Origin of the sequence: Suilimivivens aceti, from assembly GCF_025567405.1 — a bacterium.
In the GTDB taxonomy this organism is placed as follows: Bacteria; Bacillota; Clostridia; order Lachnospirales; family Lachnospiraceae; genus Suilimivivens; species Suilimivivens aceti.
The window spans coordinates 120,596-235,938 of sequence record NZ_JAOQKJ010000004.1 but is presented as its reverse complement, the minus strand read 5'-3'; the positions used below and the strand labels follow the sequence as shown (position 1 = coordinate 235,938).

General features: G+C 44.9%; 104 protein-coding genes, 1 tRNA gene and 4 pseudogenes (2 of these 109 running past the window's edge). 101 read left to right on the top strand and 8 right to left on the bottom strand.

The annotated features are described in order from the left end of the window. From rsmB to OCV77_RS16645, 9 genes and pseudogenes are all read left to right on the top strand, one after another. Positions 1-1,334: the 3' portion of a 16S rRNA (cytosine(967)-C(5))-methyltransferase RsmB gene (gene rsmB / locus OCV77_RS06350; RefSeq protein ID WP_262574095.1), read on the top strand. 28 nt of this gene lie to the left of the window's left edge; only the last 1,334 of its 1,362 coding nucleotides appear in the window; its start codon lies off the left edge, out of view; it ends in the stop codon at positions 1,332-1,334. Next, a complete protein-coding gene (gene rlmN, locus OCV77_RS06345) occupies positions 1,331-2,413 on the top strand; it encodes a dual-specificity RNA methyltransferase RlmN (protein ID WP_262574094.1) in 1,083 nt (360 codons plus the stop codon). The genes rsmB and rlmN overlap by 4 nt, the downstream gene beginning before the upstream one ends. Continuing rightward, complete coding sequence (locus OCV77_RS06340) at positions 2,410-3,153, top strand: Stp1/IreP family PP2C-type Ser/Thr phosphatase (protein WP_317246625.1); 744 nt, start codon at positions 2,410-2,412, stop codon at positions 3,151-3,153. The genes rlmN and OCV77_RS06340 overlap by 4 nt, the downstream gene beginning before the upstream one ends. Before the next feature lie 27 nt (positions 3,154-3,180). Then, complete coding sequence (gene pknB / locus OCV77_RS06335; protein ID WP_262574093.1) at positions 3,181-5,436, top strand: Stk1 family PASTA domain-containing Ser/Thr kinase; 2,256 nt, start codon at positions 3,181-3,183, stop codon at positions 5,434-5,436. 3 nt (positions 5,437-5,439) lie between these two features. Then, positions 5,440-6,315 (top strand): ribosome small subunit-dependent GTPase A, encoded by an 876-nt coding sequence (gene rsgA / locus OCV77_RS06330; RefSeq protein ID WP_262574092.1) that lies wholly within the window; start codon positions 5,440-5,442, stop codon positions 6,313-6,315. A gap of 177 nt (positions 6,316-6,492) precedes the next feature. Continuing rightward, positions 6,493-7,140 carry a DUF3793 family protein gene (locus tag OCV77_RS06325; RefSeq protein ID WP_262574091.1) on the top strand — a complete coding sequence of 216 codons (648 nt, stop codon included), beginning with the start codon at positions 6,493-6,495 and terminating at the stop codon, positions 7,138-7,140. Positions 7,141-7,162: 22 nt separating this feature from the next. After that, the gene (locus tag OCV77_RS06320) at positions 7,163-7,594 is read left to right on the top strand and encodes a flavodoxin (RefSeq protein WP_118797731.1); all 432 of its coding nucleotides are present in this window, start codon (positions 7,163-7,165) and stop codon (positions 7,592-7,594) included. A gap of 233 nt (positions 7,595-7,827) precedes the next feature. Beyond that, on the top strand, positions 7,828-8,562 hold the full coding sequence (locus OCV77_RS06315) for a copper homeostasis protein CutC (protein WP_262574161.1): 735 nt from the start codon (positions 7,828-7,830) through the stop codon (positions 8,560-8,562). Positions 8,563-8,697: 135 nt separating this feature from the next. Further along, positions 8,698-8,817, top strand: a pseudogene (locus tag OCV77_RS16645) (L-glyceraldehyde 3-phosphate reductase); the annotation flags it as partial. Here the strand turns inward: OCV77_RS16645 and OCV77_RS06305 are convergent. Continuing rightward, positions 8,807-9,952, bottom strand: coding sequence for a PucR family transcriptional regulator (locus OCV77_RS06305; RefSeq protein WP_118797733.1), 1,146 nt, complete (start codon positions 9,950-9,952; stop codon positions 8,807-8,809). The pseudogene OCV77_RS16645 and the gene OCV77_RS06305 overlap by 11 nt on opposite strands. Before the next feature lie 175 nt (positions 9,953-10,127). Between OCV77_RS06305 and OCV77_RS06300 the strand changes: the two genes are divergently transcribed. The 11 genes from OCV77_RS06300 to OCV77_RS06250 all read left to right on the top strand — a co-directional run bounded on the left by OCV77_RS06300 (position 10,128) and on the right by OCV77_RS06250 (position 21,659). After that, positions 10,128-11,486: an aspartate aminotransferase family protein gene (locus OCV77_RS06300; RefSeq protein ID WP_331488776.1), complete on the top strand. Its 1,359-nt coding sequence runs from the start codon at positions 10,128-10,130 to the stop codon at positions 11,484-11,486. Positions 11,487-11,573: 87 nt separating this feature from the next. Next, positions 11,574-12,176: an iron-containing alcohol dehydrogenase gene (locus tag OCV77_RS06295; RefSeq protein WP_317246624.1), complete on the top strand. Its 603-nt coding sequence runs from the start codon at positions 11,574-11,576 to the stop codon at positions 12,174-12,176. Between the two features lie 51 nt (positions 12,177-12,227). Then, entirely contained in the window at positions 12,228-13,814 is a 1,587-nt protein-coding gene (locus tag OCV77_RS06290) for an ABC transporter substrate-binding protein (RefSeq protein ID WP_118797735.1), read from the top strand. A 67-nt stretch (positions 13,815-13,881) separates the two neighbouring features. Then, positions 13,882-14,892: an ABC transporter permease gene (locus OCV77_RS06285; RefSeq protein WP_118797736.1), complete on the top strand. Its 1,011-nt coding sequence runs from the start codon at positions 13,882-13,884 to the stop codon at positions 14,890-14,892. A gap of 15 nt (positions 14,893-14,907) precedes the next feature. Next, positions 14,908-15,789: an ABC transporter permease gene (locus OCV77_RS06280; protein WP_118797737.1), complete on the top strand. Its 882-nt coding sequence runs from the start codon at positions 14,908-14,910 to the stop codon at positions 15,787-15,789. Between the two features lie 11 nt (positions 15,790-15,800). Beyond that, complete coding sequence (locus OCV77_RS06275) at positions 15,801-17,582, top strand: dipeptide ABC transporter ATP-binding protein (protein ID WP_262574089.1); 1,782 nt, start codon at positions 15,801-15,803, stop codon at positions 17,580-17,582. A gap of 19 nt (positions 17,583-17,601) precedes the next feature. Further along, complete coding sequence (locus tag OCV77_RS06270; RefSeq protein ID WP_118797739.1) at positions 17,602-18,606, top strand: DMT family transporter; 1,005 nt, start codon at positions 17,602-17,604, stop codon at positions 18,604-18,606. Continuing rightward, positions 18,554-19,405, top strand: coding sequence for a serine hydrolase domain-containing protein (locus OCV77_RS06265; protein WP_118797740.1), 852 nt, complete (start codon positions 18,554-18,556; stop codon positions 19,403-19,405). Before OCV77_RS06270 ends, OCV77_RS06265 begins: the two co-directional genes overlap by 53 nt. Before the next feature lie 9 nt (positions 19,406-19,414). Continuing rightward, positions 19,415-19,807: a VOC family protein gene (locus tag OCV77_RS06260; RefSeq protein WP_118797741.1), complete on the top strand. Its 393-nt coding sequence runs from the start codon at positions 19,415-19,417 to the stop codon at positions 19,805-19,807. A gap of 112 nt (positions 19,808-19,919) precedes the next feature. After that, entirely contained in the window at positions 19,920-20,117 is a 198-nt protein-coding gene (locus tag OCV77_RS16485) for a hypothetical protein (RefSeq protein WP_331488773.1), read from the top strand. 249 nt (positions 20,118-20,366) lie between these two features. After that, complete coding sequence (locus OCV77_RS06250) at positions 20,367-21,659, top strand: ATP-binding protein (protein ID WP_262574087.1); 1,293 nt, start codon at positions 20,367-20,369, stop codon at positions 21,657-21,659. 224 nt (positions 21,660-21,883) lie between these two features. On the opposite strand, the pseudogene OCV77_RS16890 reads toward OCV77_RS06250, so the two are convergent. Then, a pseudogene (locus tag OCV77_RS16890) lies at positions 21,884-22,180 on the bottom strand (IS1634 family transposase); the annotation flags it as partial. A gap of 734 nt (positions 22,181-22,914) precedes the next feature. Here OCV77_RS16890 and OCV77_RS06245 point away from each other — a divergent pair. The 16 genes from OCV77_RS06245 to sigE all read left to right on the top strand — a co-directional run bounded on the left by OCV77_RS06245 (position 22,915) and on the right by sigE (position 40,681). Then, positions 22,915-23,121: a helix-turn-helix domain-containing protein gene (locus tag OCV77_RS06245; RefSeq protein WP_262574086.1), complete on the top strand. Its 207-nt coding sequence runs from the start codon at positions 22,915-22,917 to the stop codon at positions 23,119-23,121. Positions 23,122-23,201: 80 nt separating this feature from the next. Then, the gene (locus OCV77_RS06240; protein ID WP_262574085.1) at positions 23,202-24,008 is read left to right on the top strand and encodes a tyrosine-type recombinase/integrase; all 807 of its coding nucleotides are present in this window, start codon (positions 23,202-23,204) and stop codon (positions 24,006-24,008) included. Positions 24,009-24,123: 115 nt separating this feature from the next. Further along, positions 24,124-25,221: a redox-regulated ATPase YchF gene (ychF, locus tag OCV77_RS06235; protein ID WP_262574084.1), complete on the top strand. Its 1,098-nt coding sequence runs from the start codon at positions 24,124-24,126 to the stop codon at positions 25,219-25,221. Between the two features lie 309 nt (positions 25,222-25,530). Further along, a complete protein-coding gene (gene mraZ / locus OCV77_RS06230; protein WP_118797749.1) occupies positions 25,531-25,962 on the top strand; it encodes a division/cell wall cluster transcriptional repressor MraZ in 432 nt (143 codons plus the stop codon). An 11-nt stretch (positions 25,963-25,973) separates the two neighbouring features. Then, positions 25,974-26,909, top strand: a complete 936-nt coding sequence (rsmH, locus tag OCV77_RS06225) for a 16S rRNA (cytosine(1402)-N(4))-methyltransferase RsmH (protein ID WP_262574082.1) — start codon at positions 25,974-25,976, stop codon at positions 26,907-26,909. A gap of 14 nt (positions 26,910-26,923) precedes the next feature. Further along, positions 26,924-27,454 carry a cell division protein FtsL gene (locus OCV77_RS06220; RefSeq protein WP_262574081.1) on the top strand — a complete coding sequence of 177 codons (531 nt, stop codon included), beginning with the start codon at positions 26,924-26,926 and terminating at the stop codon, positions 27,452-27,454. An 11-nt stretch (positions 27,455-27,465) separates the two neighbouring features. Continuing rightward, on the top strand, positions 27,466-29,697 hold the full coding sequence (locus tag OCV77_RS06215) for a peptidoglycan D,D-transpeptidase FtsI family protein (protein WP_262574080.1): 2,232 nt from the start codon (positions 27,466-27,468) through the stop codon (positions 29,695-29,697). Positions 29,698-29,774: 77 nt separating this feature from the next. Continuing rightward, on the top strand, positions 29,775-31,502 hold the full coding sequence (locus OCV77_RS06210; RefSeq protein ID WP_262574079.1) for a peptidoglycan D,D-transpeptidase FtsI family protein: 1,728 nt from the start codon (positions 29,775-29,777) through the stop codon (positions 31,500-31,502). 31 nt (positions 31,503-31,533) lie between these two features. Continuing rightward, entirely contained in the window at positions 31,534-32,895 is a 1,362-nt protein-coding gene (murD, locus tag OCV77_RS06205) for a UDP-N-acetylmuramoyl-L-alanine--D-glutamate ligase (RefSeq protein WP_262574078.1), read from the top strand. A gap of 5 nt (positions 32,896-32,900) precedes the next feature. Further along, a complete protein-coding gene (locus tag OCV77_RS06200; RefSeq protein WP_262574077.1) occupies positions 32,901-34,064 on the top strand; it encodes an FtsW/RodA/SpoVE family cell cycle protein in 1,164 nt (387 codons plus the stop codon). 72 nt (positions 34,065-34,136) lie between these two features. After that, entirely contained in the window at positions 34,137-35,387 is a 1,251-nt protein-coding gene (murA, locus tag OCV77_RS06195) for a UDP-N-acetylglucosamine 1-carboxyvinyltransferase (RefSeq protein WP_262574076.1), read from the top strand. 4 nt (positions 35,388-35,391) lie between these two features. Beyond that, positions 35,392-36,264, top strand: coding sequence for a cell division protein FtsQ/DivIB (locus OCV77_RS06190; protein ID WP_262574075.1), 873 nt, complete (start codon positions 35,392-35,394; stop codon positions 36,262-36,264). 118 nt (positions 36,265-36,382) lie between these two features. After that, a complete protein-coding gene (gene ftsZ, locus OCV77_RS06185) occupies positions 36,383-37,576 on the top strand; it encodes a cell division protein FtsZ (protein ID WP_118797755.1) in 1,194 nt (397 codons plus the stop codon). A gap of 73 nt (positions 37,577-37,649) precedes the next feature. Beyond that, a complete protein-coding gene (locus OCV77_RS06180; protein ID WP_262574074.1) occupies positions 37,650-38,966 on the top strand; it encodes a M18 family aminopeptidase in 1,317 nt (438 codons plus the stop codon). A gap of 165 nt (positions 38,967-39,131) precedes the next feature. After that, positions 39,132-39,926: a sigma-E processing peptidase SpoIIGA gene (locus OCV77_RS06175; RefSeq protein ID WP_262574073.1), complete on the top strand. Its 795-nt coding sequence runs from the start codon at positions 39,132-39,134 to the stop codon at positions 39,924-39,926. Positions 39,927-39,937: 11 nt separating this feature from the next. Further along, positions 39,938-40,681 carry an RNA polymerase sporulation sigma factor SigE gene (sigE, locus tag OCV77_RS06170; protein ID WP_118797758.1) on the top strand — a complete coding sequence of 248 codons (744 nt, stop codon included), beginning with the start codon at positions 39,938-39,940 and terminating at the stop codon, positions 40,679-40,681. Here sigE and sigG read toward each other — a convergent pair. Next, positions 40,666-41,445, bottom strand: a complete 780-nt coding sequence (gene sigG, locus OCV77_RS06165; RefSeq protein ID WP_262574071.1) for an RNA polymerase sporulation sigma factor SigG — start codon at positions 41,443-41,445, stop codon at positions 40,666-40,668. The two genes, sigE and sigG, sit on opposite strands and share 16 nt — an antisense overlap. Before the next feature lie 129 nt (positions 41,446-41,574). Here sigG and OCV77_RS06160 point away from each other — a divergent pair, with 129 nt between their 5' ends. From OCV77_RS06160 to OCV77_RS06035, 26 genes are all read left to right on the top strand, one after another. After that, positions 41,575-41,808, top strand: a complete 234-nt coding sequence (locus OCV77_RS06160) for a YlmC/YmxH family sporulation protein (RefSeq protein WP_118797760.1) — start codon at positions 41,575-41,577, stop codon at positions 41,806-41,808. Positions 41,809-41,864: 56 nt separating this feature from the next. Continuing rightward, entirely contained in the window at positions 41,865-42,314 is a 450-nt protein-coding gene (nrdR, locus tag OCV77_RS06155) for a transcriptional regulator NrdR (protein WP_118797761.1), read from the top strand. Between the two features lie 168 nt (positions 42,315-42,482). Further along, positions 42,483-43,997, top strand: coding sequence for an ABC transporter substrate-binding protein (locus tag OCV77_RS06150; protein ID WP_262574069.1), 1,515 nt, complete (start codon positions 42,483-42,485; stop codon positions 43,995-43,997). A 23-nt stretch (positions 43,998-44,020) separates the two neighbouring features. Then, positions 44,021-44,962: an ABC transporter permease gene (locus tag OCV77_RS06145; protein ID WP_262574068.1), complete on the top strand. Its 942-nt coding sequence runs from the start codon at positions 44,021-44,023 to the stop codon at positions 44,960-44,962. A 15-nt stretch (positions 44,963-44,977) separates the two neighbouring features. Then, a complete protein-coding gene (locus OCV77_RS06140) occupies positions 44,978-45,781 on the top strand; it encodes an ABC transporter permease (protein WP_118797764.1) in 804 nt (267 codons plus the stop codon). After that, a complete protein-coding gene (locus tag OCV77_RS06135) occupies positions 45,774-46,586 on the top strand; it encodes an ABC transporter ATP-binding protein (protein ID WP_262574066.1) in 813 nt (270 codons plus the stop codon). The genes OCV77_RS06140 and OCV77_RS06135 overlap by 8 nt, the downstream gene beginning before the upstream one ends. Next, positions 46,586-47,329: an ABC transporter ATP-binding protein gene (locus OCV77_RS06130; protein WP_262574065.1), complete on the top strand. Its 744-nt coding sequence runs from the start codon at positions 46,586-46,588 to the stop codon at positions 47,327-47,329. Before OCV77_RS06135 ends, OCV77_RS06130 begins: the two co-directional genes overlap by 1 nt. A gap of 113 nt (positions 47,330-47,442) precedes the next feature. Further along, positions 47,443-47,853, top strand: a complete 411-nt coding sequence (locus OCV77_RS06125) for a hypothetical protein (protein WP_118797767.1) — start codon at positions 47,443-47,445, stop codon at positions 47,851-47,853. 109 nt (positions 47,854-47,962) lie between these two features. Then, on the top strand, positions 47,963-48,499 hold the full coding sequence (locus OCV77_RS06120) for a YqeG family HAD IIIA-type phosphatase (RefSeq protein WP_262574064.1): 537 nt from the start codon (positions 47,963-47,965) through the stop codon (positions 48,497-48,499). A 3-nt stretch (positions 48,500-48,502) separates the two neighbouring features. After that, a complete protein-coding gene (gene aroE / locus OCV77_RS06115; RefSeq protein WP_118797769.1) occupies positions 48,503-49,369 on the top strand; it encodes a shikimate dehydrogenase in 867 nt (288 codons plus the stop codon). Between the two features lie 6 nt (positions 49,370-49,375). Beyond that, complete coding sequence (locus tag OCV77_RS06110; RefSeq protein WP_118797770.1) at positions 49,376-49,921, top strand: shikimate kinase; 546 nt, start codon at positions 49,376-49,378, stop codon at positions 49,919-49,921. After that, positions 49,918-50,355 (top strand): type II 3-dehydroquinate dehydratase, encoded by a 438-nt coding sequence (aroQ, locus tag OCV77_RS06105; protein ID WP_262574063.1) that lies wholly within the window; start codon positions 49,918-49,920, stop codon positions 50,353-50,355. Before OCV77_RS06110 ends, aroQ begins: the two co-directional genes overlap by 4 nt. A 98-nt stretch (positions 50,356-50,453) precedes the next feature. After that, on the top strand, positions 50,454-51,011 hold the full coding sequence (gene efp, locus OCV77_RS06100; RefSeq protein ID WP_118797771.1) for an elongation factor P: 558 nt from the start codon (positions 50,454-50,456) through the stop codon (positions 51,009-51,011). 121 nt (positions 51,012-51,132) lie between these two features. Beyond that, positions 51,133-52,062, top strand: a complete 930-nt coding sequence (locus OCV77_RS06095; RefSeq protein WP_118797772.1) for a DUF5688 family protein — start codon at positions 51,133-51,135, stop codon at positions 52,060-52,062. A 109-nt stretch (positions 52,063-52,171) separates the two neighbouring features. After that, a tRNA-Arg gene (locus OCV77_RS06090) sits at positions 52,172-52,243 on the top strand. 33 nt (positions 52,244-52,276) lie between these two features. After that, positions 52,277-53,575, top strand: coding sequence for an SH3 domain-containing protein (locus tag OCV77_RS06085; RefSeq protein ID WP_262574061.1), 1,299 nt, complete (start codon positions 52,277-52,279; stop codon positions 53,573-53,575). A gap of 11 nt (positions 53,576-53,586) precedes the next feature. Continuing rightward, entirely contained in the window at positions 53,587-54,705 is a 1,119-nt protein-coding gene (locus OCV77_RS06080) for a Gfo/Idh/MocA family protein (protein WP_262574059.1), read from the top strand. 116 nt (positions 54,706-54,821) lie between these two features. After that, complete coding sequence (locus OCV77_RS06075; protein WP_262574058.1) at positions 54,822-55,283, top strand: hypothetical protein; 462 nt, start codon at positions 54,822-54,824, stop codon at positions 55,281-55,283. Between the two features lie 156 nt (positions 55,284-55,439). After that, on the top strand, positions 55,440-56,786 hold the full coding sequence (gene gdhA / locus OCV77_RS06070) for an NADP-specific glutamate dehydrogenase (RefSeq protein ID WP_118797775.1): 1,347 nt from the start codon (positions 55,440-55,442) through the stop codon (positions 56,784-56,786). Between the two features lie 699 nt (positions 56,787-57,485). Continuing rightward, entirely contained in the window at positions 57,486-58,913 is a 1,428-nt protein-coding gene (locus OCV77_RS06065; RefSeq protein ID WP_118797787.1) for a sugar transferase, read from the top strand. A gap of 5 nt (positions 58,914-58,918) precedes the next feature. Continuing rightward, positions 58,919-60,271 carry an MATE family efflux transporter gene (locus OCV77_RS06060; RefSeq protein WP_118797788.1) on the top strand — a complete coding sequence of 451 codons (1,353 nt, stop codon included), beginning with the start codon at positions 58,919-58,921 and terminating at the stop codon, positions 60,269-60,271. Between the two features lie 78 nt (positions 60,272-60,349). Beyond that, entirely contained in the window at positions 60,350-61,573 is a 1,224-nt protein-coding gene (locus tag OCV77_RS06055; RefSeq protein ID WP_262574057.1) for an EAL and HDOD domain-containing protein, read from the top strand. A 227-nt stretch (positions 61,574-61,800) separates the two neighbouring features. After that, positions 61,801-62,379 (top strand): TetR/AcrR family transcriptional regulator, encoded by a 579-nt coding sequence (locus OCV77_RS06050; RefSeq protein WP_118797790.1) that lies wholly within the window; start codon positions 61,801-61,803, stop codon positions 62,377-62,379. Then, positions 62,376-64,850: a glycoside hydrolase family 2 protein gene (locus OCV77_RS06045; protein WP_262574056.1), complete on the top strand. Its 2,475-nt coding sequence runs from the start codon at positions 62,376-62,378 to the stop codon at positions 64,848-64,850. Before OCV77_RS06050 ends, OCV77_RS06045 begins: the two co-directional genes overlap by 4 nt. Next, the gene (locus OCV77_RS06040) at positions 64,847-66,256 is read left to right on the top strand and encodes a glycoside-pentoside-hexuronide (GPH):cation symporter (RefSeq protein ID WP_262574055.1); all 1,410 of its coding nucleotides are present in this window, start codon (positions 64,847-64,849) and stop codon (positions 66,254-66,256) included. The genes OCV77_RS06045 and OCV77_RS06040 overlap by 4 nt, the downstream gene beginning before the upstream one ends. After that, positions 66,253-68,676 carry an alpha-galactosidase gene (locus tag OCV77_RS06035; protein WP_262574053.1) on the top strand — a complete coding sequence of 808 codons (2,424 nt, stop codon included), beginning with the start codon at positions 66,253-66,255 and terminating at the stop codon, positions 68,674-68,676. The genes OCV77_RS06040 and OCV77_RS06035 overlap by 4 nt, the downstream gene beginning before the upstream one ends. On the opposite strand, the gene OCV77_RS06030 is transcribed toward OCV77_RS06035, so the two are convergent. Further along, positions 68,642-69,988, bottom strand: a complete 1,347-nt coding sequence (locus OCV77_RS06030) for an MATE family efflux transporter (RefSeq protein ID WP_262574051.1) — start codon at positions 69,986-69,988, stop codon at positions 68,642-68,644. The genes OCV77_RS06035 and OCV77_RS06030 overlap by 35 nt on opposite strands. Before the next feature lie 104 nt (positions 69,989-70,092). On the opposite strand from OCV77_RS06030, the gene OCV77_RS06025 reads away from it, so the two are divergent. Beyond that, positions 70,093-70,944: a helix-turn-helix transcriptional regulator gene (locus tag OCV77_RS06025; protein WP_262574049.1), complete on the top strand. Its 852-nt coding sequence runs from the start codon at positions 70,093-70,095 to the stop codon at positions 70,942-70,944. On the opposite strand, the gene OCV77_RS06020 is transcribed toward OCV77_RS06025, so the two are convergent. After that, entirely contained in the window at positions 70,941-72,773 is a 1,833-nt protein-coding gene (locus OCV77_RS06020; RefSeq protein WP_262574048.1) for a glycoside hydrolase family 127 protein, read from the bottom strand. The two genes, OCV77_RS06025 and OCV77_RS06020, sit on opposite strands and share 4 nt — an antisense overlap. A 134-nt stretch (positions 72,774-72,907) precedes the next feature. Between OCV77_RS06020 and OCV77_RS06015 the strand changes: the two genes are divergently transcribed. The 4 genes and pseudogenes from OCV77_RS06015 (at position 72,908) to OCV77_RS06000 (ending at position 77,809) form a co-directional block, all read left to right on the top strand. Continuing rightward, complete coding sequence (locus OCV77_RS06015; RefSeq protein WP_262574046.1) at positions 72,908-73,954, top strand: S66 family peptidase; 1,047 nt, start codon at positions 72,908-72,910, stop codon at positions 73,952-73,954. A gap of 259 nt (positions 73,955-74,213) precedes the next feature. After that, positions 74,214-74,570, top strand: a pseudogene (locus OCV77_RS06010) (sporulation initiation factor Spo0A C-terminal domain-containing protein); the annotation flags it as partial. Between the two features lie 99 nt (positions 74,571-74,669). Next, positions 74,670-76,115, top strand: a complete 1,446-nt coding sequence (gene glgA / locus OCV77_RS06005) for a glycogen synthase GlgA (RefSeq protein WP_118797797.1) — start codon at positions 74,670-74,672, stop codon at positions 76,113-76,115. Positions 76,116-76,168: 53 nt separating this feature from the next. After that, positions 76,169-77,809, top strand: a complete 1,641-nt coding sequence (locus tag OCV77_RS06000) for a putative polysaccharide biosynthesis protein (RefSeq protein ID WP_262574044.1) — start codon at positions 76,169-76,171, stop codon at positions 77,807-77,809. A 56-nt stretch (positions 77,810-77,865) separates the two neighbouring features. Here OCV77_RS06000 and OCV77_RS05995 read toward each other — a convergent pair whose 3' ends face one another. After that, entirely contained in the window at positions 77,866-79,620 is a 1,755-nt protein-coding gene (locus OCV77_RS05995; RefSeq protein WP_262574043.1) for an Rqc2 family fibronectin-binding protein, read from the bottom strand. A 138-nt stretch (positions 79,621-79,758) separates the two neighbouring features. Between OCV77_RS05995 and OCV77_RS05990 the strand changes: the two genes are divergently transcribed. From OCV77_RS05990 to OCV77_RS05925, 14 genes are all read left to right on the top strand, one after another. Then, a complete protein-coding gene (locus tag OCV77_RS05990) occupies positions 79,759-80,637 on the top strand; it encodes a YicC/YloC family endoribonuclease (protein WP_262574041.1) in 879 nt (292 codons plus the stop codon). A gap of 11 nt (positions 80,638-80,648) precedes the next feature. Further along, positions 80,649-80,912 (top strand): DUF370 domain-containing protein, encoded by a 264-nt coding sequence (locus OCV77_RS05985; RefSeq protein ID WP_118797801.1) that lies wholly within the window; start codon positions 80,649-80,651, stop codon positions 80,910-80,912. Continuing rightward, positions 80,893-81,528: a guanylate kinase gene (gene gmk, locus OCV77_RS05980; protein WP_262574040.1), complete on the top strand. Its 636-nt coding sequence runs from the start codon at positions 80,893-80,895 to the stop codon at positions 81,526-81,528. Before OCV77_RS05985 ends, gmk begins: the two co-directional genes overlap by 20 nt. A gap of 22 nt (positions 81,529-81,550) precedes the next feature. After that, positions 81,551-81,784, top strand: a complete 234-nt coding sequence (gene rpoZ, locus OCV77_RS05975) for a DNA-directed RNA polymerase subunit omega (protein ID WP_118797803.1) — start codon at positions 81,551-81,553, stop codon at positions 81,782-81,784. Between the two features lie 65 nt (positions 81,785-81,849). Beyond that, positions 81,850-83,178, top strand: a complete 1,329-nt coding sequence (gene rimO, locus OCV77_RS05970) for a 30S ribosomal protein S12 methylthiotransferase RimO (protein WP_262574039.1) — start codon at positions 81,850-81,852, stop codon at positions 83,176-83,178. Positions 83,179-83,193: 15 nt separating this feature from the next. After that, positions 83,194-83,727 (top strand): CDP-diacylglycerol--glycerol-3-phosphate 3-phosphatidyltransferase, encoded by a 534-nt coding sequence (pgsA, locus tag OCV77_RS05965; RefSeq protein WP_262574037.1) that lies wholly within the window; start codon positions 83,194-83,196, stop codon positions 83,725-83,727. Further along, complete coding sequence (locus OCV77_RS05960) at positions 83,727-84,230, top strand: CinA family protein (protein WP_262574036.1); 504 nt, start codon at positions 83,727-83,729, stop codon at positions 84,228-84,230. The genes pgsA and OCV77_RS05960 overlap by 1 nt, the downstream gene beginning before the upstream one ends. Beyond that, complete coding sequence (locus OCV77_RS05955) at positions 84,227-85,087, top strand: hypothetical protein (protein ID WP_262574035.1); 861 nt, start codon at positions 84,227-84,229, stop codon at positions 85,085-85,087. The genes OCV77_RS05960 and OCV77_RS05955 overlap by 4 nt, the downstream gene beginning before the upstream one ends. 341 nt (positions 85,088-85,428) lie before the next feature. Continuing rightward, positions 85,429-86,457 carry a recombinase RecA gene (gene recA / locus OCV77_RS05950; protein WP_262574034.1) on the top strand — a complete coding sequence of 343 codons (1,029 nt, stop codon included), beginning with the start codon at positions 85,429-85,431 and terminating at the stop codon, positions 86,455-86,457. A 3-nt stretch (positions 86,458-86,460) separates the two neighbouring features. Continuing rightward, the gene (locus OCV77_RS05945; protein ID WP_262574032.1) at positions 86,461-87,084 is read left to right on the top strand and encodes a regulatory protein RecX; all 624 of its coding nucleotides are present in this window, start codon (positions 86,461-86,463) and stop codon (positions 87,082-87,084) included. Positions 87,085-87,186: 102 nt separating this feature from the next. Then, positions 87,187-88,734 (top strand): ribonuclease Y, encoded by a 1,548-nt coding sequence (gene rny / locus OCV77_RS05940; protein ID WP_262574031.1) that lies wholly within the window; start codon positions 87,187-87,189, stop codon positions 88,732-88,734. 203 nt (positions 88,735-88,937) lie between these two features. Beyond that, complete coding sequence (locus OCV77_RS05935) at positions 88,938-90,224, top strand: aspartate aminotransferase type Ic (protein WP_262574030.1); 1,287 nt, start codon at positions 88,938-88,940, stop codon at positions 90,222-90,224. Positions 90,225-90,231: 7 nt separating this feature from the next. Beyond that, on the top strand, positions 90,232-90,771 hold the full coding sequence (locus OCV77_RS05930; RefSeq protein ID WP_118797812.1) for an NUDIX hydrolase: 540 nt from the start codon (positions 90,232-90,234) through the stop codon (positions 90,769-90,771). A gap of 105 nt (positions 90,772-90,876) precedes the next feature. Next, positions 90,877-91,497 carry a stage II sporulation protein M gene (locus OCV77_RS05925; RefSeq protein ID WP_262574029.1) on the top strand — a complete coding sequence of 207 codons (621 nt, stop codon included), beginning with the start codon at positions 90,877-90,879 and terminating at the stop codon, positions 91,495-91,497. Positions 91,498-91,515: 18 nt separating this feature from the next. On the opposite strand, the gene OCV77_RS05920 is transcribed toward OCV77_RS05925, so the two are convergent. Next, positions 91,516-92,544 carry a 3-deoxy-7-phosphoheptulonate synthase gene (locus tag OCV77_RS05920; RefSeq protein WP_262574028.1) on the bottom strand — a complete coding sequence of 343 codons (1,029 nt, stop codon included), beginning with the start codon at positions 92,542-92,544 and terminating at the stop codon, positions 91,516-91,518. Positions 92,545-92,683: 139 nt separating this feature from the next. Here OCV77_RS05920 and hisS point away from each other — a divergent pair, with 139 nt between their 5' ends. From hisS to OCV77_RS05885, 7 genes are all read left to right on the top strand, one after another. Continuing rightward, positions 92,684-93,943, top strand: coding sequence for a histidine--tRNA ligase (gene hisS, locus OCV77_RS05915; RefSeq protein WP_118797815.1), 1,260 nt, complete (start codon positions 92,684-92,686; stop codon positions 93,941-93,943). A 206-nt stretch (positions 93,944-94,149) separates the two neighbouring features. After that, positions 94,150-95,448 carry a phosphopyruvate hydratase gene (eno, locus tag OCV77_RS05910; RefSeq protein ID WP_262574027.1) on the top strand — a complete coding sequence of 433 codons (1,299 nt, stop codon included), beginning with the start codon at positions 94,150-94,152 and terminating at the stop codon, positions 95,446-95,448. A gap of 67 nt (positions 95,449-95,515) precedes the next feature. Next, positions 95,516-95,770: a heavy-metal-associated domain-containing protein gene (locus OCV77_RS05905; protein ID WP_262574026.1), complete on the top strand. Its 255-nt coding sequence runs from the start codon at positions 95,516-95,518 to the stop codon at positions 95,768-95,770. After that, positions 95,736-95,918, top strand: coding sequence for a hypothetical protein (locus tag OCV77_RS05900; RefSeq protein WP_262574163.1), 183 nt, complete (start codon positions 95,736-95,738; stop codon positions 95,916-95,918). The genes OCV77_RS05905 and OCV77_RS05900 overlap by 35 nt, the downstream gene beginning before the upstream one ends. Next, positions 95,911-97,032 carry a UDP-galactopyranose mutase gene (gene glf, locus OCV77_RS05895; protein WP_262574025.1) on the top strand — a complete coding sequence of 374 codons (1,122 nt, stop codon included), beginning with the start codon at positions 95,911-95,913 and terminating at the stop codon, positions 97,030-97,032. Before OCV77_RS05900 ends, glf begins: the two co-directional genes overlap by 8 nt. A 110-nt stretch (positions 97,033-97,142) precedes the next feature. Further along, positions 97,143-98,816: an ABC transporter substrate binding protein gene (locus OCV77_RS05890; protein ID WP_262574024.1), complete on the top strand. Its 1,674-nt coding sequence runs from the start codon at positions 97,143-97,145 to the stop codon at positions 98,814-98,816. Positions 98,817-98,830: 14 nt separating this feature from the next. Further along, the gene (locus OCV77_RS05885; RefSeq protein WP_262574023.1) at positions 98,831-100,546 is read left to right on the top strand and encodes a DUF4037 domain-containing protein; all 1,716 of its coding nucleotides are present in this window, start codon (positions 98,831-98,833) and stop codon (positions 100,544-100,546) included. A 36-nt stretch (positions 100,547-100,582) separates the two neighbouring features. Here the strand turns inward: OCV77_RS05885 and OCV77_RS05880 are convergent, their stop codons facing one another. Then, positions 100,583-101,110 carry an N-acetylmuramoyl-L-alanine amidase family protein gene (locus OCV77_RS05880; protein WP_317246623.1) on the bottom strand — a complete coding sequence of 176 codons (528 nt, stop codon included), beginning with the start codon at positions 101,108-101,110 and terminating at the stop codon, positions 100,583-100,585. A gap of 78 nt (positions 101,111-101,188) precedes the next feature. On the opposite strand from OCV77_RS05880, the gene aroA reads away from it, so the two are divergent. The 13 genes and pseudogenes from aroA to OCV77_RS05810 form a co-directional block, all read left to right on the top strand. Beyond that, positions 101,189-103,225, top strand: a complete 2,037-nt coding sequence (gene aroA, locus OCV77_RS05870) for a 3-phosphoshikimate 1-carboxyvinyltransferase (RefSeq protein WP_317246622.1) — start codon at positions 101,189-101,191, stop codon at positions 103,223-103,225. Beyond that, complete coding sequence (gene hflX, locus OCV77_RS05865; protein ID WP_262574022.1) at positions 103,203-104,549, top strand: GTPase HflX; 1,347 nt, start codon at positions 103,203-103,205, stop codon at positions 104,547-104,549. Before aroA ends, hflX begins: the two co-directional genes overlap by 23 nt. Next, positions 104,524-105,261, top strand: coding sequence for a pseudouridine synthase (locus OCV77_RS05860; protein WP_262574021.1), 738 nt, complete (start codon positions 104,524-104,526; stop codon positions 105,259-105,261). The genes hflX and OCV77_RS05860 overlap by 26 nt, the downstream gene beginning before the upstream one ends. A gap of 119 nt (positions 105,262-105,380) precedes the next feature. Further along, positions 105,381-107,417, top strand: a complete 2,037-nt coding sequence (ligA, locus tag OCV77_RS05855) for an NAD-dependent DNA ligase LigA (protein WP_331488759.1) — start codon at positions 105,381-105,383, stop codon at positions 107,415-107,417. Between the two features lie 54 nt (positions 107,418-107,471). Next, a complete protein-coding gene (locus OCV77_RS05850) occupies positions 107,472-108,068 on the top strand; it encodes a hypothetical protein (RefSeq protein ID WP_262574020.1) in 597 nt (198 codons plus the stop codon). Between the two features lie 59 nt (positions 108,069-108,127). Beyond that, complete coding sequence (metA, locus tag OCV77_RS05845) at positions 108,128-109,045, top strand: homoserine O-acetyltransferase MetA (RefSeq protein WP_262574019.1); 918 nt, start codon at positions 108,128-108,130, stop codon at positions 109,043-109,045. Positions 109,046-109,461: 416 nt separating this feature from the next. Then, complete coding sequence (locus tag OCV77_RS05840) at positions 109,462-109,881, top strand: hypothetical protein (protein ID WP_262574018.1); 420 nt, start codon at positions 109,462-109,464, stop codon at positions 109,879-109,881. After that, a complete protein-coding gene (locus OCV77_RS05835; RefSeq protein ID WP_262574017.1) occupies positions 109,878-110,354 on the top strand; it encodes an NADAR family protein in 477 nt (158 codons plus the stop codon). The genes OCV77_RS05840 and OCV77_RS05835 overlap by 4 nt, the downstream gene beginning before the upstream one ends. A gap of 349 nt (positions 110,355-110,703) precedes the next feature. Next, positions 110,704-110,856 (top strand): annotated as a pseudogene (locus OCV77_RS16640) (site-specific integrase); the annotation flags it as partial. 333 nt (positions 110,857-111,189) lie between these two features. Further along, a complete protein-coding gene (locus OCV77_RS05825; protein ID WP_262574016.1) occupies positions 111,190-112,578 on the top strand; it encodes an ATP-binding protein in 1,389 nt (462 codons plus the stop codon). 33 nt (positions 112,579-112,611) lie between these two features. Further along, on the top strand, positions 112,612-113,013 hold the full coding sequence (locus OCV77_RS05820) for a PAS domain-containing protein (protein WP_262574015.1): 402 nt from the start codon (positions 112,612-112,614) through the stop codon (positions 113,011-113,013). Between the two features lie 73 nt (positions 113,014-113,086). Further along, positions 113,087-114,325, top strand: coding sequence for a deoxyguanosinetriphosphate triphosphohydrolase family protein (locus OCV77_RS05815; RefSeq protein WP_262574013.1), 1,239 nt, complete (start codon positions 113,087-113,089; stop codon positions 114,323-114,325). Between the two features lies 1 nt (position 114,326). Next, positions 114,327-115,343: the 5' portion of a sugar phosphate nucleotidyltransferase gene (locus OCV77_RS05810; protein ID WP_262574012.1), read on the top strand. Its footprint extends 297 nt past the window's final position; only the first 1,017 of its 1,314 coding nucleotides appear in the window; it begins with the start codon at positions 114,327-114,329; its stop codon lies beyond the right edge, outside the window.

The window sequence follows — 115,343 nt, the reverse complement described above, 5'->3', positions numbered from 1 at the left end:
ATATGCTGTCAGAGATTATGGAAGAAGGAAGCTACTGTCATCTGGTGATCCGCAGTGTGCTTCAGAAATATAATTATAGAGACAGCCGGGATAAGGCGTTCTTAAAACGGCTGGTAGAGGGAACCGTGGAGAGATGTATCCAGATCGATTATGTGCTGGATCAGTTCTCCAAAGTGCCCACAGTCAAAATGAAACCATTTATACGGAATCTGCTGCGAAGCAGTGTATATCAGCTTCTGTTCATGGACAGTGTACCGGACCGGGCTGTGTGCAATGAAGCGGTAAAGCTTGCAGGAAAAAGAGGCTTCCGCCAGCTTTCCGGCTTTGTTAATGGGGTACTGCGTAATATTGCCAGAAATAAAGAACAGATCTGTTTTCCGGAGGAAGAGAAAGATCTGGTAAAGGCACTTTCCGTGAAGTTTTCCATGCCTGCATGGCTTGTTGAAAAGCTTCTGAAAGAGCAGGGAGAAGAGAAGACACGAAGGATGCTGGAAGCATTTCTGCAGACAAAGCCTGTGACGATCAGACTGAAAGAGGATCTTTCTGCATCTGAAAAGGAAAGGCTGATCTCAGCCATTGAAAAGACCGGCTGTAAGATGTCGGCACATCCTTATTTACCTTATGCGTACTGTATCGAAGGAGCAGAAGGGCTTTTGGCACTCCCTGGCTTTGAGGAAGGCTTGTTCCAGGTGCAGGATGTGAGCAGTATGCTGGTTTGTGAATGTGCCGGGATCCGGGAGGGTGACAGGATCCTTGATCTCTGCGCAGCACCGGGAGGCAAGAGCATTCATGCAGCACAGAAGCTGAAAGGGACAGGACTTGTGGTCTCCAGGGATATCAGTGAGGAGAAGACAGCACTGATCCGTGAAAACCAGCAGAGAATGAAAATACAGAATATGGAAGTCTCAGAAGGAGACGCCAGGATCTTCTGCGAGGAAGATAAAGAAGTCTATGACGTGGTACTGGCAGACCTTCCCTGCTCCGGACTTGGTATTATGGGAAAGAAGCCGGATATCCGCTATCATGCGAAAAAAGAGGGACTTGAGAGCCTTAAGGCGCTGCAGCGTGAGATCCTCAAAAACGCTGTTTCCTATGTGAAGCCCGGCGGTATACTTCTTTACAGTACCTGTACCATCAACCAGGGAGAAAATGAAGAAAATGCAGTGTGGCTTACCAGACAGTTCCCTTTCGGGCTGGAATCCCTTTCCCCGTATCTGCCAGAGGTACTGAAGGAAGAGGGAAAAGATGGCATGTTACAGCTTATTCCCGGAGTACATGAGACGGACGGCTTTTTTATTGCCAGACTGAAAAAACAGGAGAATAAACAGACATGATGGAACAGTCAGGTCTTTTAACGGAGAAAAAAACAGATATCAAGTCACTTACACTTCCGGAGCTGACGGCTGAGATGGAAGCCATGGGAGAAAAGAAATTCAGGGCAGGACAGCTATATCAGTGGATGCACCAGAAGCTGGCAGGGGATTATGAGGAAATGACCAATATCCCGGCAGCACTGAAGGAAAAATGCCGGGAGAGATTTACCTATACTTCCCTGGTCTGCGTCAGGGAACAGATCTCAAAGATCGATGGAACAAGGAAATATCTGTTCGGACTGTCTGACGGCAATGTAGTAGAGAGCGTTTTCATGCGCTATAAGCATGGAAACAGCGTCTGCATTTCTTCACAGGTGGGGTGCCGGATGGGATGCCGGTTCTGTGCTTCCACCCTGGATGGCCTCGAGCGGAATCTCCTGCCCTCTGAGATGCTGGATCAGATCTATGCCATTACGAGAATCACAGGTGAGAGGGTTTCCAATGTAGTTGTGATGGGAACAGGGGAACCTCTTGATAATTATGACAATCTGCTCCGGTTCCTGCAGCTTCTGACAGCAGAAGAGGGGCTGAACATCAGTCAGAGAAATGTGACTGTGTCCACCTGTGGCATTGTAGAAAAGATCAGGGAGCTTGCAGATGAAAAGCTGCAGATCACACTGGCACTTTCCCTGCATGCGACGACAGATGAGAAGAGAAGAAAGCTTATGCCCATTGCTAATAAATACTCCATAAAGGAGCTGATGGAGGCCTGTGCCTATTACTTTAAACAGACAGGAAGACGGATTACCTTTGAATACAGTCTGGTAGGCGGGGTGAATGATACCCCGGAGGATGCCAGAGAACTGATTGCCCTGATCAGTCCCTTAAACTGCCATGTGAATCTGATCCCGGTGAACCCGATCAAGGAAAGAAACTATGTACAGTCAGAGGAGAAGGCCGTTCTGCGGTTTAAAAAGACGCTTGAACTCTCCGGAAATAATGCTACAATTAGGAGAGAACTGGGCAGAGATATTGATGGTGCCTGCGGACAGCTGCGGCGCAGACATATAGAAGAGACACCACAGGAGGTAGGAAAGTGATCAAGTCCTTTTCTGTAACGGATATCGGCAGAAAAAGAAAATTGAATCAGGATTTTGTATATTCATCAGATGAAGCTGTAGGCAACCTGAAGAACGTTTATATCGTTGCAGATGGTATGGGAGGTCATCAGGCGGGTGATTATGCTTCCAAGTGTACAGTGGAAACCATGGTACGGGAGATCAAAGGCTGCTTTGAACAGAGCCCCATCCGTATTTTAAGCAGGGCAATCCGGATCGCCAATGATCAGGTGAGACGGAAAGCACGTGAAGATGAAAGCCTGTATGGTATGGGAACTACAGTAGTAGCAGCGACCGTTCTTGGTAAATATCTGCAGGTAGCAAATGTAGGTGACAGCAGACTTTATATCATTAATGAGGAAGTAAGACAGATTACAAGAGATCATTCCCTGGTGGAGGAAATGGTCAGGATGGGAGGCCTTGACAGAGAGGCAGCAAGAAACCATCCGGATAAGAATATTATTACCAGAGCAATTGGTGCAAGAGATACCATAGAGATTGACTTCTTTCATGAAGAACTGAAGAGTGGAGATCTGATACTTATGTGCTCTGACGGACTGACCAATATGTTAGAGGATGAAGAGATCGGCAGGATACTGAAGACTCCGGGTACGATTGAGGAAAGAGCAGAGAGACTGATCGATGCGGCCAACCAGAACGGCGGCAGAGATAACATAGCGGTAATTCTGATTGATGCGTTCGCCAGAGAGAACGAAGATTAAAGACCCACGAAGCATGGAGAGGTAAACATGATTAAGATAGGAATGATGATAGGAGACAGATACGAAATACTGGAAAAGATCGGTACAGGTGGTATGTCCGATGTCTACAAGGCAAAGGATCATAAGCTGAACCGGTTTATTGCAGTGAAGGTATTAAAGCAGGAATTCAGTGAGAATGCCAATTTTGTATCCAAATTCAGAATAGAAGCACAGGCAGCAGCAGGCCTGATGCATCCCAATATCGTGAATGTATATGATGTCGGTGAAGAGGACGGTATTTATTATATTGTCATGGAGCTTGTAGAGGGGATCACCCTCAAAAAGTATATCGAGAAAAAGGCCAGACTGTCGGTGAAGGAGGCAGTCAGTATTGCCATCCAGGTGAGCATGGGTATCGAAGCTGCCCATAACAATCATATCATCCACAGGGATATCAAACCCCAGAATATTATGATCTCCAAGGAAGGCAAGGTAAAGGTAACAGATTTTGGTATTGCCAAGGCAGCAACCAGTAATACTATTACCTCCAATGTGATGGGATCGGTACATTATACCTCACCGGAGCAGGCAAGAGGTGGATATTCAGATGAACGGAGTGATATCTATTCCCTTGGAATCACGATTTTTGAAATGCTGACGGGCAGAGTGCCCTTTAACGGGGAAACTACAGTGGCGATCGCCATTAAACATATTCAGGAGGATCTGCCTTCTCCAAGAGATTTCGTACCAGAGATCCCTGTCAGTGTAGAGCAGATCGTATTCAAATGCTGTCAGAAAAGTCCGGACAGACGTTATCAGTCCATGGGTGAGCTGATCACGGATCTGAAGCGTTCCCTGATGACTCCTGATGAAAATTTTGTCAAGCAGGTCAATGCAGATGAGGAAGCATCCACAAGAATGATCTCAGATAAGGATTATTCACAGATCAAAAAGCAGTCCGGCGCTTCCATTGAGGAAGCCATGCATCTTCGTAAGGAAGAGGAGGTGCGCAGAAATGTGCAGAAAAAACAGCAGCCCTCCGGACAGAAGAAAAAACAGCAGCCTTCCGGCAAGAAGCAGGTAAAGCGTAAGCCAAAGCCACAGCCCCAGCCGCCAAAGAAGGAGCGGGAGGACGTTTATCACAGCAGGAGAAAGTATGAACCTGATGAGGACTATGAAATTGATGAAGAGCTGGAAGAGGATGATGAGGAAGAAGAAACCACTTCTGGTATGGAAAGACTGACTACGATCCTTGCGATCGTGGCAGCCGTTATCATCGGCTGTATCATACTCTTTCTGGCAGGGCGGGCGATCGGTCTGTTCCATACAGGAGGCCAGGACAGTGAAGAAGAGGTGACAGAGGAAAAGAAGCAGGTAGAAATGATCGATGTCGTTGGAAAGAACATTGATGATGTAAAGGTTGCCCTGCTCAATATAAACCTCACACCTGAGATCCAGTATGAAGAAAATACCCAGTATGCGCAGGGCATTGTCATCAAGGCCAGTGCGAATGCAGGGGAAATGGTAGATGAAGGAACCAACATCGTACTGACAGTCAGTGCAGGATCAGAAGGGATCGAGGTTCCAAAGGTAGTCGGACTTTCAGAGGCGGAGGCAGTTTCCAATCTGGAGCAGAAGGGCTTCCAGGTATCGAAGACATCTGCAGCTGACCAGTATATCCAGAAGGGAAATGTCATCAGCCAGTCACCGGAAGGGGGAAGTAAAGCTTTTTCCGGGGCTACGGTTACGATCTGCATCAGTACAGGCATTGAAAATGCCAAGATTTCAGTACCGGATGTGATGGGAAAAAGTGAAGATGAGGCCATGAGTATTCTGGTGGAAGCCGGTCTCCAGCTTGGCAGTGTAACAGAGGTTACGAACAATAACAAAGATTATCTCGGACTTGTATGCTATCAGAGCTATTCTGCAGGAACCTATGTAGATGCGGGTACCAGGGTAGATATTCATGTCAGTGCAGGCCCTGCGCAGGCAACCTACCGTTTTACAGACAGTATTACACCGCCAACCAGTGCGGAGGATCCTAATTACAAATCGGGAACAACGGTGACAGTGACACTGATGGCAGATGACGGGACGCAGCTGATGAGTACGCAGACATCTTCATTCCCTATTGCACAGCAGAATATTACCGGGATCAAGACCAGTACCGGTTATATTCTTTTCCAGTATCAGAACACGATAGAAGGTTCCACGATCACAAATGAGGACGGCAGTGTCACAACCACGGAAGGATCGACAGAGAATAAAGAGATCCGCCGTGCAGTAAACTTTGTACAGGAGTAGGGCATGCAGGGAAAGATCGTCAAAGGAATTGCAGGCTTCTATTATGTTTATACAGCGTTAGGATTGTTTGAATGCAAGGCCAAGGGCATATTCCGGAAAGAACAGAAAAAGCCGCTTGTAGGAGATCTGGTAGAGATGGTGCCGGTGGACGTGGAAAAAATGACCGGTAATATCACAGAGATCCTGCCAAGAAAAAACACACTGATCCGTCCGGCATCCGCCAATGTGGATCAGGCACTTGTGATCTTTGCTATCGTGAAGCCGGATCCCAATTATAATCTTCTGGATCGTTTTCTGATTACCATGGAGGAGCAGTCCCTTCCCTGTCTGATCTGCTTTAACAAGCAGGATATTGCCACTGAAGAGGAAAAGCAGGAACTGATCGAGGCTTATGGGAAAAGCGGTTATGAAGTGCTTTTTGTCAGCGGAAAGCTGCAGGAAGGCATAGATACGATCAGAGAGAGGCTGCAGGGCAAAACCACAGTGGTGGCAGGGCCAAGTGGCGTTGGCAAGTCCACGATCATCAATGCTCTTTATCCGCAGGCAAATATGGAAACCGGCGAGATCAGCAGAAAGATTGAAAGAGGAAAGCATACAACGAGACATGCAGAGCTCTTCGCACTCTCCGAGGATACCTTTATTTTTGATACACCGGGATTTACATCCCTTAATCTTGGAGAGATGGAAAAGGAAGAGCTGCAGGGGTTTTATCCGGAATTTACACCTTATGAGAAATACTGTAAATTTACAGGCTGTTCCCATATCAGCGAGCCGGTCTGCGGGGTAAAGGATGCCCTTGAAAGGGGCGATATCAGCCGGGTCAGATATGAGAATTACAAGGTGCTTTATGAAGAAATCAAAAACAGAAGAAAATATTAGTTGACAAAAGGATGTCTTGCAGATAGAATAGTTAGTGGTAACTAACCAAACCATTAATGCCCGACATACTTTTCATGAGGACGGCCAGAAGAGGTTCTGGCCGTTTTCTGAAAAGAATAGTTAGTCAGAACTAACTATTAAAAGCCGTGGAGAAATTTTTACTCGGGAGAGCAGGAATTGAGCAGAGAAACATGGGAACTGATAAAACATATGGAAACAGAGGGACTGGAGGTACAGATGATCATACAGTGTGCTCCTGTGATCGCCGGTCTTAAGGTATCCAATCTGCTGATCATTCCTGAAGGACAGCTTTTTCAGTTACGGGAGCTTCTGAAGGACAGCAGCATCAGTATGTATCTTCTTCTGAAGGAAGAGGGACGGCTGGTTATCCTGCTTTATCACCGGGAATGGCTGCAGAGGATGCTCGGAGAGCCGGACAGAAAAGCATGGCTGGTAAAGGCCGGGTATAAAGCGGATTATGACAGTGTGCGGGCAGGACATGAGGGCATCAGCCTGTCAGCGGTTTTGGCCCGTTTTCGCAGAAGATACCAGTCCTACAGCAGGGGCATGAAAGACTTTCCACATGAAATGGGAATCCTGCTTGGATATCCGGTAGAGGATGTGGAAGGCTTTATCTTACATAAGGGAGGCAGTTACCTCTGCAATGGGTATTGGAAGGTGTACTATAATGTTTCACAGAAACAGAGAACCTTCCGCTGGTATTCCTTTGCAGAACATCATCTGCTTTGTCTTCTGAAGGAAGGACGCAGCATACCGGAGATCATCAGGCTGTACCAGAGACCGCTTGGAATCGTTCCGGCATAAAAAAGAGAGGAGAATCATTACAATGGAAACAGTAAAAATCGTATTCTGGTCACAGGGTGGAAATACAGCAGCTATGGCAGCAGCCGTAGCAGAGGGTGTGCAGGAAGCCGGCAGCAAGGCAGAGATCATCAATGTCAGTGATGCATCCGCAGCCGATCTGCAGAGCATGAAAGGATTTGCCCTTGGATGCCCTGCCATGGGAGCAGAAGTTCTGGAAGAAATGGAAATGGAGCCCTTCATGTGTGAACTGGAAGGAAGTCTTGCCGGCAAGAGCGTAGGCCTGTTTGGTTCCTACGGCTGGGGAGACGGCCAGTGGATGCGTGACTGGGAAGAGAGATGCAAGGCAGCCGGCGCAGCTGTTGTAGGCGGCGAAGGCGTGATCTGCCAGGAAACCCCGGATGATGGTGCAATCGCAAGCTGCAGGGCACTTGGCAGGGCACTGGCAGCCTTATAAATCAAATTGCTTATTACCTAACTTCTAAAATCTTATATCACACAAAGGCCATGCGCTGCATGGGACATAAGAGTGGTGTCCTGTACGGTGACATGGCTTTTGTGTTTTAACTCAGTCGAGCAGCTGTTCCCGGAGGAGAAAACATGCTTTACAGATCGATATTTCACCTGTAAAGTTGATATTGTGAGTGAAAAGAAATAAAAGGAATATAAGGAGGAGTTCTTTTGAAAGGATTGCTGGAAATTTGCTGTGGCAGTTTTGAAGATGTGAAAACAGCCTGGGAAAATGGTGCGAATCGTGTGGAGCTTAACAGTGCACTGTATTTGGGCGGATTGACTCCGTCTCTTGCAAATTTGCTCTGCGCAAAGGAGCAATGTGATATTCCGGTTGTGACTATGGTCAGACCAAGAGGGGGTGGCTTTTGTTATTCGGGAGAAGAATATAAGACCATGCTTTTGGATGCACGCATGCTTTTGGATCACGGGGCGGATGGGATTGCTTTTGGCTTTTTGAAAGCAGATCATACGCTGGATGTTGTGCGGACGAAAGAAATGCTTGCGCTTATTCATGAAAAGGGAAAAGAAGCGGTATTTCACCGGGCATTTGATTGTGTTGTACAGCAGGAGCATGCAGTGGAAACCTTGATCTCTCTTGGAACAGATCGGATTCTTACCAGTGGTGGTGCACCGGATGTATGGACGGGAAGAAAACAATTACAATGGTTGCAAAGCCAATATGGAAACGAAATCACATTTTTGGCAGGAAGCGGTGTGAATGCCGAAAATGTAATTGATTTGATGGAATATACGAAAGTGGAGCAGGTACATACATCTTGTCGAAAATGGTGCGTGGATGTGACTGCCTCACAGCAGGAAGTGGATTTTTCTTATGCCGCAGGTCAAAAGAATGCATATGAAATGGTGGATGCAAAAAAAGTAAAAAAAATGGTAAAAATACTGACCTTGTAGTTTGTATAGGGTTTAGAATCCAGACTGTAAAAATCAAAGTGCACAGGGTATTTTGATAGTTGTCAACATCGGCTTACAGGATGTAGATGGACTGAAAACGTCTGAATATTTTTGTATGAAGCTGCAAGGAAGAATATTAGAGATGGTAAGACTACAAGCGTACTGATTGGCGCATCCAAGCCATCGCAAATACTGGATAATATCAAGGCAATCCGGAATATGTTCTGTGATGAAAATAAAAAAATTATTTTATAGAACGAATTTGAAAAGCCATTTGCAGCATAAGCATATCCTCTGGCTCATCCAGCGATAGGGGAAGAAGCGCCTGGATTTTTTTCAGGCGATAGCTAATGGTATTGCGGTGTGTAAACATCGTATTAGCTGTATCCAGAATGCTTTTCTGACACTGAAAGTAAATGTGTAACGTTTCCAGAAGCTGGGTTTTGTTTTCGGCATCAAAGCGTTCTAAGATTCCAAGAGATTCTTCATAAATATGATGAAGAATCTCTTTATTTGTTACGGAATAAAGGATACGATGAATGCCAAAATCCTGAAAAAAGAGATAGTCCTTATTCTGCTGCATAGCAGCATCCAATGCAACGACAGCGTTTTCGTAGCTGTATCTGACGTGCATCAAAGAATGGACAGTTTCGCCAATACCAATGCGGGGATGTGAAACCTGGCTGTTCTGACGTTGCCTAAAATGATTGTTTGCTAATAACAAATCTAGAAAGTTCTGAATAATTTCGCGAGCACAGTTTTGTGCAATGAGCACAATCTTATCTTTCTTAAGAAATAAACAATACTTTATCTGCAAGGAATCCAGATGATTTTGAATATTAATGATGGAAACGGCATTGCCAAATAAAAGAACAGTATACTGTGCTCTTTCAGGGAAGCCGTAGGATTCTAGCTCAGTATACTTTTTTATTGGATAGGAAGAATCGGTCATAATGTCGCTGAACAGATGAGTAATTGTATTTTCCTGATAGGTATTCATAAAAATTTGATTACAAATATCCTGCATAATATCAACAATGTGAATCTGCCAGGGCATTGTAAACAATGGAAAATCGTGTCGATCGCAAAGCGCCAGTATTTCAGGGGAAATGGAATCTGCTTTTATATAGTTTCCGATATTGATAATCAGTCCGCTGCAGGAAGAAAATGCAAGCTCTTCAATCAGCTTATAAAGCCAGTTAGGATCGCTGCGAATCATCATACCGGTGGTGATGACAAGCTCTTTACCGCGCAGAAAAGAAATATTACCAATATCCTCTGTGTAATAAAGCCAGGAAACAGACGAACTGAGCCCATCAGCACCCGCAATCAAACGCAGGCGATACTGTTCACGATAGCTGTGATAAATATTCAGTAATAATGGCTGCATAGGTACGCTCCCCCTTTAAAGGAATTTTTGTCATTATAACAAAATAATTATTGTGCGTCAAGCACAATGAAGATTGAAAAAATTGTAAAATGAACAAATTGAATTGTGCTTTATGTTATGATATATTTTCAATAACAACAAAAAGAGCAGGGATGTTACAAGAAAGGTGGAGAAAATGACAATGTTAAAAAATGAGCTGCCTAGAATTGTAACAAAACAAATTCCAGGGCCAAAAGCAGCAAAATGGATAGCAAGAAGAGGTGAGGCAGTTCCTTCAGCAATCAAATGTGTATACCCTATCGTGATAGCGCGAGGAGAAGGCGCCATGCTTGAGGATGTGGATGGAAATTATTTCCTTGATTGGGTAGGTGGTGTCGGTGTGCTGAACATTGGATATTCCAGGCCTGAACTGATAGAGGCAGTAAAAAAACAGTCAGAGCGGTATTTCCATGGAATGTTTAATATTGTTACACATGAAGGATATGTTGCGCTGGCAGAAAAGTTAAATGCCATTGCACCGGTAAAGGGTACGAAAAGAAAAACGTATTTTGCTAACAGTGGTGCAGAGGCAGATGAAAATGCAGTAAAAATAGCAAAGGCTTTTACGAAGAGACCTAATATTATTGTATTTTCGGGAGCGTTTCATGGAAGAACCATGCTGACAATGGCGATGACATCAAAAAAAGCATACGCTTATGGCATGGGTCCATTTCCAGATGGTGTATACCGTGCTGAGTTTCCCTATCTGTATCGGAAGCTAGAGGGGATACCGGAGACAGAAGCAATTTCTTATTATATTAAGAGTATTGAGCAGGTATTTGAACAGGCATCGCCTGCAGAATTTGTGGCAGCAATTGTGGTGGAGCCTTTGCAGGGCGAAGGAGGATTCGTACCCGCTCCGATAGAATGGGTAAAAGCAGTTAGAAAAATTTGTGATAAGTATGGAATTCTTTTAGTCGCAGATGAAGTGCAGAGTGGATTTTGCAGAACAGGGAGAATGTTTGCAAGCGATTACTGGAAGGATGCGGATGCACAGCCGGATATAGTAACAACAGCAAAATCCATTGCAGGTGGTATCCCACTCAGTGCAATCACTGCACGGGAAGAAATCATGGAAGCAGTGCCTTGCGGTGTAATAGGAGGTACTTTTTGTGGAAACCCGCTCGCATGTGCTTCTGCACTTCAGGTAATTGAGATTATGGAGAAGGAAAATTTTGAGGCACGGGCAGTTGAAATTGAAAAAAAGGTAATGAAGCGTTATCAGAAAATGCAGAAGAAGCTGCCGGTTATTGGCGATGTAAGAGGGATAGGCGCAATGATTGGCCTTGAAATTGTAAAAGACCAGGAGAGCAAGCAGCCTAATCCAACGCTTGTTTCTGAAGTTGTTCAGGAGTGTATACAGAATGGATTGATTATTGAAAACGCTGGAATTTATGGAAATGTAATTCGCTTTTTGGCACCACTTGTGATTACAGATGAGCAGCTGGAGGCTGGCTTGGATATTCTTGAGGCAGCAATCCGTAGATGTATGTAAGCTGAAGAAGGGAGACTGGATATGGATTTTCAATTTTATCTGCCAGTGAATCTTTCTTTTGGTGAGGGCTGAGTAGAGACCGTGGGAGTGGAGACCGCAAAATATGGAAAGCGGGCACTGCTTGTTACGGGAAAAAACAGTACCAGAAAAACAGGTTTGTTAGACAAAGTAAAGGCTTTGCTGGAAAAAGCAGGTGTTGATTGTGTTGTTTTTGCTCAGGTATCAGCGAATCCTACTTCTGACATAATGGAAGAAGGCGTCAGGCTGCTTACGGAACAGCACTGTGATGTAGTAGTTGCACTTGGCGGAATGAATATTAACATGGCAGGCGTTACGGCACCGCATGGTATGGAGCACCCGGCAAGTGGATTGCGTGATATTGTACATGGACGGGGATTGGCGGCTTTGACACCGATTATTTATCAAAAGTCCTTTGAGACTGCACCGGCAAAGTTTGATAAAATCTCAAGGCTGCTGGGTGGAAAGGACAGAAGAGAACTTGTTCCCAGAATACAGGAACTGCTGGAGGTGCTGGAAGTGAAAACAACGCTTTCACAGGAAGGAATAAAGGAATCAGATGTGGACTGGATGACGGATAATTGTGCAAAGGTATCCGCACCTGCAATGGCTGCGCATCCACAGCATTTTACAAAGGAAGAAATCCGGGAAATTTACCTGGAGGCTTTATAAAATAAAGAAAACTATTATGGGAGAACAAAGGTAAAAAAGGGAGGACACAAGATGAAGAAAAAGGTTTTAAGTCTATTATTAGCACTGGCTATGACGGTGGCAGGCACAACCGGCTGTGGAAGTGGAAACGGAGCAGGTGGGACTGCAGCAATCGATCCTAATAAGATTGCTATTGTAGCAATGGGGGATTATCTGGTACAGGATTGGGATCCTGCGATTTCCTATGGTGTAGATCCCCGTGTATTCTGCAATGTATATGAAACATTGATGACCAGTAATCCGGACGGAACCTACAATAATGTACTGGCAACAGATTATACAAGGAGTGAGGATAGTCTGACATGGACATTTACGCTGCGGGATGGCGTAAAGTTTCAGGATGGGACGGACTTTAATGCAGAAGCAGTGAAGTATTCGATTGACAGAACAATTGCTCTTCAGAATGGCGGCTCTTATATCTGGGGACCGGTAAAGGAAATCAAAGTTATTGATGATAAAACGGTAGAGTTCACACTGAACTATCCGGTTGACCTGCGGGAGATTGTTTCCTGTCAGTATGCAGCATTCATCTATGCTCCATCAGCAGGTGATGATCTGGATGCGTCTTCCAAATGGTTTTATGAATATAATATGTGCGGCACGGGGCCTTATATGCTGCAGGAGTATTCTAATGGAAGCCACCTGATTCTGAAGAAATTTGCAGATTACTGGCAGGGCTGGGATGGTAACCATATTGAACAGATTATTTTTAAGTCTGCGGAAGAATCTACGACCAGACGTCAGATGATAGAAGGCGGAGAGGCAGACATCGCATTTGACATTACGGCCAGCGATGCAGAAGCCATGGCTTCGGATCAGAATCTGACGATTGAGGTAACAGACACAGAAAAGAATCTTCAGTGCTTCCTGAATGTAGAAGCTGGACCGTTACAGGATCAGAAAGTAAGACAGGCAATCGCATATTCTTTCCCGTATCAAGATGTAATTGATTATGTACAGTATGGAAAGTACGCAACACTTCCAAAGGATGTGATTGCACCGGCAACCTTGATTGGCTCTACGACAGAGATACCGTATACATACGATTTGGACAAGGCAAAGGCATTGCTGGAGGAAGCCGGCAAGGCGGATGGCTTTGAATTGACTGCTTCTTATCACAATATTGATGAGGATACAAAGAAGGTATTGGAGCTTTGGAAATCAGAATTGTCTAAGTTAAACGTTACCTTAAATATAGAAGCAAACTCATGGGAGGTTGTATACAATAAGGCGAAGAGTGCCAATCCGGAAGAGAGAGATGATTTGTTTATCTGCAAAACCTTTGCGGATACCAATACAGCGTATGGACCGTACAGTACCTGTGTAGAATCCGGAGCTGGCTGGAACTTCTCTGGAATTAAAAATGCAGAATATGACGAGAAGATTGAAGCTGCTTACCAGGCAGGTGCTTTTGACCAACGACAGTTTATTGATGGTTTCCACGAAGTAGGTGCAAAGATTGCAGAGGACTGCTTCCAGATGAACCTGTATGATTTTTCACAGATTACCGCAGTTAGCAAAGATTTTCATGGCTTTACATTAAACCCGGCATATCAAAGTGCAGTACTTTTTTATAACTGCTATAAAGGAAACGAATAAAACATAGCAAAAACAAAAAAGGCGGCGCGTCAGTTTGTGCCGCCTTTCTCTAAAAGGAGACAGCGGAATGATTCGATACATTGTCAAAAGACTTTTGCTTGGAATTCTGGTTTTATTTGGCGTAACCGTAATTACCTTCAGTATTACACATCTGCTACCGTCAGATCCGGCGAGAAGCTGGGCAGGTGCAAAAGCAACGGAAGAGCAGGTGGCGGCGGCCCGGATAGAGCTGGGACTTGACAAGCCAATTCATGTTCAATTTGCAAATTATATTTCAGATTTGCTTCATGGAGACCTGGGTGTTTCCTATACCTCCAGACGCCCGATAACAGCCGAGATGGCAGAAGCTGTTCCGGCTACATTGGAACTGGTATTTTATGCTATCTTTTTTGGCATTATTCTTGGCGTTATCATGGGGGTATTTGCTGCAAAGTATAAAAATGGTATTCTGGATCATCTAGTGCGGATTTTTGCAATTGGTTCAGCTTCTATTCCATCATTTGTATTTGCGATGGTACTGCAGTTAATCTTTTTTCAAAAACTTGGCTGGCTGCCTTTAGGGGGAAGACTCAGCACAACTGCAACTATTTTATATAATGTGCCAAATATTACAGGCTGGCTGACGATTGACAGTCTGCTGGTAGGTAATTTTGCATTGTTTCAGGATGCACTGCTACATTTGATTTTGCCGGCAATACCCATTGCTGTATACCCGGCAGGAACTGTAGCGAGAATGACACGTTCCAGTCTGGTAGAGGTATTAAATGAGGACTACATTATGGCAGCAAGGTCCTATGGAATTTCAGAGAGTAAGGTGCTTTGGAAAAGTGCATTGAAAAATACAATTGGAACAACGGCAACGGTAGCGGCATTGTCAATAGGATATACGCTGGTAGGCACCTTTTTGGTAGAATCTATCTTCGGCTGGCCAGGGATTGGAAAATTCATGTCAGATTCTGTTACTTCGCTGGACTATCCTGCAATTATGGGGGCAACCCTGTTTTCAACAGTGGCATATCTGATTTTGAACCTGATTGCAGATATTATTGTAGCGCTGGACCCTCGCGTCCGTGTGTAGTGGAGGAGAAAAAACATGCTGAATAAAGAAATATTACGCTCCAAATGGAAGGAGTTTAAGCTTTCTGCTTATCTGCTAAACAGAAATCTATTAACCAGAATTTCCATGATTGTACTGCTCCTTTTAATTTTAAGTGCAATATTTGCGCCGATGCTTTCGCCATATCCAGAGGATGCAATCAATGCGACACATCCGGAAATTGCACTGCAGGCTCCAAGCGCTGCCCATATTTTTGGAACGGATGAGCTTGGAAGAGATATATTGAGTAAAACGATATATGGTATCCGGATTTCGTTGAGCTCAGCACTGATTACTGTATTTTTTGCAATGGTAGTTGGAACGCTCCTTGGCGCAATTGCCGGTTCTGTAGGTGGTATTTTAGATGAAATTATTATGCGCATAACAGATATATTTTTGAGCTTTCCCTCTCTGCTGTTAGCAATCGTAATAGCTGCTTTTCTTGGACCGTCCCTGGAGCATGCGCAGATGGCTATGGTAATTTCCTGGTGGCCCTGGTACACGCGTATTATGCGGGGCGAGGCAATTTCTATTAAAGAAAGACAATATATCAAAGCAGCGGACACGATTGGAACGCCAAAGCTGATTTCAATTTTTAAGCATATTATTCCAAATGGACTTTCTCCCATTATTATTCAGGCATCTCAGGATATGGGAGCTGTGGTATTGACAGTTGCAAGTCTGGGCTTTTTGGGATTGGGAGCACAGCCGCCAACACCGGAATGGGGACTCATGGTTAGCACAAGCAAAAGCTACTTTATGAACGCGTGGTGGTATACGGTATATCCTGGAGCGGCAATTTTTATTACGGTTCTGGTTTTCAATGTCATTGGGGATGGTCTGCGTGAGGTATTGGACCCGAAGACAAGAAAGATATAGGGGGCTGCATAATGGAAAATTTTTTGGAAATCAAAAATTTGCATGTGAAATATAAAACACTTGATGGGGAAAAGACAGTTCTAGCCATTGAACAGCTTAACATCCAAAAGGGTACTACTTTTGGATTGGTAGGAGAAAGTGGCTCCGGTAAGACAGTGCTTGCCCAGACAATTATGGGACTTTTAGCAACACCGCCGGGAGTAATTGAATCTGGAGAAATCCTTCTGGAAGGGGAGGATTTACTCAGAAAGACAAAAAAGGAAATGGAGCAGCTGCGCGGTGAGAAGATGGCAATGATTTTTCAGGATCCGTTATCCTGCTTGAATCCAGTCTTTACAGTGCATCAGCAGATGCTGAATGTGGTACATGCACATAGAAATATACCAAAGGCAGAAGCTGACAAAATGATTAACGATATGGTTCGTAAAGTAAAGCTGCCGGATCCGGAGCGGACAATAGAAAAATATCCACACGAGCTTTCGGGTGGACAAAGACAGCGTATTATTATTGCAATGGCATTGCTTTGCGGTGCAGAATTTCTGATTGCGGATGAACCGACTAGAAATCTAGATGTAACCATTCAGGCAGGTATTTTGAAGCTCATTAGTGAACTGCAAAAGGAATTTCGTGTTACAGTACTTTTTATCGCAAATAATCTTGGCCTTGTATCTGCGGTATGTGATCAGGCGGCAATTTTAAAGGATGGTGAAATACTGGAGCAGGTACCGGCCAAAAGGCTGCTTGAGGACACCAGGGAGCCTTACACAAGGCAGTTAATTGATGCGATTACGCCAGATACTGGGGAAACACATCATAATTACAATCCATCAGAAATTATTTTAGATGTAAAGAATTTAAAGAAATATTTTCCGGTTAAAAATGATTTCTTCAGTAAAAAAGGACTTTCTGTGAAAGCGGTGGACAATGTATCGTTTTCGATTGCCAAGAAAGAGACGATAGGAATCGTTGGAGAGTCAGGCTGCGGCAAATCCACATTGGTAAATACCATTATGCTTCTGCATAAGCCCACTGCGGGAGAGGTTACCATGTTTGGAAAGGACATCAACCATATCAGTGGAAGGGAGCTCCGTGAGCTGCGCAAGCAGGTACAGATTGTATTTCAGGATCCTTTCTGGTCTATGGATCCGAGATGGTTAGTAAAAGATATTATCGGGGAACCAATTAGGGTGCATGAGAAACTTTCTATGGATGAATACGTCAGTACAGTTCAGGAAATGGCAGAGCTGGTAGGACTGAAAAAGGATGATATTTTTAAATATCCACATGAGTTTTCCGGTGGACAAAGACAGAGAATTGCCATTGCAAGAGCACTCTCGGTAAGACCAAGACTCATTATACTGGACGAGCCTACCTCCGCAATTGATGTAATGTCACAGGCACAGATTTTAAAGCTGCTGGATGAATTAAAGGAAAGCATGGAGCTGTCTTATGTGATTATTTCACATGACTTGAGTGTTGTAAATTACATGTCAGATAATATCATCGTTATGTATTTGGGAAAGATTGTAGAGCAGGGGGCAGCGGAGAAAATCTTTGCAGAACCAAAGCATCCTTATACCAAAGCGTTATTTAATGCAATACCGGATATTCATACAACAAGTATTGATGAACTGGCGATTGTGAAAGGAGAAGTTCCGAGTGCAATCAATCCGCCGAAGGGATGCAGGTTTCATCCAAGATGTGAATTCTGTACGGAACGCTGTAAGCAGGAAGAACCACAGATGCACATGGTAGATGGAAGAATGGTAGGTTGTTTTTTGTATGAAAGTTAAATAAGGAGTTAATGGTTTTATGAACAAAGGTGTGAAACAAGGCTATATTTATGTCTTTCTCAGCGCCATTTTATGGGGAATGCTGCCTGTATTTACCAGATTGCTTTATGCAGCAGGCTCGACACCGTTAGAGGTATCATCCGTCAGAGCATATCTGGGGGCAGGCATGGCTCTCCTTGCAATGCTTTTCAGTGGGGATATTCGGAAATGCAGATTAAAAGATGTTCCTTTTTATATGCTCTATGGAACATTTGCCATTGCAGGAGCGTTCCTGTTCTATGCTTTATCAATGCGGCTGCTTTCAACGGCAATGGCGGCAGTCCTGTTGTATACCGGTCCGGCATTTGTAAATATTTTTAACAGGATTTTGTATAAGATACCTATTACACCGGTAAAATGGACTGCGCTTGTACTGACAGTGGCAGGCTGTGCGCTGGTCGTCAGAATATATGACCTTGCAAGTCTGAAAGTAAATGCAGTTGGAATTCTGATTGGACTGCTTTCAGGAATCTGTTATTCCATTACGACAGTTATGTCAAGAAAAGCAAAAGAAAAATATTGCGGGCGAATGAATGGCTGGCTGATTCTGATTTTGGGAACGCTTCCTTTCTGGGTGATTTCTCCTCCCTGGAGGATACCTGCGCCTACACCACAGCAGTGGGTGTTGTTTGTTGGAATCGCAGGCTGCTGCAGTATGATTCCATATACAGTATATCTTACTGCTTTAGATGGCGAGCTGGATGGCGGTGTTGCAAGTATTGTAGCAACGGCAGAACCGATTGCAGCAACTTTATTTGGAACTATTTTTTTTGGAGACCAGCTGGAGAAGCTGCAGATTGCTGGAATTGTAGTTGTTATAATTGGCGTTATCATTCCGATTTTATCAGAACTTTCGGAACAGGGTGGAATCGGGGGCAGCTTCGCAGAAAAAAATTCTGGTGGGAGCACGCAGAAGCGAAGGAAGAGCAGATATGAAAGAGAAAATAAAGAAATTTGTGGAAGAACAAAACTTAAGAATTTTTGATTTATCAATAATGTCAGAGAACTTTGTTGAAAAATTGACCTTTTGTCCCTCTAATTCCTGTAATGAGAATTATTCCATTACAAAATTTTTTATAACCACAGCGATAGGAATTCTGACAGACAGGAAACAGCTGGCTCTGGATGAAAAACTGGTGGATATTTTATGCGATCAGATAAGGAAGCCCTATGATTCTGTTTGGAATAAAGTAACGCTGCGCCATGCGCTGCAGCATAAAATGGGCATTGATGCAGGCGTATTGGACATAGACAGAGATGACATCACTGCTTATGGAACGAAAGACCTTCTGGAGTTTGCATTGCGCTATGCGCCTAAATATGAGCCAGGGACGTATTATTGCTATACAGATGTACCACATTATCTATTATCGAGAGTGATTACTGCTGTAACAGGAAAGCCTGCGGATGATTTGATAAGAGAAGAAATTTTGGAGCCATTAAGGTTCCGGCAGGCAGCTTTTTGCAGATGCTATTTGAATTATACGATTGGCGGAACTGGTTCCTATATGCGTACGGAGGATCTCGTGAAGTTGGGGTGGATTTATCTGAATGGCGGGCATTATCTGGGGCGGCAGATTATTTCAGAGAAATGGATTAAAACGGCAGAGCTGGAAGGCTTTATGGATCAAAAGGAATTTGGGGAGACAAGCTTCAAAGGGAAGACTGGCATGAATGGACAGATGGTGATGTATAGCCGTGAAAAGGAACTTGCAGTTGCATGGCATGGATATGAGCCGGAGGAGAAGGACAGGATGTTGATTCCTTTTCTGGAACAGTTATAAGGAGGCACTATGGATATGCGGGAACAGATTACCGGGCTTGGGCATATAGGAATTCCGGTAAGGGATATAGATGATACGGTTGCGTTTTATCAGATGATTGGCTTTAGGGTTGTGCTGGATACTGTGAATCCACAAAATAGTCAAAAGGTGATTTTTCTAAAGCAAAAAGACGTAATGCTTGAACTTTATCAACAGGAGGAAACGGCTTTAGTGGCTGGAGCAATAAACCATATTGCGCTGGATGTAAACGATTTGGATGCTATATACCGTTATGTTTGTGAAAAAGGTTTAAACAATACGAAAGATACAATACACCAGCTTCCCTTTTGGAAAAGCGGGGTAAGATATTTTACGATTGAAGGACCGAACGGAGAAAGGATAGAATTTAGTCAATACTTATAATTCTGCCTTTTATAAAATGGTTTTTGAGGATTCTTACGAAATACACCATGCTACGATATAAATAATGTAGTGTGGTGTATTTTGTTTATCAAAATTTATTGGGGGCAGTAAAATGAACCAAAAGAAGGCGGAAATAACCAGGGAACTGAAAAGGGCTTTGGTAATCCTGGCGTTGGCGGGCGTTTTGTTCGGCTTTGATAAGGCGCTGTATGCAAATGGCGCATCCCAACAACTGCAGTTTTGCAGTTATCCGGTACGAGAATTCCGGCGACACCGCCAAAATATTCGTATATATGGACATGTGCATTGATCTATGGGTTCTGCTTCATGTCCAGGAATGCTTCCACGTATGCATACTGGCGGTATGTCATCGCATCGACAAATATGTAGGCTTAAAAACAATGCATAAGGTGTAGTTATGCACTATCTGATAAAGCTGTAACAGAAAAAACGGAGTTGTACGGTCATAAAAACTCAGAAAAACGTGCAATATATAGTTTGATAATCCAAGAAAAATGTGATATGCTATTGGCGTACTAAGGAAAGGCTGGTGAGTCGCATGAAACGCAATGCAATTCAGAAACTTGTAGCATGGAAGTCCAGTGAAGACCGCAAGCCGATGGTGCTGAAAGGTGCCCGGCAGGTGGGAAAAACCTGGCTGATGAAGGAGTTAGGGCAGAACTATTACGACAGCTATGTCTACTTCAACTTTGATGAGGAAGATGAGCTGAAATCCATCTTTGAGATCAATAAAAATCCCCAGCGGATCATCGAACTACTGTCTTTGATCGCGGGGGAGAGAATTCTGCCGGAAAAAACACTGATTATTTTTGACGAGATACAGGAGTGCCCGGAAGCACTAAACACGTTGAAATATTTTAAAGAAAAGGCCAATGAATATCATGTGATCGCCGCCGGCAGTCTGCTGGGAACCCTCCTGGCGCAGCCCAAGTCCTATCCCGTGGGCATGGTCAATCTGCTGGACATCTATCCGCTGGCTTTTGACGAGTTTCTGGAGGCCACGGATGAGAGCCTGTACGCCTACTATTCCAGTATCCAAAAAGAGCAGCCGATTGAGGGAATTTTCCACAACCGGCTGCTGGAGGCATACAACTACTACCTGATCATAGGTGGAATGCCGGAGTGTGTCTCCTCGTGGATTGCCCATAAGGATCCGGCAAAGATCTCGCAGATCCAGAAGGAGCTGATTGAGGTCTACGAAAACGACTTTTCTAAACACAACGGTAAAGTCAACAGTGGACGCATTCTGATGGTGTTCCGCAGCATTGTGGCCCAGCTGGCAAAGCCAAACGAGAAATTTATGTACGGAGCTGTCCGCGAGGGTGGCCGGGCCCGAGATTTTGAGGAAGCCATCGAGTGGCTGGTCTCCGCCGGGATGCTGAATCGTGTCTACAATGTCTCCAAGATGGAGCATCCCCTGGCAGCCTTTGACAAACTGGATCAGTTCAAACTCTTCGTGTTCGACACCGGCCTGCTCAAACACATGGCAGGCATTGATAACAGTGCCATTCTACTGAAGACGGATTATCAGTTCAAAGGTCCGCTGACGGAAAACTATGTCCTGCAGCAGTTTCGCGGCCAGTTCGATGTGGAACCCCGCTATTACTCTGATAAAAACCGTGAAATTGATTTCATTATCCAGTACGGCACCAAAATCATCCCAGTGGAGGCCAAGGGCGGCGAGGACAAATCTGCACCTTCCTTTAAGAAGTATATCGCCGACCGTCAGCCGGAGTATGCCCTGCGCTACTCCAAGCGGGAGTACCGGAAGGATGGAACCATTACCAATCTTCCATTGTACCTGGCCCAGAAGACAAAAGAACTTCTTTGACAAAGCAGCTCCTCACACTCGTTGTGAGGAGCTGCCGATCTCTAGTGGCAAGGTTTTTTCACAGCATTGAACTATAAAAATTTTGTGGTTTTAAATATGTGAAAGTTATGATTTAATCCCATCTTTGACACTTTGTAGAGTGAAAAACAGCCATAATCCCAGTATTTATGGGAAATGTGGCTGTTTCCATTTTTGCATCGATATGTACTATTTTTGAAATTGTGCTATTTTTTCTGCTTTGTTTCTTTGATGACTGCGCGCATATCTGCTTTTGAGATGAATTCGTAATCCGTCCTAAAGCCAAAGGCTGTATGCAAGGCATCTGTCAGTTTCGTACGTTTGTAGGACGGGATGTAGCCACTATCTTTAGACAGCAGGGTCGTGTTCATTTCCCTGAGGGTTTTCAAAATTTCGCTGCAGGTGAATTCTTCTAAAAGCTTCTTTTCCAGCAGCCGGTATACCAGAAGGCTGATGTAACAGGTTAAAAAGTGGGATTTGATGCTGTCCTCCCGTCTTACAAAAAAACGGGTACTTGATTTCTCAAGCACCCCATTGTATAATCTACTTAGAAAGCGAATCGGATGCAATATCCGATTTTGCCCTCAGTTGCAACTATGAAATAGCATTCACTTTGGTCGGAGGATGCTATTTCTTTTTGTCGTTATGGTTATCTATGTAAGATAGAGCCGCAAAAACAACTAATAAAAGAGTAAGCACTTCTAATGTGTTCATTGGCATCATCCCTCTTTCGTAATACTAGAGGGCATAACTCGGAAAATCACATCCTACTTTCTTTTCAATTATACAATAACAGTATAACATAAAGAGAACAGATGTTCAAACAAAAAGAGGTAAATCTACTATATAATATAGAAGAGAAACCTCTTATTTTTATGACTGCTGCTTTTTATGGATATTATCAACAGCCTTTTCTAATTTGATGGTCTGCCAGCGTTTACGGATCACATCGCTTTTCAGTTGTGCTAATCGTTTGTTGGTGTATTTCTCAAACCAACGTATAAGGGATTTTGGTATGAATCTGTCTGGTGTGTGTTGTAGAATGGAAAATAACATATCTTCCAGTTTAGAATGAATCTTATGTAACAGGTTTTTGAAGCGGTTCTGCTTCTGTATCTCAATGTAAATGTAAATCAACTCCTTCTATATATAGTATAAGCTGTTTAATGTAAAACAGAAAAATGGGAGAACTAAATCGCAGCTGTTATCTAAAAATTAAAATTAGTGAGGTAACAACATGGCGAATAAAGAAGAAATAAAAATTAGCGAGAAGATCCTTCTGACTATAGATGAAGCTGCTTTATTAAGTAATATAGGACAAAATAGAATTGCAGATTTACTGAGAAAACCATCTTGTCCTTTTGTACTCTATGTTGGACGAAAGAAATTAGTGAAAAGGCGAGCGTTTGAGCAGTTCCTAGAGGCTAACATAGAACTTGAATAAAAAATGCAACACAAAGAAGCTTATCTATGGTATAATATTTCGTACTGTATTTAGGCTTCTTTTTTTGAAAGGGGCTTATTATGGGAAAAGATTTAAAAGGTAAAGATCTGGGTGTGGGTATTACCCAGCAAAAAAACGGTTTATATAATGCAGGTTTTGTTGATAAGCTAGGCAAAAGGAGGGTTAAGCGTTTTAAAAAGCTGCAAGAATGTAGAAAGTGGCTTGATGAGGCAAAGTATATAGATGAGCATAGCAGTATAACAGAGGCGAATACCATGATGGTGGATGCTTGGTTTGAATACTGGATTTCTATTAAAGAGAAAACAGTTCGACCTAATACGGTACGTAACTATCGAGAACGCTATCATAGAAATATTAGCAAAGTTATTGGGAAAATGCTTCTCGTTGATGTGAAACCTATTCATTGTCAGAAGATTTTTTCAGATATGGCAGATGAAGGGTACAAGACTACAACGATTTATCAGACTAGAATCACTCTTTATAATATGTTAGACTTTGCTAAGGAAGATGAAGCAATTAGAATTCTGAAGGCTCAGAAAGAGAAAAACAGTAAGATAAAAGTGATTCCTATGGAGTGGGCAGATCAGGTATTCCTTTGCAGAAAAGGAGAGCCGGTAAAGAACAGCACTTATGATACAGCGCTGTTCAAGATTTGCGATAAAGTTGGCATTAAGAGATTTTCGATGCATGTTCTCAGACATACATTCGCCACAAGATGTATTGAGGCAGGTATGATGCCAAAGACACTTCAAAAGATATTGGGACATTCTAATATCGGAATCACCATGAATTTATATGTCCATATTACTGAGGACGAAAAGCACAAAGAAATTGAGCTTGTAGCAGGTGCGTTGAAGGTTATATAATTCTATAAAAATCCTTATATTTATTATAAAAATGTAACACCAATTGTAACACCTGCATAATTCGTAGGCATGAAAAGCTTGTAAAATCAATACTTTTAAAGGAGATAAGATAAATATGAAATTAGGAATCGTCGGCTTACCGAATGTAGGAAAAAGTACTTTATTTAACTCACTGACCAAGGCAGGCGCAGAGTCAGCAAACTATCCGTTCTGTACCATTGACCCCAATGTGGGAATTGTAGCTGTACCGGATGAGAGACTGAAGCTTCTTGGAGATATGTATCATTCCAAGAAGGTAACACCTGCAGTGATTGAATTCGTAGATATTGCCGGACTGGTAAAGGGAGCCAGCAAGGGTGAGGGACTTGGCAACCAGTTCCTGTCAAACATCAGGGAAGTGGATGCGATCGTACATGTGGTAAGATGCTTTGAGGATCCCAATGTCATCCATGTTGACGGAAGCATTGATCCCCTCCGTGACATTGAAACTATCAATCTGGAGCTGATCTTTTCTGATATTGAGATTCTGGAGAGAAGGATCGCCAAGACAGGCAAGCAGGCGAGAATGGACAAGTCTCTCGCCAAGGAAGCAGCACTCCTTGAGGCACTGAAGGCACATTTGGAGGAAGGCAAGCTTGCAAGAAGCTATGAGACAGAGGATGAGGATGAACTGGCGCTGCTGGCTTCCTACAATCTGCTCACTTATAAGCCTGTGATCTTTGCAGCTAATGTGTCAGAAGAGGATCTTGCCAATGACGGTGCTGACAATAAGGGTGTTGCACAGGTACGAGAATTTGCGAAGGAAACAGGCAGTGAGGTATTTGTGATCTGTGCGCAGATCGAGGAAGAGATCTCTGAACTGGATGATGATGAGAAGGCCATGTTCCTTGAAGATCTTGGTTTAAAGGAATCCGGACTTGAAAAGCTGATCAAGGCAAGCTACCATCTGCTTGGTCTGCACAGCTTCCTGACAGCAGGAGAGGATGAAACAAGAGCATGGACTATTAAAGTGGGTACCAAGGCACCTCAGGCAGCCGGTAAGATCCACAGTGATTTTGAGAGAGGCTTTATCAAGGCAGAGGTTGTCAATTACAAGGATCTGCTGGAAATGGGCAGCCTTGCAGCAGCGAGAGAGAAAGGACTTGTCGGTATGGAAGGCAAGGACTATGTGGTAAAAGATGGGGATGTTATCCTGTTTAGATTTAATGTCTAGGAATCAGACTGGTCATAAAGTCCGGCATTATAACATTTAAGAAAAAACTTAGGAAAAATTAAGAAAATTTTGGAAACAGGAAGAAGGCAGCTACCATATGTGGTGGCTGTCTTCTTTTTGCGCCACAATATCTTGAAAACCCAGTATTTATGCGGCTTTGCGGAATATGGCAGGATCACATTTTTGCTTTTTTTCTATTGAATAATGCTCTTGAATGGGGTAGAATGTTCATAAAAGTGGTAGAAAGTGGTTTAAAGTGTATCGAAGTGGTGTGAAGTGGTAGATTTTTAGGCTGACGGGTGAATGCATATGTTTATGGGCGAGTACAACCATACAATAGATGCAAAAGGCAGACTGATCATTCCCGCCAAATTCAGAGAGGTTCTCGGAGATGAATTTGTTGTGACAAAGGGGATGGATGGCTGTCTGTTCGTTTTTGACAATTCCGAGTGGCAGGTCTTTGCAGAGAAGCTTCGATCACTGCCCATGATAGATAAAGAGGTCAGACAATTTACCAGATTTTTCCTGGCAGGAGCAGCCAGTGTAGAAGTGGACAAGCAGGGGAGAATCCTGCTTCCTTCTGTCCTTAGGGATTTTGCCGGCATCACCAAAGATACAGTACTGATCGGTGTGGGAAGCAGAATTGAAATCTGGAGTAAGGATAGATGGGAAGGCACCGTTACTTATCAGGATATGGACGAGATTTCCACACACATGGTAGAACTTGGAATCGGGTTATAGGAGAAACGGCTATGAAATTTAATCATACTTCCGTCCTGCTTCAGGAAACTATTGACGGTTTGAATATAAGACCGGATGGCGTTTATGTAGATGGAACTCTTGGAGGTGGCGGACATTCTTATGAAATTGCCAGCAGACTTTCAGACAGAGGACAGCTGATTGGTATTGATCAGGATGAAGCAGCGATCACTGCTGCAGGAGAAAGACTGAAGGAGTTCGGTGACAGGGTTATTATTGTCAGAAGCAATTACAGAAACACGAAGAGCATTCTGCAGTCTCTGCAGATTGAGAAGATAGATGGCATGATGCTGGATCTTGGAGTGTCATCCTATCAGCTGGATACAGAAGAGAGAGGATTCTCCTATCGCTATGATGCACCGCTCGATATGAGGATGGACAAGCGTCAGACTCTGACAGCGAGAGATATTGTCAATGGATACAGCGAAATGGAGCTGTTCCGGGTGATCCGGGACTATGGAGAAGATAAATTTGCCAAGAACATAGCAAAGCATATCGTGGCGGCGAGGCAGCAGTCTCCCATTGAAACCACAGGACGTCTCAATGAGATCATAAAAGCAGCGATCCCGGCGAAGATGAGAGCAGAAGGAGGACACCCTTCGAAGAGAACCTATCAGGCGATCCGGATCGAATGCAATAAAGAGCTTGAGGTGCTGCGGGATTCGCTGGAGGAGCTGATCGGGCTTTTAAATCCGGGAGGAAGGCTCTGTATCATTACCTTTCATTCCCTGGAAGACCGCATTGTAAAAAGTGCTTTTAAAAAGGCAGAAAATCCCTGCACCTGTCCACCATCATTTCCGGTCTGTGTATGCGGGAAGGTGAGCCAGGGAAAGGTGATCACGAATAAACCGATTCTTCCGGGGGAGGAAGAACTGGAGAGAAATTCAAGAGCGAAAAGTGCAAAACTGAGAATTTTTGAAAGGGCGTAGGAGCTGTGCCTTAAATGGGGAAAAGGCTCCTGACAGAGCCGACGGGGGGAAAAATGGCAACAGGTGGAAGAAGAAATCCGAATACGGGGAGAGTGTATCGTGGTACTGCTGAAAGCAGTATGTACGTTTATGGAAATACCGCAAGACAGTTACAGACAGTGCCTGCAGAGAGAAACAGACCTGTCAGGAAAAATCATGCAACACGCCGCAACCGGGAACGGGCACTGCACATGAATGTGGGTTATCTGCTTTTCCTTGGCATGGCACTGATGGCAGTAGGCTTTGTACTGATCAGTTATTTGAGTCTGAAATCAGATATTACAAACAGTGTAAAGAATATTGCCCGCATGGAGAGCCAGCTGAACAGCCTGAAGCTGGATAATGATGAGCGTTTAAGCCGCATTTCCAGCAGCACCAATCTGGAAGAGGTGAAGCAGAAGGCGATTCAGGAGCTCGGAATGCAGTATGCGGGTGAAGGTCAGATCATTGCCTTTAACAGTGAGGATAATGATTATGTAATTCAGAAGGGAGAGATCCCCGACTAAACAGGAGCTTCATGGGAAGAGGAAAATCATATCGTAAATTTACAATTAAAATGCAGAAAAAGCTGGTGGTACTGTTTATTGCGGTGCTGCTGGCTTTTGCCGGGTTATTCTACCAGTTGTACCGTATTTCCAGAGATAATGGTGAACAGTATAAGAAGCAGGTGCTGTCCCAGCAGAGATACGACAGTACCACGATCCCTTATAAAAGAGGAACGATCCTGGATGCCAATGGAAGTGTGCTGGCTACCAGTGAAAAGGTTTATAATGTGATCCTGGATTCTGTTGCCATATCGGAAAAAGAGGAGTACCTGGAACCTACCTTAAGTGCTCTTCAGAGAGAATTTGGCATTGATACGGCATCAATCAGGGACTATATCGAAAAAAATAAGGAAACCTCAAGGTATCATGTGCTGGCAAAGCGTCTGAGCTACAGTGAGATCTCTGATTTCCTGGATATGCAGAATGAAGAGGGTTCCCAGATCAAGGGAATCTGGTTTGATGAAGAGTATAAGAGGGTTTATCCGGGCAATTCTCTTGCCTGTGATGTGATTGGATTTACCACAGCTGATAACAGAGGTAATTATGGATTGGAGGAATATTACAATGATGTTCTTTCCGGGATCCCGGGCAGAGAGTATGGCTACCTGAATGATGACTCAGATCTGGAAAGAAAAACGATCGCAGCAGAAGATGGTAATTCGCTGGTGACGACCATAGATGCCAACATCCAGAGTATTGTAGAGAAATACCTGCTGAAATTCAATGAGGAATATAAGGATAATTTTCGTCCAGGAAATGGCGCAGAAAATGTAGGCTGTATCATCATGAAGGTGGACAGCGGAGAGATACTTGCCATGGCCAATTATCCGAATTTTGATCTGAATGATACAAGAAATACGGACGCACTTATGGGTATGCCGTTACTTGATGAGAAGGGAAATAAAACCGGAGAGTACCTGACAGAAGAGAATATGGATGTACTGGATGATGAGGAAATGCTGTACCAGCATCTGGATGCTCTCTGGAAGAACTACTGTATCAGCAGCACCTATGAGCCGGGATCTGTAGCCAAGCCCTTTACGGTAGCGGCAGGAGTGGAAAGCGGCAAGATCACAGGAACAGAGACCTATAACTGTGAAGGAAGTCTTGAAATTGGTGGATGGCCGATCCGGTGCCATAACAGATATGGTGATGGTCTTCTGACTGTGCAGGAAGGAATTGAAAGATCCTGCAACGTGGTCATGATGAAGATCGGACAGGCAATGGGAACCGATACCTTTGTTAAATTCCAGCATATTTTTAATTTTGGATTAAAGACCAATATCGATCTTCAGGGAGAAGCAAGAACAGCAAGTCTGATTTATACGAAGGATACCATGGGCTCTACGGAAATGGCGACTAATACCTTTGGACAGTCCTTTAATGTGACCATGATCCAGATGATCACAGGCTTCTGCTCCCTGATCAATGGCGGATATTATTATGAACCTCACATGGTCAGCAAGATCGTAAGCCCTTCCGGTGCTACAGTACAGAATATTGAACCAAGAGTATTAAAGCAGACGATCTCAGAAGATACATCAGATATGATCAGGGAATACTGCAATACTGTTGTAACAGGAGAGCATGGTACCGGTAAAACTGCAAGACCGGCAGGCTACATGATCGGCGGTAAGACAGGAACAGCCGAGACACTGCCCCGTAAAAACGGACAGTACGTGGTATCCTTTATGGGATATGCGCCGGCGGATGATCCGCAGATCGCTATTTATGTTGTGGTAGACAGACCAAATGTGCAGTATCAGGATGATGCCAAGTTTGCCACAAGAATTGTAAGAGGGATCCTGACTGAGGTTCTTCCTTACATGGGAATCTTTATGACAGAAGAGCTGTCTGACAGCGAAAGAGAAGAACTGGAAGCGCTGCAGATCGAGATACGGACAGCACCGGCAGCAGAAGAAGAGGCAGAAGAAGGCGGGGACACCACAGAAGAAGGAACCGGAGAAGAAAACGGTGAGGACACGGGTACCGAAGGAGAGGAAGAAACAGAAAAGGAAGAAGTATGGAAATCCTTCCCGATTGATCCGGCAACGGGTTATGCGGTTGATCCCAACACCGGTGATATGGTAGATCCGGTAACCGGAGCAGTCATTGGCGGCAGCTATGATGAGAATGCAGAGGAGCCGGATGCCTCTCCGTCCCCGGAAGCATCTGCAGATCCGGAAGGTGATACCGGGCAGTAACAAAAGCATACCTGAGGAATAACCTCATAGATCAGGTAATAAATTATAATAATACCTTTTCTATGAGGTTTTCTACAATGAAAAATAAGACCTTTAACCGGCAGAAGATCGTTATAGTTTTCTTTGCCTGCCTGTTTATCTTTCTGCTGCTGCTTGGCAGGCTGACCTGGCTGATGGTGGCGGATTCCGTTTATTATACGGAAAAAGCAAGAGAGCTTCATGAAAGGGAAAGAAGCATCAAGGCGGCGAGGGGAAGGATTCTGGATGCTGGTGGAAAGGTCATTGCGGACAATAAAACAGTGTGCACCATTTCTGTGATCCACAGTCAGATCACAGATCCTGAAAAGGTGATAGAAGTACTTTCGAGGGAACTGGAGCTGCCGGCTGATTCTGTCAGAAGGCGTGTGGAAAAATATTCCTCCATAGAGAGGATCAAAAGCAATGTAGATAAGGAAATGGGCGACCGCATCCGGGAATATGACCTTAATGGTGTGAAGGTAGATGAAGATTATAAGAGATATTATCCATATGAAAAGCTGGCATCCAAGGTGCTTGGCTTTACAGGAGGTGACAATCAGGGGATCATCGGACTTGAAGTAAAATATGAAGACTACCTGAAGGGAACTGACGGCACGATCCTGACAGTAACGGATGCAGGTGGTGTAGAGATCGAGGAAGCCGGGGAAAACAGGGTAGAGCCGGTGGATGGAAATGATCTTTATATCAGTCTTGATATGAATATCCAGAGTTATGCAGACCAGCTTGCCAGACAGGTAATGGAAACAAAGGAAGCTGACAGGGTATCGATTCTTGTGATGAATCCGAAGAACGGTGAGATCCTTGCCATGGCAGATGTGCCGGAATTTGACTTAAATCACCCTTATGAGATTGGAGAGGAATACGGAAGTGTATCAGAGGAAAAAAAGCAGGAGATCCTGAATGGAATCTGGCGGAATGGCTGTATTAATGATACTTATGAACCCGGTTCCACCTTCAAGGTCATCACCGCTGCGGCAGGGCTGGAGGAAGGGGCAGTAACGGTGGAGGATACCTTTTTCTGCCCTGGTTATATTATGGTAGAGGATCGGAGGATCAGGTGTCATAAGACGACCGGTCACGGATCAGAAACGTTTGTTGATGGGACAAAAAACAGTTGTAATCCCGTTTTTATTACGGTGGGTCTAAGAATCGGTGTAGACCGTTATTATCACTATTTTAAACAGTTTGGACTATTGCAGAAAACGGGTATCGATCTGCCGGGAGAGGCAGGGACGATCATGCACAAAAAGGAGGATATGAAAGCTGTGGAACTGGCTACCGTATCCTTTGGACAGTCTTTTCAGATCACACCGATCCAGCTTGCCGCAACGGTGAGCAGCATTGTAAATGGAGGAAACCGGATCACGCCTCATTTCGGGGTGCGCAGCATGAATAAAGATAAGACACAAATAAAGAATTTCTCCTATCCGGTGACGGAACATATAGTTTCAGAAGAAACCTCAGCTACAATGCGGATGATCCTGGAACAGGTGGTGGAGAGTGGCTCTGGTAAGAACGGTTATGTGGAAGGAGCGAGAGTTGGCGGTAAAACGGCAACCAGCCAGACACTGCCTAGAGGAAGCGGGAGATATATTGCATCTTTTCTTGGCTTTGCGCCGGCAGATGATCCTGAGGTGCTTGCGCTTGCCATCATCCATAATCCACAGGGAGTCTATTATGGCGGACAGATCGCAGCACCGGTGGTCAGGCAGCTTTTTGAAAATATTCTTCCTTATTTGGGGAAAATGGATTATAATAATCCGTAATGGACAGGAACAGAAAAGAAAGGGAATGAAAATGGAGTTACAGGATAAAGAGGTTCTTGTGATTGGAACCGGTATCAGTGGAATTGGTGCAGCCAGGCTGCTTTTACAGGTTGGAGCCAGACCTGTTTTGTTTGACGGAAATGATAAACTGGATATAGAAGAGATCAGAAAGAAGCTGGAAGGAGCAGAAGGAATCCGGATCGTGCTCGGAGAAGTGCCGGAGGAGATGAAGGAAAGGATCGATCTTCTGGTGATCAGCCCCGGAGTTCCCATTGATTCCCCTCTGGTGGAAGAATTTCAAAAGAAAAATGTACCGGTGATCGGTGAGATCGAGCTGGCAAGTCAGTTTGCCAAAGGAAAGATTGTTGCCATTACAGGCACCAATGGCAAGACGACCACAACGACCCTGACAGGGGATATTATGAAGGCATATTATGATTCTGTATTTGTAGTGGGAAATATCGGAAATCCCTTTACCACAGAGGTGCTTTCCACGACAGAGAAATCTGTGACAGTAGCAGAGATCAGCAGCTTCCAGCTGGAAACGACAAAGACCTTTGCACCGGAGGTGTCAGCAATCCTGAACATTACACCGGATCACCTGAACAGACACCATACCATGGAATGCTATGTGGAAACCAAAGAGAAGATAGCCATGAACCAGACAAAGGATCAGGTCTGTGTGCTGAACTATGAGGATGGTTATACCAGAGCCTTTGGTGAAAAATGTCCGGCAAAGGTGGTTTATTTTTCATCCAGAAGAGAACTCCCGGAAGGCATTTACCTGAAAGGAGAGGATATTTACCTTAAGGAAGACGGAGCAGAAGAGAAGCTTCTGAATATCCATGAGCTGAACCTTGTGGGGATCTGTAATGTGGAAAATGTCATGGCAGCGATTGTGATCAGCCGTGCCATGAAGGTTCCCATGGATGTGATCCTGGATATTGTAAGAAATTTCCATGCAGTGGAGCACCGGATCGAATTCGTGGCAGCCAAAGAAGGCGTAGATTATTATAACGATTCCAAGGGCACTAACCCGGATGCGGCCATTCAGGGAATCCGTGCCATGACAAAGCCAACAGTGCTGATCGGCGGCGGCTATGATAAACAGAGCGAATACGATGAATGGATCGAGGCCTTTGACGGTAAAGTCAAGGCACTTGTACTGATCGGTCAGACAAGGGATAAGATCGCAGCGTGTGCAAAGAAACACGGCGTGGAGAATATCATTCTGGCGGATACCTTTGAGGAGGCATTTGAGGTTTGCAGACAACAGGCAGAGCCGGGAGATGCTGTGCTGCTGTCCCCTGCCTGCGCAAGCTGGGGTATGTTCCCCAATTATGAGGTAAGAGGTAAGATTTTTAAAGAGCTTGTGAATAAAATAGGAGAATAAGCTAAGTGGCAGATAGAAACGCTGGAAGAAGAAAAAAAGGGCAGCAGGAATCATTTTTTGATTATACACTGTTGTTTATAGTGCTGTTTTTGCTGGGCTTTGGTCTGATCATGCTGTATTCTACCAGTTCCTATGAAGCCAACATGGACTTTGGGGATTCCGCTTATTATCTGAAAAAGCAGCTTGTGGCAACGCTCATGGGACTGGTTCTGATGGTAATTGTTGCCAGTATTCCCTACCATTTCTGGGAACGGTTTGCTACCCTTGGCTATCTGGTGTCGGCATTTATGATCCTGCTGGTACTGACGCCCCTTGGCTACGAGGCAAACGGTGCCAAGAGGTGGATCCGTATTGCAGGAATGTCCCTGCAGCCTGCGGAGGTGGCAAAGCTTGCCATGATCCTGTTCCTGGCAAGTCTTGTGTGCAAGATCGGCAAGGGGATACGGACGACCAAGGGCTTTATGATCATGCTGGCAGCCCCGCTGCCGATTTGTGGTGAAGTATATCTGATCACCAAAAACCTGAGTTCTGCGATTATCATTTTCGGGATTGCGGTACTGATGGTATTCGTGTCCAGTCCGGATTATAAGAAATTTGTCCTGATCGGTCTGGCGGGTGCAGCAGCAGCGGCACTCGTTGTATTCCTGATCGTTAATGCAGCCAGCTCAGATAACATGAGCTTCCGTGGAGGACGTATTCTGGCGTGGTTAGATCCGGAGGCCTATGCAGATGGCAAGGGCTTCCAGACTCTGCAGGCACTTTATGCCATTGGATCAGGGGGTATCTGGGGAAAGGGACTTGGACAGAGTATGCAGAAGCTTGGCTTTCTTCCGGAGGCACAGAATGATATGATCTTTTCTATCATCTGTGAAGAACTGGGGCTGTTTGGTGCGACTGCTGTTATCGTGCTTTTCATCCTGCTGATCTGGAGATTTATGGTCATTGCCAATAATGCGCCGGATTTGTTTGGTGCGATGCTGGTCGTTGGTGTGATGGGACATATTGCGATTCAGGTGATCCTGAATATTGCTGTTGTTACCAATACGATCCCCAATACCGGTATTTCACTTCCGTTTATCAGCTACGGAGGCTCCTCAGTTCTGTTCCTTCTGATCGAAATGGGACTTGTCCTGAGTGTAGGCAAAGGAATCAAGCTGAAGGATCTGTAAAGGCGTACAGACACTTTTCCTGAAAAAGAGCATATAGTAGAATAGGTCTAATCTGCAAAGGGTGGATGAAATTTGGATGCTGTTCATATAAGAGGAGGAAATGCTCTTTTCGGGGAGACAAAAATACAGGGATCTAAAAATGCGGTATTGCCGGTTATGGCAGCCGCACTTTTAATAGAAGATATCAGTATTATTGAAAATTGTCCCAGGATATCGGATGTATTCCGTATGCAGAAACTCCTTGAGAAGATCGGCTGCCGGGTAAGCAGAGCAGATCGTACACTTTTGATTGATGCAAGAGACGTATCCAAGGAGATGATGGAAGGGGAATCAGTTACGGGGATGCGCTCGTCCCTGATGCTTCTTGGCGCCATGCTTGGAAGATTCCATGAGGTTACCATGGAATATCCCGGGGGATGTGTGATAGGAAGACGTCCTATTGATATTCATCTGAAAGCGCTGGCCAGAATGGGAGTGGATATTGAGGAGAAGGACGGGGCATTTACAGCAAGAGCCGGGAACCTCACAGGGAATGTGATCACGCTTCCTTTTCCGAGTGTGGGAGCAACAGAAAACGTGATATTGACAGCTGTTATGGCAAGGGGGATCACGGTGCTGCAGAATGCAGCCAGAGAGCCGGAGATCGTTGCACTTTGTCAGTTTTTATGTAAAAGCGGCGCCATGATCGAGGGTGCCGGTGGATGTGTGATCCTGATCGAAGGTGGCAGAAAGCTGCATGGAACCCGTTTCCGGGTGCCGGCAGACCGGATCGTGGCAGGTACGTATCTGCTGGCAGCCCTTGGAGCCGGTGGTCATGTTTTCTTAAGAGAAGCACCTGCCATGCAGATGAACTGCGTGATCTGGCTGGCCAGGGAAATGGGAGCAGAGGTCATGATCACCAGAGAGGGGATCACAGTGATGACAGATCCTGTGAAAAAGCCGGTTTCCTGTATCCGGACAGAAGTATATCCTGGCTTTCCCACAGATCTGCAGTCGCCCCTGATGGCAGTTCTGTCAAAGGCAGAAGGAAAAAGTGTAATAGAAGAGAAGATCTTTGAAGACCGTTTCCGGATAGTGGGAGAGCTTTGCAAGATGGGAGCCTGTATCCGGACGGAAGGTGATATGGCAGGAATCTGTGGTGTGGAAAATCTGCGGGGATGCCTGGTAAATGCAGGAGAGCTGCGGGGCGGTGCAGGACTTGTGATCGCAGGCTGTATGGCACAGGGGGAAACTACAGTGACAGGCAGGCACTTTATAGAAAGAGGCTATGAGGATATCTGCAGAGATCTGCAGGATCTTGGAATCAATATTGTGTGTGGATAGGATTATGGCAGGAAAAGTCACGAAGAAAAGAAAACAGCAGAAAAAAGCGAATATACCTATGACAACAATGTCCCTGCCAAGATTCCGTGTACTGGAGGGTGAGGCAGGGAAGAAGCCGAAAAAGCGGAAAAGAGAGAAGGGCAGCTTCCCGGTATGGGGGATCATTCTGCTTGTGGTTCTTGTCCTGCTTGCCGGCATTACGGCAGCAGCCTATTGGTATATCACTGCCAATTATACGGTTACCAATGTTTATGTGGAGGGTAATGTCCATTACAGCAATGAAGAGATCATGGATATGGTCATGAGCGGAAGGTATGGGAATAATTCCCTGATCCTGTCACTGAAGTACAGAGATAAGAGCATAGAGGGGATTCCGTTTGTAGAAAAAATGGACGTTTCTGTTCTGGATCCTCATACGGTAAAAATAGAAGTTTATGAAAAGGCACTGGCCGGCTATGTGGAGTATCTGGACAGATATCTGTACTTTGATAAGGATGGGATCGTAGTGGAAAGCTCTTCTGAAAAAACAAAGGGTATTCCCATGGTCACGGGACTTACATTTGACCATGTGGTTCTTTATCAGGCACTTCCTGTGGAAAATCCTGAGATTTTCAGTGAGATTTTAAGCATAACCCAGCTTGTGAACAAATATAATCTTATAGTAGACCGGATTTTCTTTGGTTCGGACAACTCCCTGACCCTTTATTTTGAAAATGTAAAGGCAGCTTTTGGTAACAGCGGTAATCTGGAGGAAAAGGTGATGGAGCTGCAGTATATCCTGCCGGAGCTGACCGGAAAGAGTGGAACACTGCGTATGGAGAATTATACAGAGGAGACGAAAACGATAACTTTTGAGCCGGATTCTAAGACAGAATAAAAGGACGTACAGGCTTTAAAAAGTTTATGAAAAACTGAAATTAGTGGTTGATTAATCACTGGAAAAATTATATGATAATCTATATGAGTTTTTAGGGAATGATGAAGGAGGAAGCACCTTGCTGGAGATTAAGACAAACGACGCTGAGTCTGCTGCCCGCATTATTGTAGTCGGTGTAGGCGGTGCAGGCAATAACGCTGTTAATAGAATGGTAGAAGAGAATATTACAGGAGTAGAATTTATCGGGATCAACACCGATAAGCAGGCCTTACAGCTTTGCAAGGCACCAAAGCTCCTGCAGATCGGCGAGAAGCTGACCAAAGGACTTGGTGCAGGAGCCAAGCCTGAGATCGGTGAGAAGGCAGCTGAGGAGAGCAGTGAAGAGATATCCGCAGCGCTGAAGGGTGCAGATATGGTGTTTGTAACCTGTGGTATGGGAGGCGGAACCGGAACCGGTGCTGCACCGGTAGTGGCCAAGCTTGCCAAGGATATGGGTATCCTTACTGTAGGCGTTGTTACCAAGCCCTTCCGTTTCGAAGCAAAGGCACGTATGGTCAATGCCATAAGTGGTATTGAGAGAATTAAAGATAATGTAGATACGCTGATCATCATTCCCAATGACAAGCTTCTTGAGATCGTAGACAGACGGACAACCATGCCGGATGCCCTTAAGAAGGCAGATGAGGTGCTTCAGCAGGCAGTGCAGGGTATTACAGACCTGATCAATGTTCCTGCTGTTATCAATCTGGACTTTGCGGATGTGCAGACAGTTATGAAGGACAAGGGTATTGCTCACATCGGTATTGGTGAAGGCAAGGGAGATGATAAGGCAAGCGAAGCTGTCAAGATGGCAGTAGAGAGCCCGCTGCTTGAGACAACTATTTCCGGTGCTACCCATGTGATCATTAATGTATCCGGAGATATTACCTTGGCAGATGCATCCGATGCAGCAAGCTATGTTCAGGAGCTTGCAGGAGATGATGTGAATATTATCTTTGGTGCCATGTATGATGCAAGCAAGACAGATTCCTGCAAGGTTACTGTTATTGCGACTGGTCTGGTTGATGAGACACTGCCTAATAACAAGACAATGTCCAATATGGGAACCTACGCAAATAAATATGTGAAGCCGGTTACCCCGAATGTGAATCTGAAGAGCAGACCTTTCACAGCTCCGGCTGAGAATCCCATGCAGGGACAGGTACAGACACCTGTAAGAAAGCCGGCACAGGGAATCATCAATCCCGGTGATATCAGAAGCAAGGTAGAGAACAAGCCGTTAGATATTCCAGGATTCCTGCAGAAGAAATAAAAGAGATAAGTAAGCACAGGAGCTGTATATCATCAGATATACAGCTCTTATCAATTATTATGGGAGAAAGAGTATGAATGAGGAAGAATTAAAAGAGGCACAGGAGTGCCTTACCTTTATAGAAGAGAGCATGAGCTGTTTCCATGCTGTAGAAAATGTAGAGAAGCGCCTGCAGAAGAAAGGCTTTGTCGGACTTTCGGAAAAGGAAGGCTATGGTCTTACAGAAAGATTAAGAAAGGATCCGGAACAAAACCGGTATTATGTGAAGCGGAATGGTTCCTCTCTGATAGCATTTACCCTGCCGGAGGGGAAACCAAAGGGCTTCCACATTATGGCATCTCACAGTGATTCTCCCACCTTTAAGGTAAAATGTGAAGGGGAGATGAAGACCGAGGGCGGTTATATCAGACTGAATGTGGAGCCATATGGAGGCATGATCCATGCCACGTGGTTAGACAGGTGTCTTTCTGTAGCTGGAAGGATTGTCTATCAGAAAGAGGATCAGCTTCTTTCCAAAACAGTGAATGTGGATGAGGATCTGCTTGTGATCCCCAATGTGGCTATTCATATGAACCGTGGCATGAATGACAAGCTGACCTATAATCCCCAGACTGATCTGCAGCCGCTTCTTGCCGTAGAGGAAGGAAAGGAAAAGAAGGCTGGCGATATCTTGATGGACAAGGTGGCACAGTATGCCGGCGTGAAGAGGGAAGATATTCTTGGGAAGGAATTGTTCTTATATGTCAGGGAAAAAGGAAGACTTGCAGGAGCTTCGAAGGAACTGATCATTTCTCCAAGACTGGATGATCTTGCCTGTGCATATGGAAGCCTTAAGGGGTTTCTGAAGGGTGATAGTAAGGATTATATAAATGTTTATGCTCTTTTTGATAATGAGGAGGTGGGAAGCCTTACCAAGCAGGGTGCAGCTTCTACATTTCTGAGGGATACCCTGCGGCGGATCAGTGAAGAGTATGATCCTTCTGAAAGCACTTATCTGCAGCTTCTTGCCGACAGCTTCATGATCTCCGCAGACAATGCCCATGCCATGCATCCGGCTCACCCGGAAAAGGCAGATCCGGGAAACAGGCCATATCTGAATGGGGGTATCGTCATCAAGTATCATGGCGGACAAAAGTATACCACAGATGCGTATTCTGAGGCTGTCATGAGAAGGGTATGCAGGGATGCCGATGTGCCTGTCAGTGTATACTGCAACCGTTCTGATATTGCCGGTGGCTCTACTCTTGGTAATATTTCTGCAGGACAGGTTTCCATTCCCTGTGTGGATATCGGGCTGGCACAGCTTGCCATGCATTCCAGCGTGGAAACAGCAGGAACGAAGGATATCAGAATGCTTGTGAAGGCAGCCAGGAGCTTTTACAGTATGTGATCACGGAAAGGAATAAAGGAGCCGGAGAATGTGTACCGTTTGCAGAAACGGACATGTTTCCCGGCTCCTTTTGCGATGAGTTATGGGAGTGAAGTCCGGATTTTGACAAAATCCGGACTTCAGAATGATTATAATGATGAAGTGCCATGGAAAGAGAGGTGACACTTGCAAAAAGTTCTGTATCTTGACAGTATCTTTCTACATAATCTGGTGCCTGATTTTCTGATCCTGAGACTGATCCTTAAGACCCTTAGGAAATCTACCACTTTTTTTCGGGTCATGGGCGGGGCAGCGGCAGGAGCAGGGATGTACTGTATTACCCTGTGCCTGCCAGGAAGTCTGCTTTCCGGGATCTTTGTAAAAGTGATCACAGCACTGCTCATGCTGAAGATCACAGCACCTTTTCAGAAAGGAAAAGAACTGCTTACAGGGCTGCTGCTTTATTTCACCTTTGCATTTTTCATGGGTGGGGGCATGCTGCTTGTAAAGCGTCTTCTCCTGGAAAACAGCATAAGAGTACAGGGAGATCTGCTTATGCTTTCGGGCATGGCAATATATGGACTTGCGGCTTTTTTGCAGGACTGGAAGCAGAGAAAAATGCAGACACATTTCTGCAGGGTATGGCTTCCCGGGGATGACGGGAATTTCGCCATAACAGGACTGATCGATACCGGGAACGGGCTGATTGAGCCCGTCAGCAGAAAGCCGGTGGCAGTACTGGATGAGGTGTGCTTTGAAAAAATGAGCCACTGCAAAAGACCTGAGAAATACAGGATCATTCCCTTTCACAGTATAGGAACAGAAAGAGGAATGCTGGATGCCTATGAAATAGAAGAAATACAGCTGGAGGAGGAAACGGGCAGAAGACGCCTTAAGCAGGTGATGATTGCCGTGTGCAGAGAGCGTGTGTCCGGAAGGAAGAAATATCAGATGATTCTGCCACAGCAGTGGTTTTTATAGGAGGAGCAGTTATGGTTTTTAAGGTTGCAATGCCAGGAAGATTCCAGTTTAAGATATATCGGAGAGAAGCAGGATTTCTTACAGGAAGGCAGGGAGATGTACACTATATCGGAGGAAGTGAGGTGCTGCCACCGCCTCTTGAGGCGGATAAGGAGAATGCAGTGATCAGTGACCTTGGCACGGAGTATGAGGATGAAGCCAAATCAATTCTGATCGAGCATAATTTAAGACTTGTTGTTTATATTGCAAAGAAGTTTGATAATACCGGGGTGGGTGTGGAGGATCTGATCTCCATTGGTACGATCGGACTGATCAAATCCATCAATACGTTTAATCCGCAGAAAAATATCAAACTGGCAACCTATGCGTCAAGATGTATTGAAAATGAGATTCTGATGTACCTCCGGAGAAACAATAAGACAAAGCTGGAGGTTTCGATTGATGAGCCCCTGAATGTGGACTGGGATGGGAATGAACTGCTTTTGTCAGATATTCTTGGAACGGATGAGGATGTGATCTACCGGGATATTGAAACAGAGGTGGAGCGAAAGCTTTTATTGAAAGCGGTAGATAAGCTTTCTGACAGGGAAAAGACGATCATTAATTTAAGGTTTGGCTTAAGCGATCCTTCCGGGAAGGAGCTGACCCAGAAGGAGGTGGCTGAAATGCTTGGTATTTCCCAGTCTTATATTTCCAGGCTGGAGAAGAAAATTATGAAGCGTCTGAAAAAGGAACTGATTCAGGCTGTCAGATAGTTTTTCATGGTCTTTAAGGCATTTTTCTCAAGGCGGCTCACCTGCGCCTGAGAAATGCCGATCATGCCGGCCACTTCCATCTGGGTTTTTCCTTCAAAGAAACGCAGGGAGATGATCTCATTTTCCCGTTTATTCAGATGCTTCATGGCTTCACTTAAGGAAAGATGTTCCACCCAGTTATCTTCCTTATTTTTCTTGTCACTGATCTGATCCATGACATAAAGGGTATCCCCGCCATCGGTAAAAACAGGCTCGTACAGGCTCATTGGATTCTGGATGGCATCCAGGGCATAGACAATATCTTCTTTGGAGATGCCGATTTCTTCCGCAATTTCACTGAGAGTAGGATCCTTCATATTTTTCTTTAACAGCATTTCCTTTGCATAAATGGCTTTGTAGGCTGTATCCTTCAGGGAGCGGCTGACCCGGATACAATTGTTGTCACGGAGAAAACGCCGGATCTCTCCGATGATCATGGGTACGGCATATGTGCTGAATTTGACATTCAGGGAAACATCAAAGTTATCAATGGCCTTGATCAGACCGATACAGCCGATCTGGAACAGGTCATCCGCATTTTCGCTGCTGGATGAAAAACGCTTGATCACGCTGAGGACAAGACGCAGGTTCCCCTCGATATATTTTTCCCTGGCAGAGGTGTCCCCCTGCGTGATTTTTTTAAAAAGAGCCTCTTTTTCTGCTGTCTTCAGCAGGGGGAGTCTTGCCGTATTTACCCCGCAGATTTCAACTTTTCCCTGTGCCATAAAGAATCCTCCTGTTTACTAGATACTTGTAATCATTCTCAAAAGACCAGGAAAATATTCATGCAGAAAAAGGATTTCCAGATTTGTCTGTCTGCATAAAATAATAAAAAGAGGAAGAGGCAGGAAAAGATGCGTTATTCAGAACTGAAATGTAAGGATGTGATCAATTTAAGGGACTGCAGGAAGCTTGGCAGGATCGGAGATCTTGAGTTTGATGAATGCAGCGGAAGGATATGCAGTGTCACGGTACCGGGAAATAATAAATTCTGTAATCTTCTGAAATCGGAACCGGATTACTGTATTCCCTACAAGGATATCAAACAGATCGGACCTGATATTATTATTGTAGATGTCTGCGGTTGACATGCTTTTCTGTGCGGAATATAATATTCTCAAAGAACCAGAACAGGAGAAAGCCTATGAAATGTCCCTATTGCAGCCATGAAAATACAAGAGTCATTGATTCAAGACCGGCAGAGGATAACAATTCCATCAGACGAAGAAGAGTGTGTGATGAATGTGGTAAACGCTTTACCACCTATGAGAAGATAGAGACGATTCCCCTGATCGTGATCAAGAAGGATGAGAACAGGGAGCCATATGACAGATCCAAGATCGAAGCAGGCGTTCTTCGTGCCTGCCATAAGAGACCGATCAGCATCAATCAGATCAACCAGCTCGTGGATGAAGTAGAGACAGAGATTTTTAACAGGGAAGAGAAAGAGATCCCAAGCCGTGTGATCGGAGAACTTGTCATGGATAAGCTGAAGAATCTGGAAGCTGTAGCCTATGTCAGATTTGCTTCTGTATACCGGGAGTTCAAGGATATCAATACCTTTATGGACGAACTGAAGAAGGTACTGAAATAAAGAAAACAGAGAGAAAAACAGAGATAAGGAACGGGAAAAGCCATTTTCCCATAAAAGAAAGCAGTCCTGAAAAAAGGATTGCTTTTTTAAAAAGAATCATATACAATAAGCGAGGCATTTAAACAGAATGCAAAATTTCATAACAAGAATGAGAAAGGAATCAGAAACATGAAAAAAGGAGCAGTAAAATGGCTTCTGGTCTTCATGCTTACCACACTTGCTGTTGCACTGGGCGGATGCGCAGGTGACAAGGAAGGGGAGAGTTCTTCTCAGATTACCATCGGAATCCCCCAGGATCTGGAGGATAGTCTTGACCCTCACAAGGCAGTGGCGGCAGGAACTAAAGAGGTATTATTCAATCTGTTTGAAGGATTGGTTAAGCCGACCAGTGATGGTGATTTAATCCCTGCAGTGGCAAGCGCCTATGAAGAATCAGAAGGCGGGAAGGTATATACCTTCACATTAAGAGACGGAGTAAAGTTTCACGACGGAAGCCTGGTTACGGCAGAGGATGTAAAGTTTTCACTTGACAAATGCGCCGATACCAGTAACGGAGGACCTCTGGTACCGGCGTTTTCCAATATTGAGAGCGTGACGATCGCAGATGATCATACCGTAGTTGTAACACTGCAGGAAGCAGACACAGAATTCCTGGCTTATATGACGACAGCAATCATTCCAAAGGCCAATGAGAATCCGGATACCAATCCCATCGGAACAGGACCTTACAAATATGTATCCCGTTCACCCCAGGAGAACTTTGTAGTAGAGAGGTTTGATGATTATTGGGGAGAAAAGGCTAATATTGAGAATGTAACCTTTAAGATCTGTGCCAATGCCGATTCCATTGTCATGAATCTGGAGGGCGGATCCATTGATATGTTCGCAAGAGTGACAGCAACCCAGGCAGCAGAGCTTTCTGACAAGTTTGATGTACTGGAAGGGACGATGAATCTGGTGCAGGCTCTTTACCTGAACAATGCTGTAGCGCCCTTTGATGATGTAAGGGTCAGACAGGCTCTCAGCTATGCAGTAAATCCGCAGGAGATCATGGATATCATTTCAGACGGTAAGGGAACCGAGCTGGGAAGCTCCATGTTTCCGGCGTTTGGAAAGTACTATATGGAAGAACTGAATGATACGTATCAGCAGAATTTTGATAAGGCAAAGGAGCTGCTTGCAGAAGCCGGTTATCCGGATGGCTTTTCCTTTACGATTACAGTACCTTCCAACTACCAGCCCCATATAGATACCGCACAGGTTCTGGTAGAGCAGTTTGCCAATATCGGTGTGACTGCCAATATCCAGCTTGTAGAGTGGGACAGCTGGCTGAGTGATGTTTATACAGACAGAAACTTTGAATCCACGGTTGTTGGTGTAGATGCATCAAGTCTTACAGGAGCAGCCCTTTTGCAGAGATTTACCAGTACGGCATCCAACAACTTTATCAACTATAACAATGCAGACTATGATACGGCTTTTGCAAATGCACTTACCAGCACGGATGATGCAGAGAAAACAAAGTATTACAAGGAATGCGAAACAATTCTTGCTACAGATGCAGCAAATGTTTATATTCAGGATCTGCCGGAGTTTGTAGCATTAAATAAGAACTATACAGGATATGAGTTCTATCCCCTGTATGTTCAGGATATAGCAAAACTGAAGCTTGTCAGCCAGTAATCTGACGATAGGAGGACAAAGAGATGAGATATGCAGGCAAAAAGATTTTGACGATGTGTGTAACCCTGTTTGCAGTCACGCTCTTTGTCTTTCTTGCTTTTCATATGATATCGGGAGACCCGGTGACCTCCATGCTGGGCACCCAGGCAACACCGGAGAGGGCAGAGGCACTGCGGGAGGAGCTTGGATTGAATGACCCGGTGCTTGTACAGTATGGCAGATGGGCTGCCGGTTTCCTGAAGGGAGATATGGGCACCTCTTACAGCTACCGGATGCCGGTCAGCGAAATGATCCTGGATAAGCTGCCGGTTACCATTACCATGACACTGATGGCTTTTGCATGGATGATACTGATCTCCATTCCTGTAGGTCTGTATGCGGCAAAGCACGAGGGAGGAATGACAGACCGGATCATTACCGTGGTCAATCAGATCATTATGGCAGTACCGCCTTTCTTTGCCGGGATCCTGATCACCTTTGTGTTTGGAATGATCTTCCGGCTGTTTACACCGGGTGGTTATGTTTCCTATCAGATAAATATAGGAAAGTTCGTGGGATATCTGTTCTTTCCTTCTCTTGCCATAGCACTGCCAAAGGCAGCCATGGCGGTCAAGCTTCTTAGGAGCTCTGTGATCTCGGAAATGAAGCTTGATTATGTGCGGACAGCTTATAGCAGAGGAAACAGTAAACGGAGCGTCCTGTACCGTCACGTACTGAAGAATGCCATGATCCCGGTGATCACCTTTCTTGGGATGGCACTTTCTGATATGATCGCAGGCAGCATTATCATTGAACAGGTTTTTGGGATCCCTGGGCTTGGAAGGATTCTTCTGACGTCTATCTCTAACAGGGATTATCCGGTGGTGATGGCGGTGATCGTGTGTATTGCCGCGCTGGTGCTTGTAGTCAATATGGTGGTGGACGTGATCTATGGTCTGGTAGATCCCAGAATATCAGTGGAATGATCCGGGGAGAAAAGGATGAACTGGAAAAAGATCAGAAAAAACAAGAATTTCATTGCGGGCAGTATTCTGACAGGGATCATGCTGTTTATGATCCTGATGGGATGCTTTTATACTCCTTATAATCCCAATACCATGGATCCTTCTGCCAAGTTTGCTGGCATATCGGTGAAGCATCTGATGGGCTGTGACAATTTTGGAAGGGATATTTTCTCAAGGGTACTCTCCGGGAGCAGAACGACTCTGATCGTGGCTGCGGGAACTGTACTGATCGGTGTCACTTTCGGTATTCTGATCGGGGCGCTGACCGGATATTATGGCGGCATCCTGGATGAAGTGCTGATGCGGATCAATGATGCTGTGTTTGCCTTTCCCAGTATCCTGCTTGCCCTTTTGTTTATCAGCCTTCTTGGCAGCGGCAAGTATCATGTGATCATCGCACTTGGCATTGCCTTTGTACCAAGCTTTGCCAGGATCGTGCGGAGTGAATTTATCCGGAATAAAAACATGGATTATGTGAAAAGCGCAAAGCTCCAGGGAGCAGGGGACTTCAGGATCATGTTTGTACATATCCTGCCAAATACCATGACAGTGCTGCTGTCAGCCATTATGATCGGCTTTAACAATGCTGTTCTGGCAGAAGCGGGAATGAGCTTCCTTGGGATCGGTGTACAGCCACCGGATGCCAGTCTTGGAAGAATGCTTTCTGAGGCACAGTCATTTCTATTCAGTGTACCCATGTATGCGCTGTTCCCCGGACTGACGATCATACTGCTGGTGCTTGGATTTGGTTTATTGTCGGATGGGCTTAAAAATGAGTAAGGAAATGATAAGAGTTACAGATCTGAATATAGAGTTTTTTGACCATGAGAGACCGGAGACTGTGGTCTACGATTTTGACCTTACCTTGCATGAGGGGGAGATCGTTGGACTGGTAGGAGAATCCGGCTCCGGAAAATCTATGAGTGCGCTGGCAATCGCAGGGCTTCTGAGCAGGAAGGACATGAAAAAAAGAGGAGAGATTCTGTTTGAGGGAGTGAATCTCCTTGACTGTGACCGTAAAACACTGCGTAAGTTCCAGGGAAATGAGATCGGTATGATATTCCAAGAGCCGATGACCTCTTTAAATCCTGTGAAAAAGATCGGCTGGCAGGTAGAAGAAGCTCTCCGCCTGCACACGGAACTTTCAAAGGAAGAACGGAAAAAGCGTGCTATAGAAATGCTGGAAAAGGTGGAACTGCATAATCCGCAGCAGGTGTATGAGCAGTATCCACACGAGCTCTCCGGAGGTATGCGCCAGCGTGTCATGATCGCAGCGGCCATGATCTGTGATCCGAAGCTCCTGATCGCCGATGAACCGACGACAGCACTGGATGTGACGATCCAGGAGCAGATCGTAGCATTGCTGAAAAGGATCAATCGGGAAAAGAAGACAGCTATTCTTTTTATCTCTCATGACTTAAGTCTGGTGCGTCAGCTATGTGAACGGGTGCTGGTGATGAGGAGAGGCTATGTGGTAGAGAGCGGACCTGTGGATGAGATTTTTTATCATCCGAAGGAAGAATATACGAAGAAGCTGATCGCAGCGATTCCAAGGGTAATCAGAAAGACAGAAAAGGATTCATGATGACAGAGAATATTCTGGAGGTTACGGATCTGCAGGTGTTTTATCCTGTGAGCCGGAAAACTCCCTTTGAAAAGAAAAAAAGCATACAGGTGCTGAAGGATGTTTCCTTTGCCATGAAACGGGGAGAGGTTCTTGGCCTTGTGGGAGAGAGCGGAAGCGGTAAGACGACTCTTGCCAGAAGTATTCTGCAGATGATTCCCTATGAAGGGACGATCATAAGAAATACAGAGCAGCCCCAGATGGTATTTCAGGATCCCTACGGATCCTTAAATCCATCGAAAAGGATTGCATGGATTCTGGAGGAGCCGCTGCGTCTGAAGGGTGGGCTGTCAAAAGAAGAGAGAGTGCTAAAGGTAAAGACCATGCTGGAGCGGGTAGGACTGGAAGAGAAGATTCTGGAGCATTATCCAAGAGAGCTTTCTGGTGGACAGAGACAGAGGATTGCGATTGCTGCAGCACTGATGCTGGAGCCGGAGCTTCTGATCGCCGATGAGCCGGTATCAGCACTGGATGTGACAATACAGGCACAGATCCTTGCACTTTTAAAGGAAATCCAGAAGGAAATGAATCTGTCCATTCTTTTTATTTCCCATGATCTGAGAGTAGTATATGAGATGTGTGACCATGTGCTGATCATGCAGCAGGGACAGATCAGGGAGAGTGGGGATGTGGAGGAGGTCTACTTCCATCATAAAGATCCCTATACAGGCAGGCTCCTTAAGGCAGCCGGGATCCTGGTGTAGGAGGCCGCACTTCGAAAATATACGAAATATGAAAACGATGTTAATTTTTTATTCTCATGGATCGATATATATGATATAATCATGAAATAATGTTGACAGAAAGGAGTAAAGCGATGGCAATCAGTCTGATGTCAGGCTACAATAATATATCAGCTTATTACCGGATACCGGAAGCCTCCGCAGTTACTCCACAGAAGATAGAAGCACAGCAGGAAACAGTACCTGGCAGTACCAAGTCAGGAAATGCAGCAGAGGAGCAGCCCACAGGTGGACAGATACAGCAGAGTGCGGCTGAGGAGAGTGCATTACAGAAGAGAACCTCTGTGAATCCTTCCGAAATCTCGATGACCTTCCATAAGGAAGAAACCTTCGATTATCTGGGCAGTGAGAGCAGTCTGATGAATCTGGATATGCAGAAAGCGATCTCTGATATGAAGAAGGATTCCATTTTGCAGGACTACCAGTATTTTGTAGGAAGCACCATTTCGGTAAATCCGGAAGATGGCATGGTAATCCGTAAATAGACAGTCCGGGAAATATAGGGGGACTGTTTTATACAGGCAGCATAAACAACACCTTGCACAAGTGCAGGGTGTTTTGTTATACTCATCAGAGAGAGAAATGAGGAATCGTATGCTGCAGACTTTTTATCCGGATCTGTATATGGATTCGGCTTATGGAATTGATTATGAAGAATATTACCGGAGGGGATTCCGGGGGATTATTTTTGATATTGACAATACGCTGGTGGAGCATGGGGCACCGGCAGATGAAAGAAGCATTGCACTGATGGAGCGTCTTAAGAAGACAGGCTTTCAGATCATGCTCCTTTCCAATAATAAAGAGCCCAGAGTGAAAATGTTTAATGACAAAGTCCATGTCTCCTATATTTTTAAGGCAGGAAAGCCGGCGAAAAGAGGCTATGAGGAAGCAATGTCAAAGATGGGAACAGACAGAGGTACAACCCTGTTTGTCGGAGATCAGCTTTTTACGGATATATGGGGTGCCAGAAGAGTGGGGATTTTTTCTATTCTGACAAGACCCATTGATAAGAAGGAAGAGATCCAGATCATTCTGAAACGGCGGCTGGAATGGATTGTCCTGTATTTTTATAAGAAGAAATGCAGAAAAGAAGGCACAGAATTTCTGGTTCATGGGAATGGGAGATAAGATATGGAAATTAACGGATATACAAGACTTTGCGGACTGATTGGAAATCCGGTGGAACATACCCTTTCACCGGTGATCCATAATACGGTGGCAGAAGAGATGCATGACAATCTGGTCTACGTGCCGTTCCATGTGGAACAGGGAAATCTGCAGAAGGCCATTGCAGGTGCTTACAGTCTGAATGTACTGGGACTGAATGTGACAGTACCCTATAAGCAGGCGGTGATCCCCTGTCTTGACTGCGTAGAAGGACTGGCAGAGAAGATCGGTGCCGTGAATACTCTTGTCAGAACAGAAAACGGCTTCCGGGGTTACAATACAGATATGATGGGCTTATACCGTGCGATGGAGGAGGAAGGCATTGCCTTTGAAGCAGAGGATATGATTCTTCTCGGGGCAGGTGGTGCAGCACGGGCAGCAGCTTTTCTCTGTGCTGAGAAAGGGGCAAAAAGAGTATATCTTTTAAACCGCTCCTATGAAAAGGCAGCAGTTCTTGCAGAGGAAGTGAACAGGGCCTATGAAAGAGACTGTATTCTTCCAATGGCGCTTTCGGAGTATGAGAAGCTGCCGGAAGAAAAGATGACAGCCATCCAGGGAACCAGTGCCGGGCTGTACCCCAATACGGAGGATGCCGTGATCCTGGATCCGGCTTTTTACCAGCATATCAGCAAAGCCTATGATCTGATCTATAAGCCTGAGGAAACCAGATTTATGAAGCTGGTGAAGGAAGCTGGTGGAGAGGCTTATTGCGGTATCCGGATGCTCTTGTATCAGGGGATCATTGCCTATGAACTGTTTCTGGATACCAAAGTACCAGAGAATGTGATCCGTAAGGTGTCCGCTCTGCTGCAGGAAAAAGTCAAAGGATAGAGACGGATGAAAAATAATATTATACTGATCGGGTTTATGGGATGTGGCAAGACAAGCACGGGGATCCGGCTTTCCTATGCACTCAGGAGAACACTGATCGATACAGATAAATGGATTGAGAAAAAACAGAAAATGAGTATTTCCGAACTGTTTGCCAGTAAAGGAGAAGCCTGCTTCCGGAAAATGGAAACGGATTGTATCAGGGAGCTGATCCGGACAGAGGATAACAGGATCATCGCTACTGGCGGGGGACTGCCGCTCAGGGAAGAGAATGCCAGACTGCTTGCAGAACTTGGGAGTATTTATTATCTCAGGATCACACCGGAAATTGTGTATGAGAGACTGAAGTATGATACTACAAGACCCCTTTTGCAGGGAGAAGATCCGAAGGGGAAGATCAGGGCACTGCTGGAACAGAGGGCACCATTATATGAGGCATGTGCAGATCATGTGATCGATGTGGGAGAAAAGAATTTTGGTGAGATCATTGATGAGATATGCAGGCTTCAGGGGGAAGAGAGATGGAATGGAAAGGACAGGGAAGAAAAATGAAAATCTTGATTATTAACGGGCCAAACCTGAATTTTCTAGGCATTCGTGAGAAGAATATCTATGGAACGCAGGATTATGATTATCTGCTGCAGATGATCGCCAAAAAGGGAGAAGAGACAGGCTGCACCATAGAGGTATTCCAGAGTAACCATGAAGGTGCCATCATTGACAGGATTCAGGATGCCTACTTTGACGGAACAGAAGGGATCGTGATCAATCCGGGAGCCTATACTCATTACAGCTATGCGATCCATGATGCCCTTGCCAGCGTGACTATGCCAAAGGTGGAGATCCATATTTCCGATATCACAAACAGAGAGGAGTTCCGTAAGGTTTCCGTAACAGCGCCGGCATGTGATAAACAGATCTACGGACATGGTCTTCCGGGTTATCTGGAGGCAGTAGATTTTCTGCTGGAAAGACAGGGAAAGTAGTTTTTTGTAATTAGTAGCAGAAAACAGTTGAAAATTATCGGTATTTATATTAAACTTAATAAGAATTATAACGTGAGAATTTTAGGAGGAATATTTTAATGATTTCTGCAGGTGATTTCAGAAATGGTATTACGATTGAGTTAGATAATAATGTTTACCAGATTATTGAGTTCCAGCATGTAAAGCCCGGTAAAGGAGCTGCATTTGTAAGAACTAAGCTGAAGAATATCAAGAGTGGCGGCGTAGTAGAGAAGACTTTCAGACCTACTGAAAAGTGTCCTCAGGCACGAATCGATAGAAAAGATATGCAGTATCTGTATTCAGACGGAGACCTGTATAACTTTATGGATGTGGAAACCTATGAGCAGATCGCACTGGACGCTGATACAGTTGGCGATGCCCTGAAGTTTGTAAAAGAGAACGAAATGGTTAAGGTATGTTCCCACAATGGCAGCGTATTCGCTATTGAGCCTCCGCTGTTTGTTGAGCTTGAGATCACAGATACAGAGCCCGGATTCAAGGGTGATACAGCAACTGGTGCTTCCAAGCCTGCTACTGTAGAGACAGGAGCAACCGTTAACGTTCCTTTATTCGTTGAACTTGGTGACAAGATTAAGATCGACACCAGAACTGGAGAGTATTTATCCAGAGTATAAGACGTACCACGAGACAATGATAAGCCTGAAAGACAATGAACTTTGATTCATTGTCTTTTTTTGCGTGTGCAGAAATAAAATCAGCAATATTCTAAAAACACATCTAAGAAAGAGGTATCTTATGGAAAACACATCTATGAATTTTAATGTATTTGCAGAAACAGTTGTCAGGGAACTGAAGAAAACAATGGGAGAGAGGTTTCAGATCACAACTACAGTAGTAAAAAAGAACAATGGCGTGGAGCTTCTTGGTATCGTTGTCCAGGAGGAGGGGCTTAACACATCACCTACTGTATATATCAATGACTTTTATGAAAATTACAAGGAGGGGACGGCAGTTCCAAAGATTGTGGAGGCACTTGCAAGGATCCTTCATCAGAGCAGGATCCCGGAGGAAGTAAATCTGTCAGATTTTCTTGATTTTGAAACGGCGAAGGAACAGATCTCTGTCAGGCTGATCCATTATGAAAAAAATAAGAAGCTTCTGCTGGATACACCCTGGAGACCGGTGTGTAATCTGGCTCTTGTCTGTTATTATACCGTACAGCAGTCACCCTTCTATGGAAAGGCTTCTATTCTGGTTAAAAATGAGCATCTGGAAAAATGGGGCATTACGGATAAGGATTTGTTTGCAGAGGCATTGGTTAATACACCTGTCAGATATCCGGCGTCTATAGAACCGATCGAGGAACTGATCTTCAGGAACTGGGCAGATGAAAAGAAGGAAAAGCTCCGGGAGGAGCTTCAGTCGGATCAGGTAAGGATTCCACTCTTTGTACTCAGTAACCGTCAGAGACTGCAGGGAGCTGTATGTATGTTTTATCCAGGTGTACTGAAGCAATTTGCCGGAAGGATCGGCAGGAACCTTTATATTTTGCCAAGCTCTGTGCATGAGGTTCTGCTTCTGCCGGATCAGGGAGACCGAAACAGACAGGAACTGCTTCGGATGGTGACAGAGATCAATGAAAACTGTGTGGCAGACTGTGAAATCCTGGCGGATTCGATTTATTATTACAGAAGAGAAACCGACCGGATTGAACAGCTCTGCTGACAGGAGCCTGGGTTCACAGTTTTTTCATAAATGGTGGGGTAGACATTACGGGATTCTTATGATATGATATTCAAGGTGATGTAACAAATTTGTAATAATTATTTTTTATGCACCCGTAGTCTAATGGATAGAACGAAGGCCTCCGACGCCTTTAATGCAGGTTCGATTCCTGTCGGGTGCATTTGCATCACCTTGAATAAAAGAAAGGAAAGCTATGAAACAATCCAATCAGAACAAATTGCATATGTTGAAAGAAAAATCCATAGCAGTCAAAGACTGGATCATGGATAATACTAAGATCGTAATGCCGGTTGTTCTTGTTGTATGTGTACTCATTACCATATTTGTTGCCATTAATGCAAACCAGAAAGAGGCACTGAAAAAGGAAGCGGAAGAAGCTGCTGCGGCAATTGCAGGTCAGGAAGAATCAGCTTCAGTGGAAGGACTCAGTACACCGGTTTATGAACTGGAAGAAAATGCCTATCCTGAGATCAACAATATTATCAAGACGTATTACGATGCACAGGCATCAGGAGATGTGGAGACAATCGCATCCCTGAACACTTATCTGAACGACATTGAAAAGATCCGTATACAGGAGATGAGCAAATATATTGAAGACTATCCTGTCCTGAATGTTTATACGAAGCCGGGACTTGATGAGAATACTTATGTAGCCTATGTCTATTCAGAAGTGAAATTTACAGATGTGGATCAGGAGCTTCCGGGGCTGAAGACATACTATATTGGCCAGGATGGAGACGGACAGTACTTTATCAATGATGGTACCTACGATGATACAGTAAGGAACTATATTAAAGAAGTAACACTTCAGGATGATGTGGTCGATCTGAACAATAAGGTTGTTGTGGAGTATAATGACCTCCTTGCAGAAGATGATGAACTGAATGAGTACGTCGCATATCTGAAGGAAAAGATCAATGAAGATGTCGGTGTGATCCTTGCCAAGGAGGAAACTCCGGATGCAGAAGAAGCAGAGGGAGAAGCTGCGGAAGAAGAAACAGAAGGAGAAACAGAAGAACCTGGCAGCACAGACGACAATATTGTGACAACAGTCACTATGGTCAAGGCTACGGATGTAGTAAATATTCGTACCTCAGACAGTGAGACTGCGGATAAGATTGATAAGGCACAGATCGGACAGGAGTTCAAGCTTCTTGAACAGCGGGGAAATGGCTGGAGTAAGGTCGAGTATAATGGTAAGGATGCTTATATCAAAAGTGAGTATCTGGAGACAGTATCAGAGGAGACAGTGGTAGATACCGGTAGTGCTGAGGCTGAGAGTACTGATGCAGATTCCGGAACTGTCTCGGGAACAGTCACTGTGAAAGAGAATGTAAAGGTTCGTACCAGTGCAAGTACGACAGCAGATTCCCTTGGCACCGCGTATGTTGGTGAGAAGCTGGATCTGATCATGAAGCAGGCTGATGGCTGGACCAAAGTCAAGTATAAAGGACAGACAGCATTTGTTAAATCCGATTATGTAGAATAAGGAGAATGCTTATGTTTGAGAAGTACAATATCGGTATTATGGGAACCGGTAATATAGCCGGTATTATGGCTGATACGATTAAAAAGATGAAGGGTGTGAAGCTGTATGCAGTAGCATCCCGGACAAGAGTCAAAGCAGATGCCTTTGCGGCAAAGTATGGCTGTAAGAAGGCTTATGATTCCTATGAAGATCTGGTTTCTGATAAGAAAATAGACCTGATCTATATTGCTACTCCTCATTCAGAACATTATGAAAATGCCAGACTCTGTATCCTGAATGGAAAGCCGGTACTGTGTGAAAAGGCATTTACAGCAAATGCACAGCAGGCACAGGAGCTGATCTCTCTGGCAAGAGAAAAAGAAGTATTCATTACGGAAGCAATGTGGATCCGCTATATGCCAATGGTAACTACGATTCAGGAGGTTCTTGGAAGCGGCATTATTGGTGAGCTTAAGACTCTGACAGCAAACCTCGGCTATGTTGTAGGCGATAAGCCTAGGCTGAAAGAGCCGTCTCTGGCAGGTGGTGCACTTCTGGATGTTGGTGTTTACCCATTGAATCTGGCAGCCATGCTGTTTGGTACGGGCATAGAAGGAATAGATTCCTCCTGTACTTATACAGAGACAGGTGTAGATGAGCAGAACAGTATCACGATCCGCTACACGGATGGTAAGGTTGCAGTGTTGAACAGTTCAATTGTATCCCTGAGTGACAGAAAAGGTGTGATCTATGGAACAAAGGGATTCGCTGTTATTGACAATATCAACAATTTTGAAGCAATCCGTGTTTATGATGATTCCTATAAGCAGATTGCCGCTTATATGCGTCCCAAGCAGATCAGCGGTTATGAGTATGAGGTAGAGGCCTGCCTGAAGGCTCTGGATAATAAAGAACTGGAATGCGTACAGATGCCTCACAGTGAGACAATCCGTATCATGAGGATCATGGATGAGCTGAGAAAACAGTGGGGAATCCGTTATCCTTTTGAAGAAGATGCTGCTGAACAGCCTGAAAGCCAGAGCGAAACCGTGGAACAGCCTGAAAGCCAGAGCGAAACTGCGGAACAGCCTGCAGGCGGAGAAAGTCCTGTCCAGGAAGAACAGGATGCGGAATTACAGAGTCCGGAATAAAATATGATATACAGGAAATACTAAAACAGAGTGAAGATATCTTCACTCTGTTTTTTTACTCCACAGGAAATATCGCTCCGTCGCCAAACGTGAAGGCGAGATCTCAGCAGAGCAGAATGAAGGTGAAAGGAAGGCAGGGAAACGGAATGAACGAAGATGATGCAAGGGTATTGCAGGAAGTGCAGAAGAATACACAGATGGCTATGCAGGCGGCATCCATGATCGGAAATAAGATTTATGACAATGATCTGGCCATGGTTGTCAGACAGCAGGAGATGGGATACCAGTCTCTTTATCAGGAGGCTACAAAATGCCTGATGAAGGAGCAGGTAAAAAGCTATCAGAGCAGTGGTTTCCAGGAACTGATGCTGAAAAGTGCGATTACAGGAAATACCATGCTGAATGACAGTACAAGCCATATTGCGGAGCTGATGATAAAAGGGAATAACCGGGGACTTACGGATATGTGGAAGATCATGAACCATCATAAAAATGCGGGAAAAGAGTCAGTAGAAGTAGCTAAGGAACTGATGGATTTTGAAGAAAAATGTATTCAGAGTCTGAAAGTTTACCTGTAGAAGAAAAGAAAACAGTCAGTTTTTTTACTAAAAAAAGTACGAAAAAACTTTTCCGATTTAATTGCATAAAGTGTATTGTGCTTTTTTTTGACATGATATATAATACAAAAAAAGTAATCAGAAGTACAAACATACACAAAAGGAGGACATATTACAATGTCATATGTTGATGAAGTATTTCAGATGGTAGTGGAAAAGAACCCTGCCCAGCCTGAGTTTCACCAGGCGGTAAAAGAGGTTTTGGAATCTCTTAGAGTTGTTATTGAAGCAAATGAGGAAGCATACAGAAAGGATGCTTTACTGGAGAGACTTGTAACTCCTGAAAGACAGATCCTTTTCAGAGTTCCCTGGGTTGATGACAAGGGACAGGTTCATGTAAACAATGCGTTCCGTGTACAGTTTAACAGTGCTATCGGACCTTACAAGGGCGGTTTAAGACTGCATCCCAGTGTAAACCTTGGTATTATCAAGTTCCTTGGCTTTGAGCAGATCTTTAAGAACTCTCTTACCGGACTTCCTATTGGCGGCGGCAAGGGCGGATCTGATTTTGATCCCAAGGGTAAATCTGACAGAGAGATCATGGCATTCTGCCAGAGCTTTATGACAGAGCTTTACAGACACATTGGAGCAGATACCGATGTTCCTGCCGGTGATATTGGAACCGGAGCAAGAGAGATCGGATATATGTATGGACAGTACAAGAGAATCAAAGGTCTTTATGAAGGTGTTCTTACCGGTAAGGGCTTAAGCTATGGTGGATCTCTTGCAAGAACAGAGGCAACAGGTTATGGTCTGTTATATTTCACAGAAGAGATGTTAAAGTCAAACGGCAAGGATATCGCAGGCAAGACCGTTGCTGTATCCGGAGCTGGTAATGTAGCAATCTACGCAATCCAGAAGGCAGAGCAGCTTGGTGCAAAGGTTGTTACCTGTTCTGATTCTACCGGATGGATCTATGATCCCGAAGGAATCGATGTAGCACTTCTGAAGGAAATCAAGGAAGTGAAGAGAGCAAGACTGACAGAGTACGCTGCAGCAAGAAAGAGCGCAGAGTATCATGATAAGAAGGCTGAAGGAACCAATCAGTGGAGTGTTAAGGTTGATATCGCACTTCCCTGTGCAACACAGAACGAGTTGTCTCTTGAGGATGCCAAGACACTGGTTGCTAACGGATGCTTCGCAGTAGCTGAAGGTGCTAACATGCCTACAACAATTGAAGCTACTGAATATCTCCAGAAGAATGGTGTTCTGTTTGCACCTGGTAAGGCTTCCAACGCCGGTGGTGTTGCTACTTCTGCACTTGAAATGAGCCAGAACTCCGAGAGACTTTCCTGGACATTCGAGGAAGTTGACAGCAAGCTGAAGGGAATCATGGTTAATATCTTCCACAATCTGGATGATGCAGCTAAGAAGTATGGCCTTGATGGCAACTATGTAGCTGGTGCAAACATAGCAGGCTTCCTGAAGGTTGCAGATGCTATGACCGCCCAGGGTATTGTATAGTAAGCATTAAGAAGTCCCGGAAACGTGATGTTTCCGGGCTTTTTTAATTGTCAGAATTGTTTATAAACCAGAGATAAAAGCAGTTAAAATGAGGTCGAAGTACACAGGTGGGTTACAAGTGGAACACACAATATTTTCGGAAAGAAACAATGCAAATCCGGATGCCTTGAATGACTGGAGAAGATGTGCTATACTGCCGATATGGAAAACCACAGAGCCGGGCGGCTTACCCTCTTTATCGGAGGGGCTACCCTCCAGACGAAAGAAAGGAGGGCGTTGCCAATGGTTACATATTCTGATATGATTCAGTTTTGTATATTCATTTGCGCCCTTGTCGGGTTGTGTTACACAATCTTCAAGTGGAAACGAAAATAGCCGCCAACTACCACGAATAGTTGACGGCTGTTATTAAGTAACAGTCAATTACTTTGAGGGTAGAGCCGCTTCTGTGGCTTTCCCTTTTCTTAGGTATAATATAGCATATCTGTTTTGAAAAATCAAGTAAAGCCATAGTGACGGCTTAGGAATGACGGTTTATACGGTTCTGTTCCAACTGATATTGAACCAGCGGAATGATGGTATCATGCAGTGGGACTATACGTAGAATTGAGATCTGAATGAATTCGATTTGACAATCCATGCAGAATAGTAGACAATAAGGATAAATAATTTAAATACCGTTTGGGAGATTAATCCATTATGTATCAACGTAAATCAAAATTGCAGACGCTGCTGATCTTATCTGCTGATTGTGTCTGTATTTTTGTCAGTCTGATTCTGGCTAACTATATCAGAAATAAGAGACTTTTTGAAAGTGATAATGCGAGGATGGACTTTGGGATGCTGCTTGGCTCCTGTCTTGTGGTCTATCTTGCCATGAACCTTCTTCGTAATACCAACCGGAATATGTTCCTGAGAGGACCGCTGCATGAACTGGCGGGGATTGTCAGGAATAACCTGATCATGTTTGGCGGGGCAGCGGTGATCCTGTACTTTTTCAACCTGCTGGATGCCTATTCCAGACTGGTTCTCTTTCTGTTCCCGGTGTTCAACTGTGTACTGATGTTTCTGGTTCATCAATTATGGAAAAAGATGATGCCCTCCCTGTATCAGTGGATCTTTGAACAGCGTAAGATCCTGCTTGTGGCAGATGAGGAGAATGCTGCGATGCTGGTGGAAACCATGAAGGGGATGAAGGATTTCAGCTATGATCTGACAGGAATTGTTCCTATCGCAGAGAGTACACCGCTGTGGACAGAGGGAGAAATCTCCGGTGTTCCAGTCGTGGCAGACTTTGAGCATCTGATCGAATACTGTCAGATGGCATCTCTGGATGAAGTGATCGTAGTTGTTGAGAATAAACGCAGGAAGGATATGCTTCCCATTCTGGAGACTATGGCAGAAATGGGAATTACCGTTCATTATGAGATTCCGGTGCCGGAGCTTGCAAGTGCCAGCCAAAAGGCGCTTTCCCAGTTTGGAAGCTTTTATGCAGTTACCTATGCAAACCGGGTGGCACCGATAGGACAGCTGATCCTGAAAAGGGTGATGGATCTGGCCGGTGCGCTGGTGGGTTGTGTGATCCTGCTTGTACTGACGGTCCTTGTGGCACCTCTGATCAAGCTGGAATCGCCGGGACCTGTCTTTTTTGCACAGAAAAGAGTAGGCAGGAACGGACGTGTATTTAAGATGTACAAGTTCCGATCCATGTATGCGGATGCAGAAGAGCGCAAAAAGGAACTGATGGCACAGAATGAAATGAACGGTCTGATGTTTAAGATGGAGAATGATCCAAGAATTACGAAGGTGGGAAAATTCCTTAGGAAGACAAGCCTGGACGAGTTTCCACAGTTTCTGAATATTCTGAAGGGGGATATGAGTCTTGTGGGAACAAGACCGCCGACATTGGATGAGTTCAAGCATTACAGCCCTTATCATAAGAAGAGACTGAGTTTCCGTCCCGGACTGACCGGTATGTGGCAGGTCAGTGGAAGGAGTGATATTACGGACTTTGAAGAGATTGTACGGCTGGATGTAGAGTATATTGATAACTGGTCCTTTATGCTGGACGTGAAGATATTACTTAAGACCGTACTGGCCGTATTTAAGGAGAGCGGAGCCAAATAAGCAGTATGAAAAAGGTAGCATATCAGAAGGAAAATATCAGAGTCACCATGAACATGGCGTGGCCCTCTATTATTGAATCGTTTTTTGTAGCATTTGCGGGATTGATTGATTCCCTGATGGTCAGTTCACTTGGATCCTATGCAGTTGCTGCAATCGGACTGACGACACAGCCAAAGTTTATGGGGCTGTCTTTATTTTTTGCAGTGAATGTGGCAATCTCGGCACTTGTTGCCAGAAGAAGAGGAGAACAGAAGCAGGAGGATGCCAACAGGATCCTGAGTACGGTGATTGTTTTTATCATAGCGGCGGCTGTCATACTGAGTATTCTGTTTGTGGTATTTGCAGGACCGATCATCAGCCTGTGTGGATCCAATGCGGAAACTCATGACAGTGCAGTTGCCTATTTCCGGATCGTTATGGGAGGCATGATCTTTAACTGTGTACAGATGGGCATCAATGCGGCGCAGAGAGGTGCCGGCAATACAAAGATCACCATGCGCACCAATGTGACTTCCAATACGGTGAACATTATTTTCAATTATCTGCTGATTGGCGGACACCTGGGATTCCCGGCGCTTGGAATTCAGGGTGCAGCACTTGCTACTGTTCTAGGAACGGTAGTTGCCTGCATTATGAGTATTCTTTCCATACGGAAAAAGGAAGGCTTTATCAGTCTGCCTTATATTATGGAAAAAAGGATCATGCCGTCCTGGCAGAGCTTTGTACATATTGTAAAGGTCGGCTACAGTGTATTTTTTGAACAGGTTCTGATGAGGGTTGGTTTTATGCTTACGGCAGTGATGGCAGCTGGGCAGGGAACGGCAGCTATGGCAGCACATCAGGTTGGCATGAATATCATGGGACTTTCTTTTTCCTTCGGAGATGGACTACAGGCAGCAGCAGTGGCACTGATCGGGAGAAGCCTTGGTGAAGGAGATGAAAGGCTGGCAAAGGAATATGGCAGTATCTGCAGGATGCTTGGAATGGTGATCTCTGTATGTCTGGTGGCCATTTATTTCTTTGGGGCAGAGCCACTGATGCGCCTGTTTTTTGAAGAAGAGGAGATCATTACGATCGGTGTCCATATCATGTATGTGATCATTTTTGTCGTCATTTTCCAGATTTCCCAGGTGGTTTATATGGGATGCCTGAGGGGAGCCGGAGATACACTTTACACAGCAGCTGCTTCGACGATCAGTGTGACTCTGATCAGAACGCTGGTATCTTATCTTGGAGGCTATGTGTTTGGCTTTGGTATTATCGGTATCTGGATGGGTGTCCTTGGAGACCAGGTATCCAGATTCCTGTTTGCCTCCACCAGATTCCGGGCAGGGAAATGGACAAAGATTAAGATCTGAGCCAAAAAGACCATATAAAAAATTTGAAAAAAAGGCGCAGATAGAGTAAAATAGATTTATCTAACAGGAGGGTAACATATGCTTGCAACGTTAATACCTTTATTTGATGAAAATATAGCCGTCAGGGCATATTCCTTATTTGCCCAGAAGAGAAATTCCTTTTTGGATCCCAGTTTTCTTGGAACAGCCAGCTATGATGGCATTGGTGTGATTGCTGGTCTTGATATCATTCAGGGAATGGGGATTGAGACACTGTCTGCAGATAAGGATGTTTTTGTAGAGGTCAATAATATTTCTCTTTTTGCAGATATTAACAGCCAGTGCAGTGTGGATCATGAAAGACTGATCCTGCTTTGTGACAATACTGTACTACCGGAGAAAATGTACATTGACAGACTGAAGGCACTGAAGGCTGATGGATATCAGCTTGCCATGAAGAAGCTGCCAGTAGCCAGGTTTGAAATATACAGGGAAGTGCTGAGCCTGATGGATTATATCTTCCTTGACCATAAGAAGATCGATATCAGTAAGGCCAAGATTTATTTCAGTAAGATATATCCGAATATCAAGCTATGTGCAGTCAATGTCAATACACAGGAAGAGTTTGATACCCTGCGTAAGGATGGAGGGTATACACTGTATGAAGGAGAGTTCTACCGCATTCCTGTTACCAGAGGTCAGGAAGAGGTTTCTCCTTTGAAGGTGAATTATATTGAACTGCTGAATATAGTCAATGATGATGATTTTGACCTGACGAAGGCAGCAGATATTATCGGACGTGATACGGCACTTGTCATTCTGCTTCTGAAGATGGTAAACAGAATGACAGTGAATTCGGGGATCACCTCGATCAGGCATGCAGCAGCCATGCTGGGTCAGAAGGAACTGAAGAAGTGGATCAACACAGCAGTGACAAGTGAGCTCTGCGCAGATAAGCCGAATGAAGTGACAAGGCTTTCTCTGCTGCGTGCTAAATTTGCGGAGAATCTGGCACCGGCTTTTGAGATGGCAGGACATTCTTCTGAACTGTTCCTGATGGGACTGTTCTCCGTTCTGGATCTGATTCTGGATAAGCCTATGGATGAGGCACTGGATATGGTCAAGGTATCGAAGAATATCAGAGAGGCTCTGATTGACGATAAGGGAGAACTGGCAGAGGTTCTTGACTTCATTGAACATTATGAAAGAGCATCCTGGCAGGAGGTTTCTAGACAGATGATCCTTCGCAACATTGATATGAATAGTGTATACAATGCGTATGTGGATTCTCTGAAGTGGTATCGTGATCTTTTTGCAAAATAAAAGAAGCTAACAGACAGGCATTGTAGAAATGCCTAAAAACAGCAACTGATTTTAAGGAAATATGCCGATAGAACAAGAATGCAGAATTTGATATAATATAGAAAACTCGGAAACCGAAATGAGTTTCCGGGTTTTCTTTTTACCAATAAGGAAACCATAAAATGAAATCTGGTTTCCAACAAAAAGGATCTAAACCAGAAGAGGATCAATGACAGGAAGGAAAGCGAATGGAAAAGATTACAGAGATACAGGAAAAGATACTGAATGCGGCCATAGCGGAGTTTGCAGAAAAAGGACTGAAATTCACCATGAATGACGTGGCAGGGCGTCTTACCATGAGCAAGAAAACACTGTATACCATTTATGAAAGCAAGGAAGCCATGCTGCTTGCCCTGGCAGATTACTGCTTTCGGGATATTAAACGCAGTGAGCAGGAGATTGTAAAGGATCCCTCCCTTTCCATCATAGAAAAGATCGAGAAGATAATGGTAGTGCTTCCTGAGAAATATCAGAATATCGGACTGAGCAATCTGTATCAGTTAAAGGAAAAATACCCTCATGTCTACCGGAGCGTGGAGCAGTATCTGGATACGGACTGGGATGCAACGATCTCACTGATCGAGCAGGGGATTGATAGAGGAGAGGTAAGACCGGTGTCCATACCGATCATCAAGAGTATGCTGGAAGGGACGATCAGCCATTTCTTTGCCAGCAATGTACTGATAGAAAGCGGGATCAGCTATGAAGAAGCACTGCAGGAAATGATACAGGTACTGATCCATGGCATGAAGGAGGAAAGGCAATGAACAGAAACAGGGAAAACAGGATCTACTGGAACAGAGGATGGTCTTTTTTTGAAGAATATACGCTGGCTTTGTGTGAAAAGGAAACAGCTGGGTTTCCGGAAGGGACAGAGGTAGAACTGCCACATACAGTTGCTGTCACACCGCTTCATTATTTTGACGAAAGCATCTACCAGAAGCACTGTGCGTACAGAAAATGCTTTGTACCGGAAAAGGACTGGGAAGGAAAACGGATCTTTCTGAATATCGAAGCGGCAGGCCACAGTGCCAGGGTTTATCTGAATGGCATTCTGCTGACGGAGCATTTCTGTGGCTACACAGCATTCCAGGCAGAGCTGACGGCAGGGATCCGTCAGGGAATGGAAAATGTCCTTCTGATCGAGGTGGATAGCAGGGAGAGCCAGGATCTGCCGCCCTTTGGAAGAGCTATTGATTATATGACCTTTGGCGGACTATATCGGGAAGTTTATCTGGATATCAGAGAAAAGTATTGTATCACAGATGTGTTTGCCAGAACAGAAAAGGTAATGGAAGAAAAGCCGGTACTTTCCAGTGAGATCACACTGGATACAGGGGAGGAGATCCGGCGGCTTTCTCAGGATAACTGGGAGGACTGGCAGGAAAAGCTGCAGATAGAAGGACTTATGATCAGACAGAGCCTTCTTTTTACAGAGCAGACAGAGGAAGGACCGACATCCGGTATTTACCTGCTTACGAAAAATGAGCTCGTACATGAGGTAGAAGGGGTGAAGCTGTGGTCTCCTGAAGATCCGTTCCTTTATCTTTTCAGGACAGAACTCTATCGGGAAGGAAAGCTGCTTGACACCTATGATGTCCGGATCGGCTTCCGGGAAGCTGAGTTTCGGAAGGATGGATTTTATCTGAACGGCAAGAAACTGAAGATCAGAGGATTAAACAGGCACCAGAGCTATCCCTATGTGGGATATGCAATGCCGGCTTCCATGCAGAGACAGGATGCGGATATTTTGAAACAGGAGCTTTCAGTGAATGCTGTCAGAACCTCCCACTATCCCCAGTCACAGCATTTCATTGACAGATGCGATAAGATCGGCCTTCTGGTATTTACAGAAATTCCGGGCTGGCAGTATGTGGGAGGAGAGAAATGGCAGGAGCAGGCTGTGAAGAACACAGAAGAAATGATATTGCAGTACCGGAATCATCCTTCTATTATCCTGTGGGGTGTGCGGATCAATGAATCGGAGGACAATGATCCTTTTTACCACAGGACCAATGAGACAGCACATCGCCTGGATCCTGGAAGGCAGACCAGTGGAGTAAGATATCTGCAGAAAAGCTCCCTGCTTGAGGATGTTTATGCTTTCAATGACTTTTCGCATGAAGGGAACAACAGAGGCTGCAGGAAAAAGAAGGCAGTAACACCGGATCCTGAAAAAGGATATCTGATCAGTGAATACAATGGACATATGTATCCGACCAAAACCTTTGACAGTGAGGGACACAGGACAGAGCATATGCTGCGTCATGCCAGAGTCATGGATGCCTATTATGGGGAAGAGGATATTGCCGGGGGCTTTGGCTGGTGCATGTTCGATTACAATACCCACAAGGACTTCGGCAGTGGTGACAGGATCTGTTACCACGGCGTCATGGATGCCTTCCGGAATCCCAAGCTTGCTGCAGCGCTTTATCAGAGCCAGGGGGAAGAAGAAACGGTACTTAAGATATCTTCTTCCATGGATATCGGCGAATATCCGGCCAGCCTGATCCGGAATGTGTATGCAGTGACCAATGCAGACAGTATCCGGGTATATAAAAATGAAGAGCTGGTGGGAACCTTTGAAACAGGGGATTCTCCTTTCAGAAACCTTCCACACGGTCCCATTCTTTTGGATGATTTCATAGGAGATCTGCTGGAAACGAAGGAAGGCTTTTCGAAGGAAAAGGCAGCAGATGTAAAAAAAGTGCTGCTTTCCATTGCGAAAAACGGACTAAACCATATTCCATTTGGAACGATCCTGATGGCACTCAAGTGTGTGCTGTTTCGGGGAATGAAGATGCAGGATGCGGTAGAACTTTATAATAAATATATTGGAAACTGGGGCGGTATCGCGACAGAATATCGTTTTGAAGCAGTGAAGGATGGTGTGGTCGTTTTCACAGTGCGGAAAGGACCGGCGAGACAGCCTCATCTCAAGACCAGAGTATCAGACAATCATCTGGTGATCGGAGATACCTATGATGTGGCAGAGATCAGGCTGATGGCAGAAAGTGAGTATGGAGATATGTTATGCTTCTGTCAGGAAGCACTGAAACTGCGCACAGAAGGCCCAATAGCACTGATCGGACCGGAGATGATCAGTTTAAATGGAGGTATGGGCGGTGTCTATGTCAGAACGACAGGCGAAGAGGGCAGAGCTGTGCTTATATTGAGCAGCGGGCTGTTCGGAGAAATGCGGATTGATTTTACGGTAGAGAAGGAGGTATTGCAATGAAGCTTTCAAAAAAGGAAACGATTTCTTATGGACTTGGTGCAGTAGGCAAGGATATGGTGTATATGCTGTCTGCCAGCTACGTGCTTTATTATTATCAGGATATCCTGGGGGTCAGTGCCTTTGCCATGGGGGTGATCCTGATGGCAGCCCGTATTTTTGATGCCTTTAACGATCCGGTCATGGGTGTGATCGTGGCAAAGACCAGAACCAGATGGGGACGGTTCAGACCCTGGCTGCTGATTGGTACCTGCCTGAATGCGGTAGTACTGTATCTGATGTTCGCAGCACCGCCCGCTCTTTCCGGAAACGGACTGATCGCCTATGCAGCTGTATTTTATATCCTCTGGGGTGTGACATATACCATGATGGATATTCCCTTCTGGTCTATGATCCCTGCCTTTACAGAGGGAGGAAAGGAAAGAGAGAACCTGACGACCATAGCACGTTCCTGTGCTGGTGTCGGCTCGGCACTGATTACAGTGGTTACTATGATCTGTGTGCCGCTGCTTGGAAGAATCGGACATTCTCATATGACAGAAAGAGAGATTGAACGGTACGGTTTCCAGTGGTTCGCCCTTGTGGTCGCGATCCTTTTTGTTGTACTTTTGGTTCTTACCTGTATCAATATCAAAGAAAAATCAACAGTGGATATGGAAGCTCCTTCTATTGGGAAGATGTTCCAGGCACTGATTAAAAATGACCAGGCAATGACGGTAGTGATCACGATTGTACTGATCAACTGTTCCCTGTATATTACCTCCAATCTGCTGATCTATTTCTTTAAATATGATATCGGTGGTGCAAACTGGAATGCAGGTTATGTGCTGTTTAATACCTTTGGTGGTGGTGTGCAGATCCTGTCCATGATGCTGTTTTATCCGCTGCTCCGGAAGTTGCTCAGTGCACTGCAGGTGTTTTATGTGAGCTTTGTGATGGCTGTAGGCGGCTATGCTGTATTGCTTATCCAGATGTTTATGGGAGTCAGAAATGTGTATCTTCTGCTGATTCCCGGGTTCTTTGTATTTATGGCCTTTGGTATGCTGACCGTGCTTACAACGGTATTTCTTGCCAATACAGTAGATTATGGGGAACTGAAAAACAGCAGAAGAGATGAAAGTGTGATCTTTTCCATGCAGACCTTTGTGGTAAAGCTGGCAAGTGGTGTGGCGGCTATGATCGCATCCATCTGCCTCAGCATCAGCCATATCAGTCAGGATACCTCGGCAGCAGAGGCAGCTGCAGCAGGTGCGTCTTCTGTGGCGGTTCTCAGGATGACAATGACAGTACTTCCGATTGCTGGTCTTTTGATAGCAGTTTTTATCTTTACCAGAAAATATATGCTGACTGATGAGAAGCTTAGAGAGATCACAGAAGAGCTGCAGAGAAGGAAAGGGGATATACGATGATCACAGAAAATAATGGAAGATTTTTGATTGAAACAGACCATACCAGCTATCTGTTTTATGTAGATCCGGCAGGATTTCTGACGCATCTCTATTATGGGGAAAAGCTGTTTCTGACGGAGGACGGGATAGATGCCATGATCCCGGTGATATCCAATCAGAACGGCTGCAGTATCATCGCTGACCAGAAGGAAAGCACGGTTTCTCTGGATGACTGGTGCCAGGAAGCTTCCTCCCGTGGAAGGGGAGATCTGGGACAACCCATGATCGAGCTTGTGTATGCGGATGGAAGCAGGAGCAGTGATTTCCGGTTTGAAAGCTTTCGGATAGAAAGGATAAAGGAACAGCCGGATGGTCTGCCTGGGGCATACAAAGAGGAGGAACAGGAGGGCAGCTCCCTGGTTATTGTTCTGCGGGATCAGAAAAGCCGGACAGTACTGGAGCTGGTTTACAGTGTCTTTGAAGAGTGCGACTGTATCACCCGCTTTGCCAGAGTGAGGAATGAAGGAGAAGAGCCGGTGCGTATTCTCCGGCTGATGAGTACACAGCTTGATGTGAGGACAGATGGACAGCAGAAGATCTTAAGCTTTTCCGGAGAATGGGCGAGAGAGATGGAGCCTGTGGAAACTATCCTGTCCGCATCAAGGTTTACGGTGGAATCCGGTGGCGGCACTTCTTCAAACAAAGCCAATCCTTTCATAATTTTTGGAGAAACAGAACTTTCCGAAACCTATGGACAGTGTTATGGATTTAACCTGCTTTATTCTGGAAACCACCAGGAAACACTGGAGATCGGCGGGCATGGAAGGGCACGTTTCCTTTCCGGGATCCATCCTGAATTTCTGGAAATCACCCTGCAGCCTTTAGAGAGCTTCTGCAGTCCTGAGGCGGTACAGACGTTTTCGGACGGCGGCTATCAGCAGATCAGTCTCCATATGCATGCCTTTGTCAGGGAGCATATTGTCAGGGGATACTGGAAAAAAAAGGAGCGTCCGATCCTCATTAATTCATGGGAAGCCATGTATTTTGATGTGAGGGAGAAAAAGGTACTGAAGCTGGCGAAAGAGGCGGCAAAAGCGGGAATTGAACTGTTTGTACTGGATGATGGATGGTTTGGAAAGAGAAATTCTGACAAAGAAGCGCTTGGCGACTGGAAAGACAATACCGAAAAGCTTCCAGGTGGGCTTGCCGGACTTTCCGAGAGGATTCATGCCATGGGCATGAAGTTTGGGATCTGGGTAGAGCCGGAGATGGTCAGTGAAAATTCAGAGCTGTACAGAGCACATCCGGACTATGCAGTGACAGTCCCCGGTACTGAACCGGCGAGGGGAAGAAATCAGCTTCTCCTTGATCTGACGAGGGAAGAGGTACAGGAATATCTGATCCGGGAAATGACAGGGGTATTCACGAGAAGCAGGGCTGATTATGTGAAATGGGACATGAACCGGAACTTTTCCGATTATTACAGTCAGGCATTGCCGGCAGAGGAGCAGGGCATCTTTGCCCATCGGTACGTGCTTGGACTTTACCGGGTGATCCGGGAGCTGACAGAGCGTTTTCCCAAGATCCTCTTTGAAGGCTGTGCTTCTGGCGGCAACCGGTTTGATCTTGGCATGCTTTGCTATATGCCACAGATCTGGGCCAGTGACTGTACGGATGCACTGCAGCGGGCCAGGATCCAGAATGGCTACAGCTACGGCTATCCCCAATCGGTACTGGGAGCTCATGTATCGGCAAGTCCAAATCATCAGACTCTTCGAAGAATCCCTCTGGAGAGCCGGTTTGCCATAGCGTGTGCAGGTGTTCTTGGATATGAGTGTAACTTAAGTGACCTGTCCGCAGGAGAACTTGCTGAAATCAGGGAAGAAGTAAAGCTTTATAAGGAATGGAGAGAGGTCCTGCAGTTTGGACAGTTCTACCGGCTTAAGGGGCATGCGGCAAAGGGAAGGTTTGATACGGAGGCTGTGAGATGGAATATCGTAAGCCCGGATGGAACAAGGGCAGTCGGGATCACGTTCCAGAATCAGGTGCTCCCCAATTATTCCCACAGATATCTGAAGACCAGGGGACTTTTGGAGGACAGAATATATCATGTTTATAACAGAAGCCTTAAATATGATATCCGGAGAATGGGGGATCTGATCAATACCGTATCACCCATTCCGGTGAAACAGGATTCCCTGCTTCATGGGGCGTTATCTCATCTGGTACAGCTTGATGGAGAAAAGGAAGACCATATCGTGACAGGAAGTATCCTGAACAAAGCGGGGATTCCTCTTGCCAGTGGATATCAGGGAACTGGCTTTGAAGGAAATACGGCCTTTTATCAGGATTATGATGCACGTATTTTCCTGATAGAGGAGGCAGCGCCTGCAGAAGGAACAGGGATCAGAGAGGCTGTTTCCCGATCCGGCGGTAAATAATAACAAAATAAATGATCTGTGCCAGTGCAGTGATGCTCCAGGAAAATGCATAGAGCAGATACAGGGACTGGATCGTATGAAAATAGGCGAATATGGTGTAGATCCATATGATACGGAATACACAGGAGCCAAGGATGACCATAACGGTAGGAACGATCGTTTTGCCAAGTCCTCTGGAAGCTGCAATGGTACAGTCCATGAATGCAGAAATGCTGTAGGAAAGCGCCATGACGGAAAGCCGGATGATTCCTGCATCTACAACCTCGCGGTCGTTGGTAAACAGGGACAGGAAAGGATAGCGGAAGAGATAAAGGGCACATCCCAGAACAAGACCGATCATAAAGGAATAGAACAGGGAGATGAAGTAACTTTTCAGAACCCTGTCCTTTTTCTGTGCTCCATAGTTCTGGGCAATGAAGCTGGCACAGGCGGTATAAATAGCAGCCATCAGATCATAGAGCAGGGGATCTGCATTCTGGGCAGCGGAATTGCCCTCCACCATGATATGGTCGAAGGAGTTGACGCCGGTCTGGACAAAAAGATTGGCAATTGCAAAGATCGTATTCTGAAAGGCAGAAGGTACACTGATGGACAGAATACGCCTCACCTTATCCCTAGTCATATGAAGGGCAGACAGGGTGATGCCAAAGCTGCTGTCCGTTTTCAGGAGCAGCCGCAGGATCAGCAGGGCAGAAATATACTGGGAGCTGATGCTGGCGATCGCAACACCAGCTACGTCCAGCTTACATACGATGACAAAAAACAGATTCAGGATCACATTGAGGATCCCGGCAAAGGTCAGATAATATAAGGGGCGTCTGGTATCGCCTGCAGCACTCAGCACCGCATTGCCAAAGTTGTACATGGACAGAGCCGGCATGCCAAGCAGATAGATCCTAAGGTACAGGACAGCACCGTTTATCAGTTCGTCCTTGGTATTGATGAGTCTGAGCACCTGAGGGGTAAACAGGATGCCGAAGATCATGAGGAGCATGCCGAGGATAAAGCTTAAGATGGCTGCAGTATGTACTGTTTCAGTCAGGTCTTTGTCACTCCTAGAGCCGATATAAAGAGCAGTCAGGGCATTGATACCGCCGGCAAAGCCGATCAGAAGCCCGGTAAAAAGAGTGACAAGGATACTGGTTGATCCTACAGAACCAAGCGCAAGTGATCCTGCAAATTTACCGACAACCGCAATGTCTGACATATTGAAAAGCACCTGAAGGATATTGGAAAACATCAGGGGAATGCTGAATATGGCGATCTTTTTAAAGAGAGAACCTTCACAAAGGTTCATTTCATACTTTTTCATAATACCTCACATCAGTTCTAAATTCGTTGAAAAAAGCCAAAAGCAATATTATCATATACTAATAGAGAAAAAAAGCAAGAAAAAAGTAAGAAAGGGTAAGGAAAATGGATTGCTTTTATTGTGAAAGAGCATTTCCGGCAGACTGTGCCTTGAGTGGCAATCTGGTCAGCAATGACGGTTTTCTGCATGTACGCAGGAGGATGGGCAGCAACGTGCTGATCTATGTACTGGAGGGGACGCTTTACATTGCAGGCAATGGTGTCAGGAGGGAGGTAAAGGAAGGACAGCTTCTTCTGCTTCCCGGAGGGGAGGAACATTACGGTTATCAGTCATCCGAAGGACGTCTTTCTTATTTCTGGATCCATTTTGATACAAACGAAAAGCTGCAGCGTATGGGAGAACGTCATCTGCCTGAAAAGCCGGGAGAGGACGCCTGTATCCTGCCGGAGTATGGAAATGCCTGCAACCGGGAGAGAGTAAGTCTTCTGTTCCGGCAGGTGACCCAGTATTCCAGAAGAGAGGATCTGTATTCCGGACGGATTTTAAACAGTGCGCTGGAGCTGCTTCTGATGGAGCTGACGCAGGAATTCCTGGAAGCGGCTTTTGGAAGAAAGGATGGGATATCTCCCTCCATGTACCGGGTCATGGAGTGGGTGCGCAATAACTGCAGCAGATCGCTTAACCGGGAGATGATAGCAGAAACCTTTCAGTACAATCCTGATTATCTTTCCATGCGTTTTAAGAAGGAGACAGGAATGGGACTTATGTCTTATTTGAACAGAGAACGGATCAGCAGGGCAAAGGCACTTCTTTCCTGCGGAAATATCAGCATCAAGGAAGCCGCTTATGAGAGCGGCTTCCAGGATGAGAAATACTTTATGAGAACCTTCAAAAGGCTGGAAGGGATCACACCCTCCCAGTATAAGAACACCTTTTACCAGCACTATATCAATTAACAGGATTTATTCTCCTTGGCAGTAAAGTAAACCGTATAGGCTTCGTCCATAACCTCATAGAGAGGTTTTAATTCAAAATTGATATCCTGGTTTCTGGTGCTGTAGTGATTCTGCTGCCAGGGATAGGTTTCATAGGTATGTTCATTCCTTGGAGCAAGGAAGCTTTCGGGATGCGCCATATCACCACGGATGCCGGTGTCTTTATCTGTCATGCCGGCAAGAACAATAGGACCGTCCAGGATAGCGCTAAGCTCAGGAATATCAGCAAGAGCCTCTGTATGCAGCAGATTCTTAAAGAAGATGGTGATCACTGCCTGATCCAGTCCTTCTTTGAAATACAGGAAGCCATCCTTGATCACAGGGGAAGCAACGTCTTCTTCATTGACCTGGACACGGAGGATGCCTTGGCACCAGGAAGGAACACGCAGAGCCAGGGTCAGTCCTTCCGTATTGACAGCATTGATCTCAAACTTCAGGAGCCATCTGGACATCTGTCCGTCATCCTTTTCATCGAAAAGTGCCTGTGCATTGTAGGATTTCATGGCTGTGGTCTGCCTGATCGTACCGGACGCGTTTCCGAGAGCAAAGTGGTATTCGGAAGGAATATACTGGTTGATGTAAAGAGTATCTGTAGCAGCATCTTCATAATAGATCAGCTCCGGATAGAGGCACTGTGCCTGCACCATGGTACCGTGACAGCACCAGAAGTCGTGGCGTCTGGTACCCCATTTCTTATGACCGCCTGCACGCAGGGGCAGGAAATAGGCAGGCATACCGGTTACGGCATTCTGCTGTGCAAGAAAGCCGTTGTACAGACACCTTTCAATATAATCACCATATTTGGATTCTCCAGTGAAACGGAAGAGGTAGCTGGCAGTACGGACCATATTATAAATCGTACAGAATTCCTGATCCCTGTCAGAGAGGAATTGTCCCTGCATAAAGGGCGGTACCCAGAACTCACCGGCATTGCCGCCACCGGTTGCATACATGCCTCTTTTTGTGACAGCACAGTCAAAGAACAGCTTCACAAGATTCAGCCATCTTTCATCGCCTGTAATCTCATAGAGCTTGGCAGCGCCGTGGGAAAGGGGAACACTGGCATTGGAGTGACAGTTGGTAAGGGCATCCTTACCTTCCTCCAGCTTGCGGAACAGGCTGGGTGCATAATAATGCTTTACCAGAGTCATGTACTTTTCATTCCTTGTAAGCTCATAGAGGGTAGCCCATACCTCCAGCATACCGCCTTCCTCTCCGGAGTAGACAGCATGGGGATTTCTTGACTGCATGGCATCAGCCCAGCGGATATACCAGTCAGCCAGCTTGTTGATGATAGTGAGAGCCTGCTCATTGCCGGCATAGCTGTAGGCGTGCATCAGACCGAGGATGGTTTTGTGCATGGTGTACTGGGGAGACCAGATATACTGATTCCTGGCAAGTCTTTCAAAATATTTTTCGGGGATGGAGCCGACCCATTCACCGCCGTTTTCTTCCTGACATTTTGCCAGCTCGGCTACAATGTGGTCCAGCTTTGCCTTTAAAAGGATATCGCCGTCGAAGGCAGCATAGTGAGCGGCAGCAGAGAGAAAATGACCAAGGAAATGACCTCGGAGCTGGCAGTTTGGTGCTTCCCAGCCCCAGTGGAGGTTGGCACTTTCCGGATGCTCGATCACCTGAAGACCGGGCAGGATAAAGCCTGCTTCCAGATAAAAGTTCTGGAGAAGACAGGTGGAATCAAGCTCCATTAAGTAAGAGCGGTTTACGTCCATACGTTCCCGGAACAGACCGGGGAGAATGGAAACGGTATTGTTTTTTACTGATTGCAGCATAAAGAACCTCCTGTTCCATATAAAAATTCGTCAGAATCTGATATGATTATAACAGATCAAAAAAAAAACAGGGGTAGACAAAAGGACAGATTTAGTGTCAAATTCAGACAGAGAATAAAAAGGAGAAGCCTAATATGAGATATCCGGAATTTCTTAAGGAAAATGGAACAATCGGCTTTGTAGCACCATCCTTTGGCTGCAGCACAGAGCCCTACAGAACTGCCTTTAACCATGCACTGGACAAGTGGAAAAAAGAGGGGTATGGAATTGACATAGGACCAAATTGCTATGAAAACAGCGGTGTTGGTATCAGCAATACACCTGAGAAGTGTGCAGAAGAGCTGACAGAGTGGTATTGCAGGAAGGAAAATGATATCCTGATCTCCTGCGGCGGTGGGGAACTGATGTGTGAAGTGCTTCCCTTTGTGGATTTTGAAAGAATCCGAAAGGCAGATCCCAAGTGGTATCTGGGATATTCAGACAATACCAATATGACCTATCTTCTGACAACGCTCTGCGACACGGCGGCTGTTTATGGACCCTGCGCAGCTTCCTTTGGCATGGAGCCGCCACATCCGTCCATAAAAGACACATTCGCCCTGCTCAGGGGGAAAAAGCTTTCATTTGAAAGCTATGAGCTGTATGAGAAGGAAAGCCTGAAATCAGAAGAAAACCCACTGGCACCCTACAACTGTACGGAACCGGTCAGATCACGGTTCTTTGTACCGGACAGTAAAGGAAAGCTTAAGGAGAGCAGTAAGGTAAAGCTGCAGGGAAGACTTCTTGGCGGTTGTCTTGACTGTCTTGCCAATTTATCCGGAACAGAATTTGACAGGACCAGGGAATTTTGTGAAGCCTACAGGGAGGATGGGATACTCTGGTTCCTGGAAGCCTGTGACCTTAACGTATTTTCCATAAGAAGGGCGCTGTTCCAGCTGAAGCATACAGGGTGGTTTGCCCATACGGCAGGCTTTGTTTTTGGCAGATCACTGAACGGAGGAACTATGATGGATCTGGATGAAGCAGGGGCGGTTCTTCCGGTTTTGGAAGAATACAGGGTTCCTGTGATACTGGATGCTGACTTTGGTCATTTACCGCCGGCAATCCCCTTAATCTGTGGAAGTATGGCAGAGATCGGGGGAATAAGTGGAAAAATAACGATATCCATGAGCCTTTGCTGAAAATCCATGCGATAAATGACAGTTGAAGAGAGGTTTTCTGTTCCTTATAATGGATTCGTAAAAGGATTTGTTATAATATGGAGGAATTAGGATGGAACAGCTAAATTTTGCTTCTGTTAAGGATACCGATAAGGTATATCGTATCCTGGGTGATCTGATCAATGCAAACCGGGAATTCCAGATCATGATCACAGTACCAAGAGACGGAAAAAATGTTATAACGGAGGAGCAGCCGCAGGAAAAGGAGCCAGGGATGATACATCAGAGAAATCTGGAGAAGGATGTTACGGACATGATCCATGAGATCGGTGTACCGGCGCATATTAAAGGATATCAGTATTTAAGGGAGGCAATCATCATGTCGGTGGAGGATGCAGACATGGTAGGCTCCATTACCAAAGTACTGTATCCGACGATTGCCGCCAGATACCAGACTACTGCAAGCAGAGTGGAGAGGGCGATCAGACATGCAATAGAGGTAGCCTGGAACCGTGGAAAAATGGAAACACTGGATTCTCTGTTTGGTTATACGATCAACAATGGTAAGGGAAAACCCACGAACTCAGAGTTTATTGCCCTGATTGCAGATACCATACGTCTGCTCTACAAGGACTGATCCCAAAAGCTTTTTCAGGGGCTTTTTCCAAATTATCTCTTTTATTCAACCGTAGAATGCGGTATACTGGATTTTAAGAATAATGTTGGAGGGCTTGTGATGAAAAAAATACTTTTTGTCGCATCAGAGGGTGTACCATTTATTAAAACAGGGGGACTGGCAGATGTAGTGGGCTCTCTCCCCAAGTGTATTGATAAGGAATATTTTGATGTCAGGGTGATTCTTCCCAAATATACCTGTATGAAGCAGGAGATGAAGGATAAGCTCAGCTATGTTACGCATTTCTATATGGACTTCCATTGGAAAAATGAATACGTTGGAGTGCTGTATGCAGAGGTAGATGGCGTCAAATATTATTTTATTGACAATGAGATGTTTTTTAATGGCTTTAAGCCATACAGTGATAATGCATTATTTGAAATAGAGAAATTTGCTTTTTTTTCCAAGGCAGCGCTTTCTATTCTTCCGGTGATCGATTTCAGGCCGGATGTGATCCACTGCCATGACTGGCAGACAGGACTGATTCCCGTATATCTGAAGGAGCGTTTCCAGGGGAGTGATTTCTACAGAGGGATCAAATCGGTTATGACCATACATAACCTGAAATTCCAGGGGAAATGGGGGATCAGGGAAGTACAGGATATTACCGGACTACCGGATTATTACTTTACCGCTGATAAACTTGAGGCCTATAAGGATGCCAATCTGTTAAAGGGAGGGATCGTATTCGCAGATGCGATCACAACCGTAAGCGCCACATATGCAGAAGAGATCAAGACAGCCTTTTATGGTGAGGGACTGGATGGTCTCCTCAGAGCCAGAAGCAAAGATCTGCGTGGTATTGTGAACGGTATCGATACAGATGTATTCAATCCGGAAACAGATAAAAATATTGAGTTTAATTATAATGCCATGAATTTCCGCAAAGAGAAGATCAGGAATAAGCGTGCCCTTCAGGCAGAGCTTGGTCTTGAACAGGATGACAAGAAGTTTATGATCGGTATTGTTTCAAGACTGACAGATCAGAAGGGTTTTGATCTGATCTCCTATGTGATGGATGAGCTTTGTCAGAGTAATGTCCAGATCGTTGTGCTTGGAACAGGAGAAGAACGGTATGAGAATATGTTCCGTCACTTCGACTGGAAATACAACAATAAGGTATCTGCCAATATTTATTATTCAGATGCCCTTTCACACAAGATCTATGCAGCCAGTGATGCGTTCCTGATGCCGTCTTTATTTGAGCCGTGTGGACTCAGCCAGCTTATGAGCCTGCGCTATGGAACTGTCCCTATCGTGAGAGAGACAGGAGGACTTAAGGATACGGTTGAGCCTTACAATGAATATGAAAGCACAGGAACCGGTTTTTCCTTTACCAATTACAATGCACATGAGATGCTTGGAACAATTTATTATGCAGAGAAGATTTATTATGAAAAGAAGCGTGAGTGGAACAAGATCGTAGACCGTGCCATGGCAGCAGATTTCTCCTGGAATGTATCAGCAAAGAAATATCAGGAGATGTATGACTGGCTGATCGGATAAAGCAGAAAACCTGTAAAACAGATGATCACAGCATAAGACTTGGAGAACAGGTTATGCCAAATAAAAAACAGAGTCAGGGATTGATTATGCAGGCGGGTATCCTTGCCGCTGCAGGAATTATCGTTCGTATCATCGGGCTGTTGTACAACAGCCCGATGACAGCGATCCTTGGAGATGAAGGAATCGGGTACTATAATACGGCTTACTATGCGTATACCATTGTCCTTCTGATCTCATCCTATAGTATTCCTTCGGCAATATCCAAGGTGATCGCCCAGAAGCTTGCAGTAAAAGAATATCGGAATGCACACCGCATTTTTCAGTGTGCATTTATTTATGTGCTGGTAGTCGGTAGTGTTGCCAGCTTATTTGTATTTTTCGGAGCAGGTCTGCTTGTGCAGATCGAGGCAGCGATACCGGCACTGCGGGTACTGGCGCCTACCATATTCCTGAGTGGTATTCTTGGTGTGCTCCGTGGGTATTTCCAGGCACATAAAAGTATGGTTCAGACCTCTGTATCACAGATCGTGGAACAGATCCTGAATGCAGTTTTCAGTATCCTTATGGCATATCTTCTCCTGCAGGCAACGGGAGGGACACAAAGTGAAAATGGTCTTGCCTATGGAGCAGCAGGCGGTGCGATCGGTACAGGCATAGGTGTGCTTGCAGCTCTTTTATTTATGGTATGGCTTTACCTTGTGAACAGACCGTTTCTCAAAAGAAGGATACTTCATGATACCGGGCATAAAGAGGAATCCTATCAGGAAATTTTCAAAATGATCATTATGGTGGTGACACCTTTTATTCTGAGTACCTTTATTTATAATGCCAATACCTTTATCAATCAGACGCTTTATCAGAAGCTGATGATGGATCTGCATGGTCTGACAGATGCCGGGGTTGCGGCTCATACAGGTATCGTTGGTAAGGCAGTAAAGGTTTCTAACATCCCCATAGCACTGTCCTCAGCCATGGCATCTGCACTGATTCCCGGTATTTCCGGAGAATATGCGAAAAAGAATCTGAAAGAGACAAGAAATCAGGTTGCCAGGGCAGTCAAGGCAACCATGCTGATCTCGATTCCGGCAGCAGTAGGAATGGGCGTACTGGCAAAGCCGGTCATGCTGGTTCTGTATCCCCAGAAAGCCTCGATCGATCTGTCCTCGTCTCTGCTTATGGTACTGTCAGTCAGTGTGATCTTCTATGCGGTCTCCACACTTTCCAATGCGGTGCTGCAGTCGATCGGAAGACTGAACAGTCCGGTGATCAATGCGGCCATTGCACTGGTGCTTCAGACAGCAGGGCTTGCAGCCATGATCATTTTTCTGGATGAGAGCTATGGACCGTATTATTATGTGGTAACGATCATCCTGTACGCTTTTCTGATGTGTGTCCTGAATGGAGCGGCATTAAGGAAGCATCTGCGTTATAAGCAGGAGATAGGGAGGACATTTGTAAGGCCGGTTCTTGCCTCTGCTGTGATGGGAGCAGCAGCATTTTTTATATATCAGGGGATATACCTGCTCCTGCACAGCAATCTGGTTTCCCTGTTTGTGGCAGTTGTACTGGCAGCAGCGATTTACTTTGTTATGATCCTGTTATTAGGTGCAGTGACAGAGGATGAGATGAAAATGCTGCCAAAAGGTTACCTGCTTGTGAAGATTGCCAGAAAAACGAGACTGCTGAGAAGCTGAAAGACAGAGAGAAGAGAAAAACAGAGGGCAGACATTTGGGTCTGCCCTCGTTTGTATTAGTCTGCCTTACGGATACCGGAAATGTCCGTATCGATCATCATGGAATAGTTGGTATAGTACACTACGAAGCCGGGCTTGCTGCCACCGGGCTTTTTTACGTTCTTCTTCTGCAGATAGTCCACTTCCAGCTTCTGCTGCTCACGACCGCTGGAGTAGTAGGCCGCCAGCCTGGCAGCTTCTTCAAAGGCAGCATCAGATGGCGTTTTGTTTCCACACTTCAGGACAACATGTGAGCCAGGTATGCCTTTTGCATGGAACCACCAGTCATTGCCGGCTGCCAGGGAAAAGGTGATCTCATCATTCTGATAATTATTTTTCCCCACGTAAATATCATCCCCGTCACAGCTGATATAGTGGAAGGGTACGCTTTTGAAAGAAATTTTTTTCTGCTTTCCCTTCCGGCGGATATAGCCGCTTTCAATCAGTTCTTCTTTGATCTGTACAAGATCCTCTTCCTGCAGGGCAATCGAAAGAGAGGTCTGCACAGACTGAAGATGGGTGATCTCATCCTGTACCTCTTTTGTGAGGGCAGTAAGCGCTTCAAAGGTACGCTTCAGTTTATTATACTTCTCGAAATATTTCTTGGCATTTTCAGAGGTGGAAAGCTGAGGCTCCAGGGGGATCGTGATCATTTCCCCGGTATAATAATTCAGAGCTTCCATGGAGGAGGCACCGGGCTCAACACCATAGCCATAGGTATTTAAAAGCTCCCCATAGATTCTGTATTTCTCACGCTTCTCTGTATCCTTAAGCTGTCTGACCTGCAGATCATATTTCTTGACATTGCGCTCCAGGGCAGTCTGGACGATCCGTCTGAGGTCAGAGGATTTCTGGCGGATCCGGGAGATCTGGTTTTTCTGGGCATAATACAGCTCCAGCACCTCTGAAATGGAAGAAAAGTGTCTGCAGTTTTCTTCCGGCCAGGAGGAAAGGGTGATTGCGGAAAATTCTACGGGTTTTCCAGTTTCATAAATGATAACAGGGGAAAAACACCCCTGTTTTACACTGTCCATGACTGCGGAAAAAGAACGGTACAGACCAGAGATCAGATCAGCTCCGTCTGGGCTTTCTGCAAAAACAGCCGAAGAGCAGTCCGCATCCAGATGGGCTGCGTGGCAGATTTCCTGTGAGATCACAGGGGAAAGACCGGTATAGGAGGTATAAAGAGCCTTATAAATGGGCTGCGCTTTTCCAGTGATCAGGGCTTTAAAGGAAGCTTCATCTGTAAGGAGGGGATTCTGCTTCTGGTCAGCACCCGGGATAAAATAGTCTCTTCCGGGCAGTACCTCACGGACAGAGCTGACCATACCGGAGATATGCTTGATGCTGTCTATGATCTTATTTTCATCACTCAGGAAAATAATGTTGCTGTGCTTGCCCATGATTTCAATGGCAAGTGTCTTTTTGCAAAGATCGCCCATTTCGTCCAGATGCTCAATGTGGAGCTGGATGATGCGTTCAAGACCGGGCTGTGTAATATCTGTGATCCGGCCATTCTGCAGATGCTTACGAAGCAGCATGCAGAAGCCAGGGGCTGTCATGGGAGCCTGTTTATTACTGCCTGTCAGATAAACGAGAGGAAGGGAAGCTTCTGCTGAAAGGAACAGCCGTTTCTGGCCTCCGTCAGCAGTTTTTATCGTAAGAAGCAGCTCATCCTTTTCCGGCTGGGCAATCTTATAGATCCTTCCGGACAGGAGATTGTCCTTTAATTCTTTTACTACGGCTGCTACCGTAATTCCATCAAATGCCATATTGTAATCTCACTTTCTTTCCGGCAGCCTCTGGCTGCCTTTCCTTAGTATAGCGCACTTGACGTTTTTCTGTCTATATCCTATAATACTATGGAATACGCAGAAATTATTTTCGGGTAGGATACAAAGGAGAAAAGCATGATTAAGAGCATGACAGGCTTCGGCAGATGTGAGATCGCAGAAGCTGACCGTAAGATTACGGTAGAAATGAAATCAGTCAATCACAGATATCTGGATGTCACCATCAAAATGCCTAAGAAGCTGAACTTCTTTGAAGCAGCGATCCGGACAGAGCTGAAGAATTTCATGCAGAGAGGCAAGGTAGATCTTTTTATCACCTATGAAGATTTTACAGAGTCAAATGTCTGTGTGAAGTACAATAAGGAACTGGCTGCGGAATATATGCAGTATTTTGACAGAATGGCTGAGGATTTTTCTCTGGATAATGATATCCGGGTATCCACACTGGCAAGATTCCCCGAGATCCTGACGATGGAAGAGCAGACTGTGGATGAAGAGCAGCTCTGGAAGCTTCTGGATAAAGCACTGAAGGGTGCCGCAGAGAACTTTGTGGAAACAAGGATCAGGGAAGGGGAAAACCTCCGGAATGATCTGATAGCAAAGCTGGAAGGAATGCTTGCGCATGTGGATTTCATCACAGAGCGTTCTCCGGAGATCATCGAAGAGTACAAGGAGAAGCTTACGAAGAAGGTAGAGGAGCTTCTTTCTGATAAGCAGGTGGATGAAAGCAGACTTCTTATGGAAGTGACGATTTTTGCTGACAAGGTATGTGTAGATGAAGAACTGGTGCGGCTCCGCAGCCACATCACAGCTACAAGGGATGCACTGCTTGCAGGTGGAAGCATCGGAAGAAAGCTGGATTTCATCGCACAGGAAATGAACCGTGAGGCGAATACGATCCTGTCAAAGTCAAGTGATCTTGAGATCTCAAACCGTGCGATTGAACTGAAAACAGAGATCGAGAAGGTAAGAGAGCAGATCCAGAATATTGAATAGAAGGTTTTGATGTGAACAAATTAATCCATATCGGCTTTGGAAATATTGTAAATGCCGGAAAGATCATTGCGATAGTCAGTCCTGATTCGGCACCTGTCAAGCGTATGGTACAGAAGGCCAGGGAAGAGGGCAATGCCATCGATGCGACACAGGGAAGAAGGACAAAGGCAGTCCTGGTGATGGAAAACAGCCAGCTTGTACTTTCGGCACTGCTTCCGGAAACCATTGCCCAGAGGGCACAGATGGAGAGTAAAGATGAAAACGAAACAGCATAAAGGAATTCTGATCGTTGTTTCCGGATTTTCCGGGGCAGGCAAGGGAACATTGATGAAGCGGCTTGTCAGTGATTATGACAATTATGCCTTATCTGTTTCCATGACAACGAGACAGCCAAGAACAGGTGAAGTAGATGGAAGGGAGTATTTCTTTTCCACGAAAGAGGAATTTGAAAAGAAAATAGAAGAAGAGGGACTTGTGGAATATGCCTGCTACTGTGGCAACTACTACGGAACCCCGAGAGAGTATGTGGAGAAGAAGCTGGAAGAGGGGAAGGATGTGATCCTGGAGATCGAGATCCAGGGAGCCCTCAAGATCAAACAGAAGTTTCCCACAGCCCTGCTGCTGTTTGTGATGCCGCCGAGTGCAGCGGAGCTGAAGCGCCGGCTTGTAGGACGCGGTACAGAAACAGAGGATGTTATCGAAAAGAGGCTTAAGAGAGCCACAGAAGAGGCAGAGGGAATCGAGAATTACGATTATATCGTGATCAATGATAACCTGGAAGAATGTGTGAGGGAAATGCACGGCCTGATCATGGCGGCACATGAAACACCGGCACGAAATCAGGAATTTATCAATAAAGTAAGAAAGGAGCTGGAAGCTTTCACAGAATAGGCTTTCAGGGAAGGAGAAAATTATGTTACATCCGTCTTATTCAGATTTAATGAAGGTAGTAAACAGTGAGGTTGAGCCTGGAGAGGCTCCCGTAGTTAACAGCCGCTATTCCATCGTTATGGCAACATCCAAGCGTGCCAGACAGATCATTGGAGGAGATGAGCCGCTTGTGAATGCAAAGGACAGCAAGCCTTTATCCATTGCGGTAGAGGAGCTGAATCAGGGCAAGATCAAGATTCTTGCAGATGAAGACTAAAGAATCAATGGCGGCCGGCAAAAGGGCCGCTGTTTCACTATTAGAGAGCAGGGAAGGACAAAGGCATGAATATTTTATTTGTATCCCTTGGCTGTGATAAGAATTTGGTAGATTCTGAAGTGATGCTTGGCATGCTGAAGGAGAGGGGATACACCTTTACCGATGATCAGACACAGGCAGATGCGGCGGTAGTCAATACCTGCTGCTTTATCAATGACGCCAAGGAAGAGAGCATCCAGACGATCCTGGAGCTTGCTGAACTGAAAAAAACAGGGCAGCTTAAGGCACTGGTCGTAGCGGGGTGCCTGGCACAGCGCTATCAGGCAGAGATCCAGAAAGAAATTGAAGAGGTAGATGCCATTATCGGCACAACAGCGCTGGAAAAGGTAGTTGAGACACTGGATGAGGTACTGGCCGGTAAGGGAGAGAACCATCTGGAAGCTCTTGACAAGGCGCCTCTTGGAGGTAAAGAAAGAGTACTTACAACAGGAGGATATTTTTCCTATCTGAAGATTGCAGAGGGCTGCAACAAGCACTGCACCTATTGTATTATCCCAAAGGTCAGGGGCGAATACAGGAGTGTTCCAATGGAGCTGCTTCTGGATGAGGCAAGACAGCTTGCCGGTAAAGGAATTAAAGAACTGATCCTTGTTGCACAGGAAACGACCCTGTATGGAATGGATCTGTACGGAGAAAAAAAACTGCCGGAGCTTCTTGACAGGCTTTGTGAAATAGAAGGGCTTATCTGGATCCGGATCATGTACTGTTATCCGGAGGAGATCACACAGGAGCTGATCGATGTGATGAAGAGGCAGACGAAGATCTGTCATTACCTGGATATTCCGATCCAGAGCGGCACTGACAGGATTTTGAAGCTGATGGGCAGAAGAACAGATACGGCGCAGATTGAAGCACTGGTAGACCATCTGCGGGAAGAGATCCCGGATATCTGCATCAGGACTACTTTTATTACCGGATTCCCTACAGAGACAGAAGAAGATTTTACAGAAACCATGGATTTTATCAACCGTATGGAGTTTGACAGGCTGGGAGCCTTTACCTATTCACCGGAGGAGGGAACACCGGCGGCTGTCATGGATGGCCAGGTGGAGGAAGAAATTAAGCTCAGAAGGCAGCAGGAAATGATGGAGCTCCAGCAGGAGATCGCTTTTGAAGCGGCAGAGAACATGAAGGGCAGGGAGCTGACAGTCATGATCGAAGGAAAGCTTGCTGAGGAGGATGTTTATGTGGCAAGAACCTATAAGGACGCTCCTTCGGTAGATGGCTATCTGTTTGTGGATACGGACTGGTCACTGATGAGCGGTGATTTTGTAAGGGTGCGCGTGACAGGAGCCAATGAATATGACCTGATCGGTGAGATTATAGAAGAATAAAGAGGAGAGCAAGTTATGAATTTACCTAACAAACTGACAATATTCAGAGTGATTCTGATTCCCTTTTTCCTGGTATTCCTTTTAGTACCTGGTATTCCGGCAGACAACTGGATCGCCCTTGGTATCTTTATTGTAGCCAGCCTGACAGATCTTCTGGATGGAAAGATCGCCAGAAAATACAATCTGGTCACTAACTTTGGAAAGTTTATGGATCCGCTGGCAGATAAGCTGCTTGTGTGTTCTGCCCTGATCTGCCTGACCGGGCTTGGCAGGATCCCTTCCTATATGGTAGTTATTATTATTGCAAGGGAATTTACGATCAGTGGCTTCCGTCTGATCGCAGCAGATAATGGAGTTGTGATCGCAGCAAGCTACTGGGGCAAGTTCAAGACGACCTTCCAGATGATCGCAGTCTGTCTGATGATCGCCAACATCCAGGCACTGCAGCTTCTGACAACGATCATAACCTGGATCGCAGTGATCCTCACAGTCGTATCACTGATTGATTATCTGATCAAGAATAAAGATGTACTGAAGGAACAGAAATAATGACACTGGAAGAAACAGCAGTAGAAAAGCTGCTTGCAAAAGGGTATACGGTAACTACGGCAGAATCCTGTACAGGTGGGCTCATCGCAGCAACTCTGATCAATGTGTCCGGTGTTTCAGAGATTTACAGGGAGGGCTACATTACCTATGCCAATGAATCCAAGGAAAAGCTTCTTGGGGTTAAAGGCGAAACCCTGAGAAATTATGGTGCAGTCAGTGAACAGACTGCATATGAAATGGCTGCGGGAGCTGCAAAAAATGCAGGGGCGGATGCAGCTCTTGTTTCTACCGGTATAGCAGGACCTTCCGGAGGAACAAAGGAAAAGCCGGTAGGACTTGTTTATCTCGGATGCTGTCTGAGGGGCAGGATAACTGTCAGAAGGGAAATCTTCCATGGTGACAGGGAAAGTATCCGCAGACAGGCGGTAACAGCAGCACTTAAGCTGCTTATTGCCATACTTTCAGAAGAACCGGATTCTCAGGTACAGGAGGGATTGATTTGAAAAAGAAATGGACGACCGGAAAAATTATTGGTGTCAGTATGCTTTTAGTACTTGGTGTTGTGATCCTGTGGATCGCATTTGTGGCGAGTGTTTACCAGCTTGCTACAGTGATCGAAGGAATAGAGAGGACAACAGCAGGGCGTGCGGGAATCACCGGAGACTCTGACGATATGGAGGGGTATGATATAGAAGATTTCCTGAATGGTGACAGTGATGAGGAGTATTATGACTTTGAGCAGGATATCAGGGATGATCTGTCCTATGAAGTGGAGCTTGAGGAATTTGATAAGGAAGATTATGACTGTCCTGAAGGGGCAGAGGCAAGGCTTATCATTACATATCCAGTAGTGACCGGTGATATTCCGAATGTGGAAGAGATCAACCGGAAGCTTTATGAAGAAGTCACAGCAACGGATGAATATATCACTGCCGTTGCAGATCTCATGGAAGATGGGGACTCCTTTGAATATCAGAGTGAATGCTATGTTACCTATATGGATGAGGATATTCTGAGTGTTGCATTCCAGGAACGGGGGATACTGAATGATTCCATGATAGGGGCTGTCATCGTTTCCATGAATTTTGACCTGCAGACAGGGCTTCCTGTGGGTAATACCGGTATCCTTGATATTGATGATGAGTTTGCCATTGATTTCAGAAAACGCTGTGAGGAACAGAATGGTGAGATCAATGGACTTAACTATTATTCAGATCAGCAGATCAGAGAATATCTGACAAATGAAAATTCATTGATCATCTTCTATACACCACTTGGAATGGAGGTCGGAATCAATTATGATGACGGCTGGGCAACCGTTACCTATAAGGACTATGAGAAGTTTACAAAACAGTTCTGATTAAAAAATAATGTGCTTCCTGATCTGCCAGGAAGCGCATTATTTTTTGATATCCGTTTCTTGCGAAAAGCATGGCTTTATGGTAATATAAAGCAGTAATCGGATCCGGGATCACAGGGATCCGCCATCAAATATCTGCTTTGCATATCCGGCATCTTCTGCCAAACATCCAAAGCGATCAGAAAAGAGGGGAGAGATGCCATTGAGGGAGTTTTTTGGGACTCGTAATATGATAGAATAAGGATATAAGAAAAGAAAACAAAATTAGGATTGACAGGAACAAATGTTTGGTATACTCTTGAATAAGAACAGACGTTCCTTCTGGAAGGAGAACTTATTTTATGGAAAAGAACGAAAAGCTGAAGGCATTGGACGCTGCCCTTGGACAGATTGAGAAGCAGTTCGGTAAGGGAGCTGTCATGAAGCTGGGAGATCCGGCGGCACAGATGAATATAGAAACGATCCCTACAGGATCCCTGAGCCTTGATATTGCCCTTGGCCTTGGTGGTATTCCCAAGGGAAGGGTCATTGAGATCTATGGACCGGAATCCAGTGGTAAGACGACGGTTACCCTGCACATGATTGCAGAGGTGCAAAAGACAGGCGGTATTGCCGGGTTTATTGATGCTGAGCATGCGCTGGATCCTGTATATGCGAAGAATATCGGTGTAGACGTGGATAATCTGTATATTTCACAGCCTGACAATGGTGAACAGGCACTGGAGATCACAGAGACCATGGTACGCTCCGGTGCCCTTGATATTGTTGTTGTTGACTCAGTAGCTGCCCTTGTACCGAAGGCTGAGATTGATGGTGATATGGGAGATTCCCATGTCGGTCTGCAGGCCAGACTGATGAGCCAGGCACTGCGTAAGCTGACTGCAGTGATCAGTAAGTCCAACTGTACGGTTGTATTTATCAACCAGCTCCGCGAGAAGGTTGGTGTGATGTTCGGCAATCCGGAGACTACGACCGGCGGGCGTGCACTGAAGTTCTATTCTTCAGTCAGGATGGATGTCAGAAGGATTGAATCCCTGAAGCAGGGTGGTGAAGTGATCGGAAACAGGACCAGAGTCAAAGTGGTGAAGAATAAGATCGCACCTCCGTTTAAGGAAGCAGAATTCGATATCATGTTTGGGGAAGGTATTTCCTATGTGGGAGATGTGCTGGATCTGGCATCTAATGTGGGTATCATTAACAAGAGTGGTGCGTGGTACGCTTATGAGGGAAATAAGATCGGACAGGGAAGAGAGAATTCCAAGATCTATCTGAAAGAGCATCCAGACATTTGTGAGGAAGTAGCGGAGAAGGTACGTGAGCATTTCCATATTGGAGAGACACCTGCCACAGAAGTCAAGGAAGAGGAATAGCTCATGACCGTTACTGCAATCAGGGAGATAGCGAAATCCCGGGTTTTGGTCAGTGTTGATGAAACATTCGCCTTTGTATTATACAAAGGCGAATTGCGTTCTTACGGGCTGAAAGAGGGACAGGAAATAACAGAAGAAGCCTACAGGGATATTATGGAGAATCTTCTGCCAAGAAGGGCAAAGCTGCGGGCTATGAATCTGCTTAAAAACCGAAGCTATACCGAAAAACAGCTTTATGACAAACTGAAGGCGGGTGATTATCCGGAGGAAATCATAGAGCAGGCACTTGATTATGTCAGATCCTACCATTATATAGATGACAGACAGTATGCAGAAGATTATATTGAATATCATAAGGAGAGCAGGAGCAGAAGCAGGATCCTCAGGGATCTTGTACAGAAGGGAATTTCTATTGAGCTTGCCGGGGAGGTTTATGAAGAGAAGGCAGGAGAGGACAGAACAGAACTTGAAAAAGAACAGATCCTGAATCTGATGCATAAGAAAAATTTTGTCCCGAATGAGGCTACTTTTGAAGAAAAACAGAAGTTTTCAGCACTTTTGTACAGAAAAGGATTTCAGGTTGATACGATCCGATGTGCACTTTTACTTGACAGCACAACGATTTAAGTTTAAAATTTAAGTGTTGTAAATTTGTTGCTAGAATGTTTCTACATACATTCTATATAGATAAGCGTACAATGAAAATTTAATAAGGAGGTGCTCCTGTAAATGGTGCAAGTTTTGATAGCAGTAGTCGTTACCCTGATTATTGCCGCTACTGTCACCTGGTTTCTGGCATCTGCATACCATAAGAAAGTATCAGAAGCTAAGATCGGAAGTGCAGAAGATAAGGCAAGGGAGATTATTGATGAAGCTCTGAAAACTGCTGAAACCAAAAAGCGTGAATCTCTTCTTGAGGTCAAGGAGGAGTCCATTCGTACCAAGAACGAACTGGACAAGGAGATCAAGGAACGTCGTGCCGAAGCACAGCGTTATGAGCGCAGAGTCCAGCAGAAGGAAGAAGCCATCGATAAGAAATCAGATGCGATCGAAAAGAAAGAGGCCGGGCTGGCTGCAAGGGAGGAAGAACTTGCAAAGCAGCGGGAAGAAATTTCAAAGCTGAACGAGCAGAGAATACAGGAACTGGAACGAATCTCAGGTTTAACCTCCGAACAGGCAAAAGAGTATTTACTTAAAATTGTTGAAGATGAAGTGAAACATGAAACGGCTGTCATGATCAAGGAAATGGAAAGCCGTGCTAAAGAAGAAGCAGACAAAAAAGCAAAGGAATATGTAGTTAACGCGATTCAGAAATGTGCAGCAGATCACGTATCAGAAACTACAATTTCTGTTGTCCAGCTTCCGAATGACGAAATGAAGGGCCGTATCATCGGAAGAGAGGGAAGAAATATCAGAACTCTCGAAACACTGACAGGTGTGGATCTGATCATTGATGATACACCGGAAGCCGTTATTTTATCAGGTTTTGACCCGATTCGCCGTGAGGTGGCAAGAATTGCCCTTGAAAAACTCATCGTGGATGGAAGAATCCATCCGGCAAGAATTGAAGAGATGGTTGAAAAGGCGCAAAAAGAAGTAGAAGTGATGATCAAAGAGGAAGGTGAGGCAGCTACCCTTGAAGTAGGTGTGCATGGTATTCACCCTGAACTTATCAAACTCCTTGGTAAGATGAAGTTCAGAACAAGCTATGGTCAGAATGCATTAAAGCATTCCATCGAAGTGGCACAGTTGTCAGGACTGCTTGCTGCAGAAATGGGACTTGATGTCAGAGTTGCCAAGCGTGCAGGTCTGCTGCATGATATTGGTAAGGCTGTGGATCATGAGATGGAAGGTTCCCACATTCAGCTTGGCGTAGACCTTTGCAGAAAGTATAAGGAATCCGCAATTGTGATCAATGCCGTTGAGGCGCATCATGGTGATGTAGAGCCCCAGTCATTAATTGCATGTATTGTACAGGCTGCAGATACAATATCCGCTGCAAGACCGGGCGCAAGAAGAGAAACGCTTGAGACATATACAAGCAGACTCAAACAGTTAGAAGATATAACAAACAATTTTAAAGGTGTAGATAAGTCTTTTGCTATTCAGGCTGGTAGAGAGGTTCGTGTAATGGTAGTTCCAGACCAGATCAGTGATTCTGATATGGTATTGCTGGCAAGAGATATTTCCAAGAAGATTGAAGCTGAAATGGAATATCCCGGACAGATTAAGGTCAATGTAATTCGCGAGAGCCGAGTAATTGATTATGCAAAATAAGTAATTGAAAAGGGTTTTGGCATGTTATGCCAGACCCTTTTTTCTTGTGTATGTACAGAAAAGGGGAAACAGCTGAAGAGGAGCAGAATGTTTTCAAAAAAATACTTGCTGTATTTTATCCTCTATAGTACAATATATCGTGGCAATTGGATTGTATACAATTATCCAAAGATACGACTTAGTTTATGCAAAGGAGATCTTATATGAAGGCGTACAAAGATTTAAGTAAAGAAGAACTTCTGACTTTACAGAAGCAGCTGAATAAGGAATATGAAGAGGCAAAGGCCAAAGAACTTAAACTGGATATGTCGAGAGGAAAACCGGCAGCTTCACAGCTCGATATGGAAATGGATTTTATGAATGTTCTGAATGCTGACTCCATATTTAAGACGGAAGCGGGCGTTGATTGCAGAAACTATGGTATAATGGATGGTATACCGGAAGCAAGAAAGCTGATCGGAGATGTTCTGGGGGTTTCGGCAGATAATGTTATCGTATTTGGAAATGCCAGCCTGAATATTATGTATGATACAGTGGCAAGGTCTGAGATATTTGGTGTGATGGGAGAAACACCCTGGTGTAAGTTAGATAAGGTGAAGTTTCTCTGTCCTGTTCCCGGATATGACAGACATTTTGCGATTACCGAGCAGTTCGGGATAGAAATGATCAATGTGCCCATGACAGAGGATGGACCTGATATGGACATGGTAGAGGAGTTGGTAAATACGGATCCGGCAGTCAAGGGAATCTGGTGTGTACCAAAGTACTCTAATCCGCAGGGATATACTTATTCCGATGAGACGGTAAAGCGGTTTGCAGCACTGAAGCCGGCAGCAAAGGACTTCCGTATTTACTGGGACAATGCCTATGTGATCCATGATCTGTACGAAGAAAAAAAGGATACTCTGTTAGATATCATTTCAGAATGTGAAAAAGCAGGTAACCCGGATATGGTATATGAATTCTGCTCTACCTCAAAGGTTACTTTCCCGGGAAGTGGTATTGCAGCATTGGCTGCATCAAAAGCCAATCTTGATTTCATTAAAAAATTTATGACGATTCAGACGATCGGTTATGACAAGGTCAATCAGCTGCGTCATGTAAGATATTTTAAAGACGCAGAGGGAATGAAAGCACATATGATGAAGCATGCAGCAATCCTGCGTCCTAAATTTGAGGCGGTGTTCCATGTACTTGAAAGTGAACTGAATGGTCTTGGCATAGGTTCCTGGACAGAACCTAAGGGTGGCTATTTCATTTCCTTTGATGCACTGGAGGGCTGTGCAAAGAAGATCGTTGAGAAGTGTAAGGAGGCAGGTGTGGTACTGACAGGCGCCGGTGCAACCTACCCCTATAAGAAGGATCCAAAGGACAGCAATATCCGTCTGGCACCCAGCTTCCCGACACCAGAAGAACTGGCAATGGCGACAGACCTGTTTGTCCTTTGCGTAAAGATTGTCAGTGTAGAAAAACTGTTGAAAGAGGCGTAGATCATTTATCATGGAAGAATTTCAGAGATTGTCCAGGGATCTTGTGCAGAAGGGTGCCATTATTGATTATTATCAGGACACGATTAAGGTTCCGAATGGAAATATTGTTAAGTGGGATTTTATCAAACATAAGGGTGCAGCAGCGGTGGTTCCAGTGGATGATAAGGGACGTCTTATCATGGTACGCCAGTACAGGAATGCACTGGATCGTTATACACTGGAGATTCCGGCAGGCGGACTGAATGGAGAAAATGAGCCGACAGATCAGGCAGCACTTCGTGAACTGACAGAGGAAACCGGCTATCATGCAGAAAAAATAGAATTGCTTCTCCGCATCAGGACTACAGTGGCTTTTTGTAATGAAAAGATCGATATTTATGTGGCAACAGGTCTGACACCTGGAAAACAGCATCTGGATGAGGATGAGTTTGTGACGGTGAAAGCGTACGATCTGGATGAACTTATTTCGATGATCCTTGATGGAACGATTGAGGATTCCAAGACAGTATCTGCGATCCTGGCCTATAAAGAAAAATATGTAAGATAAAGGAAAATTGCAGGATAAAAGAGACAGGCAGTGCATAGGTATATGTGCTGTCTGTTTTTCATATATTAGACAAACATATGAGATCGGAAAAGAAGGGGAAGAAATATGCGGGAACGGATGGAATATATCAAACGAAGGCGGCTTTACAGAAGCTGTCTGCTTTATTTTCTGGCTGGAATCCTGGCAGGCATTCTGTTCATGTACTTCACAGGACACGGTGCTGCAGGCACAGAGACATTTTTCAGAAAAAGTGTCCTTCTTGAGATGAGTTATGGAAAACTGGATAAGGGACAGTTTCTTAAATATGAATTACCAAGGAGATTACGTCCTGCAGCCTGTCTGCTTCTTCTTTCTACCACATGCTTTGGTTTTCTGGCAATCAGGCTTTACACTGTAATGAAAGGCTTCCTGGCAGGGCTTCTTTTCTCTGGAACAGTATTGGCTTACGGAGGCAGGGGAGTGCTGTTCCTGATCGTACTACTGTTCCCGCACCAGCTGCTCCTGCTGCCGGCCTTTTTTCTGCTGCTTTGCTTCTGTTATCAGATAAGCTGCATTTCAAGGGCACCGGAAGGCTGCATATGGCCGATATACACAGGACGGAAAAAGCAGCTCATTTCACTGCTGTTGATCCTCTTGTGGATCCTGTTCATCACAGTGATGGGCTGCTTTCTTGAATGCTATGTAAATCCCCTGCTGGTAGCAGATGGGGTAAAGATGCTTCTTTAAAAGAGAAGTCGTGTCAGATTATTCATATTCAGCAATATCATAAATAAGCTGCTCAGAATCTTCAAAGCCAAGGCAGGGATCGGTAATGGATTTTCCATAGACACCCTCGCCTACCTTCTGGCTGCCTTCTACCAGATAGCTTTCGATCATGACACCCTTAACGAGGTTATGGATATCGGAACTGAGCTTACGGCTGTGCATAACCTCCTTGATAATACGGATCTGCTGCTTGTACTGCTTGGAAGAATTGCTGTGATTGGAATCAATGATCGTAGCAGGATTCTTCAGATCCCTTTCATTATAAAGCTGCAGCAGCAGATTCAGGTCTTCGTAGTGATAGTTGGCAAGGTTTTGGCCATGCTTACTGGTGGCACCACGCAGAACGGTGTGGGCAAGGTCATTACCGGTTGTATTTACCTCCCATCCACGGTAGATAAAGGTATGGGGATGCTGGGCTGCATAAACAGAATTCAGCATAACGGTAAGATCTCCGCTGGTAGGATTTTTCATGCCGGCAGGCACATCAAAACCGCTGACGGTCATACGGTGCTGCTGATCCTCTACGGAACGGGCGCCAATGGCCACATAGGAAAGAATGTCGGAAACATATCTCCAGTTCTCGGGATAGAGCATTTCATCAGCAGCAGTAAGACCGGAAACATCCATGGCATGAATCTGCATCTTACGCATGGCGATCAGGCCTGCCAGAAGATCTGGTTTTTTTTCAGGATCCGGCTGATGCACGATCCCCTTGTAGCCCTCACCGGTGGTACGGGGCTTATTGGTGTAGATCCTGGGGATCAGGATCAGTTTATCCTTTACCTTTTCGTTGACCTTTGCAAGGCGGCTGACATAGTCGCAGACAGCATCTTCATTGTCTGCGGAGCAGGGACCAATGATCACAAGAAATTTATTGCTTTTTCCGGTGAGTACATCACGGATCTCCTGATCTCTTTCTTTCTTTAACGCAACAAGCTTTTCAGGAACAGGATACTGCTCCTTGATCTCGCTTGGAGTTGGCAATTTTTTCACAAACTCAAATGACATAATAGTTTCCTCCTCTGATGTAAGCATTTGTTATTATAATATAGAAAAAAAGAAAGCGCAAGGTTGCAAAGCATCTGGAAACAGTGTAAAATTACGGGGTATCATCTATCAAAGTATAAAAGAAAAGGGAGGCCGGATTATGGCACTTAGTAAGAAACCGGTAACCGGTATGAAGGATATTCTGCCGGAGGAAATGAAGATCAGAGATTACGTGATCGGTGTGATCAAGGAGACCTATGGTAAATTTGGATTTACTTCCATTGAGACCCCCTGTGTGGAGAATATAGAGAATCTGACCAATAAGCAGGGTGGAGAGAATGAGAAGCTGATCTTTAAAATATTAAAGCGTGGAGAGAAGCTGAATCTTGAAGCAGCAAAGGAAGAGAAGGATCTGGTGGACGGAGGTCTCCGTTATGATCTTACTGTTCCGTTAGTGCGGTATTACTCTGCACATGCCAATGAACTTCCGACACCCTTTAAGGCTCTGCAGATGGGAAATGTATGGCGTGCTGACAGACCGCAGCGTGGCCGTTACCGTCAGTTCATGCAGTGTGATATTGATATTCTGGGAGAACCCTCCAACCTGGCAGAGATCGAGCTGATCCTGGCTACGACAACGACTCTTGGCAGGCTTGGATTTTCAGGATTCCAGATCAGGATCAATGAAAGAAGGATCCTGAAGGCTATGGCAGCCTACAGTGGATTTGCAGAAGAAAGCTATGATCATGTGTTTATTACCCTTGACAAGATGGACAAAATCGGACTTGAAGGAGTAGAAGCGGAGCTTCTTGAAGATGGCTTCGCCAAGGAAAGTGTTGATAAATACCTGGAGTTGTTCAGGGGTATGGAGGCTTCTGAAAATGGTCTTGCCTATCTTGCAAAAAAGCTTGGTGATTTCCTGGATGAGGAAGTAAGGGAAAGCCTTCAGGAGATCATGGAAAGTGTAAATTCTACCAAGAGTGCTGATTTTGAACTTGTATTTGATCCAACTCTGGTTAGAGGAATGTCTTATTATACCGGCACGATTTTTGAGATCGCAATGCCGCAGTTTGGCGGAAGCTGTGGTGGCGGCGGCAGATATGACAGGATGGTAGGTAAATTTACAGGAAATGATGTTCCCGCCTGCGGCTTTTCCATTGGATTTGAAAGAATCATCCTGCTTCTTATGGAGAATGGATTTAAGGTACCTTCCCAGCCTGAGAAGGCAGCTTTCCTGATCGAGAAGGGTGTGGCAAAGGAAGAGCTGTGCAAGGTGATCGCAGCAGCACAGGAGGAGAGAAAATCAGGAACTCAGGTGCTTGTTGTCAGGATGAATAAGAATAAAAAATTCCAGAAGGAACAGCTTACGAAAGACGGCTATACAACCTTCCGCGAATTCTATAAGGATCCTCTGAAATAAATATGGAAGAATCTGAGAAAAGCTCTCATTAAAAACTCTTGTTTTGCAGAAATCCTTTTTGTATAATAGTTCAAGAGTTAGATACAACTAACTTGCGAATAAATCATGGAAGACTCCCATCGGCTCTGAGCTGCTGAATCAGAAGCCACCGGAAGAAAAACCTTCCGGCAGGGAGTATCTTCATTTACAGAAAGGAGACAGCAGGGATGAATTACCTGGAAATTGAAAAAGTTATCGGAAGAGAAATATTAGACTCAAGAGGAAATCCTACCGTTGAAGCGGAAGTGACACTGGCTGACGGAACCGTAGGAAGAGGAACAGCACCAAGTGGTGCTTCTACAGGTGAATTTGAAGCACTTGAACTGCGTGATGGAGATAAGGGACGATATTTGGGGAAGGGCGTGCAGAAGGCTGTTCAGAATATCAATACAACAATCAATGAGGTACTCTGTGGCATGGATGCATCTGACATCTATGCAGTAGACCAGGCAATGATCAAAGCAGATGGAACAAGGGATAAATCGAAGCTGGGTGCCAATGCGATTCTGGCAGTATCCATTGCATGTGCAAGAGCAGCATCCATTTCCCTGGATATTCCGTTGTATCGTTTCCTTGGCGGTATTTCCGGGAACAGACTGCCGGTTCCCATGATGAATATTATCAACGGAGGATGTCATGCACTGTCTTCCGGACTTGATGTACAGGAATTTATGATCATGCCGGTAGGAGCTCCTTCCTTTAAGGAATGTCTGCGGTGGTGTGCAGAGGTATTCCATGCGCTGGCTTCTATTTTAAAGGAGAGAGGACTTGCTACATCAGTAGGAGATGAAGGTGGATTTGCACCGGCTCTTAGGTCTGATGAAGAGGCAATCGAAACAATTCTGGAGGCAGTAAGGAAGGCAGGCTATGAGCCTGGCAGAGATTTTAAGATTGCCATGGATGCTGCATCTTCTGAATGGAAGAGTGAGAAGGGCAAGGGCTATTATAAGCTTCCCAAGGCCGGTACAGAATATACGGATGAGGAACTGATCGAGCACTGGGCAGACCTTTGTGAGAAATATCCGATCATTTCCATCGAGGACGGTCTGGATGAAGAGGACTGGGAAGGCTGGCAGAAGCTGACAAAGAGACTGGGTGATAAGGTACAGCTTGTCGGAGATGACCTTTTTGTGACCAATACAGAAAGACTTTCCAAGGGAATCTCACTTGGTGCCGGTAATGCCATTCTGATCAAGTTAAATCAGATCGGTTCTGTTTCTGAGACACTGGAAGCGATCAAGATGGCACATGAAGCAGGCTATGCGGCGATCAGCTCCCACCGTTCCGGTGAAACAGCAGATACGACGATCGCTGACCTTGCTGTGGCATTAAACACCTGTCAGATCAAGACCGGTGCACCCAGCCGCTCAGAAAGAGTTGCCAAGTACAACCAGTTACTCCGTATTGAAGAGGAACTGGGCAGCAGCGCAGTATATCCGGGAATGAAAGCATTTCATGTAAAGTAACATGTGATACTCCTTGAAAAGAACAATGGGCAGGAGTACACTTGCCTGTAGAAAAGGAGAGAGGATCATGATAAAGACAACATTAAAAATCGATGGAATGGCCTGCAGCATGTGCGAAGCACATATGAACGATCTGATCAGAAAGGTGGCAAAGGTAAAGAAGGTGACTTCCTCTGCCAAAGCCGGAGAAACTGTAGTGATCAGTGAGGAAGAACTGGATATTCCACTCCTTGGGAAAGAGATCGAAGGAATCGGATACAGGCTTCTTTCAGACAGCAGTGAGCCCTATGAGAAAAAAGGATTATTCCATTTCGGAAAATAAAAGGATCAGAGAGGATCTGATGACTATGCCTGTGCCGCCTCTGCCAGATATCTGGCAGGGACGGCAATTTTTTTGCCCTTATCCGGTAAATGTGGTAAAATATGATATCAGAATGAAGAATAAAGGGGGACGCTCAGAGAATGTATGATTATCTGGTAGTTGGAGCGGGACTTTTCGGTGCCGTATTTGCCTGTGAAGCCAGAAAAGCAGGAAAACAGGTGCTTGTTATTGATAAAAGAGATCATATTGCCGGGAATGTTTACACAGAGGATATAGAAGGAATCCATGTACACCGGTATGGTGCACATATTTTTCATACCAATGACAGGATGGTATGGGACTATGTGACAAAATATGTAGACTTTAACCGCTTTACCAACAGTCCGGTGGCTAATTACAAGGGGGAGCTGTACAGTCTTCCCTTTAATATGTATACCTTTAATAAAATGTGGGGTGTGGTAACACCAGAGGAAGCCGCACAGAAGATTGAGGAGCAGAAGAGAGAGGCCCATATCACAGAGCCGAAGAACCTGGAAGAGCAGGCAATCTCTCTGGTAGGAACCGATATTTATGAAAAGCTGATCAAGGGATATACGGAGAAGCAATGGGGACGTCCATGCAGTGAGCTGCCGGCATTTATCATCAAACGTCTGCCGGTACGTTTTACCTTTGATAATAATTATTTTAATGCGTTGTATCAGGGGATTCCGATTGGAGGGTATACGAGGCTGGTGCAGAATATGCTTGAAGGCATTGAGGTCAGGCTGCGTGAGGATTATCTGGAAGACAGGGAGCACTGGAACGGTCTGGCGGATCAGGTTATCTATACTGGTCCTGTGGATGCTTATTTTGACTACTGCTTTGGGACACTGGAATACAGAAGCGTGCGTTTTGAAACGGAGCTTCTGGATCAGATTAATTTTCAGGGAAATGCTGCTGTAAATTATACTGACAGAGAAACACCCTATACAAGGATCATTGAGCATAAATGGTTTGAGTTTGGAAAAGATGAAAAGGGAGATGATCTGCCTAAGACCGTGATCAGCAGAGAATATTCTTCTGAGTGGAAAAAAGGGGATGAACCATATTATCCGGTAAATGACACAAAAAATAACACCCTTTATGAAAAATACAAAAAACTGGCTGATAAGGAAGAAAAGGTGATCTTTGGCGGAAGGCTTGGAGAATACCGGTATTATGACATGGATGCAGTCATAGCAGGCAGTCTGAAGCTATGCAGGAAAATTTTTGGAGAAAACTGATAAAATAAGGGGTTTCCAAATTGAATAAAATACTGGAAAGTGATACTATAGTACTAGATGCAAAGATATGCTTGCAAGTGTAAATGTATAAGAAAAAGAGGGGGATCAGAATGAGAAGACGGATCACTGAAATTCTGTTATATTGTCTTCTGCTGTCACTTGTGTTTGGAGGTATCAGCGTCCAGGCTGAAGAAAACAGAAAAGAAAGCGCAGAGGGGAGAATCCTTTTTATCAGTTCTTATAATTATGGGTGGGATACGGTACAGTCCCAGATAGAGGGTATTCAGGCGGGAGTCAGTGATGAAGCAGTGGTAGACTATGAGTTCATGGATACCAAGCGTGTCAGTGACGAAACGAGTGAACAGTTATTTTATGAGGGACTGAAATACAGACTCAGCAAGGTAGCACCTTATGATGTGATCATTCTGGGAGATGATGCAGCCCTTCTTTTTGCACAGAAGTACAGGGAGGAGCTGTTTGCAGAAATTCCCCTTGTATATGAAGGAGTCAATAATGAACAGCTTGCTTATGAAATGTCAGAGGATCCATTGATAACTGGTGTTATAGAAAAGCTGTCAGTCGAAAAAAACATTGTCTTTGCGAAAACACTTCTGCCTGATGCGAAGAAGGTAGTAGCTATTCTGGATGACAGTGTGACAGGAAGGACTATCAGAGAACAGTTTTTCGCCTGTGAAGAAAAGTTTCCGGAGCTTACATTTTCTGAGATCAATGCATCTGAACTGAGTACTATGCAGCTGAAGGGGAAGATCAGACAGCTTGGAAAGGGAACAATACTGATTTATATCTGCATGACGGAAGACGAAAGTGGAAAGCAGTATTCAAGCAGGGAGGCAGTAAAACTGATCACCGGAGCGGCCGCGGTTCCGGTATTCCGGATGATGGAAGAGGGGATCGGGGAAGGACTTCTTGGTGGCAATGTTGTTTCTATGAGAAAATCAGGAGAAGAAGCTGCCGGCATGGCAATGGATATCATCAATGGGAAGAACAGCGGTGAGATCGGAGTAGTGGGTGCCAGTCCGAACATTTACTGTGTAGATGAGCTGGTTATGAAAGCCTATGGTCTTGACATGAAGATGCTTCCGGAAGGAACAAAGATCGTTAATTATCGTCAGCCCTTTTTCCAGAGAAATAAAGAGGTGCTGATACCGGGCGGTATCCTGATAGGTATGCTTCTTGTGGTAGTGCTGGTTTCACTGGTCGATAATCTGCGCAGAAGGAGATTGTACAGGGAACTGGAGGAGGCAAGAGGGATTATGGAAAATGCTTCCAATCATGATTTCCTGACAGGGATCCCCAACAGAAGCAAGCTGATGACAGATCTGGAGGAACTGATCCGGAATGGCACACCGTGTACGATCTTTATGATCGATATTGATGAATTTAAAAAGATCAATGATACTTATGGACATGCGGCAGGCGATGATGCACTGCGGGAGCTGGCAGCAAGGATGAAGATGCTTCATTCACAGATTCTGATGCCTTACCGCTATGCAGGTGATGAATTTATCATTATAATCCAGAGTATACAGAGTAAGATCGTAGATAAGACGGCAATGCAGTGCAAGGAGCTGTTTTCCAAACCGTTTTCTCTGGCTGGAGAATTCAGAAGAGTTGGAGGCAGTATTGGAATTGCATCCTTCCCAAAGGATGCTTCTACACTGGAGGAATTAATCGAGTGTGCAGATTCTGCTATGTATACGGTAAAAAAGAGTGGAAAAAATCGTTTTGCATATTATGAGGGTGGGAAAAGTGAAGAGAAGTGAATGGAGGCAGAAATATGAATGTGGAATTAGTATTGTCGCAGCTGGATTCTCTGATTGAAAACCGCAGAACCGACCTGGTAGAAGGCTATTTAAGAGAAAAAATGGAAGAGGCAGCTGAGGAAGGTGACAGGCGTGCAGTGATCACGCTGATGAATGAACTGATCAGCTATTATGGAGGAACAGGAGAATTTGAAAAGATGGTGGAATACTGTCAGCAGGTTCTCCTGCTTTTGCAGGGAATGGGAATGAAAGGGACAATTCCCTATGCAGCTACGCTTCTTCATGTAGCAGATGCATACAGAGAGGCCGGGCTTCTTTCGGATGCCATGAGAGCCTATCAGGAGGTCAAAGGGATTTATGAGGGAAGCATAGCTTATAATGATTTCAGATATGTAGAGCTGTATCAGGGCATGAGTCTTCTTTTCCAGCAGACAGAGGACGATGAAAGTGCCTGTGACTGTCTGCAAAGGGCACTCTCTGTTGCCAGTCAGTATCAGGGTGCCAGGACAGAGGTGGCAGCGATCTATACGAATCTGGCACTGGCGGAGATTAAGCTGCTCCGCTATGAAGAAGCCATGGATCATCTGAAAAGAGCGATATCCCTGTACGAAATGGATGAAGAAAGAGATTATCATTACAGCGGTGCACTGTCGGCAATGGGTGAGGTACTGTATCTGACAGGGGAGCTTGAGGAATCCGCCAGGTTTTATAAGCTGGCACTTCTTGAGATTGAGAGGACATCAGGAAGAAACCAGGCATACGAAATTACATTACAAAACCTGCATGCAGTTATCCAGGAGCAGAAAAATGCACTGATCAGAAACCGCAGCTTTGAAAAGGGAATGGAGCTGTGTCAGGCCTTTTATGAAGAATATGGTATCCCTATGATCAGGACAAGGTTTCCGGCATATGAGGGTGTGATCGCAGCAGGACTGGTAGGAGAAGGATCGGAATGCTTTGGATATGATGATGAAGTATCAAGAGATCATGATTTTGGCCCGGGCTTCTGCCTCTGGCTGACAGATCAGGTATATGATGAGATCGGTGAAGAGCTGCAGCAGGCCTATGATGAATTGCCGCACACCTTTATGGGAGTCACAAGGGTAACCTCTGCCAAGGCAAGAAAAAGAGTCGGTGTATTCCGGATCAGTGAGTTCTACGGAGAACTCATAGGACTGCAGGATGTACCGGTATCCAGAAGACAATGGGAGGTTATACAGGACTATCAGCTCAGTACAGCCACTAACGGAAGGGTTTTCAGGGATGATCTTGGAGAGTTCACGAGAATACGAAAAGGATTGCTTTCTTATTATCCGGAGGAAGTGAGACTCAAAAAGATCGCCAGGGAAGCGGCACTGATGGCACAGGCCGGGCAATATAATTACAGCCGTATGCTTGGAAGAAATGAAACAGTAACGGCACAGATCGCACTGGCAGAATTCATGAAGCATACGATGGCGATGATCTATCTGCTGAACCGGAGCTATGCGCCTTTTTATAAATGGATGCACAGAGGACTGGAAAAGCTCCCACTGCTCAAAGAATTGAGAGATGTGCTTACTGCTTTGTCACAGATGCCGGTTGGGGATGAAAGAATTCCGGAAACGATAGAGTTCATAGTGTCACGTATTATTGCAGAAATGAAGAAAGAGGGTCTGACAAGCGGAGAGGATAATTATCTGGAGCATCATACAGAGAATATCCTGAAGGGTATACCAGCACTCGAATAGAATCAGGGAACCTGCCATCGGCAGGTTCTCTGCATGTCAGGAAATACTCTTTAACAATCCATTGGCAATTGCCCTGGCAATTTCCTGAAACTGAGTATCAAAACGTATGTTATCTTTATCTGTATTAATAAATCCGACTTCTACAAGGACGGCAGGCATGTCAGTCCGGCGCAGGACAGCCAGATTTGGCCGTTCCTGGATCCCCTGATTGACAAATCCTACACGGGTAAGCTCACGGTTTATGTTCTCGGCAATGGTTCTTGCAATGCCGTTTTTGGAATAAACGAGGGATTCTACACCAGTATACTGGTTATCATAGGGGCTGGAGTTACGGTGGATAGAGAGAAAATAGTCTGCACCGGAGGCATTTGCCATTGCAGCTTTACCGGCAGGGCTGGTATAGACATCACTGGTTCTTGTATAGATCACATTTACACCATTTTCTTCCAGTATGTTTCCCACAGCAAGGGCAAGGCGGAGGGTATCATCCTTTTCTTTTCGCCCAAGATAGGCAGCACCAAAGTCGGAACCCCCATGACCGGCATCAATTACAACTGTAGCCATAAAAACCTCTTTTAAAAGGACTTAAGATATTGTATGCTGTTAAACAGATAGCTGTGTATCGTAAGAAAGGAAGTAGGCATGAAAAATCAGACTAAAGAGAAAAAAGCATATCAGGCAGTTATATTTGACCTGGATGGAACTCTGTTAAATACATTGGAGGATCTGAAGGACAGTGTAAATTATGCACTGCGGATGTATCATAAAAAAGAACGGTCACTGGAGGAAGTACGGAATTTTGTTGGAAATGGTGTTGAGAAGCTGGTGCAGAGAGCACTTATGCCGGATCAGGATGAAAAGACATTTACAGAGGTATTTGCTGTATTTAAAGCATATTACGAAGAACATTGCAATGATAAGACCTGTCTCTATCCCGGAATCGCAGAGCTTCTGACAAGCTTACAGAAAAAAGGAATCAAAACGGCAATCGTATCCAACAAGATGCAGGAGGGAGTGGATGTCCTGTATCATCTTTATTTTGAAAAATATCTGAAGGTAGCAATCGGCGCAAGCGAAGGAATTCGCAAGAAACCGGCACCGGATACTGCCAGGGAAGCACTGCGGTTATTACAGGTATCAGAAAAAGATGCCCTGTATGTGGGAGATTCTGATGTGGATATTGCAACTGCCAGAAATGCAGGAATGGACTGTGTATCTGTCACATGGGGATTCCGGACAGTAGAAGAGCTGCAGGCAGCCGGAGCGGCTGCGATGATAAACAGACCGGAAGAGCTGCTGGCTCTGATAGAAACATCCGGGAAAGAAACAGAAATGGAAAGAGAAATGGAAACAGCAGCACCTGTAAAATGGCTGTCCAAATTTCAGGAGAACCGGGAAATTACTGTAAGTGTGCCGGGATCTAAAAGCATCACAAACAGGGCACTTCTTCTGGCAGCACTGTCACAGGGAACATGTCATTTGAAAGGAGTCCTGTTCAGCGATGATTCCCGTGGCTTTCTGGACTGCTTAATTAAATTAGGATTTAATATTGAAATAAATGAGAAAAGGAAAGAAGTTATAATAGAAGGAACAGGAGGAAGGATTCCTGACAGAAAGGCTTCCATCGATGTAAGAAGTGCAGGAACTGCGGCACGTTTTCTTACAGTAATGCTGGCTATGGCTGGAGGGGATTATGAACTGACAGCATCACCCCAGATGTGTAAGCGTCCCATGGAGCCATTGCTTTCCCTGCTGGAGGCATGTGGTGTTACATTTGAATTCCACGGGGAGGAAGGACATTTTCCTTTTGCCCTGCATTCTGACGGTATTCATCAGAAGGAAGTAAGGATCGATACAAAGATCAGCAGTCAATTTGCCAGTGCTTTATTAATGTGTGCAGCCATGAAGGAAGATGGCCTGACTGTCATACTTGAAGGAGACAGAAGCGAAGGTGCATATATTAAAATGACACTTGCTATGATGAGACAGTTTGGAATTGAAGTGGAAAGGGAAGGAAGGAAGTGCATCGTGTCCGGAAATGCTTCCTTTGGCGTTCCGGTATATGAGATCGAGCCGGATGTTTCTGGAGCCTGTTATTTCTATGCAATGGCTCCACTTTTAAAAACATGTGTTATTGTAAATGGAGTCCATGAAAACTCCATACAGGGAGATATTGCATTTTTATCTGTGCTTTCCAAAATGGGGTGTAAGATGGAGGATACAGAGAAAGGGATCTGTGTGGATGGCCGTCTGTTAAGTGCGTATCCGGGGCAGACTCTTTCCATGAAGGATTTTTCTGACCAGACTATGACCATGGCAGCAATTGCACCATTTGCTGCTTCAGAAACAAGGATCTGTGATATAGAACATATCCGCTATCAGGAATCAGACCGGATGAAAGCGATCATCACTGAATTAAACAGGATGGGTGTCAGCTGCGAGGAGATTCCGGAGGAAAAGGGAATTCTGATCAGACCGGTTTCAGAAGATGGGATCAGAGAAACGGAAGTGGAGACCTATGAGGATCACAGAATGGCAATGGCCTTTTCACTGATCGGGCTGAAAACAGGAAAGATCGGGATCAGGAATCCTGGATGCTGCAGGAAAACATTTGAAAATTATTTTGAATTGATCGAGGAATTACAGGAAAACAATCATGCAGGAAGTGCGGAACAGTAATACAGTTGAAATAACAGAGGAAAGAGCAGAAAGGGTCGTACTGGCGGCAGTGGAGGAGGGTATCACAGAATCAACAGGTGATATGTCACACAGAATGGATGAGCTTGCCAGTCTTGCGAAAGCCTGCTATATGGAACCGGTCGGTATGGTCATACAGAGGCTGGAAACGGTGAATAAAGGGCTCTATATGGGAGCTGGCAAGGTACAGGAATTAAAGGAACTGTGTGTAAGGCTGGAAGCTGATCTGGTTGTTTTCAACAATTCCCTGACACCATCCCAGCTGAGAAATCTGCAGGATCTGCTGGATGTCCCGGTTATGGACAGGACGACACTGATCCTGGAGATCTTTGAAAGCAGGGCAAGGACAAGAGAAGCCAGGCTTCAGGTGGAAACAGCAAAGCTTCAGTATCTTCTGCCAAGACTGGTAGGCATGCATGAAGCACTGACAAGGCAGGGCGGAACCAGTGGAAGCATGAGCAGCAGGGGAGCCGGAGAAAAGAAGCTGGAGTTAGACAGACGGAAGATCGAACACAGAATTGCGGAACTGCAGCGTGAGCTGAAGGAAATTACCAAGGAGAGAGAAGTACAGCGGAGCAGAAGAAATAAAGGAAGACTGCCGCTTGTTTCCCTTGTCGGGTATACCAATGCAGGAAAATCAACGATCATGAATGCCATGGTGGATCGTTATGCGGCCGGAGAAGAAAAGAGAGTGCTTGAGAAGGATATGCTTTTTGCTACACTGGATACCTCGGTCCGCCGGATCAATACCGGGGATAACAGAGACTTTCTGCTGTCAGATACAGTTGGATTTATCCATGATCTGCCCCACAGCCTGGTGAAAGCGTTCCGGTCTACGCTGGAGGAAATAGAGAATGCTGATCTGCTTATACAGGTGGTGGATTATTCGGATCCCTTTTATGAGGAACAGATGAAAACAACGGCGCAGACCCTGTCAGAGCTTTCCGCAGGACATATTCCCATGCTTACCGTATATAATAAGGCGGACAGAAGGGAGGGGGCTTCCTATCCGAGAACAGTCGGGGATAAGCTCTTTGTTTCAGCAAAGGAAGAAGCATCACTGGATCTGCTTGTCGGGGAGATCCTTGAAAAGATTTATGCAGATCAGGTGGAGGGAGAGTTCCTGATTCCTTTTCAAAGAGGGGATATTGTTTCTTACTTTATGGAAAATGCTGTGATACTTAAGCGGGAATATAAGGAAGAGGGAACACTTCTTTTGGTGAAATGCCATCCGGCAGACAGGGAAAAATACCGCAGCTATCTGACAGAAACAGGGGGAAATGATGCAGAAGGAAAGATTGAATAAATATCTGGCATCCTGCGGCGTATGCTCACGGAGAGATGCTGATAAGCTAATAGAAGAGGGAAGGGTCCAGGTAAACGGACAGAAGGCTGTGATGGGGCTCCAGGTCTCGGATGAGGACGAGATCGTGGTGAATGGTAAACATCTTCCCGGGAAAAATGATAAAGTGGTTTACGCTTACTATAAGCCTCTTGGAGTGACGTGTACGGAGAGAGACCGGCATGCGGACAAGGTTCTGACGCAGCAGGTGAAGCTGCCGGTGAGAGTGACCTATGCAGGTCGGCTTGATAAAGATTCAGAGGGGCTGATCCTGCTTACGAATGACGGAGACCTGATCCATACGATGATGAATGGCAGTGGAAACCATGAAAAGGAATATATCGTGAAGGTGAATAAGGAGATTACAGGCGAGTTCCTGCAGAATATGGCAGATGGTGTGTTCTTAAGGGAGCTGAACCGCAGGACAAAACCCTGTAAGGTAGAGAAAATCGGGAAATTTACCTTCCGGATCATTCTAACCCAGGGAGTCAACAGACAGATCAGACGAATGTCCCATGCTTTGGGATTTGAGGTGACAGCGATCAAAAGAATCCGTGTGGCAACTGTGGAACTTGCAGGCTTATTACCCGGGAAATACCGCCAGATCACTGGGATAGAATTACAGATGTTATACAATTCATGCATGAAAAATACCAGTAAATATAAGGAATTATAAAAATAGAAGATCTTTTTGATACCTGAAAGCCTGCAGACAGAAAGACGGAGAAAAACAGTGATTATGAAATAGGCATTGAAGGAAAAATAAAAATAAATGAAGGGAATCCTGCAAGTAAAATGGATAGTAATCGGATAGAAACAGAGGTAATGGACAAAAAAGAATACGATGAACTTACGAAAACAATCAATTATCATATGGATCGCTATTATAATCAGGATGAACCGGAGATCAGTGATTATGACTATGATCAGCTGATGCTGAAGCTGAAAGCAGCCGAGAAGGAGCATCCGGAATGGGTCACACCACAGTCTCCGACGCAGAAGATCGGTGGCACGGCGAAGCGCGAGGCAGGTGTTAAGGTGACACATGATGTGCCGATGCTTTCCATTGAAGATGTTTTTACAAAGGAAGATGTTACTGCATGGGTAGAGAAGGTAAAAGCCCTTCACCCGGACTGCAGTTTTTCTGTCGAGACCAAAATAGACGGACTCAGCATGACACTTCGGTATGAGAAGGAGGAAGATGGATGCTTAAGGCTTATTCTTGCAGAAACCAGAGGAGATGGACTGGTTGGTGAGGATGTGACAGCCAATGCGCTTGTGATCCCGGATGTGAAACGGTCAGTGGATCTGCCTTATGCTTCCCTGCAGCTTCGCGGGGAAGTATACATGTCCCATGAAGATTTTGAAGGCTATAATCTTGAGCAGGAACAGGCGGGAAAGAAGCTGGCTGCCAATCCAAGAAATCTGGCGGCAGGAACACTGCGGCAGCTGGATCCGGGAGTTACAAAGAAGCGTGGGCTTCGTATGTTTGTATTTAATGTGCAGCAGGGACCGGAGGAGCTGACGGAAAGTCATTGCAAGGGAATGGATATCCTGCAGCGGCATGGGATACCGGTTGTTTTTCACAGAAAATGCAATACAGCAGAGGAGATCATCAGAACGATAGATGAGATCGGGGATATGCGTGGTGAGCTGGATTACGATATTGACGGAGCAGTCATTAAAATCGACCAAATCCGATACCGGAATGATTTCCCGGCGGGAAGCAAATATTCAAGCGGACATATCGCCTATAAATATCCACCGGAAGAGCGTGTCGTGATCATGGACGATATCCTGGTGGATGTCGGCAGAACCGGCAAGCTTACCTTTACCGGAGTATTTCATGATCAGATCACAGGAAAGCCGGCAAGACTGTGTGGGACGAATGTATCAAGAGCAACTCTGCATAATCAGGATTATATTAATGAAATGCAGGCAGGTCTTGGAGGAGCATACAGGATATTTAAGAGCGGGGAAATCATCCCCAAGTTAAACGGATGCGTTGAGGCACCAAAGCAGGTTTTTAAGGCACCGGAAAGATGTCCAGTCTGTGGAAGCATCCTGGTGAAGGATGAGGATATGGCAGATATCTGCTGTCAGAATGTACTTTGCCCGGCACAGCTGACAAGAACGATTTCCTATTTCTGCTCTTTGGATGCAATGAACATTATGGGGCTCGGAGATTCGATCATCGATATACTGATCAAGGCAGGATACGTGAAAACCTTTGCAGATATTTATAAGCTGAAGGAGCATAAAGAAGAATTGATTGCGAAAGGCGTATTTGGCAAAGAAAAAGGAACGGTCAAAGTGCTGGAGGCAATCGAAAAATCTAAGGAAAACGAACCGTTTAAGCTGCTGACAGGTCTGGGGATCAGAAATGTAGGAAAAAATACAGCCAGAACGATCATGAAGCATTTCGCATCTATCGATGATCTGCAGAAGGCTTCTTATGAAGAACTGATCGCAATTGATGACATAGGAGATACTACGGCACAGTGTATCAGACAGTATTTTGATGATCCGGAGAATCAGGTGATCATATCAGAGCTTAAGGCCGCCGGGCTTACTATGGAAATGCCGGAAAATAATGATGCGGGTGATAAATTAAAGGGACTGACGATTGTTGTGACGGGAACACTGCAGACGCTTGGCAGAAAAGAAGTCGCAGACCTGATTGAAAATAATGGCGGAAAATGTACAGGCTCTGTTAGCAAAAAGACAGATTACCTGGTGGCAGGAGAGGCGGCAGGAAGCAAGCTTATAAAAGCACAGGCACTTGGAATCCCTGTTATTACAGAGGAAGAACTTCTGAAAATGCTTTCCTGAGTTTTTTACTTGTTTCACAGTAATATTTATAGTTTAATGGAAGAGAATGGAATCATGCTTTTGAACGAAAAGGATATAAAAGAGTCAGATAAAAATATGAATGAAAATGAATTTGTGGAAGCAGATGCGTCAGAAGGCTGGCAGGAGCGTCTGACTGGGATGTTCCCGGCACTGGAGCAGGAGCTGCATCTGACGGAGCATGCACTGTCAGTGCTGGTAAATCCAGGAAAAGACAACAGGATTTCTTCGTATGCTGTGTGTGTTTATGAGCCGGATCTTGTGGAAGATAAAAGGAACGGAAGTAGAAATACAGTTCTTGCCAGGATCAGGGAAGGAATTCTGAAATCAAACCCGGATATAGTGGCGGTTGATTCCAGAAACTCCGGGTTAAAGGAATTTGAAGAGGCTGTGGAAGACATAAATGGACGGTTTTCTGTCCGGATGGATAAGAATTCAGAGAATTTTGTGAAATGCCTCGAGAATTGTATCCGGTATGGCATAGAAAATTATGTGCCAAAGGCGGCTGCCTTTGCCTGCTGTGCAAGGTATAAGGAATGTTCGGAGAAAAAACAGTGTATTCATCCGAATACGCTTTATGCGAAGGCATGTGAATACAGAAAAAATCTCGAAAACGGCCGGGTGTTTTATTAACAGATAAGAATTGACAGAATAAGGAACGGAATAAGAAAGAGAAATCGGAGGAAAAGGGAATGCCGGTTAAGGTACAAAATGATCTGCCAGCGAAGGGCATACTGGAAAATGAAAATATATTCGTAATGGATGAAGACAGGGCGATGCATCAGAATATCCGTCCTCTTAGTATCTGCATCCTGAATCTGATGCCGGTGAAGCAGGACACGGAGCTGCAGCTCCTTAGGGCATTATCCAATACCCCGTTGCAGATAGCAGTTTCCTTTATGAAAATGAACAGTCATGTATCATTAAATACACCGATCCAGCATCTGAACCAGTTTTACAAGACATTTGATGAGCTGAAAAATAACAAATTCGATGGACTGATCATTACCGGGGCACCGGTAGAGCAGATCCCTTTTGAAGAGGTGGATTACTGGAAGGAACTGTGTGAGATCATGGACTGGAGCAGAAAGCATGTCTTTTCCACGTTCCATATCTGCTGGGGAGCCCAGGCAGGACTTTACTATCACTACGGACTGAAAAAGGTACTCCTGCCACAGAAGCTGTTTGGTGTTTACGAGCATAAGGTAATGAACCGCAAGGTTCCACTTGTGAGAGGCTTTGACGATACTTTTCTGATCCCTCACAGCAGACATACAGCAGTTCTTTCTGAGGATATCCATAACTGCAGTGAACTGACAGTGCTGGCAGAGTCAGAGGAGGCAGGAGTCCTTCTCTGTATGGCGGAGGAAGGCCGGCAGATCTTCGTTATGGGACACCCGGAGTATGACCGGTATACCCTGCATAATGAATATATGAGGGATAAAAATAAGGGACTTCCTATTCAGATGCCGAAGAACTATTATCCGGGGAACGATGACACGCAAAGACCATCTCTGCAATGGCGCTCCCACAGCAATAACCTTTACTGCAACTGGCTCAACTACTACGTATACCAGACCACACCTTATGATCTGAATGAGATTAACTGAAAAAGGTTACGGGTGAAATGATTCTGTATATTATTTCCTGCATCAGAGAGGACCATGAACTTAAGCTGGATGGATCTTTTCCGTCAGTTCTGTTGTATTGTTTAAAAATAGCACAGTGTGAGTACCGATAAATGGACTCGTACTGTGCTATCCTTATATTATGTTATCAAAAGAATTCTGACTGTTGTGATTATATATCAACTGATTTTTATTAAAAATGACAAAAATGTGCAAAAAACTTACAAAAGCAGAGACAAGAGATAAAGAAAGGTGTATCTTAATTTTATATAACGAATTCCATCAGAAATATAATTATAGAGATGACATTGCACGAAAAAAGATGCGAGAATTGGTTAATTCGGATGCAAATAAAGTGATAAATGTGATTAGTACACTGATTTAAGAGGTGAATGAGTATGAAAGCATATTCAGAAGCGTATCTAGAGGGAGTAGTGGAAAATCAAGGAAGATTATTTGACTATGTAGCAGAGACTTTCCCTGATAAAGATACTGAAGATTTTATAAATGCCTATATGATGAGTAAAACCAGAAAATATATAGATGAGGCGCAGGCATATGTAAATACAATGGATGAAAAAGAATTGTGGAAGTATTTTTGTGATAATGAGGATTATCATATGAAATCTGGAAAGGCAATGACAGGATTTATGCCAGATTGGATTGGTGAGTTTTATGCTTATTATCAGTGGTATTATAACCTTTCAAGTGCAGAAATTCTTCAGAAAATTCCTGTAGATTTTCTAAAAAAAGCATATGCAGGTCTTCATGACTTGGATTTAGAACTGGCAGTACAGAAAGTAGGGGCAGTATCATGAAAGTTATCTGTTTTCATAATCCAGATGAAGAAAATGGTTTTTTGAGTAATTGGTATTTATCATATTTTGAAGTGGATGGGAAAACATTTTCTTCAGTGGAGCAATTTATGATGTATCATAAGGCTGTTTGTTTTCGGGATGGGACGATAGCAGAGCAAATACTTGCAATTGATGATGTAGCACGTATTAAAGAATTGGGTCGGACAGTTTCAGGATATAATGACAATATTTGGAATGGTGTAAGGCAGTTAATAGTGTATGAAGGACTACTTGCTAAATTTTCACAACAAGAGATATTGAAAAAGAAGCTATTAGAAACTAAGGATGCGATACTTGCCGAATGTGCAGTACATGATAGTGTATGGGGAATTGGCTTGTCTGTGAAAGACGAAAGACGATTTGATATTTCACAGTGGAAAGGGAAAAATCTTTTGGGATATACACTGATGATGGTTCGAAATCATGTGGAATAACTCTATTTCATCGTAAGTGTTATATTTTGCAAATTACAGAGTGAAAAACTTGGGAACAGCGTAAGTTGGATGACGTTTAGTAAAGGAAGTGGTTATTCAAAAGGTGATTTGACTGAATCCGAGGCTCCGATTATTTTATATGGAAGATTATATACAAAATATGAAACCAGCATTTCAGATGTGGATACGTATGTAGAAGCAAAAGAGGGTTCTGTATACAGTAAGGGTGGAGAGGTTATTGTTCCTGCATCAGGTGAAACAGCAGAGGATATTGCAAGGGCTGCAACCGTTGATAAATCAGGTATTTTGCTGGGTGGAGATTTGAATATTGTGATGCCGAATGAAGATATTATTGCTATTTGCAGGGGTGTCTATGGCCAGTGTGGCGAGACGCTTGGGACATGCGAGTATGACAACTACACAGAAGACATATCTACATATTATTCAAGAGTTAGAAAATAAGGATGTGGATTTGGTTATGAGAACATTGTCGGGGTTGTAAAATAAAAAGAAATAAGTAACTAAAGGTAATGCTTACGCTGATGATTGAATAGCGTATCTATACAAGATGCGAGGGATATACCGATTGTGTCAATTCTATCAAGGCAGGCTACTGCTCCATGTAGCTTTGCCGTTTGAGGAAAAGCCTAAGAGTAATCTTCCGGGCGATAATTTGAAATATTATCATTAGAGGGAATCATTAACTACCAGGCAGATTGCAGAGCGAATGGAGGTTGTTCCTGCTACCATCCTGATGTATGAACAAAATAAATATCATATGGTATAATACTGTTGTTGCGGAAATGTCCAATTTGACTCGAAGGGAGGACTGAACATGAAGATAAAGGATCTTCTTGGAGAAGCAACAGAATATGACAAAAAACAGGCAGTTGAGCATAAGAAAGTGAAAAGCTGGCTTAAAAGTGTCAGTGCTTTTGCGAATACAACAGGTGGAACTCTAATCTTTGGGATTACTGATGACGAAGACATTGTTGGTCTGGAGAATATTAAATCTGATTCCGAATTCGTCAGTCAGAAAATCAAGGAGAGAATTTCGCCATTTCCAGAAGCTATAATGACGCTTCATAAAGCAGAAGACGGAAAAGAACTATTATTGCTTCATGTTCCGGCAGGAGCAGAAACACCTTATTATTACACTGGTGATGGCATGACGGAAGCTTACATTCGTATTGGCAATGAAAGTGTTGCTGCTGATGCGACTGAACTGAAGCGTTTGGTTATGCGTGGTAGAAACTCATCGTATGATTCATTGATGTCCCCGTACAACTATGAGGATTTTTCTTTCAGCAAATTAAGAGAACGCTATAAATCCTGGACCGGAAACAGCATGACTGAGAAAGGTTTTGAATCTTTCGGTATTAAAGATGCACATGGACATCTTACTAATGCAGGAGCCTTACTTGCTGATGATACACCTATTCGTTGGTCTCGCCTTTTCTGCACAAGATGGAATGGACAGGATAAAAGTGGCGGACAGGTTGATGCTTTAGACAGTGCTGAGTATAATGGCAGTCTTATTATTCTTCTGAATGAAGGCATGAGCTTTGTAAAGCGTAACATGAAAACTCTTTGGAAGAAAACTCCAAATTCCAGAATTGAAATGCCGGATTATTGTGAAAGAAGTGTTTTTGAAGCTTTGGTAAATGCCTTGATCCACAGGGATTATCTGATTAATGGCAGCGAGGTTCATGTGGATATATTTGATGACCGTTTGGTAATCTATTCTCCAGGCGGAATGCCTGACGGCACACAGATTCAGGAACGTGACATTGACGATATTCCATCCACCAGAAGGAATCCTATCCTTGCCGATATTTTTGCCCGCCTTGGATATATGGAACGTCAAGGCAGTGGTTTAAGTAAAATCTGCACTGCATACGAAAATGCTGCAAATTATCAACGGGGTTTAGAACCAACCTTCCGATCCAATCGAGTGGAATTTACAGTAAAGCTTCCGAATCTGAATTTTAAAGCATCAAGTGATGAAGCTTTAAATGAGGTATTAAATGAAGCTTTAACTGATAATCAGAAAACATTGCTTGATATACTGCGCAATAATCCAACAATTACACAAAAAGAAATTATTGAGCTAACCTCTTTGTCGAGAAGCACTGTTCAGAGAACGATCAAAGAGTTATCTGAATTGGGTCGACTGGAAAGAGCTGGTTCAAAGAAAACTGGCAGTTGGAATGTAAAAGAGTAACAAAGCAGTAGAATTCTAAGGGACAGCAGATATATGGAAGAGAATGGGAGAACAGAGATGATGAAAGCCTATGTCGCTTTTTATAAAAGCATTATAGATCAGGACAGAGCATCTGTTGTGATCTGCAGCTTAAAGCATGAGATCATATACATGAATCCGGCAGCAGCTGCCAGCTATGCCAAATATGGTGGAGATAAGCTGATTGGACGAAGCCTTCTGGAATGTCATAATCCTGAATCAAGGGAGAAAATAAAGCAGGTAATGGACTGGTTTGCAGCAGACGAAAGCCACAATATAGTCTATACCTTCCATAATGAAAAACAGAATAAAGACGTTTATATGGTGGCGCTCAGGGAAGAGGGAAAGCTGATCGGATATTATGAGAAGCATGAATATCGAAATGCAGAAACCATGAAGCAATACGACTTGTGGTAAGGTATGTTTACAAAAAAACTGCATAATGATACGATAGACATAGTTGAAAGTCTACAGAAAAAGGAGCGTGTGCATGCAGAAAAAAAAGTACGACAGTCTTTCCATGGAGTTGCAGGAGAGGATTCTGGAGGATCGGAAAAATCATGTGGAGAATCCTTACGCATTTCCGGATGAAAGGGTGATCAGAAGAAGACCAGATCATGACAGAGCCAATCTCTGGCGGCCTGCTTTTGTCAGGGACTGTGAAAAGATCATGCATATTCCCTATTACAACCGGTATGCAGATAAGACACAGGTTTTTTCTTTATATAAAAATGACGATATTTCAAGGCGTTCCCAGCATGTACAGTTAGTAGCCAGGATTGCCAGAAATATTGGAAGAGTCCTGAATCTGAACCAGGATCTGATCGAAGCCATTGCCCTGGCACATGATATCGGACATACTCCGTTTGGCCATGCCGGTGAACGGATGCTGAATGATCTTTATCATGCACATACGGGACGGTACTTTAACCATAATATCCAGAGTGCAAGGGTGATCGACAGAATCTTTCCTTTAAATATCAGCCTGCAGACACTGGATGGTGTGATCTGTCACAACGGAGAACTGGAGCTGAAGGAATACAGGCCGGTGCCTTATGAGGATTTTGCACTGTTTGATCAGAAGATGGAGCAGTGCTATACCGATACGGAAGCGGTGAAGAGGCTGGTGCCGTCCACTCTGGAAGGATGTGTTGTGAGGGTATCTGATATTATCGCATACCTTGGCAAGGACAGACAGGATGCCATGAAGCTTGGCCTGTTTGAAGAAGACCCTGACTATGAAATCAGCAGTATCGGAACGACCAATGCGGAGATCATCAATAATATTTCTGTCAATATCATGGAGAACAGCTACGGACAGAATTATCTGAAGATGGATGATCAGTATTTCGAGGCACTGAAGGGAAGTAAAAAAGAGAATTACAGACGGATCTATGGAAATGAGAAGCTGGAAGCTGTTTACCGGGAGCAGATCAGTCCCATGTTCCGTGATATTTATGAGAAGCTTCTTTCCGATTATGAAAAGAAGGACAGAAGCTCTGTGATCTTTACTCATCACATGGATTATCTGTATGATATGACCCATTATTATGCGGATTTTGCAGCCTATGAGGCAGAGGATGCCAATGATATCGTAGTGGATTATATGGCGAGCATGACGGATGATTATTTTATTGACCTCTATCATTATCTGTTCCCGAAGGGCAGGTATCAGGTCAGCTATGTGGGTTATTTTGACCACGAGAAGAAGATGAAGGGGGAAATTTAGATTGAATATTATTTTATTGTCAGGAGGCAGTGGAAAGCGTCTGTGGCCCCTGTCCAATGATATCAGATCCAAACAGTTTATTAAGATCTTTAAGACAGAAAATGGAGACTATGAATCCATGGTTCAGCGGGTATACCGGCAGATCAGGGCTATGGATGAGACAGCTACAGTAACGATCGCTACCTCAAAGACACAGGTATCAGCGATTCATAATCAGCTTTCGGAAAATGTCAACGTCTGTGTGGAGCCTACGAGAAGAGATACCTTTCCGGCCATTGCCCTGGCAACGGCATATCTGCATGATGTGCTTGGTGTATCCAGGGATGATTCTGTAGTAGTATGTCCGGTAGACCCTTATGTGAATGAAGATTATTTTGCAGCAGTAAAGCGTCTTTCCGATATGGCAAAGGAAGGAAGCTCGAATCTGGTACTGATGGGAATAGAACCCACTTACCCAAGTGAAAAATATGGATATATCATCCCGGGGGATAAGGAAGAGGTCAGTCCTGTAGTTGCCTTTAAGGAAAAGCCGGATCTGCAGAAGGCAAAAGAATACCTAAGCCAGGGGGCACTTTGGAATGGAGGCGTATTCGCTTACAGACTTTCCTATGTGCTTAAGAAAACGGAAGAACTGATCGGTTTTTCTGATTATCAGAAGCTGTTTGACGGTTATAAGGATCTGAATAAGATCAGCTTTGATTATGCTGTGGTGGAAAAGGAACCGGATATCCAGGTGCTGCGTTTTGGCGGTCAGTGGAAGGATATGGGAACCTGGAACACCCTGACAGAGGCTATGGAAGAGCCAAGTATCGGAGAGGTCATGCTGAATGAAAGCTGTGAGAATGTCCATGTCGTGAATGAACTGGATGTGCCGGTACTCTGTATGGGACTGAAAAATATGGTCGTGTCTGCCAGTGCGGAGGGAATCCTTGTTTCAGATAAGGAACAGTCCAGTTATATCAAACCATTTGTGGATAAGATCAGTCAGCAGATCATGTTTGCAGAAAAGTCCTGGGGA

What these genes read in the sequence shown, in the direction of transcription:
- rlmN (WP_262574094.1), top strand. Translation starts at nt 1,331, where the DNA reads ATGATGGAACAGTCAGGTCTTTTAACGGAGAAAAAAACAGATATCAAG.
- pknB (WP_262574093.1), top strand. Translation starts at nt 3,181, where the DNA reads ATGATTAAGATAGGAATGATGATAGGAGACAGATACGAAATACTGGAA.
- rsgA (WP_262574092.1), top strand. Translation starts at nt 5,440, where the DNA reads ATGCAGGGAAAGATCGTCAAAGGAATTGCAGGCTTCTATTATGTTTAT.
- OCV77_RS06320 (WP_118797731.1), top strand. Translation starts at nt 7,163, where the DNA reads ATGGAAACAGTAAAAATCGTATTCTGGTCACAGGGTGGAAATACAGCA.
- OCV77_RS06305 (WP_118797733.1), bottom strand. Translation starts at nt 9,952, where the DNA reads ATGCAGCCATTATTACTGAATATTTATCACAGCTATCGTGAACAGTAT.
- OCV77_RS06300 (WP_331488776.1), top strand. Translation starts at nt 10,128, where the DNA reads ATGACAATGTTAAAAAATGAGCTGCCTAGAATTGTAACAAAACAAATT.
- OCV77_RS06290 (WP_118797735.1), top strand. Translation starts at nt 12,228, where the DNA reads ATGAAGAAAAAGGTTTTAAGTCTATTATTAGCACTGGCTATGACGGTG.
- OCV77_RS06285 (WP_118797736.1), top strand. Translation starts at nt 13,882, where the DNA reads ATGATTCGATACATTGTCAAAAGACTTTTGCTTGGAATTCTGGTTTTA.
- OCV77_RS06280 (WP_118797737.1), top strand. Translation starts at nt 14,908, where the DNA reads ATGCTGAATAAAGAAATATTACGCTCCAAATGGAAGGAGTTTAAGCTT.
- OCV77_RS06275 (WP_262574089.1), top strand. Translation starts at nt 15,801, where the DNA reads ATGGAAAATTTTTTGGAAATCAAAAATTTGCATGTGAAATATAAAACA.
- OCV77_RS06270 (WP_118797739.1), top strand. Translation starts at nt 17,602, where the DNA reads ATGAACAAAGGTGTGAAACAAGGCTATATTTATGTCTTTCTCAGCGCC.
- OCV77_RS06265 (WP_118797740.1), top strand. Translation starts at nt 18,554, where the DNA reads ATGAAAGAGAAAATAAAGAAATTTGTGGAAGAACAAAACTTAAGAATT.
- OCV77_RS06260 (WP_118797741.1), top strand. Translation starts at nt 19,415, where the DNA reads ATGGATATGCGGGAACAGATTACCGGGCTTGGGCATATAGGAATTCCG.
- OCV77_RS16485 (WP_331488773.1), top strand. Translation starts at nt 19,920, where the DNA reads ATGAACCAAAAGAAGGCGGAAATAACCAGGGAACTGAAAAGGGCTTTG.
- OCV77_RS06250 (WP_262574087.1), top strand. Translation starts at nt 20,367, where the DNA reads ATGAAACGCAATGCAATTCAGAAACTTGTAGCATGGAAGTCCAGTGAA.
- OCV77_RS06245 (WP_262574086.1), top strand. Translation starts at nt 22,915, where the DNA reads ATGGCGAATAAAGAAGAAATAAAAATTAGCGAGAAGATCCTTCTGACT.
- OCV77_RS06240 (WP_262574085.1), top strand. Translation starts at nt 23,202, where the DNA reads ATGGGAAAAGATTTAAAAGGTAAAGATCTGGGTGTGGGTATTACCCAG.
- ychF (WP_262574084.1), top strand. Translation starts at nt 24,124, where the DNA reads ATGAAATTAGGAATCGTCGGCTTACCGAATGTAGGAAAAAGTACTTTA.
- mraZ (WP_118797749.1), top strand. Translation starts at nt 25,531, where the DNA reads ATGTTTATGGGCGAGTACAACCATACAATAGATGCAAAAGGCAGACTG.
- rsmH (WP_262574082.1), top strand. Translation starts at nt 25,974, where the DNA reads ATGAAATTTAATCATACTTCCGTCCTGCTTCAGGAAACTATTGACGGT.
- OCV77_RS06220 (WP_262574081.1), top strand. Translation starts at nt 26,924, where the DNA reads ATGGGGAAAAGGCTCCTGACAGAGCCGACGGGGGGAAAAATGGCAACA.
- OCV77_RS06215 (WP_262574080.1), top strand. Translation starts at nt 27,466, where the DNA reads ATGGGAAGAGGAAAATCATATCGTAAATTTACAATTAAAATGCAGAAA.
- OCV77_RS06210 (WP_262574079.1), top strand. Translation starts at nt 29,775, where the DNA reads ATGAAAAATAAGACCTTTAACCGGCAGAAGATCGTTATAGTTTTCTTT.
- murD (WP_262574078.1), top strand. Translation starts at nt 31,534, where the DNA reads ATGGAGTTACAGGATAAAGAGGTTCTTGTGATTGGAACCGGTATCAGT.
- OCV77_RS06190 (WP_262574075.1), top strand. Translation starts at nt 35,392, where the DNA reads ATGGCAGGAAAAGTCACGAAGAAAAGAAAACAGCAGAAAAAAGCGAAT.
- OCV77_RS06180 (WP_262574074.1), top strand. Translation starts at nt 37,650, where the DNA reads ATGAATGAGGAAGAATTAAAAGAGGCACAGGAGTGCCTTACCTTTATA.
- sigE (WP_118797758.1), top strand. Translation starts at nt 39,938, where the DNA reads ATGGTTTTTAAGGTTGCAATGCCAGGAAGATTCCAGTTTAAGATATAT.
- sigG (WP_262574071.1), bottom strand. Translation starts at nt 41,445, where the DNA reads ATGGCACAGGGAAAAGTTGAAATCTGCGGGGTAAATACGGCAAGACTC.
- OCV77_RS06160 (WP_118797760.1), top strand. Translation starts at nt 41,575, where the DNA reads ATGCGTTATTCAGAACTGAAATGTAAGGATGTGATCAATTTAAGGGAC.
- nrdR (WP_118797761.1), top strand. Translation starts at nt 41,865, where the DNA reads ATGAAATGTCCCTATTGCAGCCATGAAAATACAAGAGTCATTGATTCA.
- OCV77_RS06150 (WP_262574069.1), top strand. Translation starts at nt 42,483, where the DNA reads ATGAAAAAAGGAGCAGTAAAATGGCTTCTGGTCTTCATGCTTACCACA.
- OCV77_RS06145 (WP_262574068.1), top strand. Translation starts at nt 44,021, where the DNA reads ATGAGATATGCAGGCAAAAAGATTTTGACGATGTGTGTAACCCTGTTT.
- OCV77_RS06140 (WP_118797764.1), top strand. Translation starts at nt 44,978, where the DNA reads ATGAACTGGAAAAAGATCAGAAAAAACAAGAATTTCATTGCGGGCAGT.
- OCV77_RS06135 (WP_262574066.1), top strand. Translation starts at nt 45,774, where the DNA reads ATGAGTAAGGAAATGATAAGAGTTACAGATCTGAATATAGAGTTTTTT.
- OCV77_RS06130 (WP_262574065.1), top strand. Translation starts at nt 46,586, where the DNA reads ATGACAGAGAATATTCTGGAGGTTACGGATCTGCAGGTGTTTTATCCT.
- OCV77_RS06125 (WP_118797767.1), top strand. Translation starts at nt 47,443, where the DNA reads ATGGCAATCAGTCTGATGTCAGGCTACAATAATATATCAGCTTATTAC.
- OCV77_RS06120 (WP_262574064.1), top strand. Translation starts at nt 47,963, where the DNA reads ATGCTGCAGACTTTTTATCCGGATCTGTATATGGATTCGGCTTATGGA.
- aroE (WP_118797769.1), top strand. Translation starts at nt 48,503, where the DNA reads ATGGAAATTAACGGATATACAAGACTTTGCGGACTGATTGGAAATCCG.
- OCV77_RS06110 (WP_118797770.1), top strand. Translation starts at nt 49,376, where the DNA reads ATGAAAAATAATATTATACTGATCGGGTTTATGGGATGTGGCAAGACA.
- aroQ (WP_262574063.1), top strand. Translation starts at nt 49,918, where the DNA reads ATGAAAATCTTGATTATTAACGGGCCAAACCTGAATTTTCTAGGCATT.
- efp (WP_118797771.1), top strand. Translation starts at nt 50,454, where the DNA reads ATGATTTCTGCAGGTGATTTCAGAAATGGTATTACGATTGAGTTAGAT.
- OCV77_RS06095 (WP_118797772.1), top strand. Translation starts at nt 51,133, where the DNA reads ATGGAAAACACATCTATGAATTTTAATGTATTTGCAGAAACAGTTGTC.
- OCV77_RS06085 (WP_262574061.1), top strand. Translation starts at nt 52,277, where the DNA reads ATGAAACAATCCAATCAGAACAAATTGCATATGTTGAAAGAAAAATCC.
- OCV77_RS06080 (WP_262574059.1), top strand. Translation starts at nt 53,587, where the DNA reads ATGTTTGAGAAGTACAATATCGGTATTATGGGAACCGGTAATATAGCC.
- OCV77_RS06075 (WP_262574058.1), top strand. Translation starts at nt 54,822, where the DNA reads ATGAAGGTGAAAGGAAGGCAGGGAAACGGAATGAACGAAGATGATGCA.
- gdhA (WP_118797775.1), top strand. Translation starts at nt 55,440, where the DNA reads ATGTCATATGTTGATGAAGTATTTCAGATGGTAGTGGAAAAGAACCCT.
- OCV77_RS06065 (WP_118797787.1), top strand. Translation starts at nt 57,486, where the DNA reads ATGTATCAACGTAAATCAAAATTGCAGACGCTGCTGATCTTATCTGCT.
- OCV77_RS06060 (WP_118797788.1), top strand. Translation starts at nt 58,919, where the DNA reads ATGAAAAAGGTAGCATATCAGAAGGAAAATATCAGAGTCACCATGAAC.
- OCV77_RS06055 (WP_262574057.1), top strand. Translation starts at nt 60,350, where the DNA reads ATGCTTGCAACGTTAATACCTTTATTTGATGAAAATATAGCCGTCAGG.
- OCV77_RS06050 (WP_118797790.1), top strand. Translation starts at nt 61,801, where the DNA reads ATGGAAAAGATTACAGAGATACAGGAAAAGATACTGAATGCGGCCATA.
- OCV77_RS06045 (WP_262574056.1), top strand. Translation starts at nt 62,376, where the DNA reads ATGAACAGAAACAGGGAAAACAGGATCTACTGGAACAGAGGATGGTCT.
- OCV77_RS06040 (WP_262574055.1), top strand. Translation starts at nt 64,847, where the DNA reads ATGAAGCTTTCAAAAAAGGAAACGATTTCTTATGGACTTGGTGCAGTA.
- OCV77_RS06035 (WP_262574053.1), top strand. Translation starts at nt 66,253, where the DNA reads ATGATCACAGAAAATAATGGAAGATTTTTGATTGAAACAGACCATACC.
- OCV77_RS06030 (WP_262574051.1), bottom strand. Translation starts at nt 69,988, where the DNA reads ATGAAAAAGTATGAAATGAACCTTTGTGAAGGTTCTCTCTTTAAAAAG.
- OCV77_RS06025 (WP_262574049.1), top strand. Translation starts at nt 70,093, where the DNA reads ATGGATTGCTTTTATTGTGAAAGAGCATTTCCGGCAGACTGTGCCTTG.
- OCV77_RS06020 (WP_262574048.1), bottom strand. Translation starts at nt 72,773, where the DNA reads ATGCTGCAATCAGTAAAAAACAATACCGTTTCCATTCTCCCCGGTCTG.
- OCV77_RS06015 (WP_262574046.1), top strand. Translation starts at nt 72,908, where the DNA reads ATGAGATATCCGGAATTTCTTAAGGAAAATGGAACAATCGGCTTTGTA.
- glgA (WP_118797797.1), top strand. Translation starts at nt 74,670, where the DNA reads ATGAAAAAAATACTTTTTGTCGCATCAGAGGGTGTACCATTTATTAAA.
- OCV77_RS06000 (WP_262574044.1), top strand. Translation starts at nt 76,169, where the DNA reads ATGCCAAATAAAAAACAGAGTCAGGGATTGATTATGCAGGCGGGTATC.
- OCV77_RS05995 (WP_262574043.1), bottom strand. Translation starts at nt 79,620, where the DNA reads ATGGCATTTGATGGAATTACGGTAGCAGCCGTAGTAAAAGAATTAAAG.
- OCV77_RS05990 (WP_262574041.1), top strand. Translation starts at nt 79,759, where the DNA reads ATGATTAAGAGCATGACAGGCTTCGGCAGATGTGAGATCGCAGAAGCT.
- gmk (WP_262574040.1), top strand. Translation starts at nt 80,893, where the DNA reads ATGAAAACGAAACAGCATAAAGGAATTCTGATCGTTGTTTCCGGATTT.
- rpoZ (WP_118797803.1), top strand. Translation starts at nt 81,551, where the DNA reads ATGTTACATCCGTCTTATTCAGATTTAATGAAGGTAGTAAACAGTGAG.
- rimO (WP_262574039.1), top strand. Translation starts at nt 81,850, where the DNA reads ATGAATATTTTATTTGTATCCCTTGGCTGTGATAAGAATTTGGTAGAT.
- pgsA (WP_262574037.1), top strand. Translation starts at nt 83,194, where the DNA reads ATGAATTTACCTAACAAACTGACAATATTCAGAGTGATTCTGATTCCC.
- OCV77_RS05960 (WP_262574036.1), top strand. Translation starts at nt 83,727, where the DNA reads ATGACACTGGAAGAAACAGCAGTAGAAAAGCTGCTTGCAAAAGGGTAT.
- recA (WP_262574034.1), top strand. Translation starts at nt 85,429, where the DNA reads ATGGAAAAGAACGAAAAGCTGAAGGCATTGGACGCTGCCCTTGGACAG.
- OCV77_RS05945 (WP_262574032.1), top strand. Translation starts at nt 86,461, where the DNA reads ATGACCGTTACTGCAATCAGGGAGATAGCGAAATCCCGGGTTTTGGTC.
- rny (WP_262574031.1), top strand. Translation starts at nt 87,187, where the DNA reads ATGGTGCAAGTTTTGATAGCAGTAGTCGTTACCCTGATTATTGCCGCT.
- OCV77_RS05935 (WP_262574030.1), top strand. Translation starts at nt 88,938, where the DNA reads ATGAAGGCGTACAAAGATTTAAGTAAAGAAGAACTTCTGACTTTACAG.
- OCV77_RS05925 (WP_262574029.1), top strand. Translation starts at nt 90,877, where the DNA reads ATGCGGGAACGGATGGAATATATCAAACGAAGGCGGCTTTACAGAAGC.
- OCV77_RS05920 (WP_262574028.1), bottom strand. Translation starts at nt 92,544, where the DNA reads ATGTCATTTGAGTTTGTGAAAAAATTGCCAACTCCAAGCGAGATCAAG.
- hisS (WP_118797815.1), top strand. Translation starts at nt 92,684, where the DNA reads ATGGCACTTAGTAAGAAACCGGTAACCGGTATGAAGGATATTCTGCCG.
- eno (WP_262574027.1), top strand. Translation starts at nt 94,150, where the DNA reads ATGAATTACCTGGAAATTGAAAAAGTTATCGGAAGAGAAATATTAGAC.
- OCV77_RS05905 (WP_262574026.1), top strand. Translation starts at nt 95,516, where the DNA reads ATGATAAAGACAACATTAAAAATCGATGGAATGGCCTGCAGCATGTGC.
- OCV77_RS05900 (WP_262574163.1), top strand. Translation starts at nt 95,736, where the DNA reads ATGAGAAAAAAGGATTATTCCATTTCGGAAAATAAAAGGATCAGAGAG.
- glf (WP_262574025.1), top strand. Translation starts at nt 95,911, where the DNA reads ATGTATGATTATCTGGTAGTTGGAGCGGGACTTTTCGGTGCCGTATTT.
- OCV77_RS05890 (WP_262574024.1), top strand. Translation starts at nt 97,143, where the DNA reads ATGAGAAGACGGATCACTGAAATTCTGTTATATTGTCTTCTGCTGTCA.
- OCV77_RS05885 (WP_262574023.1), top strand. Translation starts at nt 98,831, where the DNA reads ATGAATGTGGAATTAGTATTGTCGCAGCTGGATTCTCTGATTGAAAAC.
- OCV77_RS05880 (WP_317246623.1), bottom strand. Translation starts at nt 101,110, where the DNA reads ATGGCTACAGTTGTAATTGATGCCGGTCATGGGGGTTCCGACTTTGGT.
- aroA (WP_317246622.1), top strand. Translation starts at nt 101,189, where the DNA reads ATGAAAAATCAGACTAAAGAGAAAAAAGCATATCAGGCAGTTATATTT.
- hflX (WP_262574022.1), top strand. Translation starts at nt 103,203, where the DNA reads ATGCAGGAAGTGCGGAACAGTAATACAGTTGAAATAACAGAGGAAAGA.
- OCV77_RS05860 (WP_262574021.1), top strand. Translation starts at nt 104,524, where the DNA reads ATGATGCAGAAGGAAAGATTGAATAAATATCTGGCATCCTGCGGCGTA.
- ligA (WP_331488759.1), top strand. Translation starts at nt 105,381, where the DNA reads ATGGATAGTAATCGGATAGAAACAGAGGTAATGGACAAAAAAGAATAC.
- OCV77_RS05850 (WP_262574020.1), top strand. Translation starts at nt 107,472, where the DNA reads ATGCTTTTGAACGAAAAGGATATAAAAGAGTCAGATAAAAATATGAAT.
- metA (WP_262574019.1), top strand. Translation starts at nt 108,128, where the DNA reads ATGCCGGTTAAGGTACAAAATGATCTGCCAGCGAAGGGCATACTGGAA.
- OCV77_RS05840 (WP_262574018.1), top strand. Translation starts at nt 109,462, where the DNA reads ATGAAAGCATATTCAGAAGCGTATCTAGAGGGAGTAGTGGAAAATCAA.
- OCV77_RS05835 (WP_262574017.1), top strand. Translation starts at nt 109,878, where the DNA reads ATGAAAGTTATCTGTTTTCATAATCCAGATGAAGAAAATGGTTTTTTG.
- OCV77_RS05825 (WP_262574016.1), top strand. Translation starts at nt 111,190, where the DNA reads ATGAAGATAAAGGATCTTCTTGGAGAAGCAACAGAATATGACAAAAAA.
- OCV77_RS05820 (WP_262574015.1), top strand. Translation starts at nt 112,612, where the DNA reads ATGGAAGAGAATGGGAGAACAGAGATGATGAAAGCCTATGTCGCTTTT.
- OCV77_RS05815 (WP_262574013.1), top strand. Translation starts at nt 113,087, where the DNA reads ATGCAGAAAAAAAAGTACGACAGTCTTTCCATGGAGTTGCAGGAGAGG.